This is a genomic window from Streptomyces flavidovirens DSM 40150, from assembly GCF_000429085.1.
Classification (GTDB): domain Bacteria; phylum Actinomycetota; class Actinomycetes; order Streptomycetales; family Streptomycetaceae; genus Streptomyces; species Streptomyces flavidovirens.
Genome location: NZ_KE386847.1, coordinates 1,321 through 115,445, shown reverse-complemented (window position 1 = coordinate 115,445; position 114,125 = coordinate 1,321). Strand labels below are relative to the sequence as shown.

Below are 114,125 nucleotides of genomic sequence, written 5' to 3'. Positions count from 1 at the left end.
GACGGCGACGATCTGTCCCGCACCCGCGATACGTGCCGACTGGAGGACGGCGAGTCCGACCCCGCCGACTCCGAAGACCGCCACCGACTCGCCCGCACGGACCCGTGCGCTGTGGTGGACGGCCCCGTAACCGGTGAGGACCGCGCAGCCGAGGAGAGCCGCGTCGGTGAGCGGGATGCCGTCCGGGACCGGCAGGACACAGTTCGCGGCGACGACGGTCTCCTCCGCGAACGCCGCGACGTTCAGACCCGGATGGAGGTCGGTGCCGTCGGCGGTACGGGCGTACACATCACCCGCGCCGGACAGGGCGTTGGCGCACAGCCACACCTCACCGAGGCCACAGTGGTGGCAATCGCCGCAGGAGGGCGCCCAGTTGAGGACGACGGGGTCACCGAGGGCGACATGGGTGACGCCCTCCCCCACGGAGACGACGGTGCCCGCGCCCTCGTGGCCGAGTACAGCGGGTACCGGCACGCGCATGGTGCCGTTGGAGAGGGAGAGGTCGGAGTGACAGACCCCGGCGGCGGCGAGACGGACCCTCACCCGGCCAGGGCCGGTGGCCGGAAGGTCGATGCCGGTGATCTCCAGTGGGGCACCGACGGCGGACAGGACGGCGGCGCGGACACGGGTGCGGGCCATGGTGTGCGTTGCTCCCGGATCAGAACTGGAGGGACTTGGTCTGGAGGTACTCGGAGAGGCCGTGCGCCCCCAGCTCGCGCCCGACGCCCGACTGCTTGTAGCCGCCGAACGGAGCGAGCGGGTTGAAGCGGCCGCCGTTGATGTCGACCTGCCCGGTGTCCATGCGGCGCGCGAAGGCCACGGCCTCCGCCTCGTCCGCCGCCCAGACGGCGCCCGCGAGCCCGTAGACGGTGCCGTTGGCGATGCGCAGCGCCTGGGCCTCGTCGGCGTACTTCAGGATGGAGACGACCGGGCCGAAGATCTCCTCCTGCGCGATGGTCATGTCCGGGGTGACGTCCGCGAAGACGGTCGGGGCGACGTAGTAGCCCGTGTCGAGCGGGACTTCCGGCCCGCCCGCGACGACGCGCGCGCCTTCTTCGATGCCCTTCTCGATGTAACCGCGCACGCGCGCCTGCTGCTTGGCGTTGACCAGCGGGCCGACACGGTCACCGACGCTGTACTTCGCCACAGCGGTCGCGGCGATGGCCACCGCCTCGTCGTACTGGTCCTCGTGTACGAGCATCCGCGTCCAGGCGCTGCACGTCTGCCCGGAGTTGGCCATGACGTTGGCGATGCCAGCACCGACCGCCTTGGCCAGGTCGGCGCTCGGCAGGATGACGTTGGCCGACTTGCCGCCCAGCTCCAGCGCCACCCGCTTGACGGCCGCGCCCGCCGTCGCGCCGATCTGCTTGCCCACGGCGGTGGACCCGGTGAAGGACACCAGGTCAACGCCCTCGTGCTCCGCGAGGGCCTGACCCGCGACCGGGCCGAGGCCTGTGACGAGGTTGAAGACCCCGGCCGGGATGCCGGCCTCTTCCACGGCCTCCGCGAAGAGCTGAGCGGTCAGCGGCGTGTCCTCGGCGGGCTTGAGGACGACCGTGCATCCGGCGGCGAGTGCGGGGGCCACCTTGGCGACGATCTGGTGCAGCGGGTAGTTCCACGGCGTGATCGCGCCGACCACGCCGACCGGCTCCAGGAGCACGGTGGAGTTCCCGACCTTGGCTTCAAAGGAGTACGTCGCCGCCAGCTCGGCGTATGACCCGGCGACCGCGATCGGCACACCGGCGTGCACCATCTGCGAGAAGGGCGGGGGCGAGCCCAGCTCGGCGGTCACGGTCTCCGCGATCTCGTCCTTGCGGGCCACCAGTACGTCGCGCAGTGCGGCGATCTTCGCGGCGCGCTCGGCGGGCGGGGTGGCGGCCCAGCCGGCGAAGGCGTCGCGTGCGGCCCGTACCGCCGCGTCGACGTCCTCGGCGGTACCGGCCGGAACGTGGCCGATGACCTGCTCGTCGGCCGGGTTCACGACCGCGATCGTGTCCCGGCCGGCGGCGGGCCGCCACTGGCCGCCGATGTACATGGCGTCATGGGCCTTCATCGCAATTCCTCCAGAGCTGCCTGATCTGCCTGAGCTGCCGTAGTCGTCCGCAGTCCAAACTAGCGCTGTTAGTTTTTGCGCGCCAGGGCCCAAGGTCCTACTGCCTGGCCAGGGCGAGGAAGTCCGCCCACGCGCGGGGCGGGAGGGCGAGGACGGGCCCGGACTTGTCCTTGGAGTCGCGTACGTGGACGGTGCCGGGGCAGGCGGCTACCTCTACGCAGTTGTCGCCCTCGGTTCCGCTGTAGCTGGACTTGTGCCACGGCAGAGCTACTTCGACGCAGCTGTCGCCGTCGCCGCTGCTGTAGCTGGACTTGTGCCAGGACAGGGCTACTTCGACGCAACTGTCGCCCTGGGCGCTGCTGTAACTGCTCTTGAACCAGGCGAGTTCGGTGCTCATAGTGCTCCTCGGATCCGCTCCAGCAGGCCACGTGAGTCCTTGGGGGTAAGGGCCTGCGAGCGCAGTGTCGCATAACGCTGATGGAGCACGGCGACCTCTTTCACGACAGAGATGAGCCGACCGTTCTGCTGCCCCTCGGAGTAAGCGAATCGCCGCCCATCCGGCGTCTCCAGCAGTTGCAGCGGGCCCGCCAGACAGGCGTGGTGCTCGCAGTCCAGCGGCATGAGCTGCAAGACGACGTTCCGTGGCTTCGTACTGTCCAGCACGTGGTCAATAAGTTCGGACGTGACCTCGGCACCACCGATCCGACGCCGGAAGACGGCCTCGTCGATGATGAAGCTGAACGATGTATTGGGCCGCTCACCCAGCAGTCGTTGCCGGTCCATGCGGGCGGCCAGCTGAATCTCCATCTGATCGTCGGAGAGCGGCGGAGTGTCGTCCTCAAACACAGCGCGCACATAGCCCTCCGACTGCAACAGCCCCGGCACCAGCCTGCATTCGTACGTATCCATGCTGACCGCCGTCTGCTCAAGCTTCGCCCACTTCTTGAACCAAGCCGCCAGCCCCGGCTGTCGCGTCAAATGCCCGAACGCCCTCCGCAGCGCCCCCGTACCCCCCAGCACCGCCTCCGCCCGCTCCACGAAATCCTTGTCCGGCATCCGCCTCCCCAGCTCGATCGACTCGATCGTGTGCTTGGAGAACTGCACCAGCGGCCCGAACTCCTCTCTCGTGAAGCCCGCATGTTCCCGCAACCCCTGGACGAAAGCCCCGAAGGTCTTCAGGCTGTCCGATGATTCCGGCTCTTCGCGTTCCCAGTCCCCGGCCATACCCGGCCACCTCCCAGTGCCTGAACTCTCCCCGCACTCAGCTCACCCAGGGTTACGGCATGCGCCACCGTACTGTCCACTCCCTGTGTCCGTACGGTGGCGCAGCGTACGGACGTGTTCGCTGGTGGACAGCGGTGGTGGGCCGCCACGGTTGCCCCATGCATACCGAGACACAGCCGCCCGAGGCCCAACCGACCATTACCGTACGTGTGTTCAGGCAGAGGTTCTCGCCCACCCGTAAAGCCGCCAGGCTGGCGCGGCTGCTGGCCGTGCACCAGCTCGACGAGTGGGGCATCTCGTACGGCAGCGACTCGTCCGACATCGCCGCGCTGATCGTCGCCGAGCTCGCCGCGAACGCCGTCACCCACGGCCGCGTCCCCGGCCGCGACTTCGAGCTGCGGCTCGCGCTCGACGCGGGCGGCCTCCTGCGCATCGAGGTCACCGACACATGCACCGAACGCCGCCTGCCCGCGCCGCCGCCGCTCGCCCCGCCCGCCGAGTCGGAGGCGGGGCGCGGGCTGCTGCTCGTGGCGGCGCTGGCCGAAACGTGGGGCGTCAGCGGCCGGGAGGTCGGCAAGACGGTGTGGGCGACGCTCCGGCCGTGATCAGAAGTCGGCGCGGACCGGATCGTCGAGGCGGGCCACGGCCTCCTGGGCGTAGGCGCGCTTGTAGGCGTCGCGGACCCGCTCGATGTGCGGGTCGCGGGCCTTCGCCTGCGACGCCGGGTAGAGGAGGATCAGCTCGTACGAACGCTCGCGCTCGATCGTGCCGTTGGCGTCCCGCCACTGGCCCCGGCCGGCCTGCACGGTGAGGCCGTCGGGGAAGCTGCCCGTCACGTGCCGGTCGACGAAGCGCATGAACTGCTGGTCGGTGACGTCCGGGCCGCCGTCGGGGCGTTCCGTCCCGAAGAACAGCCGTGTTTCCACGTACGCCTCCCCGCGGACAGCGGCACGGGGTTGCGGGGCGCCGTCACCGAGCGCGGCGTACGCGGCGGGGGCGCCGGCCGCGAGCAGTGCACCGGCGGTGGCGGTGGCCAGGCGGGTGGGTGTGATCCGGACAGGCATGGTGGAGTCCCTTCGGTGGAGACTATGCGCGCGCGGAAGCCCCCCGACCGGACCGGCGGGGCGGCCGCCGGGTTGGTCGAGGGGCTGGGTCACGCGTACTTCACGTCCGTGAGATGGGCGAAGACTACGACGTTGGAGGCGTACCCGGTCTTCTTGTCGAAGCTGCCGCCGCAGGTCAGGATCCGCAGCTCCGGGCGGCCGGCTTTGGCGCCGTACACCTCGGTGTCGGGGAATGCCTCCTTCTTGTACGTCCGCACGGCGTCGACGGTGAACACCGCGGTGCGGCGGTCCTCCCGTACGACGTGGACGACGTCGCCGGGGACGAGTGCGTTGAGGTTGAGGAAGATGGCCGGTCCGGTCCGGGTGTCCCGGTGGCCGACGAGGAGCGAGGTTCCCGCCTCACCCGGGGTCGGGCCGTCCCGGTACCAGCCGACCAGGCGCGGGTTGTCGACCGGCGGGGCGGCCAGGTGGCCCTGCGGGTCGAGTCCGAGCCCGGTGATGGGCGACTCGATGGTGATGGCGGGGACGGCGACGCTCAGCGGCGTCGAGACGGGCAGCGGCGGATGCGTCGCCTGGACCGGCCTCGGGACCGGCTTCGGGACCGGCTTCCGGACTGGCTTGGGAACCGGCTTGGTGGCCGGCTTCTGGACCGGCTTGGGCACCGGCTTCGGCACCGGCTCGGTGGCCGGCTTCTGGACCGGCTTGGGCACAGGTGCCGGAGCCGGCTTCGAAGCCTGTGCCGGCGTCGGCTCCCGTGGCTTCGCGGCATTCGCCGCGGGTTCCGGCGCCGGATTCTTGGCGGCCGTGTCGTGAGCGGCGGTGTCGTGAGCAGCCGTGTCGTGAGCGGCGGTGACCGGTGCGCCGGGGGGCGAATCGCCGCACCCCCGGACGACACCGGTCACCAACGTCACCGTCACAGTCGCGGTCATCGCGAGGCGGATGCCCCGGCTCGGGCCGCGCCGACGGCGGTAGCGGGTGTTACGCGGCGCCATTTGCGCGGCGGCGGGCCCGTCGGACGAACATCAGCCCGGCCACTCCCGCAGCACCCGCGACCAGGGCGGGCGCCATGCCTGCCGACGCACCGTCGTCGGTCTCGGTGCCCGTGCCCGTGCCGGTACCGATGTCGGCGGCCCCGCCGCCGCCCGCGGGTACGGGACCGCGCGGGGCGGGCTTGTCGTCCTGCTTCTTCGCGCAGTTGACCTTGAAGATCTTCTGCTTCGGGACACCGCCGGGGAACGTCCAGCTGAGCTGGTAGTGACCGTCCGGGAGCGAGTAGTCGGCAGTGCTCCCCTTGCCGTTCATGAGGACGAGACCACCCGACAGGATGGGCTCGACGGGCGTCTTCGGCTGCGGCGGGGTGACGGTCCAGTTGACCATCTTCACCGTTTCGAAGTTGGTCGCGGACAGGTTGAACGTACAGACCTCGTAGTGGTCCTTGGTGTCGGCGGCGCGCGTTCCGGACTTGTGGATCTTGATCTCTCCGCTGTCGCCCTCCACGGCGAACGCCGCGGACGCGCCCCACAGGGACACCCCTGCGAGGGCCAGCGTGGCGAGGGCTGCCGTGCCCGATCGGACACCGTGGGAGCGAGGAGATGTCGAGGTGGTCATGCGGGCTCCTTCAAGCCGAGATGATTGTCGTACTGATCACTCGATCGCCTGATTAGATGTCACATACCGGGCGCGAAGAAGCCTCGAAACGCTGAGAAAGAGTCAGATATGACCTGACTGGCCGACAACCGGTGTCTGCCGCACGAGCTAACAGCGGTCACGACCGGGGCGTACGAGCCCCGCTCCCCGCGTTCGGCACGCCGGACGCGCGCCGGTTCCGCGCCGCCGGGTCCCGCAGGGCGAGCGCCGACGCGCCGGTGAGCAGCACCGCCAGCATCAGGAACGGGGCCGCCGTGCCCGCCACTCCGGCCACCAGACCCGCCGACGCGGGCGCCGCGACCTGCCCGAGGCGGTTGCCGGTCAGGCGCAGGGCCAGCGCCGTCGAACGCGCCTCCGGCGGGGCCGCCCGCACCACCGTCGTCATCGACAACGGCTGTCCCACGCCCAGGCAGAAGCCGAGGACGGCCAGGACAGCCGCCAGCACGCCCACCGGAACCGGCAGTGCGACGGCCGCGCACAGCAGCCCGGCCAGCAGGCACGTGACGCTCATCAGTGCCGTGCGGCCGAGCAGCCGGATCATCGGCGTCATCACCAGCCGGCAGGCGATCGTCGCCGCGGCCCGCAGGCTGAGCAGCAGGCCGACGACCGAGGGGGCGATCCCCCGGTGTTCGCCGACGACCGGTAGGTACGCGGTGAGGATGTCGGTCGCGGAGAGCACGGCAAGGCTGATGAAGATCCCGGCCGGCACGCCGCGCGTGCGCAGGATCCGGCGGACCGGGACCTTCGCCGCCGCCTCCCCGCGCACCCCGCCCTGCGCCCGGCGCTCGATCCGCCAGAGCGAGGTGAACGACACCGCCGCGACGCCCGCCGAGACGACCAGGGCGAGCGCGCTGGTGCGGGCCATCGCGCCATCCTGGCCGGAGATCAAGAGGCCTGCCGCCACCGGGCCGGTGAGCTGGCCGAGGGAGGCTCCGATGGTGAAGTGGCCGAAGTTGCGGTCCTGTTCGGCCGGGGCGGACTGCCGGGCGACGATCGACTGCGCGCCGATGACGAAGCAGAGGTGGCCGAGACCCATCACCCCGCTCCAGGCGGCCATCGCCACCAGGGAGTTCGCCGTACCGCTGAGGGCGCATCCGGCGGCGATCAGGACCACACCGGCGGGCAGCAGGGGCGCGCATCGTCCGTGGTCCGTCCTGCGGCCCAGCGGTACGGCGGCGAACAGGGGAAGCAGCGCGTACACGCCCGCGATCACGCCGACCGCGCGCTCGTCCGCCCCCAGGGCGAGGGCGCGGTACGAGACGGCGGGGCGCGCCATCGACACCGCCGCCTGCGCGAAGCCGAAGGCGATGACGAGGCGCAGCAGCCAGCCCCGGCCGGTCGTCCCCCTGCCGCGCATCAGATGATGCCGAAGGCGATTCCGGCGCCGAGCACCACCAGCGAGGTGAGCGCCGCCCACTTGACGGTGAACTTCGTGTGGTCGCCGAACTCCACCTTGGCCATGCCGACCAGGACGTACACGGCCGGAACGAGCGGGCTCGACATGTGCAGTGCCTGGCCGACGAGCGACGCGCGGGCGATCTCCAGCGACGACACCCCGTGCGCCGCGCCGGCTTCCGCGAGTACGGGCAGCACGCCGAAGTAGAAGCCGTCGTTCGACATGAAGTACGTGAGCGGCAGGCTCAGGAGGCCGGTGACGATCGCCATGTGGGGGCCCATGCCCTCGGGGATCGCGCCGACGAGCCAGTCGGCCATGTGCTTGACCATGCCGGTGCCGGTGAGGACGCCGGTGAAGACGGCGGCGGCGAAGACCATGCCGGAGACGTTGAGGACGTTGTCGGCGTGGGCGGCGATGCGGGCCTTCTGGTCGGTCATGTTGGGGTAGTTGACCGTGAGGGCGAGAGCGGCGCCGATGAGGAAGAGGACCGGGATCGGCAGCAGCTCCATGATCATCGCGGCGAGCAGTACGACGGTGAGCCCGGCGTTGAACCAGTAGAGCTTGGGCCGCAGGGTCGGACGGTTGGGGTCGAGCCCCTGGAAGCCCCCGCCGTCGGCGGCGTACGCCGGACCGGCGTCCGCGTCGGTGCCCGTGCCCGAACTGGCGTTGCCGCCAAGGGACTTGCGCACCTCGCTGCCACCGCCACCCGCGGTGACGAGGACCTCGGGCTCCGCCTCGACGACCTCGTCCAGCGTGAGGTACCCCAGCCGCTTGCGCTCCCGCCGCCCCAGCACGTACGCCAGGACGAAGACGAAGGCCAGACCCACGGCGAGCGCCGGGATCATCGGTACGAAGATGTCCGCCGCGTCCAGCTTCAGCGCCGTGGCGGCGCGGGCGGTCGGCCCGCCCCACGGGAGGGTGTTCATGACGCCGTTCGCGGTGGCGGCGACGCCGGTCATCACGACCAGGCTCATCCCGAGCCGCTTGTACAGCGGATACATCGCCGAGACGGTGATCATGAAGGTGGTCGAGCCGTCGCCGTCGAGCGAGACGATGGCGGCGAGCACGGCCGTTCCCACGACGATCCGCAGCGGGTCTGCCTTGCAGAAGCGCAGGATGCCGCGCACGATCGGGTCGAAGAGACCCACGTCGATCATCACGCCGAAATACACGATGGCGAACATCAGCATCGCGGCGGTCGGCGCGAGGTTTCCGACGCCTTCGAGGACGTAGTCCCCGAGCTTGGCGCCCTGTCCTACCAGCACACAGAAGAGTGCTGGGATCAGCACGAGCGCCGCGATCGGCGACATCTTCTTCATCATGATCAGGACCAGGAAGGTCGCGATCATGACGAATCCGAGGATTGTCAGCATTTGGGATACCTAACGTTCGCCCTTGAACTCCCACCAGACCAGGCGGTTCGTTGACGTTAGGTCCCGTTCCAACGCGTTAACAAGATGTTGACGAGCGAGCAATAAGCGCAAAACCCCAGGTCACGATATGGGTGTTACGTTGACGGGAAATCCGTTGAGCACCGCGGTGCCCGACAGCGGGTCCAGTCGGCTCCCGTCGAGCAACTGGTTGACGTTGACTCCGGGGGTGGCGGCCGCGACGGCCATCCGGGCGCCCGCCCGGTCGTGCCCCCACCCGTGCGGCAGGCTCACCACTCCGGCCCGTACCGCGTCCGTCACCTCCACCGGAACCTCCAGTTCCCCTCCCTCCGCGCTGATCCGGGCGCCCCCGCCGTCCGTGAGGCCGAGGCGCGCCGCGTCGTCCGGGTGGACCTGGAGGGTGCAGCGGTTGCTGCCGCCGTTGAGCGAGGGGATGTTGTGCAGCCAGCTATTGTTGGACCGCAGGTGGCGGCGGCCGACCAGCACGAGCCCGGCCGCGGGCCGCTCGTCGAGTGCCCGTCGCAGTCGCGGCAGATCGGCGGCGATGGGTCCTGGCAGCAGCTCGGCCTTTCCGCTGCGGGTCTTCAGGACCTGCGGGAGGCGCGGCTTGAGCGGGCCGAGGTCGACGCCGTGCGGGTTCGCCAGCAGATCCTCCAGCACCAGGTCGTACGGACCCAGGCGCAGCATCAGGTCGAGGCGCCTTTCCGGTCCGCCGCGCCCGGTGAGTGCGGCGGCGAGGTGCTCGGGGTCGCCGCCGTGGAGGGGCGAGTGCGGTTCGGCGACGGCCTTGGTCAGGGCGCGCTCGATGACGAGATCGTCGACGGCGGACGGGTCGGCGCCGTGCATGCCGCTCACCGCGAGGATCAGCCGGGCGTGGATCTCGCTCTCGTCCATGCGTCCGTCCTCCAGGGGGACGGCGGGCGGGCTGTAACGCGCCTGGTTGCGCACGGCGAAGGCGTTGAAAGCGAAGTCGAAGTGAGCGCTCTGGGACGGCGGCGGCGGCGGAAGGACGACATCGGCGTGGAGTGAGGTCTCGTTGAGGTACGGGTCGACGCTGACCATGAAGTCGAGGTGCTCGCTCAGGGCGCGGTCCAGGCGGAGTCCGTCGGGCGCGGAGAGCACGGGGTTGGCGGCGATGGCGATGAGCGCGCGTACCCGCCCCTCCCCCGGTGTGTCGATCTCCTCGGCGAGCGCGGCCAGCGGCAGCTCTCCCTTGGCCTCGGGGTGTCCGCCGACCCGGCTCTTCCAGCGGCCGAGCGCGAACCCCTTGCCGGGTCCGGCGGATCGCGGCGAGGGCGCGGTGGCGGAGAGCGGGAAGAGCGCGCCGCCGGGGCGGTCGAGATTGCCGGTGATGATGTTCAGTACGTCGACGAGCCAGTTGGTCAGGGTCCCGAACTCGACGGTGGAGCTGCCGACCCGGCCGTACACGGCCGCGGTGGGCGCGGCGGCGAGCCCACGGGCCAGCAGCCGTATCTCGTCGGCGGGGACGTCGCAGGCCGCCGCCACGGCCTCCGGCGTGAAGTCCCGTACGGCTTCGCGCACTTCGGCCAGACCCTCGACCTGCTCCGCCAGGACACCCGGATCGGTCAGCTTCTCCTCGAAGAGGACCCGGGCGAGCGCCGCGAGCAGCAGCGCGTCCGTACCGGGCCTGATCGGGACGTGCCGGTCGGCGAGCTTCGCGGTGCGGGTGCGGCGCGGATCGACGACGACGAGCGTGCCGCCGCGGCGGCGCAGCGCCTTGAGCTTGCCGGGGAAGTCGGGGGCGGTGCACAGGCTGCCGTTGGAATCCAGCGGGTTGGCGCCGAGGAGCAGCAGATGGTCCGTACGGTCCAGGTCGGGCACCGGGATGGCGAGCGGGTCGCCGAAGAGCAGGCCGCTGGACACGTGCTTGGGCATCTGGTCGACGGTGCTGGCCGTGAAGAGGCTCCGCGTGCGCAGCAGGGAGAGCAGTACGGGCGGGTAGAGCGCGCCGGCCATGGTGTGGACGTTGGGGTTGCCGAGTACGACGCCGACGGAGTGGGGCCCGTACTCCTCGATCAGGGGCCGCATCCGGGCGGCGACGAGGTCGAATGCCTCGCTCCACGTCGCCTCCTGGAGGGTGCCGTTCTTGCGGACGAGGGGCCCGGTCAGCCGGTCCGGGTCGGAGTCGACTTCCGCGAAGGAGGCGCCCTTGGGGCAGATGAACCCGTGGCTGAAGACATCGTCGCGGTCGCCGCGCGCGCCGGTGACCTTGGTGCCCTCGATGGTGAGGGTCAGGCCGCAGGTGGCTTCGCAGAGGGGGCAGACGCGCAGGGCGGTACGGGACGCTGTGGCTTCGTCATGACCGGACATGGGGGCCCTCCAGGGGGCGGCGGCGACGGCGGGACGCGCGGGCACGGCCGAGCATACCGACCGGTAGGCACGGCGGGGAGGGTCAGGCCGGCAGGGATCAAGGGATCAAGGGATCAAGGGATCAGTCGAAGATCCGGGCCAGATAGGCGTGCAGGACGGCGCGGGTCTCCGTGATCAGGTCGGGGTCGCCCGACGGGCTCACGCGGAAGGCGAGTTGGAGCAGGGCGTCGGCGGCCTCGACGGCGACCAGGACCGTCCGGCGCAGCGCCGCGTCCGGGGTGCGGCCGAGGTGGCCCGAGAGGAGGTCGGTCAGGCGGTCGGTGACGCGGTAGTCGATCTCGGCGCCGGGGTCTTCCGCCCGGCCCCCCACCGGGATCTGCACGCCGAAGTCGACGAGGCGGAAGCCCGGCACGGTGCGCTTCATGGCGACGTACTCGTCGAGCACGGCGTCGATGGTGCCGCGCCAGTCCTCGCCCGGCATCGCGGCGATGCGGCCGCTGATCCGCTCGGCGTAATGGTCGAGGTTGCGCTGGGCGAGGGCGTCAGCCATGGCGCGCTTGTTGCCGAAGAAGCGGTAGACGGACCCGATGGGCACGCCCGCGCGGGCGGCGACGGCGCGGGTGCTCAGCCGCTCGTAACCGGTCTCGTCGAGGAGTTGGGCGCAGGCGTCCAGTATCCGGGCGAGCCGGTCGGCACTGCGCTGCTGCACGGGGGCTCGGCGGAGCGAGTTCGTTGGGGGCACGCGCTCCATGATGCCGACACCCCGCACGGGCGCGGCACCCGTCGGCCGGGGGGACCGTTGACGAGCGGCCCCGCGAATCCTACTGTCGACCATAGGATTCACCGTAGGTTTTCTTCGGCACCCCAGGGAGCGGACGATGAGCGGCATCGAGCAGGCCAGGAAAGCGGCTGAGGGACTGGCCCACTCCTCGGGCTTCGGCAACGAACACAGCTCGGAGGCCGTTCCGGGCGCCCTGCCGCACGGCCGCAATTCACCCCAGCGCGCACCGCTCGGGCTGTACGCCGAGCAGCTCAGCGGCTCGGCGTTCACCGAGCCGCGCGCCCACAACCGGCGCTCGTGGCTGTACCGGATCAGGCCGTCGGCCGCGCACCCCCCGTTCGTACGCACCGACAACGGCACCGTGCGCGGCGCGCCCTTCACCGAGACCGTCCCCGACCCGAACCGGCTGCGCTGGAACCCGCTGCCCGAGCCGGCCCCCGGCACCGATTTCCTGGCCGGTCTGTGGACGGTCGGCGGCAACGGCGACGCGACCCAGCGCACCGGCATGGCGATTCACCTGTACCACGCCAACTCCTCCATGGAGAACCGGGTGTTCAGCGACGCCGACGGCGAGCTGCTGATCGTCCCGGAGCGCGGCGGCCTGCTCCTGCGCACCGAGTTCGGCCTGCTGCGCTGCGAGCCCGGCCACATCGCGCTGATCCCGCGCGGGGTGCGATTCCGCGTCGAGCTGCTCGACGCGACCGCCCGCGGTTACGTCTGCGAGAACTACGGGCAGCCGTTCCAGCTCCCCGACCTCGGCCCGATCGGCGCGAACGGCCTCGCGAACGCCCGTGACTTCCTGGCTCCGGTGGCGGCGTACGAGGAGGTCGAGGGCCCGGTGGAGGTGGTCAACAAGTTCTGCGGCAACCTCTGGTCGGCGACGTACGACCACTCGCCCCTCGACGTCGTCGCCTGGCACGGCAACCACGTCCCCTACGTCTACGACCTGCGCCGCTTCAACGTCATGGGCACCATCAGCTACGACCACCCGGACCCGTCGATCTTCACGGTCCTCACCTCGCCGTCCGACACGCCGGGCCTCGCGGGCGTCGACTTCGTCGTCTTCGCGCCGCGCTGGCTGGTCGGTGAGGACACCTTCAGGCCGCCGTACTTCCACCGCAATGTGATGAGTGAGTACATGGGCCTGATCGAGGGCGCGTACGACGCGAAGGCCGAGGGATTCGTGCCGGGCGGCGGCTCGCTGCACAACATGATGTCGGCGCACGGACCCGACCGCGAGACGTTCGACAGGGCGAGCGCCGCCGAGCTGAAGCCGCAGAAGATCGACGACGGCCTGGCCTTCATGTTCGAGACGCGCTGGCCGGTCACGGCGACCGCGCAGGCGGCTGCCGCCGACCACCTTCAGTCGTCGTACGACGACGTGTGGCAAGGTCTGCAACGCCACTTCAGGTCGTAGTACGTACGTACCGGAGAAATGAGACCGTGACCGCATTCGCCCCCGACTCGCTGGTCCTGAACCGGAAGCTGCCGCTCTGGTACCAGGTCTCGCAGTCCCTGCGCGCTTCCATACTGGGCCGCACGCCCGACGCGTCGTTGCGGCTGCCCACCGAGGAGCAGCTCGCCACGCACTACGGCGTCAGCGTGCTCACGATGCGCCAGGCCCTCAAGGAGCTGGAGGCCGAGGGCCTGATCAGCAGGCACCGGCGGCGCGGCACGTTCATCGAGCCGGGCGCCAGGCGCGGAGCCCCGCGCCGGCTGCTCGGCTCGATCGACGCGATCGTGGCCCAGCAGTCCGGGGAGCTGACGACGATCCTGGGGCACGGGCCCACGCCCGTCCCCGGCGAACTCGTCGAGTACTTCCCGGACACGGACCAGGTCGTCACCTACCGGCGGCTGCGCTGCGACGGCGAGAGCGGCGAGCCGACGAACTGGGCGCAGAACGCGGTGCGGCAGGACGTCGCCGCCGGACTCGACGTCGCCGATCTCGAACGCTGGCCCATGACGAAGGTGCTGCGGGACGTGCTGGGCGTACGCATCAGCAAGATCACGGACACGGTGGAGGCGCGGCTCGCCGACCCCGAGACGGCGGACCTCCTCAAGGTCCCGCTGCTCAGCCCGATCCTGCACTACACGGGTGTGACGTACGACGGGGACGGCCGGGTGGTGGATGTGGCGCGTATCCGTTACCGGGGCGACCGCTTCTCCTTCTCGGTGACGGTGGACGCGCACTGACCGGGCGCGCCGCCCGCCGTGGTTACGATGCCGGCATGGTTGCCCGCATGGTTGGCCGCATGACTGCGACGCGGTCCGAAGCCCCGCTGCTCGGCGAACTCATGCCCTGGTCGGTGGCGCCCATGCGGCTGGGCCGCGACTGGGTGCTCGCACCGGACAGGCGTACGCTGCGGGCCCGCTGGGAGGCGCTGGTCGGGGCGGAGGGCGCCGGGCGCGAGGAGCTCTTCTCGTCCACGCGGGCGCGTACGACGCGCACTTCGGTGGCCGCGCTGCCGGGGCAGCGCACCGGCACGGGCCGTCTGGCGCGCGAGAGCGGCCCCTGCCCGGAGCCGGTGCGCGTCATGCACGGCCCGTTCGACGAGCAGTGGCTGATCCCCGACCACCGGCTGATCGACGCCGCCCGGCCGGAGCTGTGGCGGGTCGCCGACGACTCGCATCAGCTCTTCGCCGTGGAGCCGGGTTACCTGCCCCAGGCGACGCCGGGGCCGTGTGTGCTGGTCAGCGCGCTGCTGCCGGACGGCCGCTCCCCCGCCGGGCGGCCCGGCCGCATCCGCCCGCTGCACCGCCGCCCCGGCGGCCGGGAGCCGAACCTGACACCGGGGCTGCTGCCGCTGCTGAGCGCGCGTTACGGGCACGAGGTGGCCGCCGGCGACGTACTGGCCTGGGCGCTCGCCGCTGCCGAACCCTCACCGGCCGGCGCGGTGGTGCCGCTGCCCGCGGGGCCGGACGTGTGGGCGGCGGGTGTGGACCTCGGGCGGCGGATGACCGCGGTGCAGGTGCGGGGGGCGCGGGGCGGAGAGCGCCCCCGGTTGCCGGGCGGCCGCCGCCCGTACGTACGGGCGGCGGTCCCGGCGTGGCCTTCGGTGCTGCGGTACGACGCGGAGGCGGAGGCGCTGCACCTCGGGGAGGGCCGGGTGTCGCCCGTACCGGCCGCGGCCTGGGACTTTCAGGTGGGCGGAGTGCGGGTGCTGGAGATGTGGTTCGAGCGGCGTAGCGCGCGGGGTGAGCCGGGCATGCTGGAGGCGATCCGCCCCTCCCAGTGGCCGCAGGAGTGGACGTCCGACTTGCTTGAGCTCATCACGGTGCTGGCGCTGCTGGGTGAGCTGGACGCGGGCCGGGAGGAGTTGCGGAAGGCGGTCGCGGGGGCCGGGGCCGGGATCACCCGCGACGACCTGACGGAGGCGGGGGTGCTGCCGGTCCCGGACGCGGCACGGCGGCCCGCGTCGGTCCTGGACCACCAGGAGGAGGGCCCGGAGGGCCAGTTCGCCCTGCTCTAGCCCGTCGCAAACGCCGGAGGGGCTGGATCTGGTCGCGGTGAACCGCCGGTGGCTACGTGAAGCTGTCCAGGACCCGGCCCAGCATCCGGTCGAAAACCGCGTCCATGTCCACCGGGCCCGAGTCCTGCGCGAACGCCTGCGCCACCCGCGGGTACTTGCCCGTGGCGATCTCGCGCCCGAGGTAGGCGGCCCGCGCCGCGTTCTCCTGCTCCGGCGACCAGGGCATGGAGCGCGCGCGCTCGGCGGTGGCGAGCTCGTTGCCGACGTACGTCGTGACCATGCCGTTGACCGTCGCCACCAGCTCCAGCTTCGTGCCCTGCGCCGCGTCCAGCCCGTCCAGGCAGGTCAGGCAGTACTCCAGGTACCGGAGCACGTGGGGACCGAAGCCGTACACCGGCGACATCAGGCCCGGCAGCCACGGGTGCCGGTGCATCAGTGCCCGCGTCTGATGCGCCAGCGCCAGCATGTCGGCGCGCCAGTCCCCCGACGGGTGCTCGGGGAACTCGTACTCGCCGCCGACCTCGTCGACCATCAGCTCGTACAAGTCCTCCTTGCGCGGCACGTAGTTGTAGAGCGACATCGTGCCGCAGCCGATCTCGGCCGCCACTCGCCGCATCGACACCGCGTCGAGCCCGTCCGCGTCCGCGATCCGCACCGCCGCGGCCGCGATGTCGGCGCGGCTGTACGCCGGCCTGGGTCCGCGGCCGGCCCGTTCGGGGCGGGCCCAGATCACCTCGGGTGTCGCGGAACGCCCGCCGACTGCCATGGATCATCACCTCGCCCACCATCCTAGTTACGTACAGCGTACGTAGTGCGCTACCGTGAGCACATGACAACTACGTACGCTGTACTTAGTGATGGGCTGGAAAAGCGGTTCGGCGACGTCCACGCCCTGCGCGGCCTCGACCTCGCAGTCGCCGAGGGCACCGTCTGCGGCATCCTCGGCCCGAACGGCGCCGGCAAGACGACCGCCGTCCGCGTCCTGACCACCCTCACCACCCCCGACTCCGGCACGGCCACCGTCGCGGGCCACGACGTCCGCGACGCCCCCGGCGCCGTACGCCGCGCGATCGGCGTCACCGGCCAGTCCGCATCGGTGGACGGCGAGCTGTCCGGCCGCGAGAACCTGCGGCTGTTCGCCCGCTTGCTGCGCATCAGGGGCGCGGCAGGCCCCACCCGCGCCGACGAACTCCTCGAACGCTTCGAGCTCACCGACGCCGCCGACCGCCCCGCCCGCACCTACTCGGGCGGTATGCGCCGCCGCCTCGACCTCGCGGCCAGCCTGCTCACCCGGCCCGAGGTGCTGTTCCTCGACGAGCCGACCACCGGACTCGACCCGCACAGCAGGAACCAGATCTGGAACGCGGTACGCGACCTGGCGGACCGGGGCACGACCGTGCTGCTCACCACGCAGTACCTGGAGGAGGCGGACCGGCTCGCCGACGACATCGTGCTCATCGACCAGGGCCGGGCAGCCGTCACCGGCACCCCCGCCGAACTCAAGGCCCGTATCGGCTCGTACGCGGAAGTGGTCGTCGCCGACGGGTCCGCGATGCTCCCGGCGGCCGCCGTACTCGACCAGCTCACCGGCGCCGAGCCGGTACTCGACCACGAGCGCCGCACCGTGGGGGCCGTCGCGGCCGACCCCTCGCTCACCCTGCCCCGTATCGTCCGGGAACTCGACGCGGCGGGCGTGCCGGTCGTCGACGCGAGCCTGCGTCCGCCGACCCTCGACGAGGTCTTCCTGCGCCTCACCGGCCGCAACACCCCCGAGGAGCGGGCCGCATGAGCACGATCGTGTACGACGGCACCGCGATGCTCGGCCGTCACCTCCAGCGCGTCAAGCACGCGCCGGGCGTGTTGATCCTGATGCAGACCATGCCGGTCACCATGCTGCTGTTCTTCGGCTACGTCTTCGGCAGCGCGCTCGCCGTGCCGGGCCAGGAGTACCGGGCCTTCCTGGTGCCGGGGCTGCTCGCCGCGACCGCCGCCAACGGCATCATGAGCGGCATGTTCCAGGCCGCCCAGGACTCCCACCGCGGCGTGATGGACCGTTTCCGTACGATGCCGGTGAGCCGGGCGGCGGTGCCGCTCGGCCAGACCGCCGCCGACCTGCTGATCACGGCCGCCGGCATGGTGCCGCTGGCGCTGGTGGGGCTCGCGGTCGGCTGGCGCGTCGAGGGCGGGGCGCTCGCGGCGCTCGGCGCCTTCGGTCTCCTCGTCCTGTTCCGCTTCGCCACCGCGTGGGTCGGCTGCTACCTGGGCCTGCTCATCCACAACGAGGAGGCGGCCGGCCAGCTCGGCAGCGCCACCTTCATCCTGCCGCTGATCTCCAGCGCGTACATCCCCACCGACAACCTGCCGGGCTGGCTGCGTACGGTCGCCGAGTGGAACCCGATCAGCGCCGTGGCCACGGCCGTGCGCGGCCTCTGCCAGAACGCCTCGCCGGCAGCGGACGCCGCCTGGCCCGTCGCCCACCCGGTGGCGGGGACGATCGCCTGGTCGCTGGTGCTGCTCGCGGTCTTCGTGCCGCTCGCCGTCCGCAAGTACGCGAACAGCGGCCGGTGAAGGGTGGCCCGGACACCGGGCCGTTGTTGTACGGGGCGGCCGGTTCGCACGCCGGCTCCCCGAGGTTCTCCGCCAACATGTCCGGGTGACAAAGGTGTGACGTACACGATAGTCAGTTCTCTCATGAGCACTCAGCCCCTGCCCCTGGACGGGATCACCGTCGTCGCGGTCGAACAAGCCGTCTCGGCGCCCTTCGCCACCCGCCAGCTCGCCGATCTCGGCGCCCGTGTCATCAAGATCGAGCGCCCGGACGGCGGCGATTTCGCCCGTGGCTACGACACCGCCGCGCGCGGCCTCGCCTCACACTTCGTGTGGTGCAACCGGGGCAAGGAGTCCCTCGCCGTGGATCTGAAGGACCCGCGCGGGCTCGACGTGGTGCGGCAACTCGTCGCGGGGGCCGATGTGTTCATGCAGAATCTCGCCAACGGGGCGGCGGCACGGCTCGGTCTCGACGCCGCGACCCTGTGCGCGGCGCATCCCCGCCTGGTCGCCGTCGACATCTCGGGATACGGCGCCGACGGGCCGTACGCCGACAAGCGGGCGTACGACATGCTCGTCCAGTGCGAGGCGGGGCTCGTCTCCGTGACCGGCACCGCCGGGCAGCCGGTGAAGGCCGGCATCCCGGCGGCCGACATCGCGGCGGCGATGTACGCGTTCTCCGGGGTGCTTGCCGCCCTGCTGCGGCGCGCGAACACCGGTCTCGGCGGGCCGATCGAGGTCTCGATGCTGGAGGCGCTCGGGGAGTGGATGGGGCATCCGCTGCACCACGGGATGCATGGGGGTCAGGCGCCGGCCCGCACGGGGGTCGCGCACGCCGTGATCTGCCCGTACGACGCCTACCCCACGGCGGACGGCGGTCAGGTGCTGCTGTCGGTGCAGAACGACCGGGAGTGGCGGCGCCTCGCCGGGCAGGTGCTCCGGCGGCCGGAACTGGCGGACGATCCCGCCTTCGCCACGAACACCGCGCGGACGGGCAACCGGGCCAAGACGGACGCCGTCGTCGCCGAGGCGCTGGGACTGATGAGTGCTCCGGAGGCAATCGCGGCGCTGGAGGCGGCCGGGATCGCCTGTGCCCGGCTGAACACGGTGGCCGATGTGGCGGCGCATCCGCAGTTGGCGGCGCGCGGCCGCTGGCGGGAGATCGGTTCACCGGCGGGGCCGCTGCGGGCGATGCTGCCGCCGATCACGATGCCGGGCGGGCCGGACCCGCAGATGGGCCCGGTTCCCGCGCTCGGCGAGCACACCGACGCGCTGCTGCACGGCCTGGGGATGACGGACGTACAGGTATCAGCGCTGCGCCGGGACGGTGTGGTCGCCTGAGCGGTCCGTAACTCCGGCCCGCGCCCCGGTCAGTGGCGGCTGCCGAAAAGCGATCGACGCAGCCGTCGCAGCGGGGCGAAGAGCGAGACACGCCCACTCCTGCTCGTCCGCGAGTGCGCGACATCACGTGACGTGAGCTCGCGCATCAGCAGCGTCGCCTCGGCCGCCTCACCACGCGGGACGGCTGGTCCACCGAGCACCGCGAGATGGCGGTCGAGGCGCGAACTGGTCGCACCGCTCCCGCATGTGATCGCAGGCACTCGAGGCCTGCGCACCGTTATCTGTTCCATGTCACTCCCCACCCGTACGAGGGCACCCGGCCCGGGCAGATTAACCCTATCGCCCCGTCGAGACACTCGTGTATCCCGCCCATGTGATTCACCACGCCTGTACGGGGGTTGACGACCACTCGGCGATTACGCATCGTATTCGGCTGATTCCAGGGCGAGTTGGACAGTTCGCGCGTCGCCAATCTCCCGGCGGGCGGATTGACGTCCAAGAGGGCTGCACAGGGCCGGAGTTGAGCTAGCTTTGAGTGGTTTCTGCCGCGATGCCGCTCTGCTGCGGACAGGAGGCTCGCCAGTGAGTGAACAGCCGGGCAATGAGCAGCGCGTGATCGCGGGCCGGTACCGCCTGCTGGCACCGCTGGGCGAGGGCGGAATGGGCGTCGTGTGGCGCGCCCGCGACGACGTCCTGGGCCGCGAGGTCGCCGTCAAGGAGGTCAGGGCGCCGTCCGGGCTCGGCGCCACCGACGGGCAGCGGCTGTACGCGCGGCTGGAGCGCGAGGCGTGGGCGGCGGCCCGTGTCTCGCACCGCAATGTGATCACCGTGTACGACGTGGCGACCGACGAGGGCCGCCCGTGGATCGTGATGGAGCTGGTGCGCGGGCTGTCGCTCTCCGACGTACTGGACGGGGAGGGCCCGCTTTCCCCGCAGCGGGCCGCGCAGGTCGGCACCGAGGTCCTGGCCGCCCTGCGCGCGGCGCACGAGGCGGGCGTACTGCACCGGGACGTGAAGCCCGGCAACGTACTGATCGCCAATGACGGCCGCGTCGTACTGACGGACTTCGGTATCGCGATGGTCGAGGGCAGCTCGGCGCTCACGATGACCGGCGAACTGATCGGGTCGCCCGAATTCCTGGCGCCGGAGCGGGCGATGGGCCGTACGCCCGGACCCGAGTCCGACCTGTGGTCGCTGGGGGTGCTGTTGTACGCCGCGGTCGAGGGCAATTCGCCGTTCCGGCACGACACCCCGCTCTCCACGCTGCGCGCCGTGGTCGACGAGGAACTGCCGCACCCGGCGCGGGCGGGCGCGCTGACGCCGGTGATCGAGGGGCTCCTGCGCAAGGATCCGGCGGAGCGGATGTCCGCCGGGGAGGCGGAGCGCATGCTGCGGGCCGTGGGGTCCGGGGGTACGCCGGGCACCGGGGCGGCGGCGTTCGCGGCCGGTCCGTACAGCCCGACCGTGACGGGCTCCACGCCGGTCGCGGGGCCGTCGCCGTCCGGCAGCCCCACGCCTCTTCCGCCGCCCGAGCCACTCCCCGCGGCGACGGGCTCCACCACGACGCGGGACGGGTCGCGGCGGCGGGGCGTCGTGGTGCTGGTGGCGGGGGTGACGGCGCTGCTGCTCGCCGTCGGGGGCGTCACGTGGGCACTGATGAACGCCGGCGACGATCCTGGTACGGCTGCGGGCGGCACCTCGTCCGGCACCACCGGCGGCGGCGACAGAGGGGGCACCGGATCCGGCGGGGGCGATGACGGCGGTGGGTCCGACGGTGGCGGGACGGACGGGGGCGGGACGGACGGCGCCAGTACCGGCGGCTCCACGGGCGGGGACACCGGCGGCAACGGGGGGAGCGGGGAGAACGGGGGGAACAACGGCGGGACCGGGGGCCACGGCGGCGGCAACGGGGGTACGACCACTCCGCCGCACCAGTCCGTGAAAGTCACCCTCACGACGGTGAAGGGCAGTTACTCCGGCACCTGCCCGCCGCCGGAGGCCGAGGCGCCGTCCTTCACCGCGACGTTCACGGTCGGACGCGTCCCCGCCGAGGTCGGCTACCGGTGGGTGACCGCGAGCGGTGAGTCCTCCGGCTCCGGGTGGAAGACGCTGAGCTTCGGCGCGGGCGAGGAGAAGTCGAAGCAGGTGAACCACACGGAGCTGACGTACAAGGAGGGCGAGACCCGTGGCGACGAGATCAGCGTGGAGGTCAGGAGCCCGGTGGAGGCCACTTCCAACTCCGCGTCGTTCTCGGTGACATGCGAGCAGGAGACCCCTGACCCTACGGACGAGGCCTCCTACCCGGCCGGCAGTTCGGCGGATACGCAGATCAGGCGGCGGAGGTGAAGACGGGCAGGTAACCGCCCGACTGGCCGGCCGCGGTCGGGTGGTACGACTCGCCGATGTTGGACCACTTCACGCTGTGCAGCCACGGCGCCGACGAGCAGATCTCGTGGCCGGTGAAGGCCGGAGTGACCTGCGCGAAGGTGTAGCCGTGGTCCGCCGCGCGCTTGGCGGTGGCGGTGTTGAGGTAGTCGGAGGCGTCGTTGATGGCGGCGCGTTCCCGCTCGGTGAGCCCGGCGACGCAACTGCCGTTCAGCTTGTAGAAGCGGGGGTAGCCGAGCACGACGACGTGCGCCGTGGTGGCCCTCGCTCTGATCGCCGCGTACACGGAGTCGAGCTTGCCGGGCAGGGTGGAGTCGACGTAGGCGCGTGCTTCGGCGATCCGGGCCAGGCAGGCGGATTCGGACTGGGTGACGCACGTCGTCATGACGTCCGCGAAGCCGGCGTCGTTGCCGCCGACGGTGAGGGAGACGAGGTCGGTCGAGGGGCTGAGTGGGCCGAGCTGACCGGCTGTCACATCACCCGTACGGGCGCCCGCGCAAGCGGTGAACGCGAACGTCGAGGGTGAATGGGACGCCGCCCACCGGGCCGGGTAGGCGCGCGGGGTGCGCTTGCAGGCGCCGCTCGCGCTGTCGTAGTTGCCGGCACCGAGGCCCGAGGAATAGGAGTCGCCGAGGGCCACATAGTCCAGGGATTCGGCCTGTTGGGCCGCTTGCGCCGCGCTCGCCCCGGTGAGGGCGAGGACGGCGGTGAGCAGGAGTGAGGATGAGAATGCCGCGATTCGGGACAGTTTCATGGAACCTCCCTTAGCAGAATTTCCGCCTCAACTTTCGTAGCAGCCCCCATACATCACCGGAAGTGTCCATGCCAAGAACTTCGCCGGGGATCTTCCGCACCATCTCTCCGCATCCTTGACGCAGCCGTGTGGGCTAAGCGACATTGAAGTCTGACATCCGGCGCGTCGGGGGGCAAAATCGCCTATGCGGACCATCGGTAACAAGCCATTAGCAGCTGCCGCGGACTCGCTGCCCGTTCTCGCGGGCGTGGCGCTCGCGGTATCGGGGGTCGGCGCCGTACTGGCGCTCGCCGACCTGGCGTCGCCACTGCGCGCGCCGTTCACTCTCTTCTTCCTGATGGTGGCGCCGGCTTCGGCGGTGGCCGCGGGACTTCGGGGCCTGGAGCCGCTCGGCCGGCTGGTGGCATCGGCGGCGGGAGCCGTCGCGCTCAACCTGCTGGTGGCCCAGGCGATGCTGGCCACGCACAACTGGTCGGTCAGGGGCGGGGTCGCGGCGGTCGCCGCGATCAGCGCCCTGCTCTTCCTCCTGGCACTGGTACGGCGCCCCGGCGGCCCTGCGGCGAGAAGGCGGACCTCCTGACATGGACATCAGCGTGCACCGCCCCGGCGAGCTCAGCGCCGCCGACCGCGCGGCCTGGACCGCCATGCAGTCGAAGGCCCACCTCCACGGTGCGCCGGAGCTGGCGAACCCCTTTCTCTCCCCCGAGTTCACGCTGGCCATGGGCCGGTACCGGCGCGGGGTGCGCGTGGCCGTCGTACGGGAAGAAGGTGGTGAGCCCGCGGCTTTCTTCCCGCACCACAGATCCGCCACCGGCGTCGGCCGGGCCATCGGTCTCGGCGTCTCGGACAGTCAGGGGCTGGTACACAGACCCGGCTTCGCGTGGGACGCGCGGGAACTGCTGCGGGCGTGCGGGCTCGCGGTGTGGGAATTCGATCATCTGGCGCAGGGGCAGCGGCCGTTCGAGGCAGGCGTCGCGGGTTCGTTCCCTTCGCCCGTGATCGACACGCAGGACGGTTACGAGGTGTACCTCGCCCACCTGCGGAAGAACTCGCCGAGATTCCTCAAGTCGACCCTGGCCAAGGAGCGCAAGCTGCTCCGCTCGGTCGGTGAGCTGACCTACGTGCACGACGAGCGCGACCCGGCGGCGCTGCGCACGCTGATGCGCTGGAAGTCCGCGCAGTACCGCAGGACCGGGCGCAGCGACCGCTTCACCCAGCCCTGGATCGTCGGGCTCGTGCGGCATCTGTTCCACACCAGGAGCCCGTCCTTCAGCGGCCTGCTCTCGGTGCTCTACGCGGACGGCCGGCCGATCGCCGCGCATTTCGGTCCGCGTTCGGAAAGGATCATGTGTTGCTGGTTTCCGGCCTATGACCCGGAGTTCGCGAAATTCTCGCCCGGCCTGCTCCTGCACCTGCGTATTGCCGAAGCGGCGGCCGCCGGGGGTATCGCGTACATCGATCTCGGCCGCGGCCAGAAACAGTACAAGGATTCCCTCAAGACCCGCGAAATCATGGTCTCTGAGGGGTGGGTGATGCGGCATCACCCGGTCGCTCTCGGACACTGGGCGCACCGCGCCCCGGCCCGGGCGCTGCGCAATACAGTTGTCGAACGGCCGGAACTGTTCGCGCCCGCCGATAAACTGCTGAAGCGGATCGGCGAATTGCGATCTGAACGCTAGGTCCTGCCATACAGTCCCAATCGTCAATACCGTCGCACATCTACCCGCATCGGTTCATCATCAAAGTGGCTCAGGGGAGGGCCCGAGCGTCGCGATGGTGTCCGGGGCGGGGCGCGGTAGGGGGGTACCGTGCTCGGCGACCTGACTGTGCCGAGTCGCGGGCCGCGCGATCAGCTGTGCCAGCTCGTCCGGCCAGTGCGGAGCGACATTCCGTCATGGGCGGGGCGTGAACCCCCCTTTCGAACCGGAAACTCATCCGGACCGCCCGGGGGCGGGCGGTCCACCGGTGGAGAGGGAAAGACTCATGAGCTCATTCCTCCGTCCTGCGGTCGAGGGCCAAGATCCTGTAAAATCCGGCGCCGGAGACAAGTACGGCCAGAACGGTCAGTACCGGCCAATCTCTTCGCATCTCGCCATCGCACCGCCGGTGAGTGTCGTGATCCCCGCCATGAACGAGGCGGAAAATCTTCCGCACGTCTTCAAGACCCTTCCCGCGTGGATTCACGAAGTGATCCTGGTCGACGGGAATTCGACCGACGACACCGTCCGGGTGGCCCGTGATCTGTGGCCCGGAATCAAGGTCGTCAAACAGCGCGGGAAAGGCAAGGGAGACGCACTGATCAGCGGATTCGCCGCCAGCACCGGCGAGATCATCGTGATGGTCGACGCGGACGGTTCGGCCGACGGACACGAGATCGTCAGTTACGTGTCGGCGCTCGTCTCGGGGGCCGATTTCGCGAAGGGCTCGCGCTTCGCCAACGGCGGTGGCACGGACGACATGACGCCGATCCGCAAGCTCGGGAACCGGGTGCTGTGCGCCGTGGTCAACGCCAAGTTCGGCGCCCGCTACACCGACCTGTGCTACGGCTACAACGCCTTCTGGCGGCACTGCCTCGACAAGATCGACCTCGACTGTACGGGCTTCGAGGTCGAGACCCTGATGAACATCCGGGTCGTCAAGGCCGGCCTGCGGGTCCAGGAGATCCCCAGCCACGAGTACGTCCGCATCCACGGCATGAGCAACCTCAGCGCCGTACGGGACGGACTGCGCGTCCTCAGAGTGATTCTGAAGGAGCGGGGGAAGCGGCGGACCGGACGGCGGCGCCCGCCGGCCTTCGCGCCCGCCGCCGGCCGGGGAGAGGTGTCTTGAGCCACCTGGACATCTCGGTGGTGATCTGCGCGTACACCGAGGACCGCTGGGAGGACATCCTCGCGGCGGTCGACTCGGTACGCGGCCAGTCACGGCCCGCCGCCGAGACACTGCTGGTCGTGGACCACAATCCGGCGCTGCTGGAGCGGCTGGGCAAGGAGTACGAAGCGGCACACGAGGAGGTGCGGGTGCTCGCCAACGCGGGCCCCCGCGGCCTCTCCGCGGGCCGCAACACCGGTATCGCCGCCGCCCGCGGCGAGATCGTCGCCTTCCTCGACGACGACGCCGTGGCCGAGCGCGACTGGCTGCGGCACTTCGCCGAGGGGTACGAGGACCCGCGCGTGATGGCCGTCGGGGGCAGGACCATGCCCGCCTGGGCGTCCGGCCGCAGACCGGACTGGTTCCCCGAGGAGTTCGACTGGGTCGTCGGCTGTACGTACAAGGGCCTGCCGCCGGGGCGGGTACGGGTCCGCAATGTGCTGGGCGGGAACGCCTCCTTCCGCAAGTCGGCGTTCGACGCGGCGGGCGGCTTCGCCACCGGCATCGGCAGGGACGGCGACAAGCGGCCGCTGGGCTGCGAGGAGACGGAGCTGTGCATCAGGCTCACCCGGACCCTGCCGGACGCGGTGCTGCTGATCGACGACCGCTCGGTGATCCACCACAAGGTCCCGGCCGTCCGGGAGCGCTTCGCCTACTTCCGTACGCGTGCGTACGCCGAGGGGTTGTCGAAGGCACTCGTGGCGCGAAGTGTGGGCGCGGGCAAGGGACTTGAGTCCGAACGCCGCTACACGACACGGGTCCTCCCGGCCGGCGTCGCCCGCGCGCTGCGCGACGCGGCCCTCGGCCGACCGGGCGGCGCGGGCCGGGCCGGAGCCATTGTGGCCGGGCTGGCGGCAGCAGCGACCGGCTACACCCTCGCCAGCATCCGCACCCGCAGAACCACCGGCACATTCCGGGTACCCGAACCGCCCTCGACACCCGCCGCGGCCCCGGACCCGGCCCCGAGCCCGGCCCCGGCAGCGGGCCCTGTCCCGGCAGCGGGCGCAGCCCCGCAGGTGCCGGGCACAGCCCCGCAAGTGCCGGACGCAGCCCCGGCAGCGGGCGCAGGCCCGCAGGTAGCGGGCGCAGCCCCGCTAGCGGGCCAGGGCTCGGCGGTCCGGTCGGCTGCGGGGAGATCGCAGGTGCGGGGTGGGGCGGGGTGAAGGGGGCGGTTCCTGTTCTGATGTATCACTCGGTGGGGCACCGGCCCGCCAGGGCGGCGTACGCCCTCTCGGTGTCTCCCGAGGCGTTCGCCGAGCAGATGGGACTGCTCGGCGAGCGCGGCTTCAACCCGCTCACCACGGCCCAACTGGGCGCGGCCTGGCGGGGCGGTGGCAAGCTGCCCAGGCGTCCTGTGCTGATCACCTTCGACGACGGCTACGAGGGCGTGCACCGGCACGCCCTCCCCGTCCTCGTCAAGCACGGTTTCGCGTCCACCCTCTTCGTCGCGACGGGCTGGCTGCGCGGCCCGTACCACTGCGGGGGCGCGATCGACACCATGCTCGACTGGGACCAGGTGCGGGAACTGGCGGCCGCCGGGGCCGAGATCGGCGGCCACAGCCACACCCACCCGCAGATGGACCAGCTCGCCGACGACGAGCTGTGGTCCGAGACGGTGCGCTGCCGCGAGATCCTCACACAGGAGCTGGGCACCCGGCCCGTCTCCTTCGCCTATCCGTACGGCTACTCCAGCCGGCGCGTGCGCCGCGCCGTGCGCGAGGCCGGTTTCGCGCAGTCGCTAGCCGTGGGGAACGCCCTCGCCGAGCGGCGCCAGGGGCCGTACGCCTTGAAGCGGGTGACCGTACGGCGCGGAACCGGTATCGAGGAGTTCGAGCGGCTGGTGGACGGCCGGCCGGCCGCCCGCGACTTCGCCGGGGACCGGCTCCTCACCAAGGGGTACGCCGTGGTCCGCAGGGTCGGAGCGGCCGGCCGGAAGGTAAGCAGGAGCCGTGTCTGACACGACCACCACCCGGGCCGGGAGCGCCGAAAGCCCGCCGACGGGGCAGCCGTCGTCCGGGCGACGCCTGCGGCTGCCGGGGAAGGGCGGCGGGAATCCGCTCTTCCGCAACGCCTACGCGCTGATGCTCAATACGGGCATCAGCGCGCTGCTCGGCCTCAGCTTCTGGCTGGCAGCGGCCCGCTACTACTCGGAGTCGGCGGTCGGCCAGGGTTCGGCGGCCATCGCCGCGATGAAGCTGCTGGCCGGCCTGACCGCACTGACGCTCACCGGAGCGCTCGCGCGCTTCATACCGGTGGCGGGACGCCGGACCGGGCGGCTGGTCTGGCGGACGTACGCGGGAAGCTCCGTGGTGGTCGCGGTGGCGGCGCTGGTCTTCCTGTCCACGCTCAGCCTGTGGGGCCCTTCGTACAGCTTCCTTGACGGCCCCGTGAACGGCCTCGGCTTCGTACTCGCCGTCGTCGCCTGGTCGTTGCTCACGCTCCAGGACGGGGTACTGACAGGCCTGCGCAGCGCGCTGTGGGTGCCGGTCGGCAATGCCGTTTTCTCCGCGGTCAAGCTGGTGCTCCTGATCGTGATCGCGGCCTCGGTCCCCACCGCGGGCGTCTTCGTCTCCTGGGTAGCGGCGATCGCCGTGTCCGTGATCCCGCTGGGGTGGCTGGTCTTCCGGCGTCTGGTGCCGCGGCACGTGGCGGCCACCGAGGACCGCGCCCGGCCACCGACGCTGCGTCAGATGGGCCGGTTCCTGGCGGGCGACTACACGGGTTCGCTGTTCTCGCTGGCCGTCGTCTACGCGGTGCCGGTGATCGTCGCCTCCCAGGTCAGCTCCGAGGACAACGCGTACTTCTACATCACCACCACCATCGGCGGCACGGTCAACCTGCTCGCGATCAACATGGGTGCCTCGCTGACGGTGGAAGGCGCGCACGACCCCAGCACCCTCGCCCGGAACTGCCGCGCCGCGCTGCGCCGCATGGCGCGCATCATGCTGCCGGTCGCGGCGGTCCTGTTCTTCGGCGCCCCGTACATCCTGGGCGTGTTCGGCGAGGGGTACGCGGACGCCGCGACGCCGCTGCTGCGCTGGTTCGCCGTCGGGGCGCTGCTGCGCGTCGTCATAGAGGTGTACTTCGCGGTCTTGCGCGCCCAGAGCCGCACCTCCCCGCTCGCCTACCTCCAGGGCGGGCTGTGCGTCCTGGTGCTCGGCCTGACCCTGCTGCTGCTGCCGCGCATGGGGCTCGTCGGGGCGGGAATCGCGGAGATCTCCAGCCTGGCGGTCGTGGCCTCGGTGGCGGGCGTGATGCTGTACCGCGTCGTACGGCCGGCGCCGCCCGCCGGGCCCGCCGGGCCGTCGGGCGCGGACGCGGCGGCCCCGGACGGTGACCTGGCGGACCTGGCGGTCGACGGTGACCGAGGGGACGCGGCCGGCTCCGGCTCCCCCGGTGGCGGCCGTACGGATGCGGAACCGGCGGCCGGCGGCGAGTTTGGCACGCGCTGGGCCCTGCGCTCGGCGCTCGACGCGCCCACGATGCCGCTCGGGGCGCGGCTGGACTTCGACCACCCGGAGCGCCGGCCCGATGTGCGGCCGGGGCCGGAGACTCCGGCCGCCGGGACGCCGGTGCCGGGGGGCGGCAAGGCCGGTGAGCGTGACCACCGGCCGACGTGGGCGCTCAAGTCGCCGCTGCCGAGGGCGATTCCGTCGCCCCGCTCCCCCTCGTCCGTACCGGCTGCCACACCGTCCTCAGAGGCAAGCGAGACGGCTGAGGCAAGCGAGGCACGCGATGAGCGAGAGGAGCGCGAGAGGAGCGCGACTTCACCGCGCGCCCTGCGCCTCCACGTCCCCGAACTCGGCGTCGGACTGCTGCTCCTGGCCGCCCTCGCGCTCTACTGGCTGCCGGTGCGCGACCTCGGTGAGGCCGGTCTCGACCGCATGGGCGGCCTCGGGCTGATCTCCGTACTGCCGTCGGCGACGCTGCTCGGCGCGGGCCTGCTCGCGCTGTCGTTCGCCTCGCTGCTGTGGCTGGACCGGCCACGGACCGTACTGCTGACAGCGGTGCTGCTGGCCACGGTGGTGTCACTGCACGCGCTGCCCGCCGTACTGGAGGCCGAACCGCGCTTCCCGACGGCCTGGCAGCACCTCGGCTTCATGGACTACATCAACAGGACCGGCACGGCGGTGCCCGACCTCGACGCGCGCTGGAGCTGGCCCGGCTTCTTCGCCGCGGCCACCTTCGTCGCCGAGGCGTGCGGCGTCTCCGACATGTCGCCGGTGATCCGCTGGTGGCCGACGGCCATGCAGCTGCTCTATCTGCCGCCGCTGTTCCTCCTGACGCGCTCGATGCGGGCGAGCTGGCGCGCCAAGTGGGCCGGGGCCTGGATCTTCGTGCTCAGCGGATGGGTCGGGCAGGACTACTTCTCGCCGCAAGGCTTCACGTACGGGATGTATCTCGCCTTCGTCGCCGTGCTGCTGGTCTGGTTCCGTGAGCCACGCGTGCTGTGGACGAAGCGGCGCCCGGGCGAGGCGGAGGTCAGGCCGGCGGGGCGGCGCGATAAGGCGGTGCTGCTGCTGGTGCTCGTCGGCCTCTTCGCGGCCACCGTCCCCGCCCACCAGCTCACGCCGTTCGTCATGCTCGGGGTGCTCGCCGTCCTGGTGATGGCGGGCCGGTCGACGCTGCGCGGTCTGCCGATGCTGTTCGCCGTACTGGTGGCGGTCTGGATCGACTTCTTCGCCGAGCCGTACTGGTCGGGGCACTTCGACGAGCTGTTCGGCGGGGTGGGCGGCGTGGGCGGCAATGTGACGTCGTCCGTCTCGGGCCGTATCGAGGGCGGCAGTTCGACCCACAAGCTGGTGCTGTACGTCCGGGTGGCGATGGCCGGCGGTGTGCTGGCCTTCGCGTGCTGGGGCTGGTGGCGGCGGCGCTTCGCCGGCTACAGCGAGCGTTCACTGCTCGTGCTGGCCTTCGTGCCGTTCCTGGGCTTCGGCATGCAGTCGTACGGCGGTGAAATGGCCCTGCGTGTCTTCATGTTCGCGCTGCCGGGCGCGGCCCTGCTCGCCGGGCTCGCGCTCTTCCCGCGGACCGGCGTCACGGCGGCCGGGCGGGAGACCGACCGCAAGAGCCTCGCGCCGCTGGCCGCGCTGCTGACGGGCCTGCTCCTGATGGGCGGCTTCCTCGTCGCCCGCTGGGGCAACGAGCCCTTCGAACGGACCAGGACCGGCGAGGTCGCGGCGATGGAGTTCGTGTACGCGCACGACGATCCGTCGGTGCGGCTGCTGTGGATGAGCAACGACCCCGTCGACGAGGTCACCCCCGCGATGCCGTGGGGCGCACGCGACATGGAGAAGGTCACCTACGTACCGACACGCGCACCCGTGGATCCGGTGCTGGTGGCGGGCCTGGTCAAGTCGCTCAAGGACGCCGGCCCGAACTCGTACCTCATGATCAACCGGAGCCAGTCGACCTACCTGCGGCTCGACGCGGGCTACCCGGACACCTGGGAGAAGCGGCTGACCGCGAATCTCGACGAGCGGCCGGAACTGAGCAAGGTCCTGTCGAACGCGGACGTGTCGATGTACGCGCTGCGCGAGCAGCCCGACGGCCCGGTCGAGAAGCCGGCACCGGGCCCGGCGGGCCCGACGATCACCTGGACGCCGTGGTCCGTGGTGGGCGCGTCGGCCGCACTGGTGCTGATCGTGCTGCTGGCGGCGCGCGAGGTCGTACGGGTGGCGGTGGCACCCGGCGTGCGGCAATTGGGGTGGCTCCAGAGCACGTTCTGGTTCTCGCTGCCGCTGCTGGCCGTGCTGCTGGCCTCACTGGTGCAGCGCTTGTGGACGATGTCATGAGGTGAGGGGTGGGCCGGCGCGGCTTCAGCGCGCCAGCCACCTCACCTCGTAACCCTTCATGTCGAAGGACTTCCCGTCGGCCTCGGCCCTGACGGGGCGGTCGAGGGTGTTCACCACCAGGACGGTCTCGTCGTCGGCGAGGACGCGGAGATGAGGTACGCCGGCGGCGGCGACCCGCACGGTCTCGTCGTACCGGGTCCCCGGCGGGAACTCCTTCGCGAACCGCGAGAGCAGTCTCATCATCGGCAGCGCCCCGCCGCCGTCGGCCGGCTGAGTCGGCCTCCACAGGCATCCGGCGCACTGGCCGGTGCCCCTCTTCTGCGGGTTCCAGTAGAAGGCCGTACTCGCGCCGCCTCGGGCCATCGCCATCAGCCCCGCGGCGTGCACGGCGGTGCGGTGCGGTTCGCTCCAGCCGTCGCGGTCGTCATCGTCGTCGCCCGGTTCCACGTAGTACTCCGCCCACCACACCGGCAGCCCGCCCGACCGGTCGCGGACCCACGCACTCACCGCGGTCAGCTTGTCCGTGGCGCGGAACTCGTCGGGCAGCAACTCGTCGTCGCGCGTGTAGCTGGCGCCGTCGACGACGACGAAGTCGGCGCCCTTCTTGTGCTTGTTCCAGTAGGTGTAGGCGTCGAGGACGCGCTGGTCGACGCTGCCCCAGGGCCCCTTGAGAGCGGAGGCATACGTCGTGTCGCGAGGCTCGTAACTGTCCATCACGAGATAGGGACCGCCGACCAGGATCTCCTTGTCGGCCTTCTTCAGCTCGGCGTACACGAGGTTGTAGAGGCGGGTGTAGCCCTCGTGGTTCCAGCGCCCCCTGCCGTCGTCGAAGAAGCCCTTGAACTCGTTCCAGACGATGAAGTGGCGTACGTCGGGATAGCGCCTGGCGACGGTGCCGGCAAGCTTCGCGAAGTCCTCGTAGTGCTCGGGGCTGGGGGCGGTCTCCAGGGACCTTTTGCTCCAGTCGGTGTGGTCCGCGCCCACCTTGCCGCCCTTCATCCAGTCGGGCGCGCAGCACAGCGTGATGACGGGGGTGCCGCCGGTCCTGCGGATCAGGTCGACACGGCTGTCCAGCTCGTCGAACTGATACCGGCCGGGAGAGGGTTCCGGGTTCTCGGCGCCCCATCCCATGATGTGCTGGACCTGGGGCAGCGGCCGCGCGGACAGTGTGTCCTCGGCGCGGCGCAGGGCGCCGGCGTGGCCCTCGTCGGCGCTGTACTGGGTGTGCGTGAAGCCCCAGCCGAGCTCGGACTCCGGTGCGGCGCGCGGCGGCACGGGGGTGCCGTGCACCTTGTCGCCGTCGGTGGTGGTGCCGGCGTCGCCGCTCCCGCTCCCGTTCCCGTTGCCGTTCCCGTTCCCGTTCCCGTCGGGAAGGGTCGCGCACATCGTCAGTACGAGGGCGATCGCGACGATGCCCACGCCGATCAGTGCGGTGAACCGCCACCGCCTTGCCCCGGAGTCCCACCCATGGCGTCGCATCACCGGTCAGGGTATCGGCGGGGGCTCGCATTCCGGCAGGTACGACAGGAACAGGCACGTAACGGCACGGTGCTCCGAGAACGGATGAACGTGGGAAACCGGGGTGCACGGGGCGGCCTCGTGCCGGATCATGGGCGCCATGTCCGCAAACCCTGAGGCCGCTCTGCCGATCCGGCTGAACGTCGACGACAGCGATTCGCCGTCGGACGTCGTCGACGCGCTGTTTCTCGGCCGCTTCGCGACGGGCGAGCAGCCGTACTCCCACAGCAAGTCGATCGACCGCGTCAAACCGGGCGCCTCGCTCCTCCCGCCGTCCGCGAAGGTCCTGCGCGCCGCCCGCGACGACGACCGCAGCGCGACGCTCGCCGAGGGCGAGGGCTGGACGCTGCTCGTGTCCCGCTGGACCCGCGGCGCGGACGTCACCGTGACCGCCACCACGTCCGACCTCGCGGAAAAGATCCTGAAGCAGGCGACGGACGGGATGCAGGACGAACCCGAACCACAGCCCGAGAACGTCACGATGGGCTTCTGGTACGTCTCCCCGCGCCGCGGCCCGCACCGCACCACCCGGCAGATCGCCGCCGGTACGTGGGACGAGGTGCGGCCCAACTACACGGCGCCGGTGGCCGACGCCATGGACCGGCTGATGAAGGTGACCCCGGACGACATCGCAGGCCGGCTGCTCCTGCTGCACGGCCCGCCGGGTACGGGCAAGACGTCCGCGCTGCGCACGCTGGCCCGCTCCTGGCGGGACTGGTGCCAGGTCGACTGCGTACTGGACCCGGAGCGGCTCTTCAACGACGTCGGCTATCTGATGGACATCGCGATCGGCGAGGACGACGGCTCGGCGAAGGGCCGCTGGCGGCTGCTCCTGCTGGAGGACTGCGACGAGTTGATCAGGGGCGAGGCCAAGCACACGGCGGGCCAGGCGCTCTCCCGCCTCCTGAACCTGACGGACGGTCTGCTGGGACAGGGCCGCAATGTCCTGGTCGGCGTCACCACCAACGAGGACCTGGAGCGCCTGCATCCGGCGGTGGTGCGGCCGGGGCGGTGCATGGCGCGCATCGAGGTGGGGTCGCTGACGCGGGCGGAGGCGGTGAGCTGGCTGGGCACGGAGGAGGGCGTCGGGCGCGACGGCGCGACCCTGGCGGAGCTGTACGCGCTGCGCCGCGGCACCGGCCCGGCGTCGGTCCCGCCCCAGCCGGCCGGCCCGGACGCGGGCATGTACCTGTAGCGGCGCTGCGCGGGGCCTTTCCCCGACCCGCCCCTTCCCGCTGTGACACTTTGCGGCTCCGCCGCGTGGGGGCAAGCCCCAGACCCCGGACGGGCTGGATACCCCCGCCATCTTCAGCCCCTCCGGCGTTTGAGGAGCGGGGTCTGGGGCAGCGCCCCAGTTCGGGAAGGGGCGGGTAGGGGAAAGCCCCGCGCAGCGGCACCCCGCACACGGCGCCGCAGCCCGCGCTACCCCCCGTACGCCGCCCGCAGGGCGTCCCGTACCGCCGCCAGCGCCTCCTCATGGCCAAGGCCCAAACGCTGCGCGCGCTCCGCGTAGCCCTGGGCCGCCGCCGCGGCCTGGCGCTCCGCCGCATCTCCCGCCGCCGCCACGAACGTCCCGTTCCGGCCCCGCGTCTCGATCACGCCGTCGCTCTCCAGCGCCCGGTACGCCTTCGCCACCGTGTTCGCGGCGAGACCGAGCTCCTCCGCGAGACCGCGTACGGTCGGCAGTTTGTAGCCCACCGGCAGCGCACCGGCGCGGGCCTGCTCCGAGATCTGGGCACGCAGTTGCTCGTACGGCGCGATACCGGCGTCCACGTCAATGTCGATCTTCAAGGTCACCGCCCGATTGTCCCCCACGGAAGAAAATTGGGAAGCAGCGGAACACGCCGCGCGCGTAACGTGCGGCACATGACGCTGATCGTTCGTGAGTTCACGCCTGCCGACACCGATGCGTGGGTCCGGGTGCGCCGCGCGGCGGTTCCCTTCATGGTGACGACACGGGAGTCCGTGGCCTTCGAGCGGGAGACCGCGCACCCGGACAAGAAGATGCGCATGCTGGTGGCCGAGGAGGACGGCGAAGTCATCGGCACGGCCTTCGCGGGCATCGCGTACGACAGCACGGAGCCGGGCCAGTCCTCGCTCACGGCGTACATCAGCCCGCGCCGTCGCGGCCGCGGCGCGGGGTCGCTGTTGCTGCGCGCGGCAGAGGAGCATCTGGCCGCCGAGGGCGCCACGGCCGTGTACGCCTGGGTGCTGGACACACCCGAGTCCCGCGCGTTCGCCGAGAAGCGCGGCTACCGGCCGACCCGCCCGCTGCACTTCCAGCACCTCGACCTGGCGAACGCCCCGCTCCCGGAGCGGCAGCCGCTTCCCGCCGGGGTCGAGCTCCGTACCGCGGCGGACTTCATGGACGACCCCAGGCCGATGTTCAAGGCTGACGCGGAGACCACCGCCGACGAGCCGAGCGACATCAGCACGGACTTCACCGACTACGACGACTGGCTCAACCACACCTGGAACCACCCGCTCCTCGACCACGGCCTCTCCACGGTGGTGCTGGTCGGCGGTCAGGTCGCGGCGTTCACCGCGGCCCACACGGACGGCCTCACCCGCTACTGGTCCGGTATGACAGGCACCGTGCGCGCCCACCGAGGCCGCGGTTTCGCGAAGCTGGCAAAGACCGACTCCCTGCTCCGCGCTCGCGCCGCCGGCTACACGGACGCGTACACGAGCAACGACGCGGACAACCAGCCCATGCTCGCCGTCAACAAGTGGTTTGGATACGAGATCTGTGCCTCGGAGGTACGCCATGTCCGCGAAATCGGCTGAAGTCGCCGGCGAAATCGAGATCGCCCTCATCAAGGCCGGCCGTACGAAGATCCGCTACCCGGCGTCGGTGCTCTCCGACGACGGTACTCACCTGGTGGTGCGCGCCCCGTGGGCGGCGCCGGGTGTACGGGACTTCGGCTTCGTACGGTTCGAGCCGGGCGACGTGTTCACGGAGCATTTCTGGCGGGACCAGTGGTACGCCGTGAAGGAGGTCAGGGCGGGTGACGGCACGCTGAAGGGCTGGTACTGCGACGTGACGCGCCCGGCGGTGGTCGCCGGTGGCCGGGTGGAGGTCGAGGACCTGGACCTCGACCTGTGGGTGTCGGCGGACGGCGCCACCGTCCTGCGTCTTGACGAGGACGAGTTCGAGGCGAGTGGGCTCGCGACGCGCGACCCGGAGGCGGCGGCCGAGGCCGGCCGCGCCCTCGACGCCCTCGAACTCCGCGCGCGCGGCGCGGGCTTGGCCGGGCTGCTCAGCCACTGAGGTAAGTAGCCCGAGGCCGGGGCTCAGCCGGAAGCCCCCACATCGTTGTTGGGGGCACCGTCCCCCACCGGGGGCAGGTCGCCGCGCTCGGGCATATCGCCGGCGCCGGTACCCGTACCGGTATCGCCACCCTCACCGCTCGGCGGGAGCACCTCGTCCAGCTCCTCGTTGTCGGCACGGTGGGCCTTCTCGGCGGCGCGCCGCAGGGTGGCACGGTCCACGCGGTTCGCATCAGCGCTGATCCGCACCACGTGCCCCTCGTACGCCCGCGCGTACTCATGCGTGCCGGCCGCCGCGCGGTACCAGAGGTCGCCGTCGCGCTCGCACACGACGGGCTCACCGGCTCCGGATGACCCCGCCGACTGCTTCTCGCAGCTTGCCTCGTCCAGCTTCCCCCGGTCGACCGACAGCTGTATCTGTCCGCCGCTGCCGGCGGAGAAGTACGCGGCGGAGAAGCCGTCGTTGCCGATGACGCCGACGGACTGCCTGGCCAGCTCGTACCCCGGCGCTTCGGTCACGTAGATCAGCTCGATCGCCGACTCCCCGGCCCGCGCCTTGAGTTCGGCCGACGGCGGTGCGGCAGCGGCGTCGTTCGCCTTCTGCGCACCGCAGGCGGTGAGCACGAGGGGAAGCAACAGGATGGCGAGCACACATCGCGAGACACGGGTCATACGCAGATCCTGCCGCACACGCGTACGCCTTCCCATGCCCGTACTCCTAGTCATGCTGGGGTGCCCGTCGCCGGGAGGTGAATCGCTCGCCGCTCCCCCGTGCTGTCGTAGGCGATCGAATCGCCGTCCTCGTGCCAGTGGATGACAAAGCGCTCCCCTGCCCGGTACGCGTCGAGGCCCGCACGGCAGTAGGCGACCATGTCTGCGGGGAGAGCGCTCAAGGGGTGCCAGGTGAGCTCGGAGCACTTGTCCGGTTCCCGGTTGTACGGTTCGCGGTCCGCCCCGCACTCCGCTTCGAAGAACCAGCCCGTTCTCGGATCGCCGCCCGGCCCCCGGTGCTGCATGACCAGGGCCACGCGCAGGTCGTCCGGGCTCAGCGTGATGCCGGTCTCCTCCTCCGCCTCACGGATCATCGCCGCCCGTACGTCCTCGCCGTCCTCGACGTGCCCGGAGGGCGCGTGCAGCAGACCGTCCGCATACCCGGTGCCGGCCCGGCGGGCGAGCAGCACCTCGTCTCCCCGGCGCAGGACGAGGTGTACGTCGACCACTTCGGTGTGGCGGGGGCGCGGCGCAGGGCGGGCGATCAGCGCGTACCGGTCGTCGTCGACCGTACGGCCCCACAAGGACGCGTCGGCGGACAGCGGTTCGTGCCGTACGTGGGAGGTGAGGGGGGCCAGTGCCTCCATCACCTCGGCCGCCGGGATGCCTTCTCCGGACCGGACGCCCTCGATCAGGAGCAGCCGCCCGCCGGCCTCAGCAGCGAGCACCAGTGCCGCAGCGCGGCGCCGCAGTCACGATTACGATCACGATCACGCCGACAGCGGCTTGCGGTAGTGGAAGCGGTCGTACACGCCCTCCACGCGCCGCTCCACCATCTCGTAGCCGTACCGCTCGTACAGCTTCTGGTTCTCCCACATCTTCGCGTTCGTCAGCAGCCGCACCTCGGTCAGGCGGAGCGAGAGCGCGTAGGCCTCGACGAAGGCGAGCAGGCGGCGGCCGGTCCCCGTGCCCTGGGCGTCGGGGTGGACCGCGACGGAGTCCAGCCAGAGGTGATCCTCGTGCGGGACGAGGACCAGGACACCCACGACCGGGTCGCCCGTGACGAACACCCGCCCCGCCGCGACGTTCGCGCCGTGATCGGCCTCCATCGGGGCCGGTACGACGCCGATCCGTTCGATGTAGTGGTGGTAGGCCGCGTCGGTCACGGCCTTCACCCTCGGTACGTCGGCGGAGGTGGCGGGGCGGATGGTCGCGGTTGTCATACCGACACGTTACGACGGCCGCGCATCACCACTTTCTTCAGCCAGGGCCACGCCAGCAGGATCACGATCACGGCGTAAACCGTCACCGAGAAGGGGGTGTTGACCAGACCCGTCACGCTTCCGTCGCTGATCTGGAGCGCCCGCCGCAACTGCTGCTCCGCCGCCGGGCCGAGGATCACGCCGATCACCGCCGGCAGCACCGGGAGCCCGTACCGCCGCATGCCGAACCCGATCAGGCCGATGACGAGCAGGATCACCAGGTCCAGTGCCTCGCCGCCCACCGCGTACGCGCCGACCGCCGCGAAGAAGAGGATCCCCGCGTAGAGGTACGGACGCGGGATGCGCAGCAGCTTCGCCCAGAGGGGCGCCAGCGGCAGGTTGAGCAGGAGCAGCAGCACCATGCCGACGAAGAGCGAGGCGATCAGGCCCCACACCAGATCGGGTTCGCGCTCGAAGAGCAGCGGTCCTGGCTGGATGCCGTACTGCTGGAAGGCGGCCAGCATGACGGCGGCGACGGCCGTCGTCGGCAGGCCCAGCGTCAGCATCGAGACGAGGGTGCCCGCGGCGGAGGCCGAGGCCGCCGACTCCGGACCGGCCACGCCCTCGATGGCGCCCTTCCCGAACTCCTCCTTGTGCCGCGAGAGGCGCTTTTCGGTGACGTACGAGAGGAACGTCGGGATTTCCGCGCCACCGGCCGGGATCGCCCCGAACGGGAAGCCGATCAGCGGACCGCGCAGCCAGGACTTCCAGGTGCGCTTGACGTCCGCCTTGCCCAGCCACGGGCGGCCGACCGGAATGGGCTCTGCCACCGCGCGCCGCAGGTGCGCGGCCACCCACAGCGCCTCGCCGATCGCGAAGAGGCCGACCGCGACGATCACCACGTCGATGCCGTCGGCGAGCTGGAGCGAGCCGAAGGTGAGGCGCTGCTGGCCGGTCATCTGGTCGAGGCCGACCAGGCCGATGGTCAGGCCGATCAGGAGCGATGCCGCGCCTCGGATGCGGGACGATCCGAGTACGGACGTCACGGCGATGAAGGCCAGCACCATGATGGCGAAGTAGTCCGGCGCGCCGATGTCAACGGCGAGGGAAGCTACCGTCGGGGCCAGCGCCACCAGCAGGATCGTGCCGATCATGCCGCCCGCGAAGTGGCCGATGGCGGCGGCCGCCAGCGCCTGCGCGCCGCGCCCCGCCTTCGCCATCGGGTTGCCTTCGATGGCCGCGACCACGGCCGCGCTCTCACCCGGGGTGTTGAGCAGGATCGACGTCGTCGAGCCGCCGAACATCGCGCCGTAGTAGATGCCCGCGAACATGATGAAGGCGCCGGTGGGTTCGAGACCGTACGTCACTGGCAACAGCAGGGCCACCGCCATCGCGGGGCCGATGCCGGGCAGTACGCCGATGGCCGTGCCGAGCAGGACGCCTATCGCGGCCCAGAGCAGGTTGATCGGTGTGAGGGCCGTACCGAAGCCGTCGAGAAGGGAGTTGAGGGAGTCCATGACTCAGAGCACCTCCATCAGGGGGCCACCGGGGAGCGGGACTCCGAGCAGGTTGTTGAAGACGAAGAAGGTGAGGAGGGAGAGGCCGGCCGCGATGAGCGGGTCGCGGTCGTAGTGGCGGCTGCCCAGGGCGTACGCCGATCCCCAGAAGAGCAGGGCCCCGGAGATGGGGAAGCCGAGCGGGTCGATGAGGACCGCGTTGCCGAGGAAGACTCCGGCGAGGAGCAGGACCGTACGCCAGTCACTCGGCTCACTCAGATCGATGTCCTCGCCGCCCTCGGCCTCACCGCGGCCGCCGCGCAGGACGTCGGCGGCGAGGAGTACGGCGACGAGCAGCAGGGCGATTCCGACGACGACCGGGACGGTCCTGGGGCCGACGGGGCCTCGCTGGGTGATGTCGACGTCCATGGTGAGGGCGTCGGTGAGGACGAGGACGCCGAGCAGCAACAGCAGTACGCTGACGCCGATCTCGGAGTGCTCGCGCAGCCAGGACCGGGGCCTGCGGGCGGGGGTTTCGGTTCCGGTGGTCACAGCCCCAGCTCCTTCAGCACCGAGTCCACGCTCTTGTCCTGCTCGTCCAGGAAGTCGCCGAACTTCTCCCCGGTCAGGAACGCGTCGTCCCAGCCGTTCTTCTTCATCGACTCCTGCCATTCGGGCGAGGCGTGCAGTTTCTCGACGAGCGTGACGAGCTTGTCGCGCTCGGCGTCGGTCAGTCCTGGCGGCGCGACGATGCCGCGCCAGTTGGTGAAGTCCGTGTCGAGGCCCGCCTCGCGCAGGGTGGGGGCGTCGAGGCCCTTCACGCGCTGGGGACCGGTGACGGCGAGGAGCCGCAGCTCGCCCGACTTGATCTGGTCGAGGTATTCGCCGACGCCCGAGACGCCGAAGGCGACCTTGTTGCCCAGGATGGAGGCGAGCAGCTCGCCGCCGCCGTCGAAGGGGATGTAGTTGACGGTCTTCGGCTCGATGCCCGCGGCCTTCGCCATCAGCATGGGGGCGAGGTGGTCGGGCCCGCCGGGTGAGGAGCCGCCGCCGACGGGGAGTTTGGCGGGGTTCTTCTTCCAGGCGGCGAGGAGGTCGTCGATGGTCTTGTACGGGGAGTCCTTGGCGACGACGACGATGTCCTGCTCCTCGGTGAGCCGGGCGATCGGCGTCGTGTCACCGAGGGTCTTGGGTGACTTGTTGGTGTGTACGGCGCCGACGACTCCGAGGCCCATCGACATGGCGAGCTTGCCGTTGCCGTGTTCGCCGACGAGCCGGGTCAGGCCCACGGTGCCGCCGGCGCCCGGCAGGTTGAACACCTCGATGTTGTGGGTGAGCCCGGCGTCCTCGGCGTTCTTCGCGGCCGTGCGGGCCGTGATGTCGTAACCGCCGCCGGGTGTGTTGGGAACCATGAAGCGCAGGCCGGGGATCTGCGTGCCGGTGTCGGCGCCGCTGCCTGTGGTGAGCAGCGGCGGCCCCACCAGTACCAGCAGTGCCGCCCCGAGCAGGGCGAGGGGAGTGCGCATGCGCACCTGGGCCACCACCTGTCCGTTTGAACGTGTGAGACGTGTGAACTGGGAATTCACGGAAACTTGTGAAGTGGCCCACATGTTGCCCGCGTGTTAACAAGCTGTCGCCCTTCCGCAATCAACGGACGTTGTGGTCGTTGTGGTCGGGACCTAGCCTTGCGCGGTGACCAAGGTGCTGGTGGTGGACGACGACTTCATGGTCGCCAAGCTGCACAGCCGCTGCGTGTCCGCGATGGACGGATTTACGGTCGTCGCGGTGGCGCACAGCGGCGCCGAGGCGCTGCGTGCCGCCGAGCGACTGCGACCCGATCTGATCCTGCTCGACGTATATCTGCCCGATATGGACGGGATCAGTGTGCTGCGCGAACTGCGCGCGGCGGAGGAGCGGGCCGAGGGCAGGCACACCGTGGACGCGCTGGTCATCACGGCGGCACGGGATGCGCAGGTCATCAGGGCGGCGCTGCGGGCGGGCGCGCTGCACTACCTGATCAAGCCGTTCAACCAGGCGGCTCTGCAGGAGCAGCTGCGGCATGTGGCGTCGATGCGTACCCGCTTCGACGAGCTCGCCGAGCAGGGCGAGGTGCGCCAGGCGGACGTCGACCAGATCTTCGGGACCCGCCCGCCGGGCTCGCGCGAGCTGCCGAAGGGCCTCGCGGCGCACACGGCGGACCTGGTGGAGCGCACGTTGCGCGAGCACCCCGAGGGCCTGTCCGCCACCGAGTGCGCCGAGTCGGGGTCGCTGTCACGCGTCAGCTCGCGCCGCTATCTGGAGTACTTCGCGGATACGGGCCGCGCCGAGGTGACGCTGCGGTACGGCGGAACGGGGCGGCCGGAGCGGCGCTACCGGTGGGTCCGCTGATCAGCCAATCGCCCATGCGGTGATTTGGCGCGCCCTCTGTGTGAGCCTTCCGTGCTGGCGGCTGCGCGGCAGGTCGGTGCCGCTCTTCGCCGCAGGCGTGTTCCTCTTCTGGGCGGTCACGCTGGCCGCCTGGGACGTGGGTGAGCGCGACGCCAAGCTGCATGCCGGCAATGTGCTCCACTGGACCAGGGTCCTCAGTACCGAATCCCTCAGCCTGCCTACCGGATCGATCGTGGAGCAGGATCTCGGAGAGGGCCTGCGCCATCGCTACCGCTACACGGGGCTGCGGCTCCTGATCGAGCGAAACGGCCGCTATTACGTCGTACCGGTCAACTGGAACGCCAAGACGGATTCGATCTGGGTCATCCGCGAGAGCGAGAACACCTGGATCGGGCTGATGCCGGGTGTGCAATGACGGGAAGCACGTCCGGGCCCGTCCTGGTGGCTCCCTGATGGTGCGACCGGCCCGTTTTCCCAGGTCACTGGGTGGCGCGAGTCCACTTCGCCCTCATGGTGACGCGTGGCGAAGGGTGGCGCGCGAAGAGGGGCGGCTCGGGAGGGACGTGGCCTCTTGTGGCCCCGGCTTCCTGAGCCCCTTCTTAGTCTCGCCTTAAAGCCACCATAAAGATCGCCGCGCACCGCCGTCAGCAGCGGGTTTCGCCGGTTGTTGGGGCTAGCGTGCTGATCGCCGGGGCGGGGTTCAGTCCGTCGGCGCCGCTGGTTTCGGGGGGCTGCGCCGCCGGACTCGATCTCCGCCCCCGTACCCCCACATGCTCCCCCTCGCAAGGAGAACGTCCCGATGACCGCTCGTCGCCGTCGTACCGCAGCCTCGATCGCCACCCTCGGCATCGCGCCACTCGCGCTGACCGCCCTGTCCGCCGTTCCGGCTTCCGCCCACGGTTCGATGACGGACCCGGTCTCCCGCGTGTCGGCCTGTTATGCGGAGGGCCCGGAGAGTCCCGACTCGGCGGCGTGCAAGGCGGCCGTCGCGGCCGACGGTGTGCAGGCTCTTTACGACTGGAACGCGGTCAACATCGCGAACGCCGCCGGGAAGCACAAGCAGCTGATCCCGGACGGCAAGCTGTGCAGCGCCGGCAACGACAAGTACAAGGGCCTGGACCTGCCGCGCGCCGACTGGCCGTCGTCGAAGCTCGCCGCCGGCAAGCACACCTTCCGCTACAAGGGCACCGCCCCGCACAGGGGGTCGTTCGCGCTGTACATCACCAAGGACGGCTACGACCCGACGAAGCCGCTGAAGTGGTCCGACCTGGAGGCCAAGCCGTTCGCCGACGTCACGGACCCGAAGATGGAGAACGGCGACTACGTCTTCGAGGGCACCGTCCCCAACAAGTCGGGCCGTCACCTCGTCTACAGCGTCTGGCAGCGCTCGGACAGCCCCGAGGCCTTCTACACCTGCTCCGACGTGGTCTTCGGCAAGGACACCGGCGGCTCGGACACCGCCCCGGCACCGGTCGCGTCCGCGCCCACCGAGGAGGACATCGCGGACGGCGCCGACGAGTCGTCCGTGGAGCACAACGGGCACGGTGACAACGACAACAAGACCGGCGCGGAGGTGACGGCCCCGGCCGCCGGCGGCCAGGACGACGCGGGCCGGGAAGAGGCCGACGAGGCCGCCGAGGAGCCCGCCGCCAACGCGCCGGAGGCGAACGTCGACGCCGCGCGGCCGGCCGCCGCTGCCGCCGGCGAGAACCTGGCCGAGACCGGTGGCGACAGCACCACCTCGTACATCGCGATCGGCGGCGCCACCGCGCTCGCCATCGGTGCCGCGGTGCTGTTCGGCTCGGTCCGCCGCAAGGCCTCCCGCCGCTGACCCGGCCCGTATGACCGCTGCCGCCCCCATCCTGTTTCCCGACTGGGGGCGGCAGCCCATGTCAGACCCGGCTCTCGGGCCAGCCCTCGGACCCAGCTTTCGGGCCGCCCGGCTCTCGGACCCGCTCTCACGCCCAGGCGGGCATGATCCGCTCGTGGATGAGCCGCAGTTGAGTGTCCACGTCCGCGATGCCGTCCAGCTCCCTCCCCGTGAACGCCTTCACGAGGCTGTGGTCCGTGATCGCGCAGATCATGTGGTTGACGCCGCTCGGCTCGATCTCGCGGCGGATCTTCTCCAGGCACTCCTCGGGCGTACCGGACACCGACAGTTTGCCGGCCACCTCCGGCGAGGTCAGTTCGATGCCCCTGGCCAGGTCGCCGCCCGCGATGGCGTCGATGACCGGCTTGAGTTCGGCCGGATCCACGCCGTTGCGCCGCAGTTGCTCCTCGGGCATCGAGGAGGCGTAGATGCCGACCATGGAACGGGCGGCCTCCTTCGCCTGCGCCGAGTCGGGTCCGGTCGCGAAGACGACCCAGGCGCCGATGTCCAGGCTCCGCCAGTCCTTGCCGGCGCGCTCGGCGCCGGCGCGGATGTGGCCGACGGCGTAGTCGTACGCCTCCCGCGTGTAGCTGAGCGCGTGGTGGCAGCCGTCCGACAGCTCCCCCGCCGCCTCGAACGACTTCGGCCCGCGCATCGCGCCCAGCTTGACGGGCAGCCGCTCCTGGACGGGGCGGGCGAAGGTGAAGAGCCCGTCGTACGAGAAGAATTCACCGTCGTACGTGATCGTGCCGTCGTCCAGCAGGGTACGGACGACCTTCAGCGCCTCCTTCGTACGGGACAGCGGCCTGATGCCCGCCCAGTCGATCCCCGACGCGGATACGGCTGGTCTGCCCGGCCGCGGCGGCGAAGAACAGCCACATGTCCTTGTGCCAGGTATCGTCGGGGGTTTCCCCGCGGTCAGCCGGTGGCTGACGCGCAGGTGGTCGGGGTGGCCCGGCCCGGGTCGAGGGCGTTGGCCACCTCATGGAACGCGATCCGGTCGAACAGGCCTATCGCCACATGCTCCGAGAGGTCAACGGGGCACAGGTCCTGGAGCAGGACGTTCCGCACGCCGGGCCCGTCGAGGAACTGCGAGCGGTACGGCGTGACGACCTGGTCGTACCGGGTGGCGATGACCGTGTAGCGAACCCCCGGAACGGTGTCGCCGCCCTCGTTGAGCCTGGTCAGGAAGGCGGACCCGGCGATCTGGTCGGCGAGGGACGGCGTCTTGGTGGTCAGCAGGTGGCCGACGCCGGGGAAGTGGGGCAGGAGTTTCGTCAGCCCCAGCAGCGTGGTGCCGTGATGGTCGGGTGCGAGGCCGATCAGGGCGTTCACCTCGTCGGCTCCGCCGAGGAACTTGAGGTAGTGACGCGGCATCATGCCGCCCTGGGAGTGGCCCACGAGATCGGCCTTGGGGGCGCCGGTGGTGGCGAGCACCATGTCGACGAAGGTGTCGAGCTGCTGCGCCGACTTGTCGATCGGGCCGAGGCCGTGGAAGAACGGCACGTCGGGGAGTTGCCCGTAGTCGAGGGAGAAGACGCAGTAGCCCCGCTTGACCAGGTACGGGGCGAGGCCGAGCCAGTTGTCGACGGAGTTCCCGAAGGTGCCGTGGACGAGGACGACCGGGCGGGGGTGGGCGGCGGACGGCTTGCAGGAGTAGTCGTTCCACCCGCTGGTGGGGGCCGGGGTGGTGGGGGCCGGGGAGGTGGCGTTCGCCGTGGCGGCGGGGGTGAGGGTGGCGGCGAGGGCCAGGAGCAGGGCGGCGGCCGGTCTGAGGGCGCATTTCCAGGGCAGCATCGGGTGATCTCCTTGCGGCTCAAGGGGAAAGGGCGGCGTGATCCGGATCACACAGATGCCGTGCTGCCGCTAAATTACGCGCGAGTAGGTGAAGAGTGAAGTGACGCGTCGGCACAAATTGACGAAGAGTCAGTCAGGGGGCGGGGCTGCCTGACGGGGAATCCGTCAAGCCGCCAGCGATCCCGGTACGACCGCCCCCGGACCGAACCTCGCCCGCGCCCGGTCCGCCACCGCCTCGATCCGGCGCGCCTTGTCGTCCGCCGGGTCGAACGTCAGCTGGTGCGTGGCCCGTTCCGCCGGAGTCAGCCCCTCCGCGCGCAGTGCGACGGCGCGCACCCTGGCCCGTTGCAGGCCGAGCGACGCGTAGAGCCCGTACGCCGTGGCGGTCAGCGCGGCCGAGTGGGCCGTCGGCTCCGCCATGGTCCGGGTGCGGGTGGTGGTGGAACGGTCGGCGTAGCGCACGGTGAGGGCCAGCGAGCGGCACACCTGTCCCTCGCCGCGCAGTCTGACCCCCACCTCCTGCGCGAGGGAGAGCAGGGCGCGGCGGTGACGGACCGGGTCCAGTTCGTCGCGGTCGAAGCGCCGTTCGGCGGCGAGCGAGCGGGAGGCGGCGTTCGGGACGACCGGCGTACGGTCGATGCCACGCGCCCTCTCCTGGAGTTCGCGCCCCACTCGCGCGCCGACGATCCGCTGGAGGGCGGCGAGCGGCGCGGCGGCGACCTTGCCGACGGTGTCGAGCCCGTACGCGCACAGGGCGCGGGCGGTCGCGGGACCGACGCCGTCCAGCGAGGCGACCGGTTTGCGGCCGAGGTACGCGGCGATGGCTTCCGGGTCGCCGGGTACGGCCAGGGTCTTCCCCGGCGGCGCGTCCTGCGCGGCGGTCCTGGCCAGCAGGGGATTGGCGCCCACGCCGATCGTGCAGTCGGCGCCGCAGTGCGCGAGGGTGCGTACCCGCAGCAGGGCGGCGAGCCCGGCCGCGTCCTGCCCGAAGTACCGTTCGGCGCCCCGGACATCGACGAGCGCGCCGTCGGGCGGAAGCGCCTGGACGACCGGGGTGATGTCCTCGATCAGCCCGAGCAGGGTGGGGAGCGCGGCCTCGGGCAGCTCGGCCCCCGCGGTGTGGAAGCGTACGTAAAGGATCATCCCGCGCTCCCCGGACTCGAATGCCACAGCTTGCGGCCGGTCGGTACGCCTTCGCCCGCGGGCTGGAGGTCCGCCCAGGGGTTCATCTCGTAGCCGGTGGGGAGGTGGATGCGCCGGCCGTCTTCCCCGCCCTCCGCTTCCTGCGCGGGCTCGGCCGGGCCCGGCGTCGCCAGCCGCTCCGCGACCGCGTCGAGTCCGCCCGTACGCCGCAGTTCCACGAGCTCCGCGAGGTTCCAGGCCGCCGACCCGACCACGCTGAGGCTGCGCGGCCCGCGCCGCTGCACCACTCCGCGCACGAGCAGCAGCCAGGAGTGGAAGACGGTGTGCGCGCACGCCGCGTGGCTGTCGTCGAAGAAGGCGAGGTCGACCAGGCCCGTACCGTCGTCGAGGGTCGTGAAGATGACCCGTCGCCCCGAGCGGACCGGTGGCGTCTGGGTGGCGGCCTTGGCGCCCGCGACCAGGACGGTCTGCCCGTGTTCGGCCATCCGCAGCCGCTTGGCGGAGGTCGCGCCCAGCTCCTTGAGGAAGGTGTAGTGGTCGGTCATCAGGTGGCGGGAGGCGTCCATGCCGAGGACGCCGAGCTCGGCGCTGAGCCGCTCCGTTTCGCTGAGGTCCGGGAGTCCGGCCGGGGCCGTCCGTTGTCCCTCGCCGAGGGAGAGCTGTCCGCCGGATATGCCGGAAGTCCGCTGCGCCGCGCGGAGTTCGGACAGGTGGAGCAGCAGGTCGCGGCGGTTGGCGCCGAACGCGTCCAGGGCGCCCACCTGCGCGAGCCGTTCGGCGACGGGCCGGCTCGGGTGGGCCCGCTGCCACAGGTCGAGCAGTGAGGAGTAGGGCCGACCCGCCACGATCCGTGCGGTTTCGGCCTCGCTGATGCCGTAGACGTCCGCGAGCCCGAGGCGGATGCCCCACACCTCTTTGGCGCCCTTCATCCCCTTTCCGCCAGACACCAGTTCGATCTGATGAGCGGCCGCCGACCGGTTCACGTCCAGCGGCAGCACGGGCACGCCGCGCCGCCGCGCGTCCGCGAGCAGCAGCCGCTTCGGGTACATGCCGGGGTCGTGCGTGAGCAGTCCGGCGTAGAAGGCCGCGGGGTGATGGGCCTTCAGCCACGCCGACTGGTACGTCGGCACGGCGAAGGCGACCGCGTGCGCCTTGCAGAAGCCGTACGACCCGAACGCCTCGACGATCTCCCAGGTACGGGCGGTCACTTCGGGCGAGTAACCGCGCTGCCGCGTCCGCTCCGCGAACCACGCCCGGATCTGCGCCTGGAGCTCCGGGTCGGAGAGCCCGCGCCGCATCTGGTCCGCCTCGCCCCGGTCACAGCCGGTCATGATCCGCAGGATCTCGATGATCTGCTCGTGGAAGACGACCACGCCGTACGTCTCCCGCAGCGCCTCCTCCAGGTCCGGATGCGGGTAGCGGGCGGGCGCGCGGCCGTGCCTGGCCTCGATGAAGGGCCGCACCATGTCGGCCGCGACGGGCCCCGGCCTGAACAGCGAGATGTCGACGACCAGATCACCGAAGGTCGCGGGCTGGAGCCTGCCGACCAGATCGCGCTGGCCCGGCGACTCGATCTGGAAGCAGCCGAGCGTCTCGGTCGAGCGGATCAGTTCGTACGTCGCCGGGTCGCCCTGCGGCACCTGCCGCGGGTCGTCGAGGTCGAGCGTCACGTCCGCCGCCCGCCGCAGCTCCGCGACCGCGTGCGCCATGGCCGACTGCATCCGTACGCCGAGCACGTCGAGCTTGAGCAGCCCGAGTTCCTCCACGTCGTCCTTGTCGAACTGCGACATGGGGAAACCCTCGCCGCTGGTGGGCATGACGGGCGTACGGCGCAGCAGCGAGGCGTCGGAGAGCAGCACCCCGCACGGGTGCATGGCGATCCCGCGCGGCAGCGCGTCCAGCGCCTCGACGAGCTCCCACATCCTCCCGTGCCGGCCCTGCCCGGCGGCGACCTCGCGCAGTTCGGGCAGTTCCTCCATGGCGGCGCGGGCGTCGCGCGCCCGGATGTGGGGGAACGCCTTGGCGATACGGTCCACCTCGGCCGGGTCCATGGAGAGTGCGGCGCCCACGTCCCGTACGGCGTGCCGCACCCGGTACGTCTCGGGCATGGCGACGGTCGCGACCCGCTCGGCGCCGAAGCGGCCGATGATCGCGCGGTAGACCTCCAGGCGGCGGGCGGACTCGACGTCGATGTCGATGTCGGGCAGCGCGGAGCGCCGTTTGGACAGGAAGCGCTCCATCAGCAGGCCGTGTTCGACGGGATCGGCGTGCGCGATGCCGATGAGGTGGTTGACGAGGGAACCGGCGCCGGAGCCGCGCGCGGCGACCCTGACGCCCATGTTCTTCACGTCGTCGACGACGCCGGCCACGGTGAGGAAGTAGGAGGCGAAGCCGTGGTGGGCGATGATGTCCAGCTCGTGGTGCATCCGCTGCCAGTACGCACGGGCCCGCGGCCCGCGGTCGTAACCGCGCAGCACCATGCCCGCGGCGGCCCGCGACTCCAGCACGCGCTGCGCGGTGCGCCGCCCCGCGCCGACGAGATGCGGTTCGGGGAAGTGGACGGTGCCGAGCCCGAGGTCGTCCTCGGGGTCGACGCGGCAGGCGGCGGCGGTCTCCTCGGTCAGGGTCAGCAGCCGGCGGGCGGCGTCCTGGCGGTACCCGGCGGCCTCGGCGACCAGCTCGGCGATACACGCCATCTCAGCCGCGCCCTTGAGCGAACGCTCGCCGCTGTCGAGGGGCCCGCGCGGGTCGATGGGTACGAGTCTGCGGGCCGCGTCGAGTACGTCGGCGACCGGCCCGAGACCGGGGTCGGCGTACCGGACGGCGTTGGTGAGAACAGGAGCCACGCCCTGTTCGGCGGCGAGGCCGAGGGTGCGGGCGGCCAGGCGCAGCGAGCCGGGGCCCGTGCCCGTACGGCCGTGGTGGACGACTTCGAGGCGCAGGGCGTCGCCGTAGATCTCCCGCCAGGGCGCGAGCAGGGTGGCGGCCCGGTCGGGGCGGCCGGCGGCCAGCGCCCTGCCGACGTCGGAGCCGGGGCCGAGCAGCACGGTGAGTCCGTCGCCGTGATTCTGCTCCCATTCCAGGACGGGGTTACGCCCGCCGGCGGTGTGGGCGGCGCTGATCAGCCGGCAGAGGTCCGCCCAGCCGGCGGCGCCGTTCCGGGCGAGGAAGGTGGCGCGGGGTGCGGACTCGTCGACGAAGGCTCCGCCGCGTACCGGCGTGCGCACGCGCTGCGTACGTCCTTCTTCGCGGGTACGGCCGGCCGGCCCCAGCGCCAGCTCCGCGCCGAAGAGCGGCCGTATGCCCGCCTTCGCGCAGGCCTTGGCGAAGCGGACCGTGCCGGCGACGGTGTCCCGGTCGGTGAGGGCGAGGGCGTCCATGCCGTGTTCGGCGGCCCGCCCGGCCAGCCGCTCGGGGTGGGAGGCGCCGTAACGCAGGGAGAACCCGGAAACGGTGTGCAGGTGCGTGAACGCGGGCATCGCACCTCCTGAATCCCGTGAATCCCCTGAATCAATCCTGTCTCACCTCCCCCATCTCCACCATAGACCAAGTTTCGAACGTGCGTGCGATAGCCGTCTCCTCAGCCATTCGGACCGGCCCCACCTGCGCGAACTCCCCAGGCCGCCGAGCGTGGGGGCATGACCTTCCTCGACGAGGTGAAGACCGCCGTCACGCCACGGGCCGCGCTGCTCGTCATCGGTGTGCTGGCGCTGCAGCTGCTGTTCATCGCGTCGTACGTGGGAGCACTGCACAATCCGAAGCCGAAGGACGTCCCCTTCGCCGTCGTCGCGCCCGAGCAGTCGGCCGGGCAGCTCGTGGACCAGCTCGGCGCCCTGCCCGGCACACCGCTGGATCCCCGTACGGTCGCGGACGAGGCCACCGCGCGCCGGCAGATCATGAACCGGCAGATCGACGGCGCCCTGATCGTCGACCCGGCCTCCAAGACCGACACCCTGCTGGTCGCCTCCGGTGGCGGCACCGTGCTGTCCTCGGCCCTGACCACGCTCGCCACCAGGGTCGAGGCGGCCCAGCAGCGGGAGGTGCGGACGGTGGACGTGGCCCCGGCCTCCGCCCAGGACTTCGACGGGCTCTCCGCCTTCTACCTGGTCGTGGGGTGGTGCGTCGGCGGCTACCTCTGCGCCTCGATCCTGGCGATCAGCGCGGGGTCCCGGCCCGCCAACGGACAGCGGGCGGTGATCAGGCTCGGCGCCATGGCGCTGTACGCGATCGCGGGCGGCATCGGCGGCGCGGTCATCGTCGGCCCGCTCCTCGGCGCGCTGCCCGGCAGCGTCATGGCGCTGTGGGGCCTCGGCGCCCTGGTGGTCTTCGCCGTCGGCGCGATCACGCTCGCGCTCCAGGCGCTCACCGGAATCGTGGGCATCGGCCTGGCGGTCCTGCTCGTAGTGATCGCGGGCAATCCGAGCGCGGGCGGCGCGTTCCCGCTGCCGATGCTGCCGCCGTTCTGGGAGGCGATCGGCCCTGCCCTGCCGCCGGGGGCGGGCACGTGGGTGGCGCGCTCGATCGCGTACTTCGAGGGGAACGCGGTCCTGGGACCGTTCATCGTCCTCGCCGGGTGGGCGGTCGCGGGCAGCGCGATCACCCTGGCGATGGCCTCACTGCGCAGGCCGCCCGACTCCGATTCGCACCCGGTCGGGGCCTAGGCGACCGCTGGGCGCGACCCGGCCCGTCCGGAAAAAGGCCCCGCCCGGCACGCACGCACGCGCACCCGACGGGGCCTCCGGTCAGCCGGCCGGCCAGGACCGGCCAGGACCGGTCAGGACCGGCCACTCAGCCGATCTCCGCCCCCAGCGCCCCCAGCGCCGCCGGCACCGGCTGGAAGAACGTCTCGCCGCCCGACGTGCAGTCGCCGCTGCCGCCCGAGGTGAGCCCGATCGCCGTGTCGCCCGCGAAGAGCGAGCCGCCACTGTCACCGGGCTCGGCGCAGACCGTGGTCTGGATGAGCCCGTTCACGATGTCACCGTTGCCGTAGTTCACGGTCGCGTCGAGCGCGGTGACCTGCCCGTCGTGCACCTGCGTCGTAGAGCCGCTGCGGGTCACCGCCATACCGACGGTCGCCTCGCCCGCCTTGGTGATCGGCTGCGTACTGCCGTTGTAGAGGTCGACCTCGCTCGGGTGCTCGACCCCGTCGTCGTACTTCACGAGCGCGAAGTCGTTGCCGGGGAACGTCGAAGCGGCCATCGTGCCGAGCGCGCCGCCCGTGGAGTCCGTCCACTGGCTGCCGGCCTGCCCGCAGTGCCCCGCCGTGATGAAGTGCGCAGCGCCGTCCTTGATGACGTTGAAGCCGAGCGAGCACCGCCCGCCGCCACTGAGAATCGCGTCGCCGCCCGCGATGAGCGGCTTGAACTCCCCGGCCGACTTCTTCAGTTCGGCCTTCTGGCCGAGCGCGCCGACGACCTTCTCCAGCTTCGCCCAGGCCTCGCCCTTGACCGTACGGTCGGCCGTCACGACGACCTTGTTGGTGACCGGGTCGGTGGCCCATGAGGTGCCGGGGATGGTGGCCTTGTCGGTGAGGGTGTTCCGTACGGCCTTCAGCTCGGCGAGGGAGTTCTCGACGATTCTCGCCTTGCCGCCCGCCTTCCGTACGCCCTGGGCCGCCGCCCCGTCCACGACGTTGACCACGAGCGCCTTGGACTTGCTGTCGTAGTACGCACCGGCCGCGTCGCCGCCCAGGGCCGAGTTGAGGTCCGAGGCCAGCTTTCCGGCCCCCGTCGCCGACAGCGTCTTGACGGTGTACTGCGGGGGTTCCTCGCTGGCGTTCGCAGTCTGCAACGTAACTCCCGCTGCCACCAGGGCTGCGATACCTGCTCCCGCAATCGCCACACGGCGCTTGGCTATGCGTCGGTGCTTCACGTAATGACCTCCTGTGGGGGGTTCGGACCTGCGAAGTGGGGGCAGGTCCGAGTACGCCCACTATTCCGAGGCTGATCGGCAGCACACAAGGTCGACTTCAGGACGCGCACACGACAACCTCCGTGTGCCCCCCAGGTCTTTACAAGCCGGGCACCGCCTGTACCCGTCACGTTCGCGAACACCGCGTGCGATCACTCCGGCAGCAGCGCGTGAGGACTAGTCCTGTCCGGTACTCGCCCCTCCGGACGGAATTCCGGCGGCGCGGACGCGGACTGTGGTCAACTCGCCCGCTGGCACGGTGCGTTCCGACATGACGACGAGTCCCCCGCCCGGCCGGCCGGGCGGGGGACTCATGTGCTGCTGGCTGCGGACTTCGGGATCAGGTCCGCTTAGTACACGCTGACGCGGTACGCGCTCAGCGCTTCGGTGACCGGCTGGAAGAAGGTCGTACCACCGGAGGAGCAGTTGCCGCTGCCGCCCGAGGTCAGACCGATGGCGCGGGTGCCGGAGTAGAGCGGGCCGCCGCTGTCGCCGGGCTCGGCGCAGACGTTGGTGCGGATCATGCCGTAGACGACGTCGCCGCCGCCGTAGTTCACCGTGGCGTTGAGGCCGGTGACGGAACCGCTGTGGGTGCCGGTGGTGGAGCCGCGACGGGTGACGGACATGCCGACGGTGGCGTTGGCCGCGCTGGTGATGTCCTGGTTGCCGACGGTGCCGGGGTGCGCGAGCGAGGTGTTCGCGTAGCGCACGAGGCCGTAGTCGTTGCCCGGGAAGCTGGATCCGGCCGTCGGGCCGATGCTCGTGGTACGGGAGGAGTTGGTGTACCAGGGCGGGTTGCCGTCCGTGCAGTGGCCGGCGGTCACGAAGAAGTACGTACCCGCGCTGTTGCGGACGTTGAAGCCCGCCGAGCAGCGCCAGCTGGTGGCGTAGATCGCGTCGCCGCCGGAGAGCAGCTTGGAGAGCTTGCCGGGGGTGCGCTCGATGCGGATGGCGCCTGCGTTCGTACCGGCCTCCCGCTTGATCTTGGCGATCTCGGCGGCGGAGACCGTGCTGTCGGCCGTGACGACCAGGGTGTTCTTCGCCTTGTCGATGTGCCAGGCGGTGCCGGCGACATCGGCGTCGAGGACCGCGTCACTCGCGGAGGTGAGCTGGTTGGCGCTGTACGTACTGGCCGTGTCGGCACTGGCGCTCGGTACGGTGAGTGCGGCCGTGGCGACGAGACCTGCCGTGACGGCTATCAGGCGGGATCGTCTCGCTATACCGCTGCGGGGGGTGGTGCGCTTGATCCTCACGTTTCGTTCCTCCCAGGGGGAAGTAGGGGGCCCGCTCGTGGGGTGAGACAGGCCCGTGAGGCGCAGTCAGTTCACCTGTCCGGTTTTCGAACAGGTTGTGCCCCTGACAAGCGCTCCTCGGGAGTATTCGGGGCGCCAACTCCCCGCGCAAGGGTGCCTTTCGGCCGCGCCCGGACTCCGGCACCGAAGGCGGCCCCGGCAGCCGCTGGGCCGACGGGGCTGTGCGGCACGCGTGGGGGCGCCGCTCCGGCACTGGGACGGGTCAGCGGTCGATCAGGTTCCGTTCCCCCGCCGGTACCGGGACCGACAGGGTGTTGCCCGGCGGCGGGAAGGGGCAGATGAAGTGGTCGGCGAAGGCGCACGGCGGCAGCAGCGCCCGGTTGAAGTCGACGGTCACCGTGCCGTCGGGCGCGGGCGCGGGCGGCCGCAGGAAGCGGAAGCGGTACGAGCTGTCCCCGCTGGTCGCGTCGGCGAACACGGCCCAGAGCGAGCCGTCGTCCTCGACGGCGACCTGGAGCGTGTGCTCGGTGCCGTCGATGTCGAAGGCGATCTCCCCGGCGAGGCCGAGCCCGCGCTCGCGCCCGTCCGCGTTCTCGATCTGGAGGGTGGTGCGCCCTTCGGCGTACGGGCGGAACCTGCCCGCCAGCGCCCACTTCGCGTCGTACGGCGTCACCTCCATGCCCGCGAAAGCACGCCGCGCCGGGGACTGGGGGTCGAAGACCCGGATCGCCCACAGTCCTTCACGGCGCAGCACGACCAGCCGCCACCCGGCGGCCTCGACGCGGGACTCCGGGATACGCCCGGTGTCCGCGGTCAGCCGGACCTCGCCGGTCAGGGGCTGCCCGTCGACAGTGATCCCGTCCTCGGGCGAGGCCGTCAGGACCACCTCGTCGCCGTCGGCCGTCCACTGCCCCGGCACGTCCGGAATCCAGCCTTCCGGATAGTCGGAGAGCCAGTGGGTGCCGGTGAGCGAGAGCGGCCCGTACGGCGCTGAGACGGTCTCGACGCGCTGCTGGTGCCAGTGCTTCCAGTCCTGCTGAGGGTCTGTGCTCATACGCGCACCCTTCCACACGGGCGCTGCGGGCACGGGGAGCCCGTGACGCCGTTCCCGCGTCAGCAGTCGCAGCCGCAGTCCGAGCAGTCGCACTTGTGGCAGCAGCCCTCGCGCTTCTTCCTGGACCAGGGCCCCTCGTACTCCGTGGCGCAGCACCACTTGCAGGTGCAGCACAGCCCGACCGCGACGGCGCACCCGGCCCAGAAGCCCCGCTTGCCGGGCCTGCGCGGCTCGCCCACGAGACCGGGCGGCATCCCACCGGGGCCGCCGGGACCGTTCGGACCGCCGGGACCGCCGGGACCGCCGGAGCCGCTTGGACCGCCGCCGCCGTAGGGATTGTTCGAGCCGTACGGTCCGCCGCCGCTCCCGGACATGGGCGGCGGCGTCCCGTACGCCTGCGCCCGCGCCTGGTGACCGCAGCCCGTCGTGCCGAACGCCCGGTCCACGGACCGGCCCAGCTCGTGCGCCAGCAGTACGTGCGCCAGCTTGGCATCGGTGAATTCCGCGTCGCGCAGCGCCAGCCGTACGCCGTGCACCGCGTCGTCGCACAGCCGCCGCGCCTCCGCGAGGCCGGTACCGGTCGCCGTCAGGGGGTTCCACTTACCCGACGCTGTGTCAGCTTCCAGATCCTCCACGGCATCCAGCAGATGCGCGAGCCGCCCGAAGAGGCGGCCCGCCTCCGCGAGCGGCGCCGCGTTGCCGGGCCTGCCCGCGAGGACGGCGGTGTGCGCGAAGGCCGCCGCCGTCGCCGTCTCGGCCGGTTCGGTGACCGTGAGGACGGAGGTACCGGGCCCCGCCAGCGCCTCGATCCCGGTCTGCCGGTCCACCGCGTCGACCAGCAGGCCGGTGTCGAAGCCCAGCGAGGCGCCCGTACGCGCACCCGCCCTGTCCCAGCTCGCGGCGACCCGCCGGGCGGCCGCGGCCACCGGCCTGCGGGCCAACACCCCGTCCCGGTCGGCGACGTGGTCCCGCACCTTCGCCGAGGCCAGGACCAGCGAGACGGCGGCCGCGAGCCTGGCTCCCTCGCCCCGGGCCACGGGCGCGGTCCGCATCGCGCGCAGGGGACAGGGGCCGGCGGTGCGGCGCCATCCCGTCGCGCGCTCGGACTGAGCCTCCGTCAGAACCGAGACGATCAGCCCGTCGTAGTTCGTCACGACCCTCGCGAGCTGCCCGTGATCACCGCGAAGTGCCAGGCAGAGCCCGCAGAGATGAGCCATCCACTCGGTCCTGAGCCCCTCCGAGAGCCGATGACCGCAAGGCCTGACCATGCCGAACAAGGCGCTCCCCCAGGAGTCGTGAGACGGTGCGGCCCGCATCGTATCGAGGCGACTTGGGCGACCTCCTGTTCACCCGTCCGTCCCCCTCATCACCCGTGTGGCCCGACGGTCGTATTTTTCACTCTGTCAGCAGCCTGATGCAGTAGGAACCTTGACGAATCGCCACAAGTTCTGCACCAGTACCGTCACGAATCGCCTGCGCGGTGGCTATCCACTTGGCGCGTAATCCGCATGATGGACGACGATAGGGGGAGCGGTACACAGACCGACCGCGGTGAAAGGAGGCGTCCCATGGGATCGGTGCGCAAGGCCAGTGCCTGGCTCGGGCTCGTCGAGGACAGCGACGACGACCGCTACTACGACGACGAGTACGCCGAGGGAAGCAACGAGAGCGCCGAGCCCTGGGTCACGGACCCGCGGGTCAAGGCGGTCTCCGAGTCCGCCGACGACAAGAGCCCCAGAATCGCCACGGTCACCCCGGACGGGTTCCGGGACGCGCGTGGCATCGGCGAGCTGTTCCGGGACGGCGTCCCGGTCATCATGAACCTCACGTCCATGGAGCCCTCCGACGCCAAGCGCATCGTCGACTTCGCCGCCGGCCTGACCTTCGGCCTGCGCGGATCGATCGAGCGCGTCGCGAACCGGGTCTTCCTGCTGAGCCCGGCCGACACCGAGGTCGTCAGCGGTGAGGCCGCGGGCCGCGACACGCACGGCTTCTTCAACCAGAGCTAATGGGCGGGGCCGCTCACCGGAAGGCATCCAGGCCGGTGAGCGCCTTGCCCAGTACGAGCTGATGCATTTCGACGGTGCCCTCGTAGGTGAGCACCGATTCGAGGTTCGTCGCGTGCCGCATCACCGGGTACTCCAGCGAGATCCCGTTCGCGCCGAGAATCGTCCTGCTCGTGCGGCAGATCTCGATCGCCTCCCGCACGTTGTTGAGCTTGCCGAAGCTGACCTGCTCGGGCCGCAGCCGCCCCGCGTCCATGCGCTGCCCCAGGTGGTGGGCGAGCAGGATGCCCTTGTGGAGTTCGACCGCCATGTCGGCGAGCTTGGCCTGGGTGAGCTGGAAGCCGCCGATCGGCTTGCCGAACTGCTCACGCGTCTTCGCGTAGTCGACCGCTGCCTCGAAGCTGGCGCGGGCGGCGCCCATCGCGCCCCACACGATTCCGTACCGCGCGTGACTCAGGCAGCTCAGCGGCCCCTTGAGCCCCGTGACGTCCGGCAGTACGGCGTCGGCCGGCAGCCGCACCTCGTCCAGGACCAGCTCGCTGGTGACCGAGGCGCGCAGGGACCACTTGTGCTTGATCTCGGGCGCCGAGAAGCCGGGAGCGTCGGTCGGTACGACGAATCCGCGGATCCCGTCGCCCGTCTGCGCCCAGACGACGGCGACCCCCGCGACCGACCCGTTCGTGATCCACATCTTGCGGCCCGTCAGCATCCAGTCGGTGCCGTCCTTCTTGGCGTACGTCCGCATCCCGGCCGGGTCGGAGCCGTGGTCGGGCTCGGTCAGGCCGAAGCAGCCGATGATCTCGCCCGCGGCCATGCCGGGCAGCCAGCGCTGCTTCTGCTCCTCGGAGCCGAAGCGGTGGATGGCGTACATGGCGAGCGAGCCCTGTACGGAGACCAGCGAGCGGATGCCGGAGTCGGCGGCCTCCAGCTCCAGGCAGGCCAGGCCGTACTGGACGGCGGAGGCGCCCGCGCAGCCGTAACCGTCGAGGGACATGCCGAGGGCGCCGATCGAGCCGAGCTCGCGGGCCAGTTCGCGGATGCCGGGGAGTTCGCCGCGCTCGTACCAGTCGGCGATGTGCGGCAGGACGCGGTCGGCGGCCCAGGTGCGTACGGTCTCGCGGATGGCGAGGTCTTCGGGGGCCAGCAGATCGTCGATGCCGATCGGGTCGCCGGGGTCGAACGGCGGAAGCTGCTGAGGCTTCGAAGTGATGGACATTCCTGGCCCTCCGGCGGCTGCTCGGCTCACGTGGCGCGTAAAGCTGCGTAAAACTAGCAGTGGTAATTACTGCTCGCGGCCGACGTTACGGGTTCAGCGCGCGGCCCGTCCAGACCCGGCCCGCCCGGCGTGCTCCCGGCACGCCGGGATCTTCACCTGCGGCGAATTGTCGCGCACCGGCTCCTTCTCGTCGTCCCGCGCACCGCAGTCCATCAGCCGGGGCAGTCTCAGCGCCGCCAGCGCGCCGAGCAGCAGCAGCCCGGCGCTGACGAAGAGCGTCACGTGCAGGCCGTGCACAAAGGCGTGCCGCGCGGTGGAACGCAGCGCCTCCCCGGCCGGCCCGCCGATCTGGGACGCAACCGTGTACGCCTCGCCGAGCGAGTTCGCCGCGCCCGCGCTGTCCGCCGTGGAGACGCCGGGGATCGCGGCGACTCCGGGGGCGTACGCGGCGTTCATGACGCTGCCGAGCAGGGCGATGCCCATGCCGGCGCCGAGCTGGTAAGACGTCTCGCCGATGGCGGCGGCGCCGCCCGCGTGCTCGGCCGGGGCCTCGCTCAGCATCGACTCGTACGCCCCGAAGAGCGTGGTCTGGAGCCCGAAGCCGAGCAGCACGAAGCCCGCGGTCAGCAGCGCGGGCCGGTCGTGCTGCCCCATCAGGGTCAGTACGAGCACGGCCGCGGCGGTCAGCGTGAAGCCGGACGAGACCATGGCGCGCGGGCCGACACGCTGGAGGGTGTACGAACCGGTGGCACCGGCCGCCATCGCGGCGAAGGTCAGCGGCAGCAGCCGCAGTCCGGTCTCCAGCGGGCTCAGTTCGAGCACCAGTTGGAGGTACTGGACGGCGATCAGCTCCAGGCCGACCAGCGCCAGCATCGCCAGGACGATGCATCCGACGGACGTGGAGAAGGCGGGCCTGGCGAACAGCGTGACGTCGACGAGCGGCTGACTCCGCGTCCTTTGCCGCCGTACGAACAGGACGAGCAGCGCGGAGCCGACGAGCAGCGGCAGCAGCGTCCTGGCGTCGGCGATGCCCTCGCCGCCGCCGACCCGCTTCACGCCGAGGACCACGCCGAGCACACCGGCCGCCGCCATCAGCGCGCCGAGCACGTCCCAGGGGCCCTGGCCGCTCCCCCGTGACTCCGGCAGCAGCCAGCGGCCGGCCGGCAGGATCAGTGCCATCAGCGGGATGTTGATGAGGAAGACCGATCCCCACCAGAAGTGCTGGATGAGGAAGCCACCGAGCACCGGCCCGGTGGCGGCGCCTATGGCCGCGACCGCGGTCCAGATGCCGATGGCGACGGCGCGCTCGCGGCGGTCGGGGAAGACCTGGCGGAGGATCGACAGCGTCGCGGGCATGATCATCGCGCCGCCGACGCCGAGCAGCGCGCGGGCCGCGATGAGGACGTGCGGGCCGTCGGCGAAGGCGGCCAGCGCGGACGCGCCGCCGAAGAGTCCGTAACCGAGCAGCAGGACGCGGCGGCGCCCGACGCGGTCGCCGAGCGTGCCGAAGAGGATCAGCAGCGAGGCGCAGACCAGCGGATAGGCGTCGACGATCCAGAGCAGTTCCATCGCGCCGGGGCGCAGGTCCTCGGAGACGGCCGGGACGGCGATGTGCAGGATCGTCGCGTCGAGAGCGACCAGCAGCAGGCTGACGCACAGGACGACCAGCACGGCCCACCGGTTGCGGGGGCCGGCCTTCACGGCCTTCACACCCCTGGCGGCTTTCGCACCCGTCGCGGCTTTCGCACCCTTCGCGGCCTTCACGTCTCTCGCGGCCTTCACGTCCCTCGCGGCCTTCACACCCGGCCGGTGCCCGGGGGCGCCCGCAGACCGCTGTGTTCCGGCCGTGGTCGTCCCTGACATGTACGTCCCTCCCAGTGGCGCATCCCTCGCGCTCGGCGGACCGGCGGGAACGGCGTTGTCCAACGTCCCTGCGGGCCCGGCATCGACGGGCGAGTGAGCCGTCAGAGTACGCGAGTTCACACCCGTGCCGCGTGGTGCACCTCTCATGGGGCGGGCGGCGGGGTGTGGCGTGCGCCACGTCGCCGGGGGCCGGCCTGGAGACCGGCCGGCGGCCCGCCAGTGATCTTGAGGGCCGCATGAGGGAGCGGGAAATTCCATGTTGAGTTCCGATGAACCCAATTCGTCGGAGCGCATTCACTCTTACGAGCGGGCCTCCGAATGAATTGCGCATCCGGCCGCCCCGCATTCCCGAACGGCCGGAAATCAGGCCCTCGATGAGACACACCCCACATCACATCGTCATCACAAAGGTGCCGGATGGGCCGGGCTTCTCACGCACCCGCTGTAACGTCGATTCAGTGCGTACCGACCGAATCTTTGCCCGGCTGGACCGGGAACCGGAGCCGCCGAAGATAGAGATCCCCGGCATGAGCCGTACCCGTACGGCTCTCTTCGGTTCGACGCTGGCGTTCTACATCGCCATCGTCTGGGCCGTGCTGATCACGTCCTGGCTGGTGGCCCTCGACTGGAAGATCATGCTGTTCCGGCCGTACGAGCAGTGGCCACAACTCCATGCCTTCCTGGACTACTTCGTGGTGCTCGGGCAGCGCGGCCCCACCGCCGTGATGGTGGCGGCCTGGCTGGGCTGGCGCTCCTGGCGCCAGCACACACTGCGCCCGCTGCTGACGCTGGGCGCCTCGCTCCTCCTGCTGAACGTGACGGTGGGCGCGGTCAAGCTCGGCCTCGGCCGCCTCGGTCCGCACTACGCGACGGAGATCGGCTCGGCCGAGATGTTCGCCGGCGGCGATATATTTCCTTCCGGTCACACCGCCAACGCCGTGGTCACCTGGGGCATCCTGGCCTACCTGGCCACCACCCCGAGGGCCAGGCGCTGGCTTTCGGTGCTCTCCGCCGTCGTCGCCCTGGGCGTCGGCGCGACCACCGTGTACCTGGGCACGCACTGGGTGAGCGACGTGCTGCTCGGCTGGGCCGCGGGGCTGCTGATCCTGCTGAGCCTGCCCTGGTTCGAGCCGCTGATCGGCCGCACCGAAGCCTGGGTCTTCGCGGTGCGCGAGGTCTGGCGGGCACGTCGCAGGCTCGGCGCCACGCGGCCCGCACCGGCCGGCGGCCGCCTGTCCCCGGCCCTGTTCCCGCAGCGCCACCCCACCGCCCGCAGCACCGCTCAGGACGGCAAGCCGGCCCGCGAGCCGGTGGGCGCGGGCAGTGGCCGCTCCACGGGCAGCACGAGGACCGCCGTTCACCTCACCCAGCGGCCCCACCAGGTCCGCCCTGAGCGGGTCGCCGTCACACCGGCGGGCGGCCGTCGCGCGCCGCACCCGGACCGTACGGGCGCGGCGCGCCCCGGCTCGTCGCCCCGGCCGGTGGCCGGCGGCTGACCCGCCCGCAGGACGCGGGGACGGTACGCACAGGCCTCGCCCCGCATGACGAAGGCCCCGGCGGGCTCACACCAGAGCCCGCCGGGGCCTTCGTCGTGTCCGGGTTCGGTCCTGTCCGGGTTCGGTCGCGTCCGGTCAGCCCTTCCAGCAGCGGATGACGGTGTTGTCCTCGACCTCGAAGTTGAGGCGGCCCACCAGGTACTCCATGGTGATGATCGAACCCGGCGGAAGCGCCCTGACGGTGGTCCAGCCCCGCTCTCGGGCCAGCCGCTCCGCGCTGGTCGCTTCGAGGCCGACGTACGCCTCAGGGGCGTCGTCGGGCTGTTCGGAAGGGGTAGGTAGAGGTGCCATGGGACTCACCGTAGGCCGCCGGGGACGGGGAAGGAAGCGTGGGGGGCCGAGCTGTGTGTCACCGCCCCCAGATACCTCGGCGGTCACACTTGTGTCACAGGATCACGACAGGCGTTTGGCATGAACTCCTTCACCCGAAAGGGCAGTCGGGTACCCGTGGAAGGTTAATTGCACACCTCTGGAATGATCACGCAATAGCAGGTTCTTAATTCATTCCCGGCGCCCCCGAGTGCGCTCCCCCGCTATTCCCCGGCGAGTCCGCCGAGAAAACCTGACGGGCCGTCGCGAATTCACGTTTCCGCCACAGAATCCGCACCGGGCAGCGTGCATGCCGCAGCCCCGATGGCGTATCCGTCGACGTACGCACCCTGTCGGACCGGGGTCCGGCGCGAGCATCATGTGTCCGCAGCCTGCTACCTGAAGCCCGAGGGGAGCACAGCGATGGGAACGCAGACGGACACCGCCACGGCGGTCGCGGGGCCCGGACGGGAGCGGCGGCCCGGCCGCGTGGCCGTGGACTGGCTGACGACCACGGACCACAAGAAGATCGGGCATCTCTACCTGATCACGTCGTTCGTCTTCTTCCTGGTGGCCGGGCTGATGGCGCTGATGATGCGCGCCGAGCTGGCCAGGCCGGGGCTCCAGCTCATGAGCAACAACGAGTTCAACCAGGCCTTCACCATGCACGGCACGATCATGCTGCTGCTCTTCGCGACCCCGACCTTCGCCGGCTTCGCCAACGAGATCATGCCGCTCCAGATCGGCGCGCCCGACGTCGCGTTCCCCCGGCTGAACATGCTCTCGTACTGGCTGTTCCTCTTCGGCGGCCTCATCGTCCTCGGCTCGCTGCTCGTCCCCAGCGGCCCGGCGAACTTCGGCTGGTTCGCCTACGCCCCGCTCAACAGCCTGGAGCGGTCCCCCGGCATCGGCGCCGACCTGTGGATCATGGGTCTGGCGCTCTCCGGCTTCGGCACGATCCTCGGCGCGGTCAACTTCCTGACCACCATCATCGGGATGCGCGCCCCCGGCATGACCATGTTCCGTATGCCGGTCTTCACCTGGAATGTCCTGTTCACCTCGATCCTGGTGCTGGTCGCCTTCCCCGTGCTGGCGGCCGCGCTGCTGGTCCTGGAGGCGGACCGGCGGTTCGGATCGGTGGTCTTCGAGGCCGGGAACGGCGGGGCGCTGCTGTGGCAGCACCTCTTCTGGTTCTTCGGCCATCCGGAGGTCTACATCATCGCGCTGCCGTTCTTCGGCATCATCACCGAGATCATCCCGGTCTTCTCACGGAAGCCGATCTTCGGTTACGTGATGCTGGTCGGCGCGACCATGGCCATCACCGGGCTCTCGCTGGTCGTCTGGGCGCACCACATGTTCGCGACGGGCGCCGTCCTGCTGCCCTTCTTCTCGTTCATGTCGTTCCTCATCGCCGTCCCGACCGGCGTGAAGTTCTTCAACTGGACGGGGACGATGCTCAAGGGCTCGCTCTCCTTCGAGACGCCGATGCTGTGGGCCGTCGGCTTCCTGGTGAGCTTCCTCTTCGGCGGCCTGACCGGCGTCATCCTGGCCTCACCGCCGCTCGACTTCCACGTCACCGACTCGTACTTCGTGGTGGCGCACTTCCACTACGTCGTCTTCGGCACGGTCGTCTTCGCGACCTTCGCCGGTTTCTTCTTCTGGTGGCCGAAGTTCACCGGCAAGATGCTCGACGAGCGGCTCGGCAAGATCCAGTTCTGGACGCTCTTCATCGGCTTCCACACCACGTTCCTGGTCCAGCACTGGCTGGGCGCCGAGGGAATGCCGCGCCGGTACGCCGACTACCTGGCGGCCGACGGCTTCACGCTCCTCAACACCGTCTCCTCCGTCGGCGCGTTCCTGCTCGGCCTGTCCACGCTGCCGTTCCTCTACAACCTCTGGAAGACGGCGAAGTACGGGACGAAGGTCGGCGTCGACGATCCGTGGGGCTACGGCCGTTCGCTGGAGTGGGCGACCTCCTGCCCGCCGCCGCGCCACAACTTCGTCACCCTGCCCCGCATCCGGTCCGAGTCGCCCGCCTTCGACCTGCACCACCCGGAGTTCGCGGCGCTCCAGCGGGCCACCCAGGTCAAACCGGCGCCCCTCGATCCAGAGCGCGCGCGAGGAGATCACGGGCCCACCGGATCCGCTCCGTGAGTTCCGGCGGCTCGACCACCTCGAAGTCGATGCCCCGCATCATGATGTGAATGACGAGCAGGTCGAGGCTCGCGGCCCCGGTGCGCAGCAGACAGCTGTGCTCGTCGACGGCTTCGAGGACGCCGTCGCTCGGCGAGACCGCCTGCCGCGCCTCCTCCAGGGGCGCCAGCAGCCGCACCACCGCCGTCGCGGCGTACGACCCGGTGGACACGCCCTCGGAGACGTACGCCGCGATGTCCTCGGCCGGGGGGTCGCGCGGGACGAAGCGCGGGCCGTGCGGGGGCGTCGGGGTGATCCGGTCCGCCCGGAACGTACGCCAGTCCGAGCGGTCCAGGTCCCAGGCCACGAGGTACCAGCGGCGCTCGGTGCACACCAGGCGGTGCGGCTCGACGGTCCTGCGGGTGGAACTGCCGCCGTGGTCGCGGTACTCGAAGCGCAGCCGCTCGCTGTCCCGGCAGGCGTTGGCCAGTTCGGTCAGCACCGAGGCGTCGACGGTGGACGCCCCCGCGCCGCGCAGCATGGGGACGGTGAAGGCGTTGAGCGCCCCGACGCGGCGGCGCAGCCGGTTCGGCAGCACCTGTTCCAGCTTGGCCAGCGCGCGTACGGACGTCTCGCCGATGCCCTCGATGCCCTGTCCGGCGGCGGTGCGCAGCCCGACCGCGACGGCCACGGCCTCCTCGTCGTCGAGGAGCAGCGGCGGCAGTTCGGCGCCCGCGCCGAGCTGGTAGCCGCCGCCCGTGCCGGGGCTGGCGTTGACGGGGTAGCCGAGCTCGCGCAGCCGGTCGACGTCGCGGCGCACGGTGCGCGGGGTGACGCCGAGCCGCTCGGCCAGGTCCGGGCCCGACCATTCGCGGTGGGCCTGGAGCAGCGAGAGCAGGCGCAGCAGACGTGCCGAGGTCTCCAACATGGTGGCGAGTCTGCCAGGGCTCGCGGACAGCCAGTGTCCTCAAGCCCTGGCCGTGCTGCTCTACTTCTGCCCCTGCCCCTGCCCCTGCTCCCGCTCCTGCTTCGCGGTGTCGAGCCGCACGCTGAGGTCGTTGTCGACGGTGAAGTACGGGTACGCCGTGGTCGGCCGGGTCACCTTCGGGCCCTCGACCGGCCGTACCGGGTAGCGGAAAACGCCCTTCTTGTCCCACACGTCGTCCAGGATGCGCCCGACGCGTATCCCGGCCGCCTGTCCGGGCTCCGCGTCCGCCGGGCACAGCCACAGGTCCCACAGCCGCTGCTCGTCGCCGCGCCCCTCGGCCAGCGGCTCGTACGCCAGGGTGAAGGTGAACGTGCCGTCGTCCCGGACCGTCACCGGCGCCCGGTACACGTCCTTCTTCGCGCCGCGCAACCTGGCCTCGACGACCATCGCGCCGCCGGGCCCGGCGCCGTACAGCCGCCCCTCCAGCGTCATCGCACCCCGCGCGAAGGTGAGGGCGCCGGCCTCGGCGTGCGGCGCGCGCAGCCAGCTGCGCACCGCGAGCTTGCCGTCGAGCGTCGGGTACGGGATGCGTACGGCGACCTGGGCGCGCCCGGGGTCCGGGGCACGGTCGACGAGCGAGCGCAGGTCCCTGATGCCGGGCTCGATGCGCTGTTCCCCGGCGTCCTCGTCCCCGTGCGTGGTGAAGGCGTCCCAGCGCCCCTCCGGCAGCTCCACCGTGCTCGGCAGCACTGCTCGCAGCCGGCCCTCCCCGGCGGGCGTGAGCGGCAGCCGCATGACGTCCGCGGCCGTCTTCCCGCCGCGCCGCCGCAGTACGAGCGCGGCGCCCGGTGACGCGTCCCCCACGATGTCGAAGGTGATGCCGCCCGCGGAGTCCGCGATGCAGTCGGCGCGCGGGGGTCCCGTGCGGGTCGAGGTGCTGGTCATGCGGTCTGCCCTTTCCGGAGCACGGAGGCGGCCTTGTAGCGGAGGGAGTACGCCCCGTCGAGCACCGCTCCCCTGGCCAGGTACAGCGCGTCGTGGGTCCGGCTGCGGGAGCGGCCGTGGGAGCCGCGCGAGACCAGTTCGGTGAACAGTGCCTCGTGGCGCTCGGCGATGGGTCCCGGATCGAAGCGGGCGGAGGTTTCGAGCGCGGCCGCGCCCATGGCGCGCCGCAGCTCGTCGTCGTTGATCAGTCCGAGGAGCGCGTCGGCGACCGCGTCGGTGTCCCCGACCGGCACCAGCCGCCCGTCGGATCCGTCGGTGATGATCTCGCCGGGTCCGTGCGGGCAGTCGGTGGAGACGACCGGCAGTCCGGAGCGCATCGCTTCGACGATGGTCATGCCGAAGGACTCGTGGTCGGAGGTGACCGCGGCGATCGAGCCCTTGACCCACTCGGGTTCGATGGGGTTGGCCGGTCCCATCAGGAAGACATGGTTGTGGAGCCCGAGTTCGGCGACGAGGGCGTGCAGGGCGTTCTTCTCGTTGCCGCTCGCGTCGCCGCTGCCGTACACGCGCAGCCGCCAGTCGGGCCGGGCGGTGACGACCTTCGCGAAGGCCTTGATCAGCAGGTCGTACCGCTTGACCTTGTGGAGCCGGCCGGCCGCGACGACCCACTTGGCGCTGGAGTCGGCCGGGGCGACGAGCGGCGCGGGCACGCTGTTGGGCACGGCTTCGATCCGTACGCCCGGCAGCTTGAGGCGGGTGCGGTACGCGTGGGCATCGGCCTCGGTGACGGTGGTGACGGCGTCCAGCATGCCGTAGCGGTGGCTCAGTTCGCGGCGCAACCGGTAGCTGTGGCCGGCGAGCGTGAGGTGCTCCTGGCCGACCCGCACCGGGCCGCGCCTGGTCTGCCGGCTGATGTGCACGTTGAGTCCGGGGCGGGTGCCGACGACGACGTCCGCCTCCGTGGACTTCAGGTGCGTGGCGATACGGGCGTCGGTGAGGCGGCTGTACTGCTTGTGGCGGCCGTCGCCTGCCGGGAACACCTTGGCGGGGAGCGCGAACCGCGCGTCGTCACCGTCGTATCCGTGGCTTTTCTTCCGCAGATCCACCAGATAGTCCAGGCGTACGCCGGCGGGCGCGCCCATCGCCGGCTCGTCGCGGTGGCGGAAGACCGAGACGATCTCGACGTCGTGCTGCTCGGCCAGCGCCCGGGCGAGGTTGAACGTCGTACGGATCGTCCCGCCGATGCCGTACGCGTTGTGGAGCAGGAAAGAGATGTGCATACGCCGACGAGACCCCCAGATCTTCAGCGGACCGATCTTGTCCGCCTGCTTACAGAAATGGACTGTACTGGGCTGAAACCGATTGGTCTGGGCCGCATCAAATCGTTCCAATACGGTTGTGACATCGATAGCACAAGCAGGCAACCAAACCGCCGTTCCACGCATCAGGGCCGGTAGGGAAGCTGCGGAACGGTGAAGCAGTTGCGCGTCATGTCACCCCCCTGCGTCACCCATCCGGCCCCGTCCCGCCACCGCGCCACCGACAGGCACGTGTGCCGCGTCGCGGGCGGCTCGGCCCGTCGCTCGTACGACACGGGAAGCAGCAGTCCGCGCGCGGTGTACGGCTCTTCGCGGTTCAGGTACGCCTCGACGCACGCGCGCGTGAGCGCCCGTCCGCACGACTTCGCGGCGTCCGTGAACCACATCGCGGCCGCCCAGCCCTCCAACTGCCACTGGGAGAGCTCCCGGTCCTTCCCCGCCTCGCGCATCGCCTCGCGGAACTCCCGTACGGCCGGATGGCCCACGTCTTCGTAGCTGCGGCTCGATCCGGTGGCCCACAGCGCGTTGCGGCAGCGCGGCGCGTTCCTGAAATCCTCGGAAACGGCGGACGACCAGTTCTGCACATTCGTGACCTTGGCGGTGATCTCGACGCCGACCGCGTCCATCGCCTCGCAGAGCTGAACGTTGCCGTGCGTGTCCATCGCGTCGAACACCAGGTCGGCCCCGCGGTCCTTGAGGTCCGCCGCGACAGCACGGAAGTTGGGCAGGGCGAAGTCGACCTGTTCCGTGACGACCCGGTAGCCCTCGGCCCGCAGGCCCCTGGTGACCAGCCGGGCGTACGCCGCCGACGCGGCCTGGTTGTAGGAGACCACGGCGGCGGTGCGCGCGCCGTGCTCGCGCTTGAAGTAGCGGTAGACCTCGGTGCCGCCGTAGAGCATGCCGTTCCAGCCCGGCTCGCCGCCGGTGCGCGGGGCGTCGCTGCCGTAGATCCCGTACAGGTGGGGGTAGGTGTCGTACGCCGGACCGATGGGCTGGCCGCCGATGTCGGGGACGCCCGCGGCGGCGACGCGCGGGGCGCCCGCGTACTCCAGGACCGTCGTCGCGACCAGCGCGAAGACCTTCCGCTCGGCGAGGAGCCGGTGCACGCAGTCGTTGTTGCCGACGCCGCTGCCGCCGTCGTCGCAGGTGAAGACCTCGACCTCGCGGCCGTCGAGGCCGCCGCGGGCGTTGAGCGCGTCGAAGTAGGCCAGGGCGCCGTCCCTCGGTCCGGTGAAGGCCGCGCCGCCGACCGGGCTGGTGGCGCTGGTGATGATGCCGATACGTACCGGCTCGGCCTTCCGGGCGGGCGGCGGGGCGCTGCGGCGGCCCTCGAAGTCGCGCTCGGGCAGCCTGCTGCCGCACGCGGCGCCCAGCAGGAGGAGCGCCGCGAGCAGCAGGCATTCAGCAGCCCGGAGGAACAGGCGCATTGCCGCTGAGCTGGACCAGCGCGCACAGGGTCTTGACGGAGACCTTCCACACGTCGCCCTGGAGGACGGAGGTGCCCTTGCTGTCGGGCAGCGCGGGCTGTCCACCGACGAGCAGGTCGTACGTCACATCCGCCTCGGTGGCGGAGGTGAACTTCACGTCCTTGACGTCCGCCGAGGACCTCTGGGCGTTCGGGTCATCGGCGAAGGCGGTCAGCAGGGTTCGCATCCGCTCGCCGTTCTGCAGCACCTTCGCCTTGGTCTCCACCGACGCCTCGGGGTCGAAGAACGTCTTCCAGCTCTTCTCGACCGCCGCCCTGGCCGCCGCGGGGTCGGCGGGCGCGTCCCCCTCCGGGGTCGCCGGAGGGGTAGTGCCGACGGCGGGGGAACGCGGCGGCGCCTCGGGGGCGCCGTTGTCGTCCCCGCACGCGGCGGCAGCGGGTACCAGGATCAGCATGGCGGCGGCCGCCCAAGCCGCTGTTCGAGGGTGTCTGCCGTGTCTGCCGAGGACCATCTGGCTCACCACCGGGTGTCCGACCGGGCCGTTCGGCCCGATGCTTCCAGGGTCTGCCGCTTCCGGGCATAGTGCAACGTATCGCCCCGAAGGGCAGGCCCGTACAGCCCGACAAGTGCCTTGAGGGGGTATCGGTGGACAGGACGCGACCGCGCGACGACAGGCCGCCGGGCCCCGTCCGGCGCCCTCTGCTGTGGGCGGGCCCGGCCGCGCTGGTGTGCGGGGCCGTGCTCTGCGTGATCGGCTGGTACGGGGTGTCCGGCGAGCGCTTCGCCGAGCGGCAGCTCCCGTACATCGCGTCCTGCACGGTGCCCGGTGCGGCGCTGATCGTCGCCGGTGCGGTGCTCCTCGCGCGCGGCGACCGGGGGCCGGCGGCCACGGACGAGACTGGGACGAGCATCGATGCCGGGGCGGAGCCGGTGGAAGGAGCACCCGCGCCGCCGCCGTCCGCCGAAGGCCCTCTCGTGCGGGTCCCCGGCGGTACGCTCCTCCACCGGCCCGACTGCCCCCTCGTCACCGGCAAACCGGGCGCCGCGCCGCCCGACGACCCGTCCGGTCTTGCCCCCTGTCCGGTCTGCGAACCCGCACCGCCGGCCTCCTCCCCCGAGACCTGACACCGTGTCGTCGCTGACCTACGACCTCACGCTGGCGGGGCTCGCCGTCGGCAGCGCGGCGGCGCTCACCGGCATCGGACTGATCGTCACCTACCGCGCGACCGGCGTGCTGAACCTGGCGCACGGCGCCATCGCCATGGTCTGCGCGTACGTACTGCGCCAACTGGCCGTGGAATGGGACTGGCCGCTGCCGCTCGCGGCCGCCGTGACGCTGGTGGTGGTCGCGCCCGGCATCGGGCTGCTGCTCGACCGCGCGGTGTTCCGGCCGCTCGCGGTCCTCGGCAGCGATCCCGCGCAGACCCTGGTGGCCTCGATCGGCGTATTCATCCTCCTGGTCGGCGGCGCGGCGCTGCTGTGGGGCACGGGAGCCCGCGCGGACGCGCCCGTACTGCTCTCCGGCGACCCGTGGGCGCAGCTCGCGGCGGTACTGGTCCTCGCTGCCCTCGTCGGCGCGGTGACGCGGTGGACGCGTTTCGGGCGGGAGCTGCGGGCGGTCGTCGACAACCGCGCGCTGGCCGCGCTGGGCGGGACGGACACGGACCGGGTGGCGGCGGCGGGCTGGGCGTTCGGCTCGTTCACGGCCGGGCTGACGGGCGTACTCCTCGCTCCGTACGTACGCCTCGACCCCTACGGGCTGCCCCTCCTCGTCGTCGAGGTGATCGCGGTGGCGGTGCTGGCGCGGATGCGGAACCTGCCGGTCGCGGTGGGCGCGGCGCTGGCGATCGGGGTGGCGCAGGCGCAGTTGACGCGCGTACACCCGGCGTCCGCCTGGGCCGAGCCGCTGGTCCAGGCGATCGGCGCGAACCTCTTCGTGGTGGCACTGCTGATCGCGGCCCTGGCGGTGCCCGTGACGGACACCCGCGACGCGCTGCCCAGCACCTCCGCCCCCGCCCTCCCGCCCACGCCGCCGGTCGCGTGGCTGGTGGCCGGCGTCCTTTTCCTCCTCCCGTTCGGCTTCGCGGGCTCCGACCTCCATACGTCCGTCCAGGTCCCGGCACTGGCGGTGATCCTCCTCTCACTGGTGGTGGTGACGGGCCGGGGCGGTCAGATCTCCCTGGGCCAGGCCGCGTACGCCGGTCTGGGCGCCCTCTTCACCGCGCTCCTGGCGGCGGGCCGCTTCCCCGGCCTGCCGGCCATGCCGGAACTCCCGGCGCTGGCCGTCGCGGTGGTGCTGGTGGCCCCTCTCGGCGTGCTGCTCGGCTGGCCGGCGATCGGGCGCCGGGGTCTCGCCCTGGCCCTCACCACCCTCGCGTTCGGCGTCGCGGTGAGCCGCTTCGTCTTCGCGCAGCCGTACGCCACGGCCGGCCTCGGCCTGGACCGCCCGGCCGGCTTCCACTCCGACCGCGTGTACTACGCCCTGGAACTGACCCTGCTGGCCGCCGCCCTCCTGTCGGTGGCGGCGCTGCGCCGTGGCCGCACGGGCCGCGCGCTGGCGGCGATGCGGGACCACGAGACGGGCGCGTCGGCGGCGGGCGTCCCCGTCCCCGCCCTGAAACTCCTCACCTTCGTCACGGGCGCGGCGCTGGCCGCCCTGGGCGGCGGCATGCTGGGCCTGGGCCTGCGCGCGTTCGACCCGGCGGCGTACGACCCGGTGCGCGCGCTGCTGTGGTTCGCGGCCGTGGTGGTCCTGGGCGCCGACAACCTCCTGGGCGCGTGTGCGGCGGCGGCGCTCCTGGTGGGCGTGGACGCGGGGGTGGGGGGAGGCGCGGCGGCGGCGCTGATCGGCGTACTGGCGGTGCTCCTCGGCCGCCACCCCTGGCCGCCCGGCCCCCCGTCCCCCCACCGCGACCAAACCCCCGCCCCCCGCCCGCGACATCCAGCCCGTCCGGCGTCTGAGGACCGGGGTACGGGGCGGAGCCCCCACGTGGCGGAGCCGCGCAGTGGCGGTGCGGGAAGGGGCGCTGCGGGATGGGGCGTTGCGGGGAACGCGCCGCGCAGGGTCCCCGCAGCCGGGCAGAGGCGGCGGCGGGGCGGCTCGCCCCAGGCCCCCCTCACCGCCCACGCCCTACGCCTCAGCTACGGCGCGTACACCGCCCTCGACGGCGTCGACCTCACCGTCGAGCCCGGCCGCGTAACCGCCCTGGTCGGGGCCAACGGAGCCGGCAAGAGCACCCTGTTCCACTGCTTGAGCGGCACCCTGCGCCCCGACTCCGGCCGGGTCGAGCTGAACGGCGCGGACATCACCCGCACACCCCCGCACACCCGCACCCGCCTCGGCATCGCCAGAACCTTCCAGGAGCTCGCCGTCTTCCCCTCCCTCACCGTCGAGGAGAACGTCGCGCTCGGCGCCGAGCAAGGCCACGTACGACATCGCGACCCCACCGCCCTGGAAGCCGTACTGCGCCTCCTGGACCTCGCGGGCCCCGTCCGCCACCACCGAGCCGCCGCCCTCCCCACCGGCACCCTGCGCCGCGTCGAGCTCGGCAGGGCGCTCGCGGGCCGCCCGCACACGCTCCTCCTCGACGAGCCCGCCGCCGGGCTCGACACGGCCGAGGCGCAGCGGCTGGCCCGCGTCATGGCCGCACTCGCGGCCGACGGCATGGCGGTGCTCGTCGTCGAGCACGACCTCGACCTGGTCGCGGACATCGCCCACACCGTGCACACCATGACGGCAGGGCGCATCACCTCATGAGCATCGAGATCGAACTCCGCCGCGCCCGCGTCCGCTACGGCCCCCTGGAGGCCCTGCACGGAGTGGATCTCCCCGTCCCGGCGGGCGGCGCCCCCACCGTCCTGCTCGGCCGCAACGGTTCCGGCCGTACGACCGTCCTGCGCGCCCTCGCCGGTACGGTGCCCCTCGCCGGCGGCCAGGTCCTGTGGCGCGGCACGGACATCACCCGCCTGCGCGCCCACGACCGCGCCCGCCGCGGCCTGTGCTTCGTACCGGACGGGCACGCCGTCCACCCGTCCCTCACCGTCGCGGAGAACCTCGAACTCGCCCTCGCCGCACCCCTCGCCGCACCGGGAGACGACATCTCCCCGGCGCTCACCGCCTACCCGGCGCTGCGCCCCCTCCTCCCCCGCCGCGCGGGGACCCTCTCCGGTGGCGAGCAGCGGATGCTCGCGGTCTCCCGCGCGTTCCTGTCCCGCGCCCGCGTGGTCCTCCTCGACGAACCCACGCAGGGCATGTCACCCCCGATGGCCGCCCGTACGTACGAACTGCTCGCCGCACTCGCCCCCACCACGACGGTCGTGCTGGCGGAGCAGAGACTGCCACCCGCTCTGCTGAGCCGGACGACGCGGCTGCCCGTCTTCGTGCATGAACTGCGCCGCGGAGCAGTGGTGTTCAGCGGGGAGGCGTCAGAACCGCGGTACGCGCGGTCCCGCCCGTCGCCGGCGGAATGACGAGCATGGTCCCGGTACGGATCCGGTCCGGGTCGCGACCGATCGCCTGCGCGTTGGCCTGATGGAGCGCCTTCCAGCCGCCCGGCACCCGGTAACGGCGGGCGATCGAGGCGAGCGTGTCACCGGGCCGCACCACATGCGTCCGGCCGGTGAGGTGGTAGCGCTTGGAGCAGGCGGGCCACGCCTTCCATCCCTGGTTGGCGAGCACCTTCTCCGCGACCTTGATCTGCTCCGCGCGGGTGGCGAGGTCGGCGCGCGGGGCGTACGCGAGCCCGCCGTGCTCCGCCCACGTCGACTGCCGGAACTGCAGTCCGCCGTAGTAACCGTTCCCGGTGTTGATGTGCCAGTCGCCGCCGCTCTCACACTCGGCGAGGCAGCCCCAGGGCCACTCGTCCGCGGCGCAGCCGCCCACCGGCGGCGTGCCGGGACCGGGCACGGGCGCGGGCGGCGGTGGCGCGGGCGGCAGTGGCGCGACCTGGGTGCCCGTCGGGCAAGCGGCCCGCGCGCCCGTCGGGCAGAGGGCCAGCAGTACGGCGAGCAGGGCGACCGGCAGGCACCGGGACTGCGGCAGCTTCGGCATCGCGCCACGCTAAGCAGCGCCTTCGCATCGGCTCATGTGCCGCGCGGCGGACAGCGCAAGCCCCACCCGGTCGGCGGACGGTACATCAACCGGACGCCGAAGGGCGCCGACCCGCCCGACGAGTTCGATTCCGTTCCCCTCTACGCGTGACCCCGGCGACAGATCACCCGTTGTCTTCTTGACGAGCCGGGAACCGCCCGGCACCCGCACCGAGTCCGAGGAGTCCCCCGTGCCGCGCATGCTCGACGTCAGCGACGACGTACGCGCCGAGATCGGCAACGAAGAAGCCGACCGCCTGCTCGCCGGCGAGAACGCCCCGGGCAACTACGACTGCACCTCCTGCCGCACCCAGGGCGACTCCGAACTGGAGCGCACGAGCACCGTGCTGTTCGTCGGCGACGAAACCGCCGTGCTCGCGTTCGCCCACGCCACGTGCATCCCCTCGCAGGTCGTCCAGGTGGCCGAGGAGCAGCTCCAGGGCGCCGTACGCAGCATCACGGGCGGCAGCCCAGACCTCCCCGGCGCCGAGAATTTCGGCGGCTCGCCCGGCCAGGCCGTGCTCGGGATCACCAGCGGCCTCGTGCTGATCAACGGCCTGCTGCACCCGGCGCTGGTGGTCGAGCCGAGCGGCCCCGTCGCCCGCCCCGGCTCCGACAGCACCACCGACGAGTTCCTCGCGCTCGTCACCGAGCAGGGCTTCCGGCCGGTCACCGACCTGAACCAGGTGCCCGCTCCGCTGCCCGGCTGGTCGGTCCTGCTCGCCATGGGCCAGCTGCACGCCGTACTCCAGCCCGGCGCCGCAGGCGGCAGCCCGGTCTCCTGGTGGCAGGCCCACCAGCCGCTCCAGGTCACCGATGGCTGGCGGACGGCGGCCAACAAGTCGAGCACCGTCCTCGTCTACACCGCGCCCGCCGGTTCGATCGGCCAGCAGCCGCGCGAGGACCTGCTGCGCAGCGCCCTGGAGCGGGCCGCCGCGCGTGGAGTGCTGGCCGCCGCCGCCATGCCGCTGGCCGGCACTTGACGGACCCGGGCCTCACGAGGGGTCCCTGCGCACCGCTCACCCCCGCCGAGCAGGGAATTCCCTGCTCGGCCCGCATCCGACGGGCGCTGGGGTCGTTGGCACATACGTGCACTCATACGACCCCCCACGCCATCATCCGTACCAGAGCCCGATTCCCGCGATGCGCCCCTCGCGGGAGACTCGCGCCGAACCCTCGCACACCCCGATCTACGACGCGCTCTACCTGGAGTACCGCAGGTCCTTCCGGGCGCTGCCCGGCGACCGCAGCGGCGAGGAGGAACTGGGGTTCACGGGCTTCGGCACCGGACCGCGCCACGGCCAGGGCTCCACGAGTCACACCGGTCAGGGAACGTACGGCGGGCACACCGGCTTCTGGCGCGTCACAAGCAGCGACAGCAGCACCACCCCCCACAGCAACGGGCGGCAGCACACCGGGAATCGCTTCCCGGCCGCGCTGCCGCCCGCTCCCCGTCGGGGCTTCTAGGCACTCGGCCTAGCCCCGCTCGGGGCCCTTCCGTGTCACTTCTTGCGGCCGCGCTTCTCGCGCACCCGCACCGAGATGTGGATCGGCGTTCCCTCGAAGCCGAACTCCTCGCGCAGCCGGCGCTCGATGAACCGCCGGTAGCCGGCCTCCAGGAAGCCGGAGGCGAAGAGCACGAACCGCGGCGGCTTGGCTCCGGCCTGGGTACCGAAGAGGATGCGGGGCTGCTTGCCGCCGCGGACCGGGTGCGGGTGGGAGGCGACGATCTCGCCGAGGAAGGCGTTGAGCCTGCCCGTCGGGATGCGCGTCTCCCAGCCTGCCAGCGCGGTCTCGATCGCCGGGACCAGCTTCTCCATGTGACGGCCGGTCTGCGCCGAGACGTTCACCCGCGGCGCCCACGCGACCTGGGCCAGCTCGGTCTCGATCTCGCGCTCCAGGTAGTAGCGACGCTCCTCGTCGAGGGTGTCCCACTTGTTGTACGCGATGACCAGCGCGCGGCCCGCTTCGACGGCCATCGTGATGATCCGCTGGTCCTGCACGCTGATGGACTCGCTGGCGTCGATCAGTACGACCGCGACCTCGGCCTTCTCGACAGCGGCGGCGGTACGCAGCGAGGCGTAGTAGTCCGCGCCTTCCTGAAGGTGGACGCGGCGGCGGATGCCGGCCGTGTCGATGAACTTCCAGGTGATGCCGCCGAGCTCGATCAGCTCGTCGACCGGGTCGCGCGTGGTGCCCGCGATCTCGTTGACGACGACGCGGTCCTCGTTCGCCACCCGGTTCAGGAGCGATGACTTGCCGACGTTCGGACGGCCGATGAGCGCGATCCGGCGCGGACCGCCGGCGGCCATGCCGAAGGTCTGGGCCGGGGCCTCGGGCAGGGCCTCCAGGATGGCGTCCAGCATGTCACCGGTGCCGCGCCCGTGCAGCGAGGAGACCGGGTGCGGCTGGCCGAGACCGAGCGACCACAGGGCGGTCGCGTCCGCCTCGCCGCTCAGGCCGTCGACCTTGTTGGCGCAGAGCACCACGGGCTTGCCGGCCTTGCGCAGCAGCCGTACGACGGCCTCGTCGGTGTCGGTCGCGCCGACCGTGGAATCGACGACGAAGACGACCGCGTCGGCGGCCTCGATCGCGTACTCCGCCTGGGCGGCGACGGACGCGTCGATGCCGAGGACGTCCTGCTCCCAGCCGCCGGTGTCGACGATCTTGAAGCGGCGGCCCGCCCACTCGGCCTCGTAGGTGACGCGGTCACGGGTGACGCCGGGCTTGTCCTCGACGACGGCCTCGCGGCGGCCGATGATGCGGTTCACCAGGGTCGACTTGCCGACATTGGGGCGGCCGACGACGGCGAGGACGGGCAGCGGGCCGTGACCGGCCTCGCCGATCGCGCCTTCGACCTCTTCGGGGTCGAAGCCCTCCTGCGCGGCGAGCTCCATGAACTCCGCGTACTCGGCGTCGCCAAGTGCTCCGTGCTCGTCGCCGGAGTGATTCTGGTCGTTCATGAAGTCCGTTCCTCGTTCATCATCATCGATGGACCACCCGATTCGCGCGGTCCACTACTCAAGTCTCGCCCAGCGCCCGGTGAAGCGCCTGGCACTTTCCAGGTGGGCGGTCAGCCGCTCCTGGATCCGTACGGTGGCCTCGTCCAGCGCCTTGCGCGTGCGCCGTCCGCTGCCGTCACCGGCCTCGAAGGGGTCACCAAAGACGACGTCCACCCGGCTGCGCAGCGGCGGCAGCCCGCGTATGAGCCGGCCGCGGCGCTCCGTACTGCCGAGCACCGCCACCGGGACGATCGGCGCCCCGCCGCGTACGGCGAAGTACGAAAGCCCGGCGCGCAGCGACGCGAAGTCGCCCTCGCCCCTGGTGCCCTCGGGGAAGATCCCCAGCACCCCGCCGTCCGCCAGCACGCCGAGCGCGTTGGAGATCGCCGTGCGGTCGGCGGTCGTACGGTCCACCTTCAGCTGCCCGATTCCGCGCAGGAACGGGTCGAGGGGGCCGACGAACGCCTCTTTCTTGATCAGGAAGTGCACCGGCCTGGGGGCCGTCCCCATCAGCATGGGGCCGTCGATCATGTGCGAGTGGTTCACCGCGAGGATCACCGGCCCGCTCATGGGCACCCGCCAGGCACCCAGGACGCGGGGCTTCCACAGCCCGTACATGAGGCCGATGCCGATGCCGCGTCCGACCGCCGCACCACGCGGTGTGGGTGCGGTCACTTCGCGGCCCGCTTCCCCTCGACGAGGGTAACCACACACTCGATGACCTGATCGAGCGTGAGGTCGCTGGTGTCGACCTCGACGGCGTCGTCCGCCTTGGCGAGCGGCGACGTCTTGCGGCTGGAGTCGGCCGCGTCCCGCTTCAGCAGGGCCTCACGGGTCGCGGACACGTCCGCGCCCTTCAGCTCGCCGCTGCGGCGGGCGGCGCGCGCCTCGGGAGAGGCGGTCAGGAAGATCTTGAGGTCCGCGTCCGGCAGCACGGTCGTACCGATGTCGCGTCCCTCGACGACGATGCCGGGGCCGGCGGCCTTGGCGATGGACCGCTGCAGCTCGGTGATGAGGGTGCGCACCTCGGGCACGGCGCTCACGGCGCTCACCTTGGAGGTGACCTCCTGGGTGCGGATCGGCCCGGAGGCGTCGATTCCGTCCACCGTGATCGTGGGGGCGGACGGGTCGGTGCCGGAGACGATCACGGGCTTGCCCGCGGCGTCCGCGATGGCGACGGGGTCCGTGACGTCGATGCCGTTGTTCAGCATCCACCAGGTGATCGCCCGGTACTGGGCGCCGGTGTCCAGGTAGCTCAGGCCGAGCTTGGCGGCGACGGCCTTGGAGGTGCTGGACTTGCCCGTGCCGGAGGGGCCGTCGATGGCGACAATCACTGCTGCCGGGGCGGTCCGGGCGGCGGTTTCCACGGTGTAGGACACCTTCCTGGTACACGGGCTGGGGCGGGCGGAGGCCCAACGGACCCCACACAAGGTTACCGAGTCCCCGGGCCCGCCCTCGACGCCCATGCGAAGCCCCCACAAACCGGACACCGCCGTGAACCCCGGAGGCCGCTGGCCGACGGACGGTGGAGCTCTCCAGGTGGAGCTCTCTACTGGCGGATCGACCAGCCCCGCTCCCGCAGGGACGCGGTCAGTCCGGGTGCGGCCGCCGGTTCCACCATCAGCTGGACCACGCCCGCCTGCTGGCCCGTCGCGTGCTCGATGCGTACGTCCTCGATGTTGACGCCCGCACGCCCCGCGTCGGCGAAGATCCTCGCCAGCTCGCCGGGGCGGTCGCTGATGAGGACGGCGACGATCTCGTACGCCGACGGGGCCGCCCCGTGCTTGCCCGGCACCCGCTCGCGGCCGGTGTTGCCGCGCCGCAGCACGTCCTCGATGCCGTCGGCGCCGCTGCGGCGCTTTTCGTCGTCGGCGGACTGCAGGGCCCGCAGCGCCTGGACGGTCTCCTCCAGGTCGGCCGCGACACCGGTGAGTACGTCCGCCACCGGGCCCGGGTTGGCGGAGAGGATCTCGACCCACATCCGGGGGTCGGAGGCGGCGATGCGGGTGACGTCCCTGATCCCCTGGCCGCACAGCCGTACCGCCGTCTCGTCCGCGTCCGCGAGCCGCGCCGCGACCATCGAGGAGACGAGCTGCGGGGTGTGCGAGACAAGCGCGACCGCGCGGTCATGGGCGTCCGCGTCCATCACCACGGGGACGGCCCGGCACAGGGCGACCAGCTCCAGCGCGAGGTTGAGCACCTCGGTGTCGGTGTCACGGGTGGGGGTGAGGACCCAGGGGCGGCCCTCGAAGAGGTCGGCGGTCGCGGCGAGCGGGCCGGAACGTTCCTTGCCGGACATCGGGTGCGTACCGATGTACGACGTGAGGTCGCAGCCCAGCGCCTCCAGCTCGCGGCGCGGTCCGCCCTTGACGCTGGCGACGTCGATGTACGCGCGGGCGAGCCCGCGCCGCATGGCGTCGGCCACCGTCGCGGCCACGTGCGCGGGCGGTACGGCGACGACGGCCAGGTCGACGGGGCCTTCCGGCGCCTCGTCGGTGCCGGCGCCGAGGGCTGCGGCGGTGCGGGCCTGCGCCGGGTCGTGGTCGGTGAGGTGGACGGCGACGCCGCGCCCGGCGAGGGCGAGGGCCGCGGAGGTGCCGATGAGGCCGGTTCCGACGACGAGGGCGGTTCTCACTGGGCGATGTCCTTGCGGAGGGCGGCTGCGGCGCCGAGGTAGATGTGCGAGACCGAGGACTTGGGCAGGTCCGACTCGACATGCGCGAGGATCCGTACGACACGGGGCATGGCACCCGCTATGTCCAGTTCCTGGGCGCAGATGAGCGGTACGTCGACGATGCCGAGCTTGCGGGCGGCGGCGGCCGGGAAATCGCTGTGAAGATCGGGGGTGGCCGTGAACCAGACGCTGATGAGGTGGTCCGGGGTGAGCCCGTTGCGCTCCAGGATGGCCGCGAGCAGCTCGCCGACCTGCTCGTTCATGTGCCCGGCCTCGTCCCGCTCCAGCTGGACGGCCCCACGCACCGCTCGTACTGCCACGTCGTGCTCCTCGCTCCGTACCTCGTGTGCCCCTGCATGATTCAGCGTAGTTGGGCGGGAGCCCCGCCCGCTTTCGCGGGCCTGTTCGGGCTGCGGACGCCGCTCTGTGCCTGTTTCGCTCCTCGGGTGCTTCGTCCTGGAGGTGTTCGGCGCGAAGATGCTGCTGCTTCGCGCCGGGGCCGCCGACGCATGGCTGAACACATGAGACGACTTGAGGAGCACGTGATGGGCAAGGTGACGAGCCGCCGGGCGGTCCTCACGGCCGCCGCCGGGGCGGCGGGCAGCGCGCTGGCGGCCGGCTGCGGCGGGAACGGCGACGAGAACGGCGGGGTCACCGAAGAGACCGGGCCCGCCCCCTCGGAGCCGCCCGGCGGCCGGGCGCTCGTCGCGACCTCGGAGATCCCGGTGGGAGGCGGCAAGGTCTTCGAGGGCGAGAAGGTCGTGGTGACGCAGCCGGAGGAGGGCACCTTCAAGGCCTTCTCCGCGGTCTGCACTCATCAGGGCTGCACCGTCGCCGGTGTCGAGGGCGGCACCATCAACTGCGCCTGCCACGGCAGCAAGTTCCGGGTCGCGGACGCTTCGGTCGCGGCCGGCCCGGCCCGCAGGCCGCTCCCCCAGCGGCAGATCACCGTGGAAAGTGGCTCGATCCGGCTGCACTGACTGCGGCACAATCCGCAGCATGACCGAGCCCGCCGCCACGCCTGCCACCCTTCCCACGCCCGAAGATTTCGTACGCGACCACACGGTCTACTCCTGCGTGATGGGCTCGCGCGCCTTCGGCCTGGCGACGGACGGCAGCGACACGGACCGGCGCGGTGTCTTCGTCGCGCCGACGCCGCTGTACTGGCGCTTCGAGAAGCCGCCGACACACGTCGAAGGGCCGGCGGCCGAGCAGTTCTCCTGGGAGCTGGAACGTTTCTGCGAGCTGGCCCTGCGCGCCAACCCCAACATCCTGGAGTGCCTGCACTCCCCCCTGGTCGAGCACGTCGACGCCACCGGCCGCGAGCTGCTGGCCCTGCGCGACGCGTTCCTCTCCCGCCGGGCCCACCGGACGTTCGCCCGGTACGCCGCCGGTCAGCGCGAGAAGCTGGAGGCGGACGTACGGCGGCACGGCGCCCCGCGCTGGAAGCACGCCATGCACCTGCTGCGGCTCCTCGGGAGCTGCCGCGATCTGCTGCGTACGGGCGAGCTGGTGATCGAGGTCGGCGAGGACCGTGAGCGGCTGCTCGCGGTCAAGCGCGGCGAAGTGGCCTGGCCGGAGGTCGAGCGCCGGATGGAGGTCCTCGCGGCGGAGGCGCAGGCGGCCGAGGCGAAGAGCCCCCTCCCGGCGGAGCCGGACCGCCCCCGCGTGGAGGACTTCCTGCTGCGCACGCGCCGCGCCTCGGCCCGCTGACGGGCCGGGCGCGGACGCCACTCGTACGCGCTCATGGATCAAGCGTCCCAGAGCGCGCCGAGGGACAACAGCTCACTCCGGTACTCGATGCGCTCCGCCCACCCGGCGGGCCACACGCGTGCACCCAGGTGCGCTCCCGCGAACGCCCCCGCCAGGCAGGCGATCGAATCCGAGTCGCCCTTCGTGCACGCGGCCCGCCGCAGCGCGGTGAGCGGCTCGCCGGGGAAGAGCAGGAAGCACAGCAGCGCGGTCGCGAGCGCCTCCTCGGCGATCCATCCGTCGCCCGTCGCCAGGCAGGGATCCGTCTCCGGCGACGGCGTACGCAGCGCCGCCGCCAGCCGTTCCAGTACGGCCAGGCACTCGTCCCAGCCGCGCGCCATGAATGCCTCCGGCGAGGCGTCGTGGGCGTACGTCCACAGATCGCCGAGCCAGCGCTCGTGGTACCGGGTGCGGTTCTCGTACGCGTACGAACGGAGCAGCCCCACCAGCCCCGTCGGCTCCGCCCCGCGCGCGAGCAGATGCACCGCGTGGGCCGTCAGATCGCTCGCCGCCAGCGCCGTCGGGTGCCCGTGCGTGAGCGCCGACTGCGACTGCGCCGCCCCGGCGCGCTGCTCCTCACTGAGCCCCGGTACGAGCCCGAGCGGCGCGACCCGCATATTGGCCCCGCACCCCTTGGAGCCGAGCTGACTGGCCTGCTGCCAGGGCCGGTCGCTGTCGAGCAGCCGGCAGGCTTCGAGACAGGTGTTGCCGGGCGCCCGGTTGTTCTCCGGCGAGTGGTACCAGGCGACGAACTCCTCGCGCACCAGGTGCGCGAACCGCTCGGGACCGGCGACGCCGCGCTCCGACGCCTCGCGTATCGCGCGTCCCAGTGCGAGCGTCATCTGGGTGTCGTCCGTGACGATCGCGGGCGACGGCAGCTCCATCTCCCGCCACGGCCCGCACTTGGCGAGGATCGAAGGTACGTCGTCGAACTCGGCCGGGTAACCCAGCGCGTCCCCGAGCGCGAGTCCCACGAGAGCCCCGGTGGCTGCCTGCTTCATACGGACCGTTCTCCTTCTGGTCGTCGTTCTGATCGTCGTTCGGGGCGCAGCAGTGGCGGATGCAGAGCGGCGGCGGTCCCGGCCCGGTAGAGCGCGGCCGGTTTCCCCCGTCCGCCGGTACGCCGGGGCGCCCCTTCCACCGGCTCCACGAAGCCGGGCGAGGCGAGCACCTTGCGCCGGAAGTTGGGCCGGTCGAGCTCTACGCCCCAGACCGTCTCGTACACCTGCTGGAGCTCGCCCAGGGTGAACTGGGGCGGGCAGAAGGCGGTGGCCAGGCAGGTGTATTCGAGCTTGGCGCGGATGCGCTCCCGCGCGTCGGTGATGATCCGCGCGTGGTCGAAGGCGAGCTCCGGCAGGCCGCCGACGGGCATCCACTGCGCGTGCGCCGCGTCGCCGCCGCCGCGCGGCTCGGGCAGGCCGGGCACGAGCGCGGTGTACGCGACGGAGACGACGCGCATGCGCGGATCGCGGCCGGGATCGCTGTACGTGCGCAGTTGCTCCAGGTGGAGCGCGGCGGCGGACTCCTGCGACAGGCCGGTCTCCTCGGCCAGTTCACGGCGGGCGGCGTCCCCGGCGCACTCGCGCGGCAGTATGAAGCCGCCGGGCAGCGCCCACGCCCCGGCGTACGGGTCCTGTCCCCGCCGGATCAGCAGCACGTGCAGCCGGCTCTCGCGCACGGTGAAGACGGCGAGGTCGACGGTGACGGCGAACGGCTCGAAGGCGTGCGGGTCGTACTTCGTCTCTTCGTTCATCGCTTCTCCGCACGGGGATGGCGAGGGAGCCCGGACACAGCTCACGGTCCCCACCGCCCGCGCCGGTGGTTTTTTATAGTCAGAGTGACTATAAAGGTGTCCGGGCCCGTTTCACAAGCGGCAAAAAGCCCCGGCGGGTTCCTGTGCGTACAGGAACCCGCCGGGGCTCGGGGTGAAAGGGGGCGTCGGTTACAGACCGACTTCCTTCATCAGCATGCCGACCTCGGTGTTGGTGAGGCGGCGCAGCCAGCCGGACTTCTGGTCGCCCAGCGGGATCGGCCCGAAGGACGTCCGCACGAGCCGCTCGACCGGGAAGCCGGCCTCGGCCAGCATGCGGCGCACGATGTGCTTGCGGCCCTCGTGGAGGGTGACCTCGACCAGGTAGTTCTTGCCGGTGTTCTCGACGACCCGGAAGTGGTCGGCGCGGGCGTACCCGTCCTCCAGCGCGATGCCGTCCTTGAGCCGCTTGCCGAGGTCGCGCGGGAGCGGTCCCTGGATGGCGGCGAGGTAGGTCTTCTTCACGCCGTACTTGGGGTGGGTGAGACGGTGGGCCAGCTCGCCGTGGTTGGTGAGCAGGATGATGCCCTCGGTCTCGGTGTCCAGCCGGCCCACGTGGAACAGCCGCGTCTCGCGGTTGTTGACGTAGTCGTTGAGGTTCTGGCGGCCGTCCGGGTCGCCCATCGTGGCGACGACGCCGGCCGGCTTGTTGAGCGCGAAGAAGAGGTGCGACTGGGTGGCGACCGTCAGGCCGTCGACCTTGACCTCGTCCTTGTGCACGTCGACCCGGCGGCCCTGCTCGGTCACGATCTCGCCGTTGACCTCGACGCGGGCCTGCTCGATCAGCTCCTCGCAGGCGCGCCGCGATCCCATGCCCGCGCGGGCGAGGACCTTCTGCAGACGCTCACCCTCCTGCTCGGCTCCGGGGAACGTCTTCGGCGTCTTCACCTGGGGCTTGCTGTGCCGCTCGCGTACGCGCTCCTCGAGCTTGGCGTCGAGCTCGCGCGGACGGGAGGGAGCACTCTGCGGGCCACGGCGCAGGCCGGGAGTCCTGAAGCCGCCCTGCGGTGCCTTGGGGCCGCCCTTGGCGCCGCCGCGCGCGGACGCGCCACGGCTACCGGTGCCCGAGGCGCCGCCGGCGCCGCTGCCACCACGACCCGCGCCCGCTCCACCGCGCCCGGCGCCCGCGCCCGCACCGCCACGGCCCGCGCCGGCTCCACCACGGCCCGCACCCGCGCCACCGCGCCCGGCGGGGGCTCCGCCACGGCCCGCGCCGCCGCCGCCACGACCGGCGCCGCTGCCACCGCGTCCCGCGCCACCGCCGTCGCGGGCGCCGGGGGCGTCACGGCCGACGTCGTAACGGCGCTCCTCCGGACGGGGACGGTCCGGGCGGTCGGAGCGCTGCTGCTTGTCGTCGCGCCCCTTGCCCGCGCCCCGCTGATTCCGGTCGTTACCGCTTCCGCTGTTCCTGCCGCTGCTGCTTCGCATCAAAATTCCGTCTTGTCGTCTGCGTTTGTGTCCGAGGCGTACGGGGCGTCCGCATCGAACGACGGCACACCCTCTAGCGTCTCAGCCTCGATCGCGTCCGCCTCCGGGAGGAATGGCGCGAGCTGCGGGAGCTCGTCCAGGCCTCGCAGGCCCATCCGCTCCAGAAAGTAGTTCGTCGTCCTGTACAGGATCGCACCTGTTTCGGGTTCCGTGCCCGCCTCCCCCACCAGCCCGCGCTGAAGCAGGGTCCGCATCACGCCGTCGCAGTTCACGCCGCGTACGGCCGAGACCCGTGACCTGCTGACCGGCTGGCGGTACGCGACAACCGCCAGCGTTTCCAGGGCGGCCTGGGTGAGACGGGCCTGCTGGCCGTCCAGTACGAAGCTCTCGACCGCCGCCGCGTACTCGGGCCGCGTGTAGAAGCGCCACCCCCCGGCCACCAGCCTGAGCTCGAATCCACGCCCCTGTACGGCGTACTCGTCGGCCAGCTCCCGCAGCGCGTCCGCGACGGCTCCGCGGGGGCGCTGAAGCACCTTCGCGAGGTGCTCCTCGGTGGCGGGCTCGTCGACGACCATGAGGACCGCCTCCAGGGCGGGCCTGAGGCCGAGGTCCGCGACCGCGGGGGACTCACTCATGCTGTCTCCTCCTCCACCACTTGATCGAATTCGTCCGTGACCACGGGCTGCGCGGCCTCCCCGCCGGTCCACCGCACCACGAGCTCCCCGAGGGCCTCCTCCTGGTCCAGCACCACGGCCCTCTCCCGGTAGAGCTCCAGCAGCGCCAGGAACCTCGCGACGACGGTGAGCGTGTCCGAGGCGTCCTCGGTCAGCACCTGGAAGGTCGCCTCTCCCGCCTCCCGCAGCCGCGCGACGACCACCTCGGCCTGTTCCCGTACGGACACCAGAGGCGCATGGATGTGATCGACGTACACCTGCGGCTCGGCCCTTGGCTGCATGGCCTTCACGGCGAGCCCGGCGAAGCCGTCCGGGCCGATGCTGATGACGACCTCGGGCAGCAGCGCGGCGTGGTGCGGCTCCAGTCCGACCGTACGCGGGTAGCGCCGGGCCTCGGCGTCCAGCCGCTCGCTGAAGATGTCGGCGACCCGCTTGTAAGCGCGGTACTGCAGCAGCCGCGCGAACAGCAGGTCCCGCGCCTCCAGCAGCGCGAGGTCCCCCTCGTCCTCGACTTGGGCGGCGGGCAGCAGCCGCGCGGCCTTGAGGTCGAGGAGGGTGGCGGCCACCACCAGGAACTCGGTGGTCTGGTCGAGATCCCAGTCGGGCCCCATGGCGCGGATGTGCGCCATGAACTCGTCGGTGACCTTCGACAGGGCGACCTCGGTGACGTCGAGCTTGTGCTTCGAGATGAGCTGAAGCAGCAGATCGAACGGCCCTTCGAAGTTCACCAGCCGAACGGTGAACCGCCCGCCCGCCGCCTCGGCTCCGTCTGACTGGGGGTCCGGGGGCCTGCCCCCGGTTTCGGGAAGGGGCGGGGTGGGGGAAAGATCATCCGCTCCGTCCGCCGCCGCGCCTTCCGGCGCCGGCGCCCCCGGCCCGCGCCCCAGCCGACGGCGCGGGGAAACAGCGGGCTGGGCGGCGGAGTCGTCAGAGCGCGGCGGCATGGCGGTGGTCCAGGGGGCGGGGGAACAAGGACAGGGGCAGCGCAGGCTACCCCCCGTCCGGTCAGCGCCCGCGCAGGCGCCGTACGAGGATGCTCGCGTCGCCGCGCGACTCCAGGTCCGCGAGTACGACGGCAACCGCCTCCCGCACGATCCGGCCCCGGTCCACGGCGAGCCCGTGCTCGCCGCGCAGCACCAGGCGCGCGTGTTCCAGGTCCATCAGTTCCTCGGCCGAGACGTAGACCGTGATCTTCTCGTCGTGGCGCTCGCGGCCGCTGGGCCGGCGGTTCGCCCCGCGCCCGCCCCGGCGCCGCGGCTGCGCCCCCGTGGCAGGGCCGGCAGAGCCCGCAGGACGCTGCTGGGCGGCCGACTGGGCGGGGGGCTGCCCCTCGGGCGCCCGGCGGGCATTCGCGGCGGCAGTGGCCGCCTGGTCGCCCTCCACGGCCCGGCTGCGATGCCCGGCCGCCTCCGCGTCGGCGGCGGCGTGCTCCGTGCCCTCACGGCCGTCGGCGGAACCAGCGGCCGGTGTGCTCTCGGACTGCTCGGCCGCCGCCCCGGAGTCACTCTCCGTCGCCGGACCCGGTACCCGCGCCTCGCCGTTGACGGGCGGGCGCCGCGGGGACGACGACTGCAGCGCCATTCCCCCGGTCGTGCGGAACAGTTCGTCGGCCCCCGGCAGACTCACTCGGCGTGACACCGGGCGAGCACCTCCCTGGCAAGCTGGCGATAAGCGGCCGCACCGACCGAGTTGGAGGCGTACGTCGTGATCGGCTCACCGGCGACCGTGGTCTCCGGGAAGCGGACGGTACGCCCGATCACCGTGTGGTAGACGTGCTCGTCGAAGGCCTCGACGACCCTCGCCAGCACCTCACGGCTGTGCACCGTACGGGAGTCGTACATCGTGGCGAGGATGCCGTCGAGCTCCAGGTCGGGGTTGAGCCGCTCCTGGACCTTCTCGATCGTCTCGGTCAGCAGAGCCACACCGCGCAGCGCGAAGAACTCGCACTCGAGCGGCACTATGACCTTGTGAGCCGCCGTCAGGGCGTTCACGGTGAGCAGACCGAGCGAAGGCTGACAGTCGATCACGATGTAGTCGTAGTCGGCCATCAGCGGCTTGAGCGCCCGCTGAAGTGTCGACTCGCGCGCCACCTCACTGACGAGCTGAACCTCGGCCGCCGACAAGTCGATATTGCTCGGCAGCAGGTCCATGTTGGGCACCGCGGTCTTCAGGAGAACCTCGTCGGCCGCCATGCCCCGCTCCATGAGCAGGTTGTAGACCGTGAGGTCGAGCTCCATCGGGTTCACGCCGAGGCCGACCGACAGGGCTCCCTGCGGGTCGAAGTCGACGAGCAGGACCCGTCGTCCGTACTCCGCGAGGGCCGCACCCAGATTGATGGTCGACGTCGTCTTGCCGACGCCGCCCTTCTGGTTGCACATGGCGATGATCTTCGCGGGGCCGTGATCGGTGAGCGGGCCCGGGATCGGGAAGTACGGCAGCGGCCGTCCGGTGGGGCCGATCCGCTCGCGGCGCTGACGGGCAGCGTCGGGGGCGAGGGTGGCCGCGTACTCGGGGTCGGGCTCGTACTCGGCATCGGGATCGTAGAAGTGCCCCTCGGGCACCTCGTCGAAGTCGGCGAAGCGGGTGGTGGACTTGTCCCCACTCTGGTCGCCGGCCATGGCGTTCACGTGTAGGCCGTCCATGCTCTGGTGGGCTGTCGTCATGTGCTGATGGGTGGCGAAGGTGCGGACAGCGACGGAGCCGACAGCCTGGAGCCCCGATGGCCCTGGCCCCGTGCAGGCATTCCTGGTTGAGCACCTCCGGGAGTAAATGTCGACTCATTCACAAGTCGTCTTACCTCCTTGGACGTGACCAGGAAACTTATCGATAGGTCAGCGTGGCACCATGCCGACGGTTGGCGACTCTATGGCGTGTCACCGGTCCGCAGCAACACAATCCGCCGGACCCGGCCCGATGTGTCGGCAATGGAACACCCTTGTGTCAAGGGTGCGCGGGGGCGGAAGCGAGGCACGGACCGCGCGTTTGGTGGGGTCGCGAATCGGTTAAAGGGTTACGTTCGCGGCGAGTTGAACGAGTCCGCCCAAGGGGGCGGACACGCGTCCGGCCGGACCTTGCTCGACAAGGTCCGGCCGGTTGCGTGAGGTTGACGACTCTGGTTGACGCGTCAGCCGAGAAGCGTGCCCAGTTCGACGTGCGGCAGTTCGTGAGCCTCGGCGACCTCGCGGTAAACGACCTGGCCGTCATGGGTGTTGAGGCCCTTGGCGAGGGCGGCGTCGCGGCGCAGCGCCTCGACCCAGCCACGGTTCGCGAGCTCGACGATGTACGGCAGCGTGGCGTTCGTCAGCGCGTACGTCGAGGTGTTCGGGACGGCGCCCGGCATGTTCGCGACGCAGTAGAAGACCGAGTTGTGGACGTTGAACGTCGGCTCGGCGTGCGTCGTCGGGTGGGAGTCCTCGAAGCAGCCGCCCTGGTCGATCGCAATGTCGACAAGAACACTTCCGGGCTTCATCTTGGCGACGAGCTCGTTGGTGACGAGCTTCGGGGCCTTGGCGCCGGGGATCAGAACCGCGCCGATGACGAGGTCGGCCTCGACGACGGCCTTCTCCAGCTCGAAGGCGTTGGAGACGATCGTCTTCACCTTGGTGCCGAAGACCTTGTCGGCCTCGCGCAGCTTGTTGATGTCACGGTCGAGCAGGGTCACGTGGAAGCCCATGCCGACGGCGATCTGCGTGGCGTTCCAGCCGGACACGCCGCCGCCGATGACGACGGCCTCGCCGGCCGCCGTACCGGGGACGCCGCCCGGCAGTACACCGCGGCCGCCGACCGAGCGCATCAGGTGGTACGCGCCGACCTGCGGGGCCAGCCGGCCCGCGACCTCGGACATCGGGGCGAGCAGCGGCAGGGCGCGGTTCGCGGTCTCCACCGTCTCGTACGCGATCGCCGTGGTGCCGGACTCCAGCAGGGCGTCCGTGCACTCGCGGGAAGCGGCGAGGTGCAGGTAGGTGAAGAGCGTCTGGTCCTTGCGGAGGCGGTGGTACTCCTCGGCGATGGGCTCCTTGACCTTCAGCAGCAGGTCGGCGGTGGCCCAGACCTCGTCGGCGGTGGCCAGGATCTGCGCACCGGCGGCGACGTACTCACCGTCCGTGATCGAAGATCCGGCGCCGGCGTTCTGCTCGACGAAGACCTGGTGGCCGTGGCGCACCAGCTCGTGCACGCCTGCGGGGGTGATGGCCACCCGGAACTCGTTGTTCTTGACCTCGCGGGGGATGCCGACCTTCACGTCGATCACGGTCCTTGGCTCTGGGGGAATAAATGGGTCAATGCCATACATACCCAGGTATGTGAGGCACACCCGGGGAACACCGCAGCATGACGCGGCAGAGCCAGTCTAATGAAGGATTTCCCGGTGTCTAGCCTTACAAAGCATCAATCTCTCGCCGAAGTACTGCGGATTTCGTAGGCAGAACCCTCATCTCCCAGCAGTCTTTCCGCGGCGTTCCGGTGCAGTCGGGCCGCCGTCGGGTCCCCCAGCCGGTCGAGCGTGTCCGCGAGCCGCAACTCCAGTGCCGCGTGCAGCCGTACGTCCTCGGCCTGCCGTGCCATTTCCACGGCCTCCCGGCAGGTGCGCAGCGACTCCTCGGGCCGCCCCGCGTACTCCTGCACCCTGGCCACTTCGCTCAACGCCCTTGCGTGGCCCGGCAGATCACCGACCCTGCGGTGCCCCGCCGCCGAGGCCCGCCAGTTGCGCAGCGCCTCGCCGTAACGCCCCGCATAGGTGTGTACGGCTCCGAGCCGCCCGTACAGCCGCGCCGCGTCCGCGCGTTCGCCGCGCGTCAGCCGCTGTTCCAGCGCCCGGCCGTACCAGTCGGAGGCGCGCTGCCAGTCGCCCAGTTCTTGGTATGTCCCGCCTACGGATTCCATCGCCCGGCCTGTCGCGTACGGGTCACCGGCTGCCCGGCCGGCGTCCAGCGCCGCCCGGTAGCGCGTCAGCGCCTCCTGCGTACGCCCGGTCCGCGCGTCCAGATCCGCGAGATTCAGCAGCGCGGCGGCCTTCTCACGGTGCAGAGCGCACCGCTCGGCCACGTCCAGTACGAGCCGGTGCAGCCCGTACAGCTCGGGAGCCGCCGCTTCGGTGCCCCGGTGGGCCGCCAGCGCCCGTACCAGCGCGGCCACCAGCCGCCTCGCCAGGGTGTCGAGCTCGCCGTCCTCGACCGCGATCCGGGCCGAGGCGAGGAGCGCGGGCTGCCGGATCCGCAGCCATTCGCCGGCGGCCGCGACATGGGGAAAGCGCAGCGCGCGCGGCAGTCCCGCCAGCTTCTTGCGGGCCGCGGACCCGTCGGGTTCGGTGGACGCCCAGCAGGACTGGAGCTGCCGTACGGTCCGCTCCAGCATCCTGGCCCGGGCAAGCTGCACCTCGGCGGGCCGGTCCCGGTCCTCCATCAGCGCCTTCATCATGGGCGCGAGGCAGCCGGGCACCTCGTACTGCCGGCCGTCCACCCGGCGCAGCAGGCCCAGCGCCGTGAAGTCGTCCAGCGCCGTCTGGGCCCCGGAGACGGAGCAGCCGGCCAGGGCGGAGGCGGTGTGCGCGTCCACGAAACCGGCGGGCGCGAGGGAGAGCAGGCGCAGCATCCGCGCCGTGGGCTGCGGCAGCGACTCGTACACGAACCGGAAAACGCGGGCGAGCGGCCTGGCTCCGGTGGGCTGCCCCGCGTCGACGGGGATGTCGTGCAGCCGCTTCGTCACATCGGCGACCGACGCCTTGGGGCTGGCGGCGAGCCAGCCGCCGATCATCACCAGCGCGGCGGGCTGCCCCCCGCACTCCTCGACGAGCGATTCGGCCGCCGTCGGGTCGACGGTGATCCTGACCGCCCCGGTGGAGCGGCCGAGCAGTTCGACGGCGGATCCGGTGTCCAGGCCGCCGATGGTGCAGGGCCGCACGCCGGGGATGCCGGTGAGCGGGCCCCGGGCGGTGGCCACGACCAGGCAGTCCGGGTTGTCGGGCAGCAGCGGATCGACCTGTTCCGCGTCGGCGGCGTCGTCGAGGACCAGCAGGAGGCGGCGTACGGTCAGTGCCTCGCGGACCAGCTCGGACAGCTCGTCGTCACCGGCCCCCGGCGGGACCGGGACCGCGAGGTCGTCGAGCAGCGCGCGGGCGGTGCGCTCGGTGGGTACGCGCTCGCCGTCGGGGTCGGTCAGCCGGGCGCGGAGCGTGCCGTCGGGGTAGTCACCGGTGAGGCTCGCGGCGAGTTCGGCGGCGAGAGCGGTGCGGCCCGAGCCCGGACCTCCCGCGATCAGCAGCACGCGGGCCCTGGGCGTCTTGCGCCCGGCGAGGGTGTCGAGGCCGGCCCGCTCGATGTCGTCGCGCAACTCCTTCAGCTCGCGCGCTCTGCCGAAGAACTCGCCCGTTGTCCGCCCTGCCGCGGAACCCGCCGCCATGCCGCTGGTGTCCACCGCCTGATCCGTCACGGGCCACGCTCCCGTCCGCCTGCGCACAAGCCCGCCCGCGACTGCGGTCGGGCGCTTCGAGCGTAGTTCACGCTCTGCTACGAACCGTGCGGAGCGCGGCGGGTGCGTCACCCAATCGGATCAGCGGATTTTCAGACGACGGTCAGGCCTCGAACGGGCGCGCCGGCCACGGCGCGTCGGCCGGACGCAGGGCGTCGGTCCCGTCGCCCGCGAGCGCGGCGGTCAGCGCCAGGACGCCCACGGCCAGGCAGGTGTTGTGCAGTTCCCCGGCGAGCACGCCCCGCACGAGTTCCTGGAGCGGGACGCGCGCGAGTTCCATGTCCGCCTCTTCCTCCTCGACCTCGAAGCGCTCGCCCTCGACGTCGGAGAGATCGCGGGCGAAGAAGATGCGTACGGCCTCGTCACAGCCACCCGGCGTCGGGTAGACATCGGCCAGCACCCGCCAGTCCTCGGCCTTGACGTGCGCCTCCTCATACAGCTCCCGCACCGCGGCGCTCAGCGGATTCTCACCGGGTACGTCGAGCAGGCCGGCCGGGATCTCCCAGAGCCGGTGCCGCACGGGGTGCCGGTACTGGCGGATGACCAGGACACGGTCGTTCTCGTCGAGGGCCAGGACCGCCACGGAGCCGGGGTGCACCTGGTAGTCGCGGCGTACCACGCTGCCGTCGGGCATGACCACGTCGTCGGTGCGGACACTCGTCTTGTTGCCCGTGAAGGGAACCGCGGTCGCGGTGACCTGCCACTCCTCGGGGGTGTCCTTGATGGCCATGAAAGCGTCCTCCCAAAGCAGAAAGCAGAAAACCGGGGTACCGGCCCAAAAGGCCCGCACCCCGGCAACCGTATCTCCTGCGGCTACTTGCCGGCCGAGCCGGTCTTGCGCTCCACAGCGGCCTTGACCAGGCCCGCGAAGAGCGGGTGCGGGCGGGTCGGGCGGGAGCGGAGCTCGGGGTGCGCCTGGGTGGCGACGAGGTAGGGGTGCACCTCGCGCGGGTACTCGACGTACTCGACGAGCTTGTTGTCCGGGGACGTGCCGGAGAAGACGAGGCCCGTCTTCTTCTCCAGCTCCGCGCGGTAGGCGTTGTTCACCTCGTAGCGGTGGCGGTGGCGCTCGTCGACGTACGGCTGGTCGCCGTAGACCTCACGGACGATCGAGCCCTCGGCGAGCTTCGCCGGGTAGAGGCCGAGGCGCATGGTGCCGCCCAGGTCGCCCGCCCCTTCGACGTACGCGAGCTGCTCCTCCATGGTGGAGATCACCGGGTGGGCGGTCGCCGCGTCGAACTCGGTGGAGTTGGCGTCCTCGATGCCGGCGAGGTTGCGCGCGGCCTCGACGACGATGCACTGGAGGCCCAGGCACAGGCCCAGCAGCGGGATCTTGTTCTCGCGGGCGTACTGGATGGCGCCGACCTTGCCGTTGACGCCGCGCTCGCCGAAGCCGCCCGGAATGACGATCGCGTCGACGTCACCGAGCTGCTTCTGGGCCCCCGCCTGCGTCTTGCAGTCGTCGGAGGTGACCCACTTGACCTTGACGCGGGCCTTGTTGGCGAAACCGCCGGCGCGCATGGCCTCGGTCACCGACAGGTACGCGTCGGGCAGGTCGATGTACTTGCCGACGAGCGCGACGGTGACCTCGTGGTCGGGGTTGTGGACGCGGTCCAGCAGGTCCTCCCACTGGGTCCAGTTCACATCGCGGAACGGCAGATCCAGCTTCCGGACGACGTACGCGTCAAGACCCTCGGTGTGCAGCACCTTCGGGATGTCGTAGATCGACTTGGCGTCGATCGCGGCGACGACCGCCGCCTCGTCGACGTCGCACATCAGCGAGATCTTGCGCTTGATGGACAGCGGCACGTCGCGGTCGGCGCGCAGCACGATGGCGTCCGGCTGGATACCGATGTTGCGCAGCGCCGCGACCGAGTGCTGCGTCGGCTTGGTCTTCAGCTCACCGGACGGGCCGATGTAGGGGAGCAGCGAGATGTGTACGACGAAGACGTTGTCGCGGCCCACCTCGTGGCGGACCTGGCGGACGGTCTCCAGGAACGGCAGCGACTCGATGTCGCCGACCGTGCCGCCGACCTCGGTGATGACGACGTCGACGTCGTCGGTCGCCATGCGCCGGATGCGGTGCTTGATCTCGTTGGTGATGTGCGGGATGACCTGCACGGTGTCGCCGAGGTACTCGCCGCGCCGCTCCTTGGCGATGACCTGCGAGTAGACCTGGCCGGTGGTGACGTTGGCCGAGCCGTCGAGGTCGACGTCGAGGAAGCGCTCGTAGTGGCCGATGTCCAGGTCGGTCTCGGCGCCGTCGTTGGTGACGAACACCTCACCGTGCTGGAAGGGGTTCATCGTGCCGGGGTCGACGTTCAGGTACGGGTCGAGCTTCTGCATCGTGACCCGCAGGCCCCGCGCCTTGAGCAGCGCACCCAGGCTGGAGGCCGTCAGGCCCTTACCGAGGGAGGAGGCGACACCCCCGGTGACGAAGATGTGCTTGGTCGTCATGGATTTGGGCGGCATCGCCAAGAGGGGGCTCCCGTGGTCGCGTAGTGAGGTGCGTACCGGCCGCCGGCCCGGAATCCGGGTGGCGTCGTCGCTGCGGTTTCGGGGTGTCTGAGTCGTCACAGACTGGCCACCGGTCCACGGGGTACCAGGGTATCAGCGACGGAAGGAGGCCGCTTCCGGCCACGCGCCGCGTCTCCTGCCGCACAACGCGTCACCGTCGGCCGCCGCGCACCCGAAGTCCGCCCACAACTCACCCACAACTCACCCCTAGCTCGGCCGTTCGGCCGACTCGTGTTGCCGGTACCGTCGCGCAGAGCACTTGGCTGCGACGTATCCTGCTCTGATACATCGCTGCGAGCCGGCCGGCGAAGGCACCATCCCCGCCCGCTCCCGGGACCAAGAGCTCGTCAAAAATCCCCTGACCGCAAGTGCCCCAATGGGGCGAACGTGGCCGTTCGACTGGAGATTGCAACGTGGCCGGGCGCATCGAGGACTACGCACTTATCGGAGACATGCAGACGGCGGCACTGGTCTGCAGGGACGGCACGATCGACTGGCTGTGCCTCCCCCGCTTCGACTCACACGCCATTTTCGCCGGGCTGCTCGGCACCGAGGAACACGGGTTCTGGCGGATCGGGCCGGCGCACGCGGCCGACGCCGGGCCACCGGCGGCCACCCGCCGCCGCTACCGCGGGGACTCGCTGATCCTCGAAGCCGAGTGGGACACCCCGCGCGGCACGGTCAGGGTGACCGATTTCATGCCGCCGCGTGACGGCGCCCCCCAGGTGATCCGGATCGTCGAGGGCGTCACCGGCCGGGTGCGGATGCGTTCCGCGCTGCGGATGCGATTCAGTTACGGACGTGTGGTGCCCTGGGTCCACAAGGTCGACACGCGCACGGTCGCCGTCGCCGGACCCGACTCCGTCTGGCTCGACGCCGATGTCGACACGTACGGCAAGGACCTGACGACGTACTCCGACTTCACCGTCGCGCCCGGTGACCGGATCGCCTTCACCATCAGCTGGCAGCCCTCGCACAAGGAGGAGCCGCCGCTGCCGGAGCCCGAGGCCTCGCTGGAGGCGACCGCGGAGTTCTGGAGCGACTGGGTCGAGCAGTGCACGTACCACGGGCCGTACCGCGAGCCCGTGATCCGCTCCCTGATCACCCTGAAGGCGCTGACGTACGCCCCGACGGGCGGCATCGTCGCCGCGCCGACGACGTCGCTGCCGGAGGAGATCGGCGGCGTACGCAACTGGGACTACCGCTACACCTGGCTGCGCGACGCCGCGATCACCCTGTCGTCGCTGCTGCGCACCGGCTACCGCGAAGAGGCGCGCGCCTGGCGCGAGTGGCTGCTGCGCGCGGTCGCGGGCGACCCGGAGAACCTCCAGATCATGTACGGCATCGCGGGCGAGCGCGAGCTGGGCGAGGCCGAGCTGGACTGGCTGCCCGGCTACGAGAATTCCACCCCGGTACGGGTCGGGAACGGCGCGGCGCACCAGTTGCAGCTCGACGTCTACGGCGAGGTCACCGAGGCACTGCACCTGGCCCACATGACCGGGCTGACGCGCAACGACTACGCCTCGCTGCTCCAGCTCAAGCTGATCCGCTACCTGGAGGACCACTGGGACCAGCCGGACGAGGGCATCTGGGAGGTGCGCGGCCCGCGCCGCCACTTCGTGCACTCCAAGGTGATGGCCTGGGTCGCCGTCGACCGGACCATCAAACTGATCGAGATGGGCGACGCGGACGGCCCGGTCGAGAAGTGGCGCGAGCTGCGCGACGAGATCCACCGCACGGTGTGCGAGAAGGGCTACGATCCGGAACGCAACACGTTCACGCAGTCGTACGGATCGAAGGAGCTGGACGCCTCTCTGCTGCTGATTCCGCAGATGGGTTTCCTGCCGCCCGACGACAAGCGGGTCATCGGCACGATCGAGGCGATCCAGCGCGAGCTGTCCACGGAGGACGGTTTCGTACTGCGCTACCCGACGGCGGGTGAGAACGCGGGCCTGGACGGCCTGGAGGGCGACGAGGGCGCGTTCCTGGCGTGCTCGTTCTGGCTGGCCGACGACCTGGCGATGATCGGGCGGGTCGACGAGGCGCGAAAGCTTTTCGAGAAGCTGCTGGGGCTGCGGAACGACCTGGGGCTGCTCGCCGAGGAGTGGGACTCCAGGCTGCAGCGCCAGGTCGGCAACTTCCCGCAGGCCTTCAGCCACGTGCCGCTGATCGACACGGCACTGCGGCTGACGGCGAGTGGTGCGTACGGCGGCTGACCGGGCCGGCGGGCCGGTCTAGGCCAGCTTGTCGATCACCTGACGGGCGGCGCGTTCCCCTTCGGTCGCGCCGCCTTCCATGAAGCCCTGGAAGTCGTAGCTGCAGTGCTCGCCGCCGATGTGGATGTTCCCCTGTGGGGTGCCCTCATAGCCGGCGTACCGGTGCAGATAGCCGACGGGCCAGTAGGAGTACGCGCCGAGGGCGTACGGGCTGCGGTGCCAGGCGGAAAGCTGCGCCTTCCCGGTCCACGCCTTCGACGTTCCCGGAAAGAACGCGTCCACTTCACGGGTACGGCGCGCCGCGAGGTCCCGTACGTACGGGTCCGACTCGGTGGCGAAGGGCGTGCCCGGCGTGAGCGCCTTGGCGAGCCGGCCGCTGCCGTACTGGATGAGGATGCCGCCGGTTCCGGGCTGGATCTTGGTGGTGTCCCAGGTCTGCTGTACGTCGCTGTCGGTGAAGCAGTCGCCCGCCGACACGCCGGGCCAGGGGCCTTCGCCGCGCCACGGACGCGACGAGAACTGCATGTTGAGCTTGGTGCAGTTCCCCATGCGGGCATCGCGCAGCAGGTTCGTCATGAGCGGATCGAAGCCCGCCGCCGACAGGTCGAGCCGCTGGAGAACGGGCAGCGGAACGCACAGGATGGTGTGGTCCGCGGTGACGGTGGTCGTCGTTCCCGCGTCGGTGAAGGTAAGGGTCTGGGTGCCATTGTCGTTGGCCCTTACCGCCGTGAGCTGTTTGCCCATCTGGATCGTGCCGGCGGGCAGGCACCTCGCGATGGCACTCGGGAGCTGATCGTTGCCGCCGGTGATGTGGTAGCGCTCGTCGGACAGGCCCCAGACGTTGAAGTGGCCGGGGTTCGGCTGGTAGCCCATCAGCAGCACCAGCGCGAGGGCGGACTGCTCGGTCGTCTCGACGCCGTACTCGACGTTGTAGGCGACGTCGATGAAGCGGCCGAGCTGCGAGGAGTGCCCGCCGGGCACACGGGAGTCGATCCACTCATGGATCGACATGTTGTCGAGGGCCGTGCCGGCCGGGGTGCTCTGGTTCCACTTCACCTCGCCCGCTTCCTGGAGGTCGCGGTGGAGCGCCTGGTAGACGTCCTTGAAGTCCTCGTCGGCCTGCTCGCGCGGGTAGTACGTCCCGTTGAACCAGAGCACCTCCTCGGCGCCGTTGGGCCCGCCGCCGAGGAAATCCTCCGTCGGCAGGCTGAAACGGCGGCACAGTTCGAGGATCTTCTTGTGGCTGGTGTCGATCAGTTCCCCGCCGATCTCGGAGATCTGCCCGTACGCCCAGTGGTCCCGCTGGGTCCACATGCGGCCGCCGACCCGGTCGGGGTTCGCCTCGTAGAGCGTGCAGTCGAGGCCTGCGTCCGCGAGGGTCAGCGCGGCGGTGAGGCCGGCTATGCCCGCGCCGACCACGGCGATTGTGGGCGCCCCCGCGCCCTGTACGGCCTCTCTCGCGGGCGCCGCCTGTGCGGCGGTGACCGCCGGGCCGGCCAGGACCGTACCGAGGCCGAGAGCGGCGGCCCGGCCGAGAAGTTCACGGCGGCTGGAGCCGCGCACCTCGGCGGTGGACATGCGCAGCCTGCGGGCGGCGGCGTGCTGTGCGGCGAGCTGCCGCAGTGCGTGCATCACGTGCGTACGGGACATGGGAGGGCTCCTCAGACGGTCGCGGCTGGCTGACTGGTCTGGCTGTCGTCGGTGCGCTCGACCGCGTCCTCGAGGACGATGCGGCCGATGATGGCGTACCGGTCGGGCTGCTTGGCCTTGAGATGGAAGCCGAGCCCGAGACCGCCGAAGAAGACCAGTCCGACGATCCACGGGATCAGCTTGAAGAAGAGGGAGTCGGCGGCGAGTCCGGCCGCGGTCTCCATGTTGAGCACGAGCAGGACGACGACGGCGATCATGCCGAAGCCGCCGAGGAGCGGAGCGGTGAAGGTCTTGAACCAGTGCCGGTCCTCCGGGTGGTTCTTGCGGAAGTAGCCGATCACCGCGAACGAGCAGAGCGTCTGGACGATGAGGATCGCCATCGTGCCGAGGATGGCCAGCAGTGTGTACAGATGGATGTACGGGTCCTCACCGGCGAGCCAGAAGGCGGCCACCAGCAGGGTGGCGATGCCGGACTGGACGTATGACGCGATGTACGGCGAACCGTGCGAGCGGTGCGTACGTCCGAGGGCCGGGTGCAGAAAGCCCTCGCGGCCGATGGCGTACAGGTAGCGCGACGCGCACTGGTGGAACGCCATGCCGCAGGCGAAGGACCCCGTGAGCAGCAGCCACTGGAACGCGTCGACGGCCCACGCACCGATGAACGCCTGCGTCGGATGGAAGAAGAGGTCGAGCGGGGACGCGGACGACGAGACCTTGACCGAACCCTCCAGGCCGTTGCCGGCGATCGTCATCCAGGAGACGTAGATGTAGAAGATCCCCACTCCGACCACCGAGATGAGGGTCGCGCGCGGGATGACACGCTTCGGGTCGCGGGACTCCTCGCCGTACATGGCCGTCGATTCGAAGCCGACCCACGACCAGAAGGCAAAGAAGAGACCGAGCCCCGCCGACGTGCCGGTGAAGGCGTTGACCGGGTTGATGGGGTCGACCGGGATGCCGTCGGGGCCGCCGCCGGCCAGCAGGACAGCAGTGGCCACAGCGAAAAGCACGGCGATCTCGGCGACGAGCATGACGCCGAGGGCCTTGGCGGTGATGTTGATGTCGAAGTACGCGAGAACGCCCGTGACGGCGAGCATCGCGGCGGCGTACACGATCCAGGGAATGTCGACACCGAGCTGGTCGGCGACGGTCGTCTGGCCGAAGTAGGCGAAGATGCCGACGATCGAGGCCTCGAAGACGATGTACGCCAGGACGGCGAGCATCCCGGACGCCATGCCGGCGATGCGGCCGAGGCCGTGCGAGATGTAACCGTAGAAGGCGCCGGCGGCGGTGATGCGCTTCGCCATGGCGACGTATCCGACCGAGAAGACGGTCAGGACGAGGGTCGCGAAGAGGTAGCCGGCGGGAGCGCCCGTTCCGTTGCCGAAGCCGACGGCGATGGGGAGATTTCCGGTCATCGCGGTGATCGGCGCCGCGGTGGCGACCGCCATGAAGACCACACCGACGAGTCCGACGGAATTCGCCTTGAGCCGCTGGACCTCACGTGCGGGTTTGTCAGACATGGCGTGCCCTCTCTCTTGTACGGGGGGCGACAGTCTTGGCTCGGGTGACGCAGACCACAATCGACACGGGGTCACTCAAAAGCGTTGACGGGGCGACGAGTTGTCGGGCCGCGGGGACGCGAGATCTGTCCCGTAACCGCAGGGTGATGTTCCTGGAACGGACACGCGGGTAGCGTCCACCGAATGCGGTGCTTTCCTGGGGCACGGCAGGAACAACGTCACGAGGTACATCGCAGTGGAAACGCAAGGCGGCATCACCGTGCAGCGGGCACTGGAGCTGCCGGGGCTCCGCGGCGGGCTTCCCGAGGTCGTCGCGGGCGCCGACCGGCTGAACCGCACGGTGCGCTGGGTGCACGCCGGTGAGGTGCCGAACATCGCGTCGCTGCTCAAGGGCGGCGAGCTGCTCCTGACGACCGGCCTCGGCCTCGGTACGCGCCCCGCCGAACAGCGCGCTTTCGTACGCCGCCTCGCGGACCGGGGCATCGCCGCCCTCGTCGTCGAACTCGGGCCGCGCTTCAGCCGCCTGCCCTCGACGATCGTGGAGACCGCGCGGGCCGCCGGGCTGCCGCTCGTACAGCTGCACCGGGAGGTGCCGTTCGTATCGGTGACCGAAGAGGTCCACACCGAGATCGTCAACGGCCACTACACCCTCCTGCGGCGCGCCGAGGAAGTCCACCGGCGCTGTACCCAGGCGCTGCTCGGCGGCGGCGGGATTCCGCAGGTCCTCGGCATCCTGGCGGACTTCACCGCCAACCCGGTCTTCCTGGAGACGGCGGACGGACAGCTCCTGTACGCCGCCGCGCCCGAGTCGGGTGAGGCGTGCGCCGACCCGCTCCAGGTGTGGGAGGGCCTGCGCGGTCAGCGCGAGGCACGCGAGGAGGGCCCGCCCGCGAACGGCGTGCTCGTGGACGTGCCGGGCGGCGGCCGCGGCACGGGGGCGGTACGGGCCAGGATCGCGCTCCTCGCGGTCTCGTCCCCGCTCCTTCCCGTCCACCGGATCGCGGCCGAGCGGGCGGCCGGAATCCTTGCGGTGGTCCTGATGCAGGCCCGCCAGGAAGAGGAACTCGCCGCACGCGGCCGCGGTGATTTCCTCACCGACCTCGCCGAGGGCCGTATCGCCGCCGACGACGCGCCCGCGCAGGCCAGGGTGCTCGGCTTCAAGCCGGGCGAAGGCCCCCTGCTCCCCGTCGTGATGCGGCTCGCGGCCGAGCTGGCACCGGCGGGCAACTGGGCGGTGCTCGCGCGGGCCGTCCTGGAAGAGCTCTCCGCGGTCGGCGTACCGGTTCTCCTGGGCGTACGCCCCGTGGAAGGCCGGGTACCGCTCCTGCTCGGCCTGCGTTCCGAATCAGAACGTACGGCGGTCGCCGACCGCGTGGCGGCGGCCCTGCGCGCCGGGGTCGAAAGAGCGGGCCTGGAACGGGCGGGCGCCCACCCTCCCGTAGTGGTCGTCGGCGTGGCCGGCGGCTGGACGGCGGCATCGGCGGGCCTGCGCCACGCGGCGGAAACAGCCACAGCGGCCCAGGGCCTGTCGGACCGCCCCTGGTACGACGCCCGGCGCCTCGACATCGACCTGCTCCTGTGGCGCCTGCGCGAGCACCCGGACCTGGCGGCCTTCGTGGACCGGGCGATCGGGCCCCTCCGCGACCACGACCGCACGTCCCGCCCGCCTCTGCTCCCCACCTTGCAGACGTATCTCGCTCACGCGGGACGCAAGGCGGAAACAGCCCGTGAGCTGCACCTCAACCGCCAGACCCTCTACAACCGCCTGGCACGCATCTCCGAGCTCCTCGGCACGGACCTGGACGACCCCCAGACGGTCCTGGCCCTGAGCCTCGCCCTGCGCGCCCGCCGCCACACCACGTAGCCGGTCAGCTCGTCACTCAGCCGGTCAGCTCGTCGTACACACTCAGCACCTGCGCCACCGTCTCGTCCTCGGTGGGCCAGGTGGCGGCCTGCGCCCTGCCCGCCTCAGCCAGCCACTGCCGCCTGGCCGGGTCGCCCAGCAGCCGCAGAACAACACCCGCGAGCGCCTCACTGTCCCCGTACGGAACAAGCTCAGCCGCGTCCCCGACCAGCTCCGGCACCCCGCCGACCGCCGTGGCGACGAGCGGCACTCCGGCGCGCAGCGCCTCCTGGGCCAGCACGGACCGCCCCTCCCACCGGCTGGTGAGCACCGCGACATCGGCGGCGGCGAGCAGCTCACCGATGTCGTCACGGCGGCCGATGAGCTTCACGGGCAGCGACTCCGCCTCGATGCGCCGCTGAAGGGCGCCCCGTTCGCTCCCCTCACCGGCGACGACCAGCAGCGGCGTGGGCACCAGATCGCGCCAGGCGCGGGCCGCGTCAAGGAGGACCCCGTACCCCCGGTTCCGCACGAGCCTGCCGACGGCCATGACCAAGGGCCGGTCGACGGCACCCAGGTCCGCACGTGCCTTGCTCTCGGGAAGGTTCGCGGGCGGACGCGGCGCGGGCACGCTGACCGGCGCGAGCCGCGCGTCGCGCGCACCTCGGCTGCGGGCCCGGTCGACGAGATCGGACGACGTCCCCAGCACCACGGCGGCCGCCCTGGCGGCCCTCCGCTCCAGCAGGCGCACCACATGACCGCGCGCACCGTCGTCGTCCGCCCGGCTGTGCCAGGTGACCACAAGCGGAATCCGCCGTCCGCGCAGCGCCAGCGCGCTCCGCACGGCGGCGTGCAGCCCGTGGGCGTGCACCAGGTCGGCCCCGGAGCAGGCCGCCCGCAGCGCCGCCACGGCGGCGGGATCACTGCGCCGGGGTACGGAGACGAAGCGCGCCCCGGAACCACCGAAGTCGTACGCCGCCTCAAGACGCGCCGGGGCACAGACACTCACCTTCAGGCCATGCGCGACCAGCCCCGCGGCGAGCGACCTGACGTGCGCGCTGCTGCCCGCGCTGCCGCCGCCGAGGACTTGGACCACGCTCAGCGGCGACTGGCCGTACGGCGGGACCGGGGTGCTGCTCACGTCGGTCGGAGCTCCTGAGTCGGCGTCGAACGGCGGACGTACTGCGCCGCCCAGAATGCCAGTCCGCACGCGCGTTCCGGCACCACGAAAGGGTCGTCCCCCTGGTCGTACCTCACCGCATCACCCACAAGAGTGATCAGCGGTCCCCGTTCGCCCCTCGCACCGCGCGCCTCCCGAGCGTGTGCTCACCCGTGCCGGTGACGGAAGCACCACCTACGGGAGGATGCGGCACGCACCCGCACGCTCCCCGACCGACACCACGCCACCCCCTACGCGTCGCTCCGCGCGGCCGCCAGCAACTCCTCCGCGTGCGCCCGGGCGGTCTGTGAGTCCTCCTGCCCCGCCAGCATCCGCGAGAGCTCCCGTACCCGGTCCTCGCCCTCCAGCACGGTGACCCCGCTCCTGGTGACCGACCCGTCGACCGTCTTCTCCACCAGCAACTGCCGATCGGCGAACGCCGCGACCTGCGGCAGGTGCGTCACCACGACCACCTGCGCCGACTTCGCCAGCTTCGCCAGCCGCCGCCCGACCTCGACCGCCGCCTTGCCGCCCACACCGGCGTCGACCTCGTCGAACAAATAGGTCGGTACGGGGTCGGACCCGGCGAAGACGACCTCCACCGCCAGCATCACCCGTGAGAGTTCACCGCCCGAGGCCCCCTTGGCGATCGGCCGGGGCTGGGCGCCGGGATGAGGCGCGAGCAGCAGCTCGACCTCATCGACCCCGGAAGCCCCATAAGCCACCAGGCGGCCACCGACCTCGACGCCCTCGGGGTCCTCGGTCTGCCGGACATCGATCGTGACGCGGGCATGCGGCATGGCGAGCGACGCCAGTTCGCCGGTGACCGCGTCGGCGAACCTCTTTGCCGCCTCTGTACGCGCGTCGGTCAACGCCTGCGCCAGTCCCGCGAGTTCGTCCCGCAACGCGTCCCGCTCGGCCGTCAGCTCACCGATCCGGTCGTCGTCACCCTCCAGCTCGGTGAGCCGCGCGGCACCGTCCTGGGCCCAGGCGAGCACCGCCCCGACGTCCTCGCCGTACTTGCGCGTGAGCTGGGTGAGCGCCGCCCGCCGTTCCTCCACGGCGGACAGCCGCAGCGGATCGGCGTCGAGGTTGTCCGCGTAACCGGCCAGTTCCCCCGCCACGTCACCCAGCAGAATCCCGATCTCACCGATCCGCTCAGCGAGTACAGCAAGCGCCGGATCATGTGCCCGCACCGCGTCAAGCGCCCGGTGCGCCCCGGCGACCAGCGTGTTGGCGTCGAGGCTCTCCGGGTCCTCGGGGTTGCCGGCGAGCGCGGCGTGCGCGACGGAAGCCGCCGAAGCCAGCGCCTCGGCGTGCCCGAGCCGCTCCGCCTCCGCGGCGAGTTCGACGTCCTCGCCCGCCCGCGGATCGACCGCCGCGATCTCGTCGAGTCCGAAGCGCAGCAGATCCGCCTCCTGCGCGCGCTCACGCGCCCGCGTGGTCAGCTCGTCCAGCTCCACCGCGACCGTCCGCAGCCGCCGGTAGGCGGCCGCGTACTTCGCGTGGGGTACGGCGACGGCGTCCCCCGCGTACCGGTCGAGCGCCTGCCGCTGCCGGGCGGGCCGCAGCAGCCCCTGCTGATCGGTCTGCCCGTGTACGGCGACGAGGTCGTCGGCCAGCTCCGCGAGGAGCCCCACCGGCACCGAGCGACCGCCCACATGGGCGCGCGAACGCCCCTCGGCCGAGATGGTCCTGCTGACCAGCAGCGCCCCGTCGTCGAGTTCCGCCCCGGCCTCCTGGGCCCGTACGGCGGCGGGCGCGTCGGCGGGCATGGTGATCCGCCCCTCGACGACCGCCGCTTTGGCGCCGATCCGCACGAGAGCCGGGTCGGCGCGCCCACCGAGCAGCAGCCCGAGACTGGTGACGACCATGGTCTTGCCCGCGCCGGTCTCGCCCGTCACCGCGGTGAACCCGGGTGACAGCTCGACGACGGCGTCATCAATGACGCCCAGCGACCGTATCCGCATCTCCTCCAACACGGACACGACCTTACGAGGTCCCGGCCCCACGTCGCGACGGCCCCCGCACTCCTCCGTGAATCCACCGGTTCCGGATTGACACGATCAGCCCTGCGCGGGCACCGCCCCGCCCCCACCGCACCCGGCCCACCGCACTCAGTGCGGCGCCCCCCGCCACCCCGACACAGGAAGGGCGAACTTGGCGACGAGCCGGTCGGTGAACGACGCGTGGTGCAACCGCGCCAGCCGTACGGGCACGGCGCCCCGCCGCACCACCACCCGCGCACCGGAGGGCAGTTCCACCGTCCTGCGGCCGTCGCACCACAGCACGCCGTGCGGCGTGTGCGGCTGCACCTCCACCGCCAGCACCGAATTCGGCGACGTCACCAGAGGCTTGGCGAACAGCGCGTGGGCACTGATCGGCACCATCAGCAGCGCCTCCACCTCGGGCCAGACCACGGGCCCGCCGGCCGAGAAGGCGTACGCGGTGGATCCGGTCGGGGTGGCGCAGACGATGCCGTCGCAGCCGAACCCGGTCACCGGCCGGCCGTCGATCTCCAGGACGACTTCGAGCATCCGCTCGGGCGAGACCTTCTGCACGGCGGCCTCGTTGAGCGCCCAGTCCTCGTGCACGATGTCACCGTTGTTGTGCACGAGCACGTCGAGGGTCATGCGCTCCTCGACCTCGTACGCACGCGTGACGACCCGGTCGACCACCTTGTCCAGGTCGTCCCGCTCGGCCTCCGCGAGGAAGCCGACCCGGCCGAGGTTGACGCCGAGCATCGGCACCCCGGAGGCGCGCGCGAACTCGGCGCCGCGCAGCAGCGTCCCGTCTCCCCCGAGGACGATCAGCAGTTCACAGCCGTCGAGTACGGCGGGCGACGCTTCCGCCACCGTCTCGACGGACGGCGGCAGCGGCAGATCGGCCGCCTCCGCCGCCAGCACACGCACGCCGATACCGCTGCGCAGCAGCCCCTGTACGACCAGTTCCGCGCTGCGGATCGCCGCTGGCCGCCCGGTGTGCGCGAGCAGGAAAACCGTACGTGCCGCGTCGGGAGACTCAGCGGATCCGCTGGTCGTCGTGCCTGTCATAGCTGTCGTCGTTGTCAACTCGGCCCCTCCGCCACTGCACGGTCAACATCCGCCGGGTCGAGCTCGGGAGCACCGGCCCGGAGCCACAGAAAGTACTCGACGTTCCCCGAAGGCCCGGGCAGCGGACTGGCGGTGACGCCCCGTACGCCCAGGCCCAGCTCCCACGCCTGGCGCGCCACGGCCCGTACCGTCTCGGCCCGGAGCTCGGGGCTGCGTACGACGCCGCCGCTGCCCAGGCGGTCCTTGCCCACCTCGAACTGCGGCTTCACCATCATCACGAGATCGGCGTCCGGCGCGGCGCACCGCACCAGCGCCGGCAGCACCAGACCCAGCGGGATGAAGGACAGATCACCGACGATCAGGTCGACCGCCTCCCCGTCGATCGTGTCGAGTGTCATTTCCCGCACGTTGGTACGGTCCTTGACGCTCACGCGTTCATCGGACTGCAGGGACCAGGCGAGCTGGCCGTATCCGACGTCGACGGCGACGACCTGCCGGGCCCCGGCGCGCAGCAGCACATCGGTGAATCCACCGGTCGAGGCCCCGGCGTCGAGCGCCCGCCGCCCCTCGACCTTCAGCCCCAGCGGTACGAACGCCTCCAGCGCGCCGGCCAGCTTGTGACCGCCCCGCGAGACGTAGTCGGGGTCGTTCTCGTCCTTGAGTACGACGACCGCGGCGCTGGTCTCGACCTGCGTGGCGGCCTTGGTCGCGACGGCGCCGCCCACCTTCACCCGCCCTGCGGCGATGAGCTGGCTCGCGTGCTCCCGTGAGCGTGCGAGTTTCCGGCGGACCAGCTCGGCGTCGAGGCGTCGGCGCGCGACTCCTGCCACGATCGGTTCAGCTCCTGTTGTCGTACGAGGAAGGGGGCGCCGGAGGTCCCGGACGTGCGTCCAGCGCGGTCAGCGCCTCACGCAGTCCCCGGTGTACATCCTCGTACACCTCGATGTGCCCGTCCGCCGGGAGGTGGTCGGCGTCGCCCAGCCGCTCCAGCAGCGCGTCGACGCCGGCGTGCCCGGTGGGGGCGCGCTCCACCCCGAGAGGCGCCGGTGCGGCCGGGTCGTACACCGCGGCGACGGCGGCGCCGGCCGTCCCGTCCTTGTCCTCGGCCGTGTCCCCGGCCTCGTCGACCTCGTCGTTCATGCCCCGACGCTACCCCGAAGCCCTGGGGTACCGTCGATCCCGATGGCAACGACGGAGGAGTGCCGCAGCGCACTCGACAAACTTTCGGACAACCTGGCTCAGGCCGACGACGACGGCGTACGCGGCGCCGCGTCGCTCGACCGTTCCCTGAGCTGTCACATCACGGATCTGGACATCACGTTCACCGGCCGTCTCGCGGACGGCCGGATCGACGTTCAGGACACCTTCGACGGTCCCCCGCGCGAGCGCGCCGAGATCCGTCTCGCCATGACCGGCGACGACCTTTGCGCCATGGTCGGCGGCGAGCTGAACTTCGCCAGGTCCTGGGCCTCGGGCCGGGTCAGGCTCGAAGCCGGGTTCCGCGACCTGATCCGCCTCAGGAAGCTGCTGTAGCCGCCGCGGCCGTGGCGGCCACCGCCCCCCGGCCGCCCCGCGCCTTCCGCGCCGCCGGCACCACCAGCGGCGTCCCGGTCTCCGGGTCGTCGATGACCTGGCAGCGCAGTCCGAAGACCCGCTCCACCAGCTCCGCCGTGACGACCTCGGCCGGCGGCCCCTGCGCGACGATCTCGCCGTCCCGCATGGCGATCAGGTGCGTCGCGTAACGCGCGGCATGGTTCAGGTCGTGCAGTACGGCGACCAGGGTGCGCCCCTGCGTCTCGTGCAGCTCCGCGCACAGGTCGAGCACGTCGATCTGGTGCTGGATGTCGAGGAAGGTGGTCGGCTCGTCGAGTAGCAACAACGGTGTCTGCTGGGCCAGGGCCATCGCGATCCAGACGCGCTGCCGCTGCCCGCCGGACAGCTCGTCGACGTAACGGTCGGCCAGTGCCCCGACGCCCGTCGACTCCATCGACTCCTCGACGATCCGCTCGTCCTGCGGCGACCACTGCCGCAGCAGACCCTGGTGCGGGTAACGGCCGCGCGCCACCAGGTCCGCGACCGTGATCCCGTCGGGTGCGACGGACGACTGCGGCAGCAGTCCGAGCGTCTTGGCGACCTTCTTGGCGGGCATGGAACCGATGGCGTTCCCGTCCAGGAGCACCCGCCCCTGCGTGGGCTTGAGCATCCGTGAGAGGGCGCGCAGCAGCGTCGACTTGCCGCACGCGTTCGGCCCGACGATGACCGTGAACGAATGGTCCGGTATCTCGACGGACAGGTCTTCGGCGATGACCCGCTGGTCGTAGGCGAGGGTCACGGATTCCGCACTGAGACGCTGACGCTGCACTGGCATGCTCCTGGGGTTCTTCTCGTTCACGTGGGAATCCTTCACGTGGGAATCGTTCACGCGTGAGGTCGTCGGGCCCTTCGCCGGCTGTGTACGACGGCTCATATGCGTCCCGCCTTTCGCTCGGTGACCAGCAGCCACAGCAGGTAGCAGCCGCCGAGCACCCCGGTCACCACCCCCACGGGCAGTTGCGTGTCGCCGAACGCCTGCTGGGCGACCCAGTCGGCGATCACCAGGAGCGTGGCCCCCATGCAGACGGACGCCCCGAGGTTGGCCCCCGGCGAGCGCGTGAGCCTGCGGGCGAGCTGCGGCGCGCTCAGCGCCACGAAGGCGATGGGACCAGCGGCGGCCGTGGCCACCGCGATGAGCAGTACGGCGCTCAGCATCAGCACCAGCCGGCCGCGTTCGACGCTCACCCCGAGGGCGTACGCCGCGTCGTCGCCCATCTCCATCATGCGCAGCGACCGCCCGTGCCCCAGCACCAGCGGAATGAGGACGACGCACACCCCGAGCAGCGGCCACGCCTGTTCCCACCCACGCCCGTCGAGCGAGCCCGTCATCCACACCGTGGCGCGGGTCGCGTCGACGATGCTGGCCTTGGTGATCAGGTAGTGGTTGAGCGCCGTCAGCATGGCGGCCGCGCCGATACCGACAAGCACCAGCCGGAAGCCGTGCACGCCCCGCTTCCAGGCGAGGAAGTAGACGGCGGCTCCCGTCAGCAGACAGCCGACGAGCGCGCCGCCCGTCACGGCGAAGGCGTTGCCCTTGAACAGCACGATCACGACGAGCGCGCCGGCCGTCGCCCCCTGCCCGAAGCCGATCACGTCCGGACTGCCCAGCGGGTTGCGGGAGATGGACTGGAACACCGCCCCGGACGCCCCGAGCGCCGCGCCGACGAGCAGCGCGACGACGACCCGCGGCACGCGCAGCTCGGTCACGATGAATTCCTGCGACGAGGTGCCGTTGCCGAGGAGCGTACGTACGACATCGCCCGGCGACATCGGGAAGTCGCCGCTGCCGATGAGCACGACCCCCATGCCCAGCGCCGCCACGATGAGCAGCAGCGTGGCGAGGATGGCCCTGGGCTCGACCCGGAAGGAGAACCCGCCGCGGGTGCGTATCGCGCGGGAGGCCCGCGTCCGCGAAGTACGCGACGTATGCGACGTATGCGAAGGAGAAGTAACAGTCACAGTTGGGCCATCTTCCGGCGGCGTACGAGATGGATGAACACGGGCCCGCCGACCAGCGCGGTGACGATGCCGACCTGGAGTTCGGAGGGCCGGGCGACGATCCGCCCGATGACGTCCGAGCCCAGCAGCAGCACCGGCGAGAGCACGGCGGAGTACGGCAGGATCCAGCGCATGTCGGGGCCCGTGATGGTCCGCACGAGGTGCGGCACCATCAGCCCGATGAAGACGATCGGCCCGCAGGCGGCGGTCGCGGCGCCGCACAGCAGCGTCACGGCGACCATCGCGAGTACGCGCGTACGCGTCAGATGCGCGCCCAGCGCCCTCGCCGTGTCCTCGCCCATCTCCATCGCGTTGAGCGGCCGTGCGATCAGCAGCGCGAGTACCACACCGACGGCGATGAACGGCCAGACCTTGCCGATGATCTCCATGTCGGCGGAGGCCAGCGAGCCGACGGTCCAGAAACGAATCTGCTCCAGCGCGGCCGAGTCCATGAGCTGTACGGCGTTGACGTAGCCGTAGAGCGCGGCGGTCGCGGCGGTGCCGGCGAGCGCGAGCCGTACGGGTGTCGCGCCGCGGCTGCCGCCCAGGATGTAGACCAGCACGGAGACAACTCCCGCGCCGACGAACGAGAACCAGACATATCCGGTCAGTGAGCTGACGCCGAAGAAGCTGATGGCGGAGACGACGGCGGCCGCGGCTCCCGCGTTCACGCCCAGGATTCCCGGCTCCGCGAGCGGGTTGCGGGTGAGCCCCTGCATGACCGCGCCGGACAGCCCGAGCGCCGTACCGACGAGCACGCCCAGGATGGTGCGGGGCACCCGCACGTCCTGGACGATCACATCGCTGCCGGTGCCGGAGGCGTGGAACAGGCCGTGCCACACGTCGCCCAGCCCGAGCGGTTTGGCGCCGATGGCGATACTCGCGACGACGACCAGCAGCAGCACGCCGATGGAGACGAACAGCCCCATGGCACGTACCGCATTGCGTTTCCGGGGCGCGGGGGCCGACGGGGCCTGCACCGCGCTCTGCTTGGGCGCACTCTCAACCAACACGGGGTTAGGTTAGCCTACCCTCGCATCTCTTCCCTCGCCGGAGGGACCCCGTGTGAGCCCCTCCGACGACGGAGAGCGAGGTCCGGGGCGGCGCCGCCACACGACGGAGTCACAAAGGTGTGACTGCGGGAAGGCGGCGGGCAGGGGACCAGCTCCCCCGGACCCCCTAAAGCCCCACCCGGTCAAGCACCTTGCCCGCGTCCAGCCCGCACGCCCCGTCCCCGGCGTATGTCCAGGCCGCCGCGCACAGCGCGCGCAGCCCGTCCAGCGCCGCGCCCTCCCCTTCGGCCACCAGCTCGCCGTCCCGTACGGCAGCGGTCCACCCACCGCACACGAACCCGCCGTCGTCCCCGGCCACTTCCGGCTGGCCGGTGAGCAAGCCCCGCAGATCCGCGTCCACATACGTAGGCCGGTACTTGGGCGCCGCCGCCAGGAGCTGCGCGGCGTCCGTCACCCCGGTCAGCACGAGCAGCGAGTCCACGCCGCCCACGTTCGCGCCCTCGATGTCCGTGTCCAGCCGGTCCCCGACCACCAGCGGCCGCTCGGCCCCGGTCCGCAGAATCGTCTCCCGGTGCATCGGCGGCAGCGGCTTGCCCGCCACCTGCGGCTCGGCGCCGGTGGCGATCCGTACGACCTCCACCGCCGCACCGTTGCCCGGCGCGATCCCCCGCGCACTGGGAATCGTCAGGTCGGTATTGGACGCGAACCACGGCACCCCCCGCGCGACGGCGTACGAAGCCTCCGCGAACCGGCCCCACGCCAGATCGGGCCCGCCGTACCCCTGCACCACGGCCACCGGATCGTCGTCGGCCGACTCCACCGGCACCAGCCCGCGCTCGCGCAGCGCCACCCGCAGCCCGTCCCCACCGACCACCAACACCCGCGCTCCGGCCGGAACCTGATCGGCGATCAGCCGGGCGACCGCCTGCGCCGAGGTGATCACATCGGAAGCCCGAGCCGGCACCCCGAGCTCCGTCAGATGCTCCGCCACCGCGTCGGGCGTCCGCAGCGCGTTGTTGGTCACATACGCGAGGTGCATCCCGCCCTCCCGTGCCACCCCGAGCGCGTCCACCGCGTGCGCGATGGCCGCACCGCCCGCGTACACGACACCGTCCAGATCCAGCAGAGCCGTGTCGTACGCCTCCCTCAGCGCACGCGCGCTCGCGCCGGGCCGGGTCCTGGTCTGCTGGCTCATTTTCGTATCGCTCCTCGATCCGTGCTCGTCCCCCGATCATCGCTCATCGGGCGACCCCACTTACGATGCACCAATGAGTACACCTGGTCGGCCCGAGGAGGACCACGGCCTGCGCCTGGCCCCGTTCCGTGGACTGCGTTACGTCCCCGAGCGAGTGAGCGGCCTGGCCGCGGTCACGTCCCCGCCGTACGACGTGGTCGTACGGCCCGACGGCCTCCACCATCTGCAATCGGCCGACCCGTACAACATCGTCCGCTTGATCCTCCCGCAGGCCGCCACACCCGACACCCGCAACCAGCAGGCCGCCGACACCCTGCATCGCTGGCTGACCGAAGGCGTGCTCGCCCCGGACCCCGAGCCTGCTCTGTACGTATACGAGCAGCGCAAGGGCGACCTCCTCCAGCGCGGCATCATCGGAGCCCTCGCCCTCACACCGCCCGCCGAGGGAATCGTCCTCCCCCACGAGGACGTCATGCCGCACGTCGTCGCCGACCGCGCGGCCCTGATGCGCGCCACCGCCGCCAACCTCGAACCGCTCCTGCTGACCTACCGCAGCGGCGGCAACGCGACCGGCTCGACCGCCGTCATCGAACGCACCATCCTGCGCTCCCCGCTCCTGGCCACCACCACGGAGGACGGTTTCAGCCATCGCCTGTGGTCCCTCACGGACCCCGCCGAGCTGGCCGAAGTCACCGCCGACCTGTCCCACCGCCAGGCGCTCATCGCGGACGGCCACCACCGCTGGGCGACGTACCTCCGCCTCCAGGACGAACACCCGGCGGGCAGCCCCTGGGACTCCGGCCTCGTGCTCCTCATCGACACGGCCCGCTACCCGCTCCAGGTCCGCGCCATCCACCGCCTCCTGCACCGCCTCCCCGTGGCTGACGCCCTCGCCGCGGTCGCCGACACCTTCCGCGTCCGCGAGGTGCCGGGCCCGCTCCCCCACGCCCTGGAGGCCCTCGCGGCGGCGGCGACGGCCGGCAACGCCTTCCTCCTGGCGGGAGACGGCGCGTACCACCTCATCGACCGTCCCGACGAGACCCTGCTGTCCCGTACGATCCCGGCCGACCGCCCCGAGGCCTGGCGGACCCTGGACGCGACGGTCCTGCACGCGGCCCTCCTCGACCACGTGTGGTCGATCCCCGACACCCCTGAGGACATCGCGTACATCCACGACACGGAGGCCGTCGTCACCCAGGCGGAGCGCCACGGCGGCACGGCAGTCCTGATGCATCCGGTACGCGAAGAAGTCGTCCGGGACCTGGCCCGCCAGGGTGTCACGATGCCCCGCAAGTCCACCTCGTTCGGCCCGAAGCCGGCGACGGGCCTGGTCCTGCGCAGCCTCGACCTGAGCTGAGCCCCCGGAAACGCGAAAGGGCGGCACCCCGTCGGGGGTGCCGCCCTTACTCACATGAGGGGACTCGGTCAGTCCTTGTCGCCCTCGATGTCGTCCGCCACGGCAGACTCGGCATCGGCATCGGCATCGGCATCGGCACCGGCACCGGCACCGGCATCAGCCACTGCCTCCGCCTCACCGGACTCACGAGACTCCGAGGACTCCCCGGATTCGTCGCTCTCCTCGTCGAGGGCATCGACGAAGTCGACACCATCGAGCTGGGCGAGCCGGTCCGAAGCGTCCGTCAAACCATCCTTGTCGGCCTCGATCGCCTTGGCAAACCACTCACGCGCCTCGGCCTCGCGCCCGGCGGTCAACAGCGCGTCGGCGTAGGCGTACCGCAGTCGCGCGGTCCACGGCTGCACCGAGTTCGACGCCAGCTCCGGCCCCTGGAGGGTCACGATGGCCGCATCGATCTGCCCCATGTCCCGACGCGCGCCGGCCGCGACCATACGCATCTCGACCTGACCCGCCTTGTCGAGCTTCTGCACCTCGGGCTCACCGGCCATCGCCATCGCCCGCTCCGGCCGCCCGAGCCCGCGCTCGCAGTCCGCCATGACGGGCCACAGCTCGACGCTCCCGGTCATACGGCGGGCCGCGCGGAACTCCGCCAGCGCCTCCGTGTACCGCTGAGTCGCGTACGCCGCGAAGCCGGCGGCCTCACGCACGGCAGCCACCCGCGAGGCGAGCCTCAGCGCGATGCGCGAGTAGGCATAGGCCTCTTCCGGGTCGTCGTCGATGAGGTTCGCGACCATGACGAGGTTCTTGGCAACGTCCTCGGCAAGGGTCTTCGGCAGGCTCTGGAGCTCCTGCCGAACGTCCTTGTCGATCTCGTGACCCGTGACGTCCTCGGGAATCGGGAGCCGCTTGACGGGCTCACGCTCCCGGTCGTCACGCTGCCCGCGGTACCCGTCGCGGTCGCCACCGCGGTCACCGCGGTCGTCACGACGCGGCGCACGGTCGTCACGGCGGGGCCCACGGTCGTCACGACCGCCACGGAACCCGCGCTCGTCGTCCCGACGCGGTCCCCTGGACCGGTCGTCGCGGGGGAACCCACCGCGCTCGTCGTCCCGACGCGGCCCACTCGGCCGGTCGTCACGACGCTGGAACCCGCCACCGCTGGGGCGATCGTCCCTGCGCTGATATCCACCGCCACCACTGCTGGGACGGTCATCTCGACGCTGGAACCCGCCGCCACCACCGCTGGGCCGGTCGTCACGACGCGGCGCACGGTCGTCGCGCCCACCACGGAACCCGCCGCCACGCTCGTCATCACGACGGGGCGCACCGGACCGGTCATCGCGACGCTGGTAACCACCGCCACCACCACTCGGCCGGTCATCCCGACGCTGGAACCCGCCACCACTGGGGCGGTCATCCCGGCGCTGGTATCCACCGCCACCACTGCTGGGACGGTCGTCACGACGCTGATAGCCGCCGCCACCGCTGGGACGGTCATCCCGACGCTGGTAACCGCCACCACCACTCGGCCGGTCATCGCGACGCTGGAACCCACCGCCACCACTCGGCCGGTCGTCACGACGCTGGTAACCGCCACCACCACCGCTGGGACGGTCGTCACGACGCTGGAACCCGCCACGATCGTCGTCCCGACGCGGCGCACGGTCGTCGCGGCCGCCACGGAACCCACCGCCACCACCACTCGGCCGGTCGTCACGACGCTGATAGCCGCCGCCACCACCGCTGGGACGGTC

General features: G+C 71.4%; 98 protein-coding genes and 5 pseudogenes (1 of these 103 running past the window's edge). 35 read left to right on the top strand and 68 right to left on the bottom strand.

Annotated elements, in window-relative coordinates:
* The 4 genes from G412_RS0132445 to G412_RS0132430 form a co-directional block, all read right to left on the bottom strand.
* Positions 1–639 carry the 5' portion of a Zn-dependent alcohol dehydrogenase gene (locus G412_RS0132445; RefSeq protein ID WP_028815680.1) on the bottom strand. Its footprint begins 456 nt before the window's first position, so only the first 639 of its 1,095 coding nucleotides appear in the window; it begins with the start codon at positions 637–639; its stop codon lies off the left edge, out of view.
* A gap of 19 nt (positions 640–658) precedes the next feature.
* On the bottom strand, positions 659–2,053 hold the full coding sequence (locus tag G412_RS0132440; RefSeq protein WP_028815679.1) for an aldehyde dehydrogenase family protein: 1,395 nt from the start codon (positions 2,051–2,053) through the stop codon (positions 659–661).
* A gap of 97 nt (positions 2,054–2,150) precedes the next feature.
* Positions 2,151–2,450, bottom strand: coding sequence for a DUF397 domain-containing protein (locus G412_RS0132435; RefSeq protein ID WP_028815678.1), 300 nt, complete (start codon positions 2,448–2,450; stop codon positions 2,151–2,153).
* A complete protein-coding gene (locus G412_RS0132430) occupies positions 2,447–3,277 on the bottom strand; it encodes a helix-turn-helix domain-containing protein (RefSeq protein WP_028815677.1) in 831 nt (276 codons plus the stop codon). Before G412_RS0132430 ends, G412_RS0132435 begins: the two co-directional genes overlap by 4 nt.
* Before the next feature lie 158 nt (positions 3,278–3,435).
* Here G412_RS0132430 and G412_RS0132425 point away from each other — a divergent pair, with 158 nt between their 5' ends.
* Complete coding sequence (locus G412_RS0132425; RefSeq protein ID WP_028815676.1) at positions 3,436–3,882, top strand: ATP-binding protein; 447 nt, start codon at positions 3,436–3,438, stop codon at positions 3,880–3,882.
* Here G412_RS0132425 and G412_RS0132420 read toward each other — a convergent pair whose 3' ends face one another.
* From G412_RS0132420 to G412_RS0132390, 7 genes are all read right to left on the bottom strand, one after another.
* On the bottom strand, positions 3,883–4,341 hold the full coding sequence (locus tag G412_RS0132420; protein ID WP_028815675.1) for a DUF3574 domain-containing protein: 459 nt from the start codon (positions 4,339–4,341) through the stop codon (positions 3,883–3,885).
* 89 nt (positions 4,342–4,430) lie between these two features.
* Entirely contained in the window at positions 4,431–5,051 is a 621-nt protein-coding gene (locus G412_RS38840) for a class F sortase (RefSeq protein WP_425274531.1), read from the bottom strand.
* 268 nt (positions 5,052–5,319) lie between these two features.
* Entirely contained in the window at positions 5,320–5,949 is a 630-nt protein-coding gene (locus G412_RS0132410; RefSeq protein ID WP_028815673.1) for a hypothetical protein, read from the bottom strand.
* A gap of 157 nt (positions 5,950–6,106) precedes the next feature.
* On the bottom strand, positions 6,107–7,345 hold the full coding sequence (locus tag G412_RS0132405; RefSeq protein ID WP_028815672.1) for an MFS transporter: 1,239 nt from the start codon (positions 7,343–7,345) through the stop codon (positions 6,107–6,109).
* Positions 7,345–8,757: a CitMHS family transporter gene (locus G412_RS0132400; protein ID WP_028815671.1), complete on the bottom strand. Its 1,413-nt coding sequence runs from the start codon at positions 8,755–8,757 to the stop codon at positions 7,345–7,347. Before G412_RS0132400 ends, G412_RS0132405 begins: the two co-directional genes overlap by 1 nt.
* A gap of 120 nt (positions 8,758–8,877) precedes the next feature.
* Positions 8,878–11,106, bottom strand: a complete 2,229-nt coding sequence (locus G412_RS0132395; RefSeq protein ID WP_028815670.1) for a molybdopterin-dependent oxidoreductase — start codon at positions 11,104–11,106, stop codon at positions 8,878–8,880.
* Between the two features lie 121 nt (positions 11,107–11,227).
* Complete coding sequence (locus G412_RS0132390; protein ID WP_028815669.1) at positions 11,228–11,857, bottom strand: TetR/AcrR family transcriptional regulator; 630 nt, start codon at positions 11,855–11,857, stop codon at positions 11,228–11,230.
* Positions 11,858–11,984: 127 nt separating this feature from the next.
* On the opposite strand from G412_RS0132390, the gene hmgA reads away from it, so the two are divergent.
* From hmgA to G412_RS0132375, 3 genes are read left to right on the top strand one after another with little or no spacing between them, the layout of a single operon-like run.
* A complete protein-coding gene (gene hmgA / locus G412_RS0132385) occupies positions 11,985–13,304 on the top strand; it encodes a homogentisate 1,2-dioxygenase (RefSeq protein WP_028815668.1) in 1,320 nt (439 codons plus the stop codon).
* Between the two features lie 26 nt (positions 13,305–13,330).
* Positions 13,331–14,080 carry a GntR family transcriptional regulator gene (locus G412_RS0132380; RefSeq protein WP_028815667.1) on the top strand — a complete coding sequence of 250 codons (750 nt, stop codon included), beginning with the start codon at positions 13,331–13,333 and terminating at the stop codon, positions 14,078–14,080.
* Between the two features lie 47 nt (positions 14,081–14,127).
* Positions 14,128–15,357 carry a type ISP restriction/modification enzyme gene (locus tag G412_RS0132375; RefSeq protein WP_051338749.1) on the top strand — a complete coding sequence of 410 codons (1,230 nt, stop codon included), beginning with the start codon at positions 14,128–14,130 and terminating at the stop codon, positions 15,355–15,357.
* A 52-nt stretch (positions 15,358–15,409) separates the two neighbouring features.
* On the opposite strand, the gene G412_RS0132370 is transcribed toward G412_RS0132375, so the two are convergent.
* Positions 15,410–16,123, bottom strand: coding sequence for a TetR/AcrR family transcriptional regulator (locus tag G412_RS0132370; protein ID WP_028815665.1), 714 nt, complete (start codon positions 16,121–16,123; stop codon positions 15,410–15,412).
* Between the two features lie 63 nt (positions 16,124–16,186).
* On the opposite strand from G412_RS0132370, the gene G412_RS0132365 reads away from it, so the two are divergent.
* The 3 genes from G412_RS0132365 to G412_RS0132355 all read left to right on the top strand — a co-directional run bounded on the left by G412_RS0132365 (position 16,187) and on the right by G412_RS0132355 (position 19,245).
* A complete protein-coding gene (locus G412_RS0132365; RefSeq protein WP_028815664.1) occupies positions 16,187–17,146 on the top strand; it encodes a daunorubicin resistance protein DrrA family ABC transporter ATP-binding protein in 960 nt (319 codons plus the stop codon).
* Positions 17,143–17,925: an ABC transporter permease gene (locus tag G412_RS0132360; RefSeq protein ID WP_028815663.1), complete on the top strand. Its 783-nt coding sequence runs from the start codon at positions 17,143–17,145 to the stop codon at positions 17,923–17,925. The genes G412_RS0132365 and G412_RS0132360 overlap by 4 nt, the downstream gene beginning before the upstream one ends.
* A gap of 123 nt (positions 17,926–18,048) precedes the next feature.
* Entirely contained in the window at positions 18,049–19,245 is a 1,197-nt protein-coding gene (locus G412_RS0132355; protein ID WP_028815662.1) for a CaiB/BaiF CoA transferase family protein, read from the top strand.
* Between the two features lie 29 nt (positions 19,246–19,274).
* Here the strand turns inward: G412_RS0132355 and G412_RS41325 are convergent, their stop codons facing one another.
* Positions 19,275–19,535, bottom strand: coding sequence for a hypothetical protein (locus G412_RS41325; protein WP_078607597.1), 261 nt, complete (start codon positions 19,533–19,535; stop codon positions 19,275–19,277).
* Between the two features lie 292 nt (positions 19,536–19,827).
* On the opposite strand from G412_RS41325, the gene G412_RS0132350 reads away from it, so the two are divergent.
* Complete coding sequence (locus tag G412_RS0132350; RefSeq protein ID WP_028815661.1) at positions 19,828–21,591, top strand: serine/threonine-protein kinase; 1,764 nt, start codon at positions 19,828–19,830, stop codon at positions 21,589–21,591.
* Here the strand turns inward: G412_RS0132350 and G412_RS0132345 are convergent.
* Entirely contained in the window at positions 21,575–22,384 is an 810-nt protein-coding gene (locus tag G412_RS0132345; protein ID WP_028815660.1) for an SGNH/GDSL hydrolase family protein, read from the bottom strand. The two genes, G412_RS0132350 and G412_RS0132345, sit on opposite strands and share 17 nt — an antisense overlap.
* Positions 22,385–22,568: 184 nt before the next feature.
* On the opposite strand from G412_RS0132345, the gene G412_RS0132340 reads away from it, so the two are divergent.
* The 6 genes and pseudogenes from G412_RS0132340 to G412_RS0132315 all read left to right on the top strand — a co-directional run bounded on the left by G412_RS0132340 (position 22,569) and on the right by G412_RS0132315 (position 31,047).
* Positions 22,569–22,964, top strand: coding sequence for a hypothetical protein (locus tag G412_RS0132340; protein ID WP_028815659.1), 396 nt, complete (start codon positions 22,569–22,571; stop codon positions 22,962–22,964).
* 1 nt (position 22,965) lies between these two features.
* Positions 22,966–24,063 carry a GNAT family N-acetyltransferase gene (locus G412_RS0132335; protein ID WP_028815658.1) on the top strand — a complete coding sequence of 366 codons (1,098 nt, stop codon included), beginning with the start codon at positions 22,966–22,968 and terminating at the stop codon, positions 24,061–24,063.
* 304 nt (positions 24,064–24,367) lie between these two features.
* Positions 24,368–25,213 (top strand): glycosyltransferase family 2 protein, encoded by an 846-nt coding sequence (locus tag G412_RS0132330; RefSeq protein WP_028815657.1) that lies wholly within the window; start codon positions 24,368–24,370, stop codon positions 25,211–25,213.
* Positions 25,210–26,178, top strand: a pseudogene (locus G412_RS37015) (glycosyltransferase family 2 protein); the annotation flags it as partial. The gene G412_RS0132330 and the pseudogene G412_RS37015, both read left to right, overlap by 4 nt.
* A gap of 257 nt (positions 26,179–26,435) precedes the next feature.
* On the top strand, positions 26,436–27,209 hold the full coding sequence (locus tag G412_RS0132320; protein WP_037650675.1) for a polysaccharide deacetylase family protein: 774 nt from the start codon (positions 26,436–26,438) through the stop codon (positions 27,207–27,209).
* Positions 27,202–31,047, top strand: a complete 3,846-nt coding sequence (locus tag G412_RS0132315) for a lipopolysaccharide biosynthesis protein (RefSeq protein WP_028815655.1) — start codon at positions 27,202–27,204, stop codon at positions 31,045–31,047. The genes G412_RS0132320 and G412_RS0132315 overlap by 8 nt, the downstream gene beginning before the upstream one ends.
* 24 nt (positions 31,048–31,071) lie before the next feature.
* Here the strand turns inward: G412_RS0132315 and G412_RS0132310 are convergent, their stop codons facing one another.
* Positions 31,072–32,526 (bottom strand): glycoside hydrolase family protein, encoded by a 1,455-nt coding sequence (locus tag G412_RS0132310; RefSeq protein WP_028815654.1) that lies wholly within the window; start codon positions 32,524–32,526, stop codon positions 31,072–31,074.
* Between the two features lie 139 nt (positions 32,527–32,665).
* Here G412_RS0132310 and G412_RS0132305 point away from each other — a divergent pair, with 139 nt between their 5' ends.
* Positions 32,666–33,760, top strand: coding sequence for a DUF5925 domain-containing protein (locus tag G412_RS0132305; RefSeq protein WP_028815653.1), 1,095 nt, complete (start codon positions 32,666–32,668; stop codon positions 33,758–33,760).
* A gap of 227 nt (positions 33,761–33,987) precedes the next feature.
* On the opposite strand, the gene G412_RS0132300 is transcribed toward G412_RS0132305, so the two are convergent.
* Complete coding sequence (locus G412_RS0132300; protein WP_028815652.1) at positions 33,988–34,362, bottom strand: GntR family transcriptional regulator; 375 nt, start codon at positions 34,360–34,362, stop codon at positions 33,988–33,990.
* Between the two features lie 69 nt (positions 34,363–34,431).
* Between G412_RS0132300 and G412_RS0132295 the strand changes: the two genes are divergently transcribed.
* Positions 34,432–35,352, top strand: coding sequence for a GNAT family N-acetyltransferase (locus G412_RS0132295; protein WP_028815651.1), 921 nt, complete (start codon positions 34,432–34,434; stop codon positions 35,350–35,352).
* Entirely contained in the window at positions 35,333–35,836 is a 504-nt protein-coding gene (locus G412_RS0132290; RefSeq protein ID WP_028815650.1) for a ribonuclease FAU-1 family protein, read from the top strand. The genes G412_RS0132295 and G412_RS0132290 overlap by 20 nt, the downstream gene beginning before the upstream one ends.
* A gap of 23 nt (positions 35,837–35,859) precedes the next feature.
* On the opposite strand, the gene G412_RS0132285 is transcribed toward G412_RS0132290, so the two are convergent.
* The 6 genes and pseudogenes from G412_RS0132285 to G412_RS0132260 all read right to left on the bottom strand — a co-directional run bounded on the left by G412_RS0132285 (position 35,860) and on the right by G412_RS0132260 (position 40,776).
* Positions 35,860–36,507 carry a hypothetical protein gene (locus tag G412_RS0132285; protein ID WP_208857966.1) on the bottom strand — a complete coding sequence of 216 codons (648 nt, stop codon included), beginning with the start codon at positions 36,505–36,507 and terminating at the stop codon, positions 35,860–35,862.
* 50 nt (positions 36,508–36,557) lie between these two features.
* A pseudogene (locus G412_RS37010) lies at positions 36,558–37,300 on the bottom strand (NUDIX hydrolase); the annotation flags it as partial.
* Between the two features lie 16 nt (positions 37,301–37,316).
* Positions 37,317–37,769, bottom strand: a complete 453-nt coding sequence (locus G412_RS0132275) for a GNAT family N-acetyltransferase (protein ID WP_028815648.1) — start codon at positions 37,767–37,769, stop codon at positions 37,317–37,319.
* Complete coding sequence (locus tag G412_RS0132270; RefSeq protein ID WP_028815647.1) at positions 37,766–39,265, bottom strand: tripartite tricarboxylate transporter permease; 1,500 nt, start codon at positions 39,263–39,265, stop codon at positions 37,766–37,768. The genes G412_RS0132275 and G412_RS0132270 overlap by 4 nt, the downstream gene beginning before the upstream one ends.
* A 3-nt stretch (positions 39,266–39,268) precedes the next feature.
* On the bottom strand, positions 39,269–39,796 hold the full coding sequence (locus tag G412_RS0132265; protein ID WP_028815646.1) for a tripartite tricarboxylate transporter TctB family protein: 528 nt from the start codon (positions 39,794–39,796) through the stop codon (positions 39,269–39,271).
* Positions 39,793–40,776: a Bug family tripartite tricarboxylate transporter substrate binding protein gene (locus tag G412_RS0132260; RefSeq protein WP_028815645.1), complete on the bottom strand. Its 984-nt coding sequence runs from the start codon at positions 40,774–40,776 to the stop codon at positions 39,793–39,795. The genes G412_RS0132265 and G412_RS0132260 overlap by 4 nt, the downstream gene beginning before the upstream one ends.
* Positions 40,777–40,936: 160 nt before the next feature.
* On the opposite strand from G412_RS0132260, the gene G412_RS0132255 reads away from it, so the two are divergent.
* From G412_RS0132255 to G412_RS0132245, 3 genes are all read left to right on the top strand, one after another.
* Positions 40,937–41,632, top strand: coding sequence for a response regulator (locus G412_RS0132255; protein WP_028815644.1), 696 nt, complete (start codon positions 40,937–40,939; stop codon positions 41,630–41,632).
* 40 nt (positions 41,633–41,672) lie between these two features.
* Positions 41,673–42,047 carry a hypothetical protein gene (locus tag G412_RS37005; protein WP_157839226.1) on the top strand — a complete coding sequence of 125 codons (375 nt, stop codon included), beginning with the start codon at positions 41,673–41,675 and terminating at the stop codon, positions 42,045–42,047.
* Between the two features lie 384 nt (positions 42,048–42,431).
* On the top strand, positions 42,432–43,463 hold the full coding sequence (locus G412_RS0132245) for a lytic polysaccharide monooxygenase (protein ID WP_028815643.1): 1,032 nt from the start codon (positions 42,432–42,434) through the stop codon (positions 43,461–43,463).
* Positions 43,464–43,590: 127 nt separating this feature from the next.
* Here G412_RS0132245 and G412_RS37000 read toward each other — a convergent pair.
* The 4 genes and pseudogenes from G412_RS37000 to G412_RS0132225 all read right to left on the bottom strand — a co-directional run.
* A pseudogene (locus G412_RS37000) lies at positions 43,591–44,404 on the bottom strand (LLM class flavin-dependent oxidoreductase); the annotation flags it as partial.
* A 16-nt stretch (positions 44,405–44,420) separates the two neighbouring features.
* Positions 44,421–45,299: an esterase/lipase family protein gene (locus tag G412_RS0132235; RefSeq protein WP_028815642.1), complete on the bottom strand. Its 879-nt coding sequence runs from the start codon at positions 45,297–45,299 to the stop codon at positions 44,421–44,423.
* A 165-nt stretch (positions 45,300–45,464) separates the two neighbouring features.
* A complete protein-coding gene (locus G412_RS0132230) occupies positions 45,465–46,442 on the bottom strand; it encodes a DNA polymerase Y family protein (protein ID WP_028815641.1) in 978 nt (325 codons plus the stop codon).
* Entirely contained in the window at positions 46,439–49,921 is a 3,483-nt protein-coding gene (locus G412_RS0132225; protein ID WP_028815640.1) for a DNA polymerase III subunit alpha, read from the bottom strand. Before G412_RS0132225 ends, G412_RS0132230 begins: the two co-directional genes overlap by 4 nt.
* A gap of 159 nt (positions 49,922–50,080) precedes the next feature.
* On the opposite strand from G412_RS0132225, the gene G412_RS0132220 reads away from it, so the two are divergent.
* A complete protein-coding gene (locus tag G412_RS0132220; RefSeq protein WP_028815639.1) occupies positions 50,081–51,103 on the top strand; it encodes a membrane protein in 1,023 nt (340 codons plus the stop codon).
* Positions 51,104–51,230: 127 nt separating this feature from the next.
* Here the strand turns inward: G412_RS0132220 and G412_RS0132215 are convergent, their stop codons facing one another.
* From G412_RS0132215 to G412_RS40030, 4 genes are all read right to left on the bottom strand, one after another.
* Positions 51,231–52,313 carry a S1 family peptidase gene (locus G412_RS0132215; RefSeq protein WP_037650669.1) on the bottom strand — a complete coding sequence of 361 codons (1,083 nt, stop codon included), beginning with the start codon at positions 52,311–52,313 and terminating at the stop codon, positions 51,231–51,233.
* Between the two features lie 389 nt (positions 52,314–52,702).
* Positions 52,703–53,605 (bottom strand): S1 family peptidase, encoded by a 903-nt coding sequence (locus G412_RS0132210; protein ID WP_028815637.1) that lies wholly within the window; start codon positions 53,603–53,605, stop codon positions 52,703–52,705.
* Positions 53,606–53,867: 262 nt separating this feature from the next.
* Positions 53,868–54,659: a DUF1684 domain-containing protein gene (locus G412_RS0132205; RefSeq protein ID WP_028815636.1), complete on the bottom strand. Its 792-nt coding sequence runs from the start codon at positions 54,657–54,659 to the stop codon at positions 53,868–53,870.
* 59 nt (positions 54,660–54,718) lie between these two features.
* Entirely contained in the window at positions 54,719–55,936 is a 1,218-nt protein-coding gene (locus G412_RS40030) for a DUF5685 family protein (RefSeq protein WP_028815635.1), read from the bottom strand.
* 291 nt (positions 55,937–56,227) lie between these two features.
* Between G412_RS40030 and G412_RS0132195 the strand changes: the two genes are divergently transcribed.
* Positions 56,228–56,668 carry a cell division protein SepF gene (locus G412_RS0132195; RefSeq protein WP_028815634.1) on the top strand — a complete coding sequence of 147 codons (441 nt, stop codon included), beginning with the start codon at positions 56,228–56,230 and terminating at the stop codon, positions 56,666–56,668.
* Between the two features lie 13 nt (positions 56,669–56,681).
* Here the strand turns inward: G412_RS0132195 and G412_RS0132190 are convergent, their stop codons facing one another.
* Complete coding sequence (locus G412_RS0132190; protein ID WP_028815633.1) at positions 56,682–57,881, bottom strand: acyl-CoA dehydrogenase family protein; 1,200 nt, start codon at positions 57,879–57,881, stop codon at positions 56,682–56,684.
* 93 nt (positions 57,882–57,974) lie between these two features.
* Entirely contained in the window at positions 57,975–59,744 is a 1,770-nt protein-coding gene (locus tag G412_RS0132185) for an MFS transporter (RefSeq protein WP_078607594.1), read from the bottom strand.
* Between the two features lie 458 nt (positions 59,745–60,202).
* Here G412_RS0132185 and G412_RS0132180 point away from each other — a divergent pair, with 458 nt between their 5' ends.
* Positions 60,203–61,240, top strand: coding sequence for a phosphatase PAP2 family protein (locus G412_RS0132180; RefSeq protein WP_028815631.1), 1,038 nt, complete (start codon positions 60,203–60,205; stop codon positions 61,238–61,240).
* Between the two features lie 135 nt (positions 61,241–61,375).
* Here G412_RS0132180 and G412_RS0132175 read toward each other — a convergent pair whose 3' ends face one another.
* Positions 61,376–61,591, bottom strand: a complete 216-nt coding sequence (locus tag G412_RS0132175) for an I78 family peptidase inhibitor (protein WP_028815630.1) — start codon at positions 61,589–61,591, stop codon at positions 61,376–61,378.
* A gap of 441 nt (positions 61,592–62,032) precedes the next feature.
* Between G412_RS0132175 and ctaD the strand changes: the two genes are divergently transcribed.
* Complete coding sequence (ctaD, locus tag G412_RS36995; protein ID WP_078607592.1) at positions 62,033–63,763, top strand: aa3-type cytochrome oxidase subunit I; 1,731 nt, start codon at positions 62,033–62,035, stop codon at positions 63,761–63,763.
* Here the strand turns inward: ctaD and G412_RS0132165 are convergent.
* The 5 genes from G412_RS0132165 to G412_RS0132145 all read right to left on the bottom strand — a co-directional run bounded on the left by G412_RS0132165 (position 63,696) and on the right by G412_RS0132145 (position 68,815).
* Positions 63,696–64,670 carry a helix-turn-helix transcriptional regulator gene (locus G412_RS0132165; RefSeq protein ID WP_037650662.1) on the bottom strand — a complete coding sequence of 325 codons (975 nt, stop codon included), beginning with the start codon at positions 64,668–64,670 and terminating at the stop codon, positions 63,696–63,698. The two genes, ctaD and G412_RS0132165, sit on opposite strands and share 68 nt — an antisense overlap.
* Positions 64,671–64,730: 60 nt before the next feature.
* Positions 64,731–65,615, bottom strand: a complete 885-nt coding sequence (locus G412_RS0132160; protein WP_028815628.1) for a hypothetical protein — start codon at positions 65,613–65,615, stop codon at positions 64,731–64,733.
* Complete coding sequence (locus G412_RS0132155) at positions 65,612–66,895, bottom strand: glycosyltransferase family 4 protein (RefSeq protein WP_028815627.1); 1,284 nt, start codon at positions 66,893–66,895, stop codon at positions 65,612–65,614. Before G412_RS0132155 ends, G412_RS0132160 begins: the two co-directional genes overlap by 4 nt.
* A gap of 164 nt (positions 66,896–67,059) precedes the next feature.
* Positions 67,060–68,361 carry an ABC transporter substrate-binding protein gene (locus G412_RS0132150; RefSeq protein WP_028815626.1) on the bottom strand — a complete coding sequence of 434 codons (1,302 nt, stop codon included), beginning with the start codon at positions 68,359–68,361 and terminating at the stop codon, positions 67,060–67,062.
* Positions 68,336–68,815 carry an MTB12 C-terminal domain-containing protein gene (locus G412_RS0132145; protein WP_244283354.1) on the bottom strand — a complete coding sequence of 160 codons (480 nt, stop codon included), beginning with the start codon at positions 68,813–68,815 and terminating at the stop codon, positions 68,336–68,338. The genes G412_RS0132150 and G412_RS0132145 overlap by 26 nt, the downstream gene beginning before the upstream one ends.
* A 191-nt stretch (positions 68,816–69,006) precedes the next feature.
* On the opposite strand from G412_RS0132145, the gene G412_RS0132140 reads away from it, so the two are divergent.
* The 3 genes from G412_RS0132140 to G412_RS0132130 are packed head-to-tail and all read left to right on the top strand — an operon-like array spanning position 69,007 to position 72,831.
* Positions 69,007–69,486: a hypothetical protein gene (locus G412_RS0132140; protein WP_051338747.1), complete on the top strand. Its 480-nt coding sequence runs from the start codon at positions 69,007–69,009 to the stop codon at positions 69,484–69,486.
* 4 nt (positions 69,487–69,490) lie between these two features.
* Positions 69,491–72,118 carry an ABC transporter permease subunit gene (locus G412_RS36990; protein WP_037650659.1) on the top strand — a complete coding sequence of 876 codons (2,628 nt, stop codon included), beginning with the start codon at positions 69,491–69,493 and terminating at the stop codon, positions 72,116–72,118.
* Positions 72,115–72,831, top strand: a complete 717-nt coding sequence (locus G412_RS0132130) for an ATP-binding cassette domain-containing protein (RefSeq protein WP_028815623.1) — start codon at positions 72,115–72,117, stop codon at positions 72,829–72,831. Before G412_RS36990 ends, G412_RS0132130 begins: the two co-directional genes overlap by 4 nt.
* On the opposite strand, the gene G412_RS0132125 is transcribed toward G412_RS0132130, so the two are convergent.
* Positions 72,773–73,411, bottom strand: coding sequence for a LysM peptidoglycan-binding domain-containing protein (locus G412_RS0132125; protein WP_028815622.1), 639 nt, complete (start codon positions 73,409–73,411; stop codon positions 72,773–72,775). The genes G412_RS0132130 and G412_RS0132125 overlap by 59 nt on opposite strands.
* A gap of 229 nt (positions 73,412–73,640) precedes the next feature.
* Between G412_RS0132125 and G412_RS0132115 the strand changes: the two genes are divergently transcribed.
* Together G412_RS0132115 and G412_RS0132110 are read left to right on the top strand one after the other, a co-directional pair.
* The gene (locus G412_RS0132115) at positions 73,641–74,432 is read left to right on the top strand and encodes a hypothetical protein (protein WP_028815621.1); all 792 of its coding nucleotides are present in this window, start codon (positions 73,641–73,643) and stop codon (positions 74,430–74,432) included.
* Positions 74,433–74,592: 160 nt separating this feature from the next.
* Complete coding sequence (locus G412_RS0132110) at positions 74,593–74,916, top strand: hypothetical protein (protein WP_051338746.1); 324 nt, start codon at positions 74,593–74,595, stop codon at positions 74,914–74,916.
* Positions 74,917–74,951: 35 nt separating this feature from the next.
* Here the strand turns inward: G412_RS0132110 and der are convergent, their stop codons facing one another.
* From der to aroH, 5 genes are all read right to left on the bottom strand, one after another.
* Entirely contained in the window at positions 74,952–76,412 is a 1,461-nt protein-coding gene (gene der / locus G412_RS0132105; protein WP_028815619.1) for a ribosome biogenesis GTPase Der, read from the bottom strand.
* 54 nt (positions 76,413–76,466) lie between these two features.
* Positions 76,467–77,069: a lysophospholipid acyltransferase family protein gene (locus G412_RS0132100; RefSeq protein ID WP_078607604.1), complete on the bottom strand. Its 603-nt coding sequence runs from the start codon at positions 77,067–77,069 to the stop codon at positions 76,467–76,469.
* 53 nt (positions 77,070–77,122) lie between these two features.
* Complete coding sequence (gene cmk, locus G412_RS0132095) at positions 77,123–77,830, bottom strand: (d)CMP kinase (protein ID WP_028815617.1); 708 nt, start codon at positions 77,828–77,830, stop codon at positions 77,123–77,125.
* 170 nt (positions 77,831–78,000) lie between these two features.
* Positions 78,001–79,086 carry a prephenate dehydrogenase gene (locus G412_RS0132090; RefSeq protein ID WP_028815616.1) on the bottom strand — a complete coding sequence of 362 codons (1,086 nt, stop codon included), beginning with the start codon at positions 79,084–79,086 and terminating at the stop codon, positions 78,001–78,003.
* On the bottom strand, positions 79,083–79,445 hold the full coding sequence (gene aroH / locus G412_RS0132085) for a chorismate mutase (protein WP_028815615.1): 363 nt from the start codon (positions 79,443–79,445) through the stop codon (positions 79,083–79,085). Before aroH ends, G412_RS0132090 begins: the two co-directional genes overlap by 4 nt.
* A 201-nt stretch (positions 79,446–79,646) precedes the next feature.
* On the opposite strand from aroH, the gene G412_RS0132075 reads away from it, so the two are divergent.
* Positions 79,647–80,105, top strand: a complete 459-nt coding sequence (locus G412_RS0132075; RefSeq protein WP_244283353.1) for a Rieske (2Fe-2S) protein — start codon at positions 79,647–79,649, stop codon at positions 80,103–80,105.
* Positions 80,106–80,124: 19 nt separating this feature from the next.
* Positions 80,125–80,838 (top strand): nucleotidyltransferase domain-containing protein, encoded by a 714-nt coding sequence (locus G412_RS0132070; protein WP_028815613.1) that lies wholly within the window; start codon positions 80,125–80,127, stop codon positions 80,836–80,838.
* A gap of 38 nt (positions 80,839–80,876) precedes the next feature.
* Here G412_RS0132070 and G412_RS0132065 read toward each other — a convergent pair whose 3' ends face one another.
* The 11 genes and pseudogenes from G412_RS0132065 to G412_RS0132015 all read right to left on the bottom strand — a co-directional run bounded on the left by G412_RS0132065 (position 80,877) and on the right by G412_RS0132015 (position 93,726).
* A complete protein-coding gene (locus G412_RS0132065) occupies positions 80,877–81,878 on the bottom strand; it encodes an ADP-ribosylglycohydrolase family protein (protein WP_028815612.1) in 1,002 nt (333 codons plus the stop codon).
* Positions 81,875–82,630 carry an NUDIX hydrolase gene (locus G412_RS0132060; protein WP_028815611.1) on the bottom strand — a complete coding sequence of 252 codons (756 nt, stop codon included), beginning with the start codon at positions 82,628–82,630 and terminating at the stop codon, positions 81,875–81,877. Before G412_RS0132060 ends, G412_RS0132065 begins: the two co-directional genes overlap by 4 nt.
* A 189-nt stretch (positions 82,631–82,819) precedes the next feature.
* Positions 82,820–84,115 (bottom strand): pseudouridine synthase, encoded by a 1,296-nt coding sequence (locus G412_RS0132055; RefSeq protein WP_028815610.1) that lies wholly within the window; start codon positions 84,113–84,115, stop codon positions 82,820–82,822.
* On the bottom strand, positions 84,115–84,750 hold the full coding sequence (gene scpB, locus G412_RS0132050; RefSeq protein ID WP_028815609.1) for an SMC-Scp complex subunit ScpB: 636 nt from the start codon (positions 84,748–84,750) through the stop codon (positions 84,115–84,117). The genes G412_RS0132055 and scpB overlap by 1 nt, the downstream gene beginning before the upstream one ends.
* On the bottom strand, positions 84,747–85,733 hold the full coding sequence (locus G412_RS0132045; RefSeq protein ID WP_028815608.1) for a segregation and condensation protein A: 987 nt from the start codon (positions 85,731–85,733) through the stop codon (positions 84,747–84,749). The genes scpB and G412_RS0132045 overlap by 4 nt, the downstream gene beginning before the upstream one ends.
* A 61-nt stretch (positions 85,734–85,794) precedes the next feature.
* Positions 85,795–86,415 carry a hypothetical protein gene (locus G412_RS0132040; protein ID WP_028815607.1) on the bottom strand — a complete coding sequence of 207 codons (621 nt, stop codon included), beginning with the start codon at positions 86,413–86,415 and terminating at the stop codon, positions 85,795–85,797.
* Positions 86,412–87,532: pseudogene (locus G412_RS0132035) on the bottom strand (ParA family protein). The gene G412_RS0132040 and the pseudogene G412_RS0132035 overlap by 4 nt, the downstream one beginning before the upstream one ends.
* Positions 87,533–87,913: 381 nt before the next feature.
* Complete coding sequence (gene ald, locus G412_RS0132030) at positions 87,914–89,029, bottom strand: alanine dehydrogenase (protein WP_028815605.1); 1,116 nt, start codon at positions 89,027–89,029, stop codon at positions 87,914–87,916.
* A gap of 146 nt (positions 89,030–89,175) precedes the next feature.
* A complete protein-coding gene (locus G412_RS0132025) occupies positions 89,176–91,215 on the bottom strand; it encodes a tetratricopeptide repeat protein (protein WP_028815604.1) in 2,040 nt (679 codons plus the stop codon).
* Between the two features lie 142 nt (positions 91,216–91,357).
* Positions 91,358–91,984: an NUDIX domain-containing protein gene (locus G412_RS0132020; protein ID WP_028815603.1), complete on the bottom strand. Its 627-nt coding sequence runs from the start codon at positions 91,982–91,984 to the stop codon at positions 91,358–91,360.
* A gap of 83 nt (positions 91,985–92,067) precedes the next feature.
* Positions 92,068–93,726 (bottom strand): CTP synthase, encoded by a 1,659-nt coding sequence (locus G412_RS0132015; RefSeq protein ID WP_028815602.1) that lies wholly within the window; start codon positions 93,724–93,726, stop codon positions 92,068–92,070.
* Positions 93,727–94,184: 458 nt separating this feature from the next.
* Between G412_RS0132015 and G412_RS0132010 the strand changes: the two genes are divergently transcribed.
* Positions 94,185–95,987 carry a glycoside hydrolase family 15 protein gene (locus G412_RS0132010; protein WP_028815601.1) on the top strand — a complete coding sequence of 601 codons (1,803 nt, stop codon included), beginning with the start codon at positions 94,185–94,187 and terminating at the stop codon, positions 95,985–95,987.
* An 18-nt stretch (positions 95,988–96,005) separates the two neighbouring features.
* Here G412_RS0132010 and G412_RS0132005 read toward each other — a convergent pair whose 3' ends face one another.
* Both G412_RS0132005 and G412_RS0132000 read right to left on the bottom strand, forming a co-directional pair.
* Positions 96,006–97,637, bottom strand: coding sequence for a flavin monoamine oxidase family protein (locus G412_RS0132005; protein WP_028815600.1), 1,632 nt, complete (start codon positions 97,635–97,637; stop codon positions 96,006–96,008).
* A gap of 11 nt (positions 97,638–97,648) precedes the next feature.
* The gene (locus tag G412_RS0132000; protein WP_028815599.1) at positions 97,649–99,160 is read right to left on the bottom strand and encodes an APC family permease; all 1,512 of its coding nucleotides are present in this window, start codon (positions 99,158–99,160) and stop codon (positions 97,649–97,651) included.
* Positions 99,161–99,395: 235 nt separating this feature from the next.
* On the opposite strand from G412_RS0132000, the gene G412_RS0131995 reads away from it, so the two are divergent.
* The gene (locus G412_RS0131995) at positions 99,396–101,024 is read left to right on the top strand and encodes a PucR family transcriptional regulator (RefSeq protein WP_028815598.1); all 1,629 of its coding nucleotides are present in this window, start codon (positions 99,396–99,398) and stop codon (positions 101,022–101,024) included.
* A 16-nt stretch (positions 101,025–101,040) separates the two neighbouring features.
* On the opposite strand, the gene G412_RS0131990 is transcribed toward G412_RS0131995, so the two are convergent.
* From G412_RS0131990 to G412_RS0131970, 5 genes are all read right to left on the bottom strand, one after another.
* On the bottom strand, positions 101,041–102,144 hold the full coding sequence (locus G412_RS0131990; RefSeq protein ID WP_028815597.1) for a glycosyltransferase family 4 protein: 1,104 nt from the start codon (positions 102,142–102,144) through the stop codon (positions 101,041–101,043).
* 269 nt (positions 102,145–102,413) lie between these two features.
* Positions 102,414–104,132 (bottom strand): DNA repair protein RecN, encoded by a 1,719-nt coding sequence (recN, locus tag G412_RS0131985; protein WP_028815596.1) that lies wholly within the window; start codon positions 104,130–104,132, stop codon positions 102,414–102,416.
* 147 nt (positions 104,133–104,279) lie between these two features.
* Entirely contained in the window at positions 104,280–105,215 is a 936-nt protein-coding gene (locus G412_RS0131980; protein WP_028815595.1) for an NAD kinase, read from the bottom strand.
* A 14-nt stretch (positions 105,216–105,229) separates the two neighbouring features.
* Positions 105,230–106,045: a TlyA family RNA methyltransferase gene (locus G412_RS0131975; RefSeq protein ID WP_028815594.1), complete on the bottom strand. Its 816-nt coding sequence runs from the start codon at positions 106,043–106,045 to the stop codon at positions 105,230–105,232.
* A gap of 7 nt (positions 106,046–106,052) precedes the next feature.
* Positions 106,053–106,355, bottom strand: a complete 303-nt coding sequence (locus G412_RS0131970; protein WP_028815593.1) for a hypothetical protein — start codon at positions 106,353–106,355, stop codon at positions 106,053–106,055.
* Positions 106,356–106,397: 42 nt separating this feature from the next.
* Here G412_RS0131970 and G412_RS0131965 point away from each other — a divergent pair, with 42 nt between their 5' ends.
* Positions 106,398–106,748, top strand: coding sequence for a sterol-binding protein (locus G412_RS0131965; RefSeq protein ID WP_028815592.1), 351 nt, complete (start codon positions 106,398–106,400; stop codon positions 106,746–106,748).
* Here G412_RS0131965 and G412_RS0131960 read toward each other — a convergent pair.
* The 4 genes from G412_RS0131960 to G412_RS0131945 all read right to left on the bottom strand — a co-directional run bounded on the left by G412_RS0131960 (position 106,732) and on the right by G412_RS0131945 (position 111,014).
* Positions 106,732–107,583 carry an ABC transporter ATP-binding protein gene (locus G412_RS0131960; protein WP_028815591.1) on the bottom strand — a complete coding sequence of 284 codons (852 nt, stop codon included), beginning with the start codon at positions 107,581–107,583 and terminating at the stop codon, positions 106,732–106,734. The two genes, G412_RS0131965 and G412_RS0131960, sit on opposite strands and share 17 nt — an antisense overlap.
* Positions 107,584–107,678: 95 nt before the next feature.
* Positions 107,679–108,767, bottom strand: coding sequence for a FecCD family ABC transporter permease (locus G412_RS0131955; RefSeq protein WP_078607587.1), 1,089 nt, complete (start codon positions 108,765–108,767; stop codon positions 107,679–107,681).
* Positions 108,764–109,735, bottom strand: coding sequence for a FecCD family ABC transporter permease (locus tag G412_RS0131950; RefSeq protein ID WP_425274530.1), 972 nt, complete (start codon positions 109,733–109,735; stop codon positions 108,764–108,766). Before G412_RS0131950 ends, G412_RS0131955 begins: the two co-directional genes overlap by 4 nt.
* Positions 109,736–109,985: 250 nt before the next feature.
* Complete coding sequence (locus G412_RS0131945) at positions 109,986–111,014, bottom strand: HAD hydrolase-like protein (protein WP_028815588.1); 1,029 nt, start codon at positions 111,012–111,014, stop codon at positions 109,986–109,988.
* A gap of 73 nt (positions 111,015–111,087) precedes the next feature.
* On the opposite strand from G412_RS0131945, the gene G412_RS0131940 reads away from it, so the two are divergent.
* Positions 111,088–112,371, top strand: a complete 1,284-nt coding sequence (locus tag G412_RS0131940) for a DUF1015 family protein (RefSeq protein WP_028815587.1) — start codon at positions 111,088–111,090, stop codon at positions 112,369–112,371.
* Positions 112,372–112,439: 68 nt separating this feature from the next.
* Here the strand turns inward: G412_RS0131940 and G412_RS36985 are convergent, their stop codons facing one another.
* Entirely contained in the window at positions 112,440–113,165 is a 726-nt protein-coding gene (locus tag G412_RS36985; protein WP_037650650.1) for a tetratricopeptide repeat protein, read from the bottom strand.
* A 396-nt stretch (positions 113,166–113,561) separates the two neighbouring features.
* Positions 113,562–114,125: pseudogene (locus G412_RS41905) on the bottom strand (DEAD/DEAH box helicase); the annotation flags it as partial.

Coding starts and splice junctions, on each gene's coding strand:
- G412_RS0132155 (WP_028815627.1), bottom strand. CDS start 66,895: ATGCACATCTCTTTCCTGCTCCACAACGCGTACGGCATCGGCGGGACG.
- G412_RS0132165 (WP_037650662.1), bottom strand. CDS start 64,670: ATGTTGGAGACCTCGGCACGTCTGCTGCGCCTGCTCTCGCTGCTCCAG.
- G412_RS0132185 (WP_078607594.1), bottom strand. CDS start 59,744: ATGTCAGGGACGACCACGGCCGGAACACAGCGGTCTGCGGGCGCCCCC.
- G412_RS0131940 (WP_028815587.1), top strand. CDS start 111,088: ATGAGTACACCTGGTCGGCCCGAGGAGGACCACGGCCTGCGCCTGGCC.
- G412_RS0132360 (WP_028815663.1), top strand. CDS start 17,143: ATGAGCACGATCGTGTACGACGGCACCGCGATGCTCGGCCGTCACCTC.
- G412_RS0132065 (WP_028815612.1), bottom strand. CDS start 81,878: ATGAAGCAGGCAGCCACCGGGGCTCTCGTGGGACTCGCGCTCGGGGAC.
- G412_RS0132125 (WP_028815622.1), bottom strand. CDS start 73,411: ATGCCGAAGCTGCCGCAGTCCCGGTGCCTGCCGGTCGCCCTGCTCGCC.
- G412_RS0132000 (WP_028815599.1), bottom strand. CDS start 99,160: ATGTCTGACAAACCCGCACGTGAGGTCCAGCGGCTCAAGGCGAATTCC.
- G412_RS36985 (WP_037650650.1), bottom strand. CDS start 113,165: ATGGTCGCGAACCTCATCGACGACGACCCGGAAGAGGCCTATGCCTAC.
- hmgA (WP_028815668.1), top strand. CDS start 11,985: ATGAGCGGCATCGAGCAGGCCAGGAAAGCGGCTGAGGGACTGGCCCAC.
- G412_RS0131965 (WP_028815592.1), top strand. CDS start 106,398: ATGGCAACGACGGAGGAGTGCCGCAGCGCACTCGACAAACTTTCGGAC.
- recN (WP_028815596.1), bottom strand. CDS start 104,132: ATGCGGATACGGTCGCTGGGCGTCATTGATGACGCCGTCGTCGAGCTG.
- G412_RS0132420 (WP_028815675.1), bottom strand. CDS start 4,341: ATGCCTGTCCGGATCACACCCACCCGCCTGGCCACCGCCACCGCCGGT.
- G412_RS0132075 (WP_244283353.1), top strand. CDS start 79,647: ATGAGACGACTTGAGGAGCACGTGATGGGCAAGGTGACGAGCCGCCGG.
- G412_RS0132175 (WP_028815630.1), bottom strand. CDS start 61,591: ATGGCACCTCTACCTACCCCTTCCGAACAGCCCGACGACGCCCCTGAG.
- G412_RS0132400 (WP_028815671.1), bottom strand. CDS start 8,757: ATGCTGACAATCCTCGGATTCGTCATGATCGCGACCTTCCTGGTCCTG.
- G412_RS0131950 (WP_425274530.1), bottom strand. CDS start 109,735: ATGGGGCTGTTCGTCTCCATCGGCGTGCTGCTGCTGGTCGTCGTCGCG.
- G412_RS0132245 (WP_028815643.1), top strand. CDS start 42,432: ATGACCGCTCGTCGCCGTCGTACCGCAGCCTCGATCGCCACCCTCGGC.
- G412_RS0132045 (WP_028815608.1), bottom strand. CDS start 85,733: ATGCCGCCGCGCTCTGACGACTCCGCCGCCCAGCCCGCTGTTTCCCCG.
- G412_RS0131960 (WP_028815591.1), bottom strand. CDS start 107,583: ATGCCAGTGCAGCGTCAGCGTCTCAGTGCGGAATCCGTGACCCTCGCC.
- G412_RS0132020 (WP_028815603.1), bottom strand. CDS start 91,984: ATGGCCATCAAGGACACCCCCGAGGAGTGGCAGGTCACCGCGACCGCG.
- G412_RS0132070 (WP_028815613.1), top strand. CDS start 80,125: ATGACCGAGCCCGCCGCCACGCCTGCCACCCTTCCCACGCCCGAAGAT.
- G412_RS0131945 (WP_028815588.1), bottom strand. CDS start 111,014: ATGAGCCAGCAGACCAGGACCCGGCCCGGCGCGAGCGCGCGTGCGCTG.
- G412_RS0132290 (WP_028815650.1), top strand. CDS start 35,333: ATGTCCGCGAAATCGGCTGAAGTCGCCGGCGAAATCGAGATCGCCCTC.
- G412_RS0132150 (WP_028815626.1), bottom strand. CDS start 68,361: ATGCGCCTGTTCCTCCGGGCTGCTGAATGCCTGCTGCTCGCGGCGCTC.
- G412_RS0132005 (WP_028815600.1), bottom strand. CDS start 97,637: ATGTCCCGTACGCACGTGATGCACGCACTGCGGCAGCTCGCCGCACAG.
- G412_RS0132190 (WP_028815633.1), bottom strand. CDS start 57,881: ATGTCCATCACTTCGAAGCCTCAGCAGCTTCCGCCGTTCGACCCCGGC.
- G412_RS0132305 (WP_028815653.1), top strand. CDS start 32,666: ATGTCCGCAAACCCTGAGGCCGCTCTGCCGATCCGGCTGAACGTCGAC.
- G412_RS0132375 (WP_051338749.1), top strand. CDS start 14,128: ATGGTTGGCCGCATGACTGCGACGCGGTCCGAAGCCCCGCTGCTCGGC.
- G412_RS0132145 (WP_244283354.1), bottom strand. CDS start 68,815: ATGCTGATCCTGGTACCCGCTGCCGCCGCGTGCGGGGACGACAACGGC.
- scpB (WP_028815609.1), bottom strand. CDS start 84,750: ATGAGTGAGTCCCCCGCGGTCGCGGACCTCGGCCTCAGGCCCGCCCTG.
- G412_RS0131970 (WP_028815593.1), bottom strand. CDS start 106,355: ATGAACGACGAGGTCGACGAGGCCGGGGACACGGCCGAGGACAAGGAC.
- G412_RS0132435 (WP_028815678.1), bottom strand. CDS start 2,450: ATGAGCACCGAACTCGCCTGGTTCAAGAGCAGTTACAGCAGCGCCCAG.
- G412_RS0132395 (WP_028815670.1), bottom strand. CDS start 11,106: ATGTCCGGTCATGACGAAGCCACAGCGTCCCGTACCGCCCTGCGCGTC.
- G412_RS0132320 (WP_037650675.1), top strand. CDS start 26,436: ATGTATCACTCGGTGGGGCACCGGCCCGCCAGGGCGGCGTACGCCCTC.
- G412_RS0132440 (WP_028815679.1), bottom strand. CDS start 2,053: ATGAAGGCCCATGACGCCATGTACATCGGCGGCCAGTGGCGGCCCGCC.
- G412_RS0132310 (WP_028815654.1), bottom strand. CDS start 32,526: ATGCGACGCCATGGGTGGGACTCCGGGGCAAGGCGGTGGCGGTTCACC.
- ctaD (WP_078607592.1), top strand. CDS start 62,033: ATGGGAACGCAGACGGACACCGCCACGGCGGTCGCGGGGCCCGGACGG.
- der (WP_028815619.1), bottom strand. CDS start 76,412: ATGAACGACCAGAATCACTCCGGCGACGAGCACGGAGCACTTGGCGAC.
- G412_RS0131980 (WP_028815595.1), bottom strand. CDS start 105,215: ATGACAGGCACGACGACCAGCGGATCCGCTGAGTCTCCCGACGCGGCA.
- G412_RS0132285 (WP_208857966.1), bottom strand. CDS start 36,507: ATGACCCGTGTCTCGCGATGTGTGCTCGCCATCCTGTTGCTTCCCCTC.
- G412_RS0132345 (WP_028815660.1), bottom strand. CDS start 22,384: ATGAAACTGTCCCGAATCGCGGCATTCTCATCCTCACTCCTGCTCACC.
- G412_RS0132055 (WP_028815610.1), bottom strand. CDS start 84,115: ATGCGAAGCAGCAGCGGCAGGAACAGCGGAAGCGGTAACGACCGGAAT.
- G412_RS0132160 (WP_028815628.1), bottom strand. CDS start 65,615: ATGACCAGCACCTCGACCCGCACGGGACCCCCGCGCGCCGACTGCATC.
- G412_RS0132405 (WP_028815672.1), bottom strand. CDS start 7,345: ATGCGCGGCAGGGGGACGACCGGCCGGGGCTGGCTGCTGCGCCTCGTC.
- G412_RS0132015 (WP_028815602.1), bottom strand. CDS start 93,726: ATGCCGCCCAAATCCATGACGACCAAGCACATCTTCGTCACCGGGGGT.
- G412_RS0132330 (WP_028815657.1), top strand. CDS start 24,368: ATGAGCTCATTCCTCCGTCCTGCGGTCGAGGGCCAAGATCCTGTAAAA.
- G412_RS0132340 (WP_028815659.1), top strand. CDS start 22,569: ATGCGGACCATCGGTAACAAGCCATTAGCAGCTGCCGCGGACTCGCTG.
- G412_RS0132295 (WP_028815651.1), top strand. CDS start 34,432: ATGACGCTGATCGTTCGTGAGTTCACGCCTGCCGACACCGATGCGTGG.
- G412_RS0132425 (WP_028815676.1), top strand. CDS start 3,436: ATGCATACCGAGACACAGCCGCCCGAGGCCCAACCGACCATTACCGTA.
- G412_RS0132275 (WP_028815648.1), bottom strand. CDS start 37,769: ATGACAACCGCGACCATCCGCCCCGCCACCTCCGCCGACGTACCGAGG.
- G412_RS0132390 (WP_028815669.1), bottom strand. CDS start 11,857: ATGGAGCGCGTGCCCCCAACGAACTCGCTCCGCCGAGCCCCCGTGCAG.
- G412_RS41325 (WP_078607597.1), bottom strand. CDS start 19,535: ATGGAACAGATAACGGTGCGCAGGCCTCGAGTGCCTGCGATCACATGC.
- G412_RS0132225 (WP_028815640.1), bottom strand. CDS start 49,921: ATGCCCGCGTTCACGCACCTGCACACCGTTTCCGGGTTCTCCCTGCGT.
- G412_RS0132205 (WP_028815636.1), bottom strand. CDS start 54,659: ATGAGCACAGACCCTCAGCAGGACTGGAAGCACTGGCACCAGCAGCGC.
- G412_RS0132355 (WP_028815662.1), top strand. CDS start 18,049: ATGAGCACTCAGCCCCTGCCCCTGGACGGGATCACCGTCGTCGCGGTC.
- G412_RS0132270 (WP_028815647.1), bottom strand. CDS start 39,265: ATGGACTCCCTCAACTCCCTTCTCGACGGCTTCGGTACGGCCCTCACA.
- G412_RS0132060 (WP_028815611.1), bottom strand. CDS start 82,630: ATGAACGAAGAGACGAAGTACGACCCGCACGCCTTCGAGCCGTTCGCC.
- G412_RS0132220 (WP_028815639.1), top strand. CDS start 50,081: ATGACCTTCCTCGACGAGGTGAAGACCGCCGTCACGCCACGGGCCGCG.
- G412_RS0132130 (WP_028815623.1), top strand. CDS start 72,115: ATGAGCATCGAGATCGAACTCCGCCGCGCCCGCGTCCGCTACGGCCCC.
- G412_RS0132195 (WP_028815634.1), top strand. CDS start 56,228: ATGGGATCGGTGCGCAAGGCCAGTGCCTGGCTCGGGCTCGTCGAGGAC.
- G412_RS0132370 (WP_028815665.1), bottom strand. CDS start 16,123: ATGGCAGTCGGCGGGCGTTCCGCGACACCCGAGGTGATCTGGGCCCGC.
- G412_RS0132235 (WP_028815642.1), bottom strand. CDS start 45,299: ATGCTGCCCTGGAAATGCGCCCTCAGACCGGCCGCCGCCCTGCTCCTG.
- G412_RS0132335 (WP_028815658.1), top strand. CDS start 22,966: ATGGACATCAGCGTGCACCGCCCCGGCGAGCTCAGCGCCGCCGACCGC.
- G412_RS0132100 (WP_078607604.1), bottom strand. CDS start 77,069: ATGTACGGGCTGTGGAAGCCCCGCGTCCTGGGTGCCTGGCGGGTGCCC.
- G412_RS0132410 (WP_028815673.1), bottom strand. CDS start 5,949: ATGACCACCTCGACATCTCCTCGCTCCCACGGTGTCCGATCGGGCACG.
- G412_RS0132365 (WP_028815664.1), top strand. CDS start 16,187: ATGACAACTACGTACGCTGTACTTAGTGATGGGCTGGAAAAGCGGTTC.
- G412_RS0132110 (WP_051338746.1), top strand. CDS start 74,593: ATGCGCCCCTCGCGGGAGACTCGCGCCGAACCCTCGCACACCCCGATC.
- G412_RS0132430 (WP_028815677.1), bottom strand. CDS start 3,277: ATGGCCGGGGACTGGGAACGCGAAGAGCCGGAATCATCGGACAGCCTG.
- G412_RS0132230 (WP_028815641.1), bottom strand. CDS start 46,442: ATGATCCTTTACGTACGCTTCCACACCGCGGGGGCCGAGCTGCCCGAG.